We start from the raw sequence: 91,829 nt of genomic DNA, 5'->3' as shown, positions 1-91,829 counted from the left end.
GGCGGTGCGCAGGGCCACGGCGTTGTCCTTGAACACCTGGACCGAGCGGGCCATGGCGCCGACCTCGTCCTTGCGCGCGACGCCGGTCACCTCGACCTCCACCGAACCCTGGGCCAGGGTTTCCATGCTGCGCGACAGCCGGGTCAGCGGGGCGGAGATCTTCGAGCGCCCGATCCACAGGGCGAAGATCAGGGCGGCCGCCGAGGCGATCACGCCGAAAAGGATGGTGATGATCGCGCCGTTCGCGGCGTCTTGGCGCGCCTTGGCCACCATGGCCTGGGTTTCCCGGTTGTGGCCTTCGACCCAGGCGACCGTGTCCTTGGTCAGGCTGTCGATCTCGGGATCGATCACGCCCATCATCATCACCGCGGCTTCATTGGCGTTCTGCAGGCCAAGATCGGCGCCCTGACGGGCGTCGCTGTGGATCCGTTTCAGCCGAGCGCGGAAGCCGGTCAGCGTCTTGGCCGAAGACGGGTCGGCGGCGATCGCCTGGTCGAGGTAAGCGTTGCCCTTGGCGAAGGCGGCGTCGAGGTCGCGCGAACCAATCTGCGCCTCCTGCGAGTTTCCGTCGTTGGCGACCGTCCGATAGGCGCCGTAGCCGATGGTGGCCACCTGGCGATTGAACCGGGAGGTCGCCAGTTCCGTCGGCGCGCGCTGCTCGACCAGGACCCGGGTCGCTGCCTCGATCTTCTTGGACTGCCAGACGCCGACGCCGACGCAGGCGAGCGCGACCGTGGTCAGGACGATCGCTGGCGTCAAAACCTTGGTGGAGATTTTCAAGTCGTCGAATTTCATGGTCGCCCCCGCACGTCGCGCTCTCCTGACCACTAACCGGTCTGTCCAGTAAAGACGTGGTTAAGGCCAAGGCCTTGGCGGGCGATCGCGTCGCCATGCCGCATGAGATTTCACCCTAGGGCGGCGCGCTGCAACTACAGGGCATCGGCGGATGACCCATTAGGCGAAGAGTTCTCTTTACAACTCTCTAAGACCAGATCGCCTTCTCTTGAGAATACGGTCGCCTCAAGCTCGCGGATGGGCTTTGCCATAGGCGGCCAGCAGGCCGGCGGCGTCGACCTGGGTGTAACGCTGGGTGGTCGACAGCGAGGCGTGGCCCAGCAGGTCCTGGATCGATCTGAGGTCGGCGCCCGCGCCGAGCAGGTGGGTGGCGAACGAGTGGCGCAGGGCGTGCGGCGTGGCCCGGTCCGACAGGCCTAGTCGGCCACGCAGGGCCTGCATGGTCGCCTGCACATGGCGGGGCGACAAGGGACCGCCGCGCTTGGCGCGGAACAGCGCCTCGTCCGGGGCCAGCACGAAGGGCAGGGCCGCGACATAGGCGTCCACCGCCTCGCCCACCGCGTCCAGCACCGGCACGATGCGGGTCTTGCCGCCCTTGCCGGTGATGCGCAGGCTGTCGCCCAGCGGCGCGTCGCGACGGGTCAGGGACAGGCCCTCGGAAATCCGCAGGCCGCAGCCCCACAGCAGGGTCAGCACCGCCGCGTCGCGGGCGGCCTCCCAGTCTTCGCGGTCGGGGTCCAGGCCGATCTCGGCGATCAACCCGTGGGCCTGGTCCTCGGACACCGGCCGCGGCGTCCCGACCTTGAGCCGAGGCCCCCGCACCAGGCCGATGGCGGCGTTGGACGTATCCAGGCGGCGGTCGAGATAGCGGTGGAAGCTGCGGATCGACGACAGGCTCTGGGCCAGGGAGCGCGGCGACAGGGCGTGCTCGCCCTCCCGGCGAAAGGCGAGATAGGCCCGCAGTTCGGCGGCGGCGACATCGCCCAGATCGGCGACCGACAGGCTCTCGCCGCGATGGCGCTCCAGGAAGTTCAGATAAGCCAGGACGTTGTCGCCATAGGCCCGCACCGTGCGCGGCGAGGCGCGGCGTTCGTGGGTCAGGTGCTCCAGCCAGGCGGCGAGGGCCTGGCGGGCGGTTGCGGGCGCAGTCATCTCCTCCCCCCTGAAGCGCAGCGCAGCGGGGGAGGTGGCGCGATACGAATATGCATCGTGACGGAGGGGGCGTCGAAGGGCGGGGCGGTGGAGGCCGGCGCGCCCCCTCCGTCACGACGCTGATAGCGTCGCGCCGCCTCCCCCGTGTCACGGGGGAGGAGAAGCATTACAGAACTGGCCAACGCTCGGCCGTGCGCTCGACGACGCGGGCCAGGAACGACACCAGCTCGGTCCCCATGTCGGCGGTGAAGCCGGCCGAATCGGCCGAACCGAAAGCCAGCAGGCCTTGGCGCGACGGCTCCCACAGGGCCAGGCGGACCAGGGCCATGCTGCGGATGGAGTCGAGCCGGTCGCCGAACAGGCCCAGGGCCGGGGCGTGGAAGCCCATGCGGGCGACGCCGTGGTCGCCCATGATCATGTCGATCTGGCCTTCGATCAGGGCGTGCCACCCGGCCGGCACCCGGGCCGGGCCTTCCAGCACCACCACCCCGGCCGCGAGGCCGAAGCGCAGGGCGGCCATCTCGTCGACCCGCCGGGCCAGGTCGGAATGGTTGCGGGCGTCGAGCAGGTCGATCACCGCCGCATGGGTCTGGGCCTGGGCCGAGAAGTTGGCGCGGGCCGTGGCCTCGATCTCGCGGCGGACGATCGCCTCGCGCTGATGGGCGGCGCTGACCCGGGCCAGGGCGGCGGGCCCGAAGTCGATGACATTGCCGGCGTCGGGACGCAGGCCCAGGTCGCTGAGCAGGTCGGGGTCCTGGTGCAGGAAGTCCGGCTCGGCCCGCAGGAAGTCGCGAACGGCGTCGGCGTCGACCGGATAGGGAAGCACCGCCTGGGTCGCGTCGGTCATGGTCGCTCTACTCCACTGGTCTGCCTGAAGGCCGTGCTTGGATGAAGCCCTAAGTCGGTTAACAGCGGCTTGATGCGGCGACGACGCGTCCTCTCGACCTGGGGACGTTTCCGGGGCAGAACCCGATTCCTCTCCATGTCCGGTCCCATGCCCCGCATCGCCTCCGTCCTGCTGCCCATGCCGCTGCCAGAGGCCTTCGACTACGCCGAGCCGGAGGGCCTGGACCTCATCGTCGGCGACCATGTCGCCGTGCCGCTGGGGCCGCGGGTGATTCGGGGCGTGGTCACCGCCCTGCGCGACGGGGCGGGCGGCAACCGGCCGCTGAAGCCGGTGCTGGAGCGGCTGGACGACCCGCCGCTGCCGCCGGGCGTGCTGGCCTTCGTCGACTGGGCGGCGCGCTATTCGGTCGACCTTCCCGGCTGGCCGCTGGCCATGGCCCTGCGCGGCCTGCGCCATCCGCCGGCCAAGCCCGACAAGGCCCTGGTTCTGACCGGAACCGAGCCGGCGCGGATGACGCCGGCCCGGCTGAAGGTGCTGGCCGCCGCCCGGGCCGGGCCGCTGGCGTCCGGCGCCCTGGCCGCCGCGGCCGGGGTCTCGGCCGGGGTGGTCAAGGGCCTGGTCGACGAGGGCGCCCTGGCGGTGACCTGGATCGCGCCCGACGACAGCTTTCCCCAGCCCGACCTGTCGCTGCCGCCCCAGACCCTCAATCCCAGCCAGCGGGCCTCGGCCGACGTGCTGGGCGAGATGCTGGCCGCTGTCGGCTTCCAGGCGGCCCTGCTCGACGGCGTAACCGGCTCGGGCAAGACCGAGGTCTATCTGGAGGCCGTGGCCGCCGCCTTGGCCGCCGATCCGGCCGGCCAGGTGCTGATCTTGCTGCCCGAGATCGCCCTGACCCAGGCGGTGATCGCCCGCTTCGAGCAGCGGTTCGGCGTCGCCCCGGTCGAGTGGCACTCCGGCGTGTCGCCGCCCCGGCGCCGCCGGGCCTGGGAAGGCGTGGCCACCGGCGCGGCGCGGATCGTGGTCGGTGCCCGCTCGGCCCTGTTCCTGCCCTTCAAGGCCCTGCGCCTGGTGGTGGTCGACGAAGAGCACGACGGCTCGTTCAAGCAGGAGGAGGGCTTCATCTACCAGGCCCGCGACCTGGCCGTGGCCCGCGCCAAGATCGAGGGCGCGCTGGTGGTGCTGGCCTCGGCCACCCCGTCGCTGGAGAGCCTGTGGAACGCCCAGGCCGGCCGCTATCGCTGGCTGCGGCTGAGCGCCCGCCACGGCGCGGCCCAGCTGCCCGACATCGACCTGATCGACATGCGCGAGACCCCGCCGGAGCCGGGCCGCTGGCTGTCGCCGCCGCTGGTCAAGGCGGTGTCGGTCGCCTTGGCGCGCGGCGAGCAGGCTCTGTTGTTCCTGAACCGCCGGGGCTATGCGCCGCTGGTGCTGTGCCGGGCCTGCGGCGAGAAGATGAAGTCGCCCGACACCGACAGCTGGCTGGTCGAGCACCGCTATACCGGCCGCCTGGTCTGCCACCTGACCGGCTTTTCGATGAAGAAGCCCGAGGCCTGTCCGCATTGCGGGGCCAAGGACAGCCTGGTGTCGATCGGTCCTGGGGTCGAGCGGGTCGAGGAGGAGGCCCGCCACCTGTTCCCCGACGCCCGGGTGGCGGTGTTCTCGTCCGACACGGTGATGGACGCGGCCGGGGCGCGGGCCCTGGTCGACAGCATGGCGGCCGGCGAGATCGACATCCTGGTCGCCACCCAGGCCGCCGCCAAGGGCCACAACTTCCCCAACCTGACCCTGGTGGGCGTCGTTGACGCCGACCTGTCCTTGCGCGGCGGCGACCTGCGGGCCGGGGAGCGGACCTTCCAGCTGCTGGCCCAGGCGGCCGGGCGGGCCGGACGGCATGAGAAGCCGGGCCGGGCCCTGTTGCAGACCTATGCGCCCGAACATGGCGTGCTGCAGGCCCTGAAGGCCCAGGACCGCGACGCCTTCGTCGAGGCCGAGATGGCCATGCGCCAGGAGGCCGGCCTGCCGCCGTTCGGACGACTGGCGGCGGTGATCGCCTCGGGACCCGACCCCGTGGCGCTGGAGGCCTATTGCAACGCCCTGGCAGCCGCCACGCCCAACGCCGAGGGGGTGGAGGTGTTCGGCCCGGCCGACGCGCCGTTGGCCTTGGTCCGCGGCCGCCGGCGCAAGCGGTTCCTGGTCCGCGCCGACCGCTCGGTGGACCTGCAGGGCTTCCTGGCCGCCTGGCGGGCGAGGGCCAAGGTTCCCAATTCGGTGCGGGTGGTGTTCGACGTCGATCCGTACAGCTTCCTCTGAGCGGTCAGGCCGGCTCCTTCTCCAGCACCGGCTGCACCGGTTGCCGGCCCCGCAGCGGCAGTTCGGGGATCATCAGGATCATCGCCAGCGCCGCGGCGACCACCACCAGGCCGGCGGTGAAAACCCCGGTGATCGCGTGGGTCAGGGCCAAGGCCAAGCCCGGGTCGGCATGGCGAGCCGCGCCGGTGGCGGTGGCCCTCAGGGCCAGGCCCTGCAAGGCGCCCAGGTCCAGGCCCTGGCCTTCGTGGGCTAGGCGATGGGTCAGCAGGGCTCCGAACATCGCCACCCCCATGGTCGCGCCGATCTGGCGGAAGAACTGGCCGGTGCTGGTGGCCACGCCGATGTCGCGCACCTCGACGGCGTTCTGGCTGGCGACGTTGAACAGGCTCTGGCCGGGGCCCAGGCCCAGGCCGACGATCGCCATCCGCCAGCAGAGGTCGGGCAGGGTGGTGTGGACGGTCACCCGGCTGAGCAGCCAGATGCCGACCAGCAGCAGCACCCCGCCGGCGATCATGAACGGCTTGTAGCGGCCGATCCGGCTGACCATCTGGCCGGCAAGGGTCGAGGTGACGATCAGACCGGCCATCAGCGGGAGCATGGCCAGGCCGCTGGTCGTGGCCGGCACGCCCAGGCCCAGCTGCAAATAGAGCGGCAGAAAGGTGATCTCGCCGAGGAAGGCCATGGAGACCAGGAAGCTGGCCAGGTTGGCGATCGTGAAGACGCGGTTCCTGAACAGCCGCAGCGGCAGGATCGGATTGCTGACCCGCTGCTCGACCAGCAGGAACACGACCAGCGCCGCGGCGGCGAAGGCGAACAGGCCCAGGCTCTGGGGCGAGCTCCAGGCGAAGTTGTGGCCGCCCAGGCTGAGGACCAGCAGCAGCGGCACGAAGGCTGCGACCAGCAGCAGGGCGCCGACATAGTCCACCGTCCCCGAGCGCCGGTGTTGCAGCGGCGGCATCTTCACCAGGATCATGAACAGCGACAGCAGCGACAGCGGCAGGTTGACGTAGAACACCCAGCGCCAGCCGGCCACGACATGGGCGCCGATCTGCACCGTGCCGTGGTCGGTGAAATAGCCGCCGATCGGCGGTCCCAGCACGCTGGCCAGGCCGAACACCGAGCCGAAGATGCCGGCGAACCGGCCCCGCTCGCGCGGCGGATAGAGGTCGGCGATGATCGCAAAGGCGGTGGTGAACAGCGCCCCGCCGCCGACGCCCTGCAGGGCCCGGAAGACGATCAGCTGCACCATGCCGCTCATGCCCAGCAAGGGGCCGAACTCGCCCGACAGGCCCGACAGCCACGAGCCGGTCAGGAAGACGGCGATGCCCGACAGCAGCACCGGCTTGCGGCCGTAGATGTCGCCCAGCTTGCCCCAGATCGGCACCATCACCGTCGAGGACAGCAGGTAGGCGGTGGTCACCCAGGCATAGAGCGTCAGGCCGTTCAGCTCGGCGATGATCCGCGGCATGGCCGTGGAGACCACCGTCTGGTCCAGGGCGCTGAGCAGGAAGACGATCATCAGGGCGGCGAGCGTGAGCCGGCGCTCGGTGTCGGTGAAGGTCTGGGTGGTCATGGGGTGTACGTCCACGGGCGTCATCGCCCGCGGCGTGCGGGCGACCCAGGCGGGTTGCAAAGCAAGAACGTGGCCTATGCGGCCTGGGTCCCCGCGACAAGCCGGGAATCGAGGTCCGGGACTATTCTTTCTTCGTCCCCTTGCGGCGCGACAGCATGTTCAGCCCCTCGACCCCGGCCGCGAAGGCCATGGCGGTGTAGATGTAGCCCTTGGGCACATGGGCGCCGAAGCCCTCGGCGATCAGCACCGTGCCGATCATCAGCAGGAAGCCCAGGGCCAGCATCACCACGGTCGGATTGTTGTTGATGAAATTGCCCAGCGGGTCGGCGGCCAGCAGCATCAGGGTCACCGCGACGATCACCGCGATGATCATGATCGGCAGGTGCTCGGTCATGCCCACGGCGGTCAGGATCGAGTCGATCGAGAACACGATGTCGAGCAGGATGATCTGCACGATCGCCCCGCCGACGCTGGAGATCGCCGCGGTCTTGACGTCCGGCGCGGATTCGTCGGCGTCGGGATCGACGCTGTGGTGGATCTCCTTGGTGGCCTTCCAGATCAGGAAGGCGCCGCCGGCGATCAGGATCAGGTCGCGCCAGGAGAAGGCGGTCTCGAAGGCCGGCTCGCCGTGGGCGCCCAGCGGGCCGACGATCCCGAGGTCGAACACCGGATGCACCAGGCCGACGATGAAGGCGATCGTCGACAGCAGGGCCAGCCGCATGATCAGGGCCAGCGAGATGCCGATCCGCCGCACCCGCTGCCGGTGATCGGGCGGCAGCCTGTTCGACAGGATGGAAATGAACACCAGGTTGTCGATGCCGAGCACGACCTCCATGACGATCAGGGTGACCAGGGCGGCCCAGGCGGCAGGGTCCGCGGCGAGGTGAAGGAGTTCGTTCATGGTCCCGATCTAAGGTTGTCGGCGGGAAATTGTTAGCCCTGGCCTCGTGGCTGTTTGTCGGCGCCGTCCTTGCAGAACGCGCAACGAGAAGCCTGAGCGCTTTCGATCTGGAACGCTGGACATGCCCGACGCCGCCAATATCAAGCCGCTGACCGCCCTGCGGTTCTTCGCCGCCTTCTGGGTGGTGCTGTATCATTATTGGCCCAACCTCTCGACCTCCGCCCCGCCGGCGATGATCGCCAAGGGCTATCTGGGGGTCGAGGCCTTCTTCACCCTGTCGGGCTTCATCCTCTGCCACGTCTATCTGCAGGGCTTCGGCCAGGGGAAGTTCCGCTATGGCGACTTCCTGTGGAACCGGCTGGCGCGGGTCTATCCGCTGCATCTGGTCACCCTGGCCGGCGTGGGGCTGATGGCCTTCGCGGCCGGCGTCGCCGGCATCTCGGTCGATCCCAACATGCTGGCCTGGCAGGCCCTGCCGGCCAATCTGCTGCTGGTCCAGGCCTGGGGCTTCGCGCCGGTCTCGGGCTGGAACCATCCGTCCTGGTCGATTTCGGCGGAGTGGTTCGCCTATTTGAGCTTTCCGGCCTTCGCCTACGCCGCCTGGCGGCTGCGGAACCTGCCCTGGCTGGCCGTCGGCCTGGCCCTGGCCCTGGTCGCCGCCCTCTATCCCGCCTTCCAGGCCCTGGCCGGCTTTCCGCTGACCGAGGCGACCATCCGCTGGGGGGCGCTGCGCATCGTGCCGTGCTTCGCCTATGGCTGCGCCCTGCACGCCCTGTGGCGCTCGGGGGCGGTTTCGGGCCGCTTCAGCGGCCTGGGCGCCTGCCTGGCGGGCGCCGCGGTGCTGCTGGCCGTACATTTCAAGGCGCCCGACCAGATCATCGTCATGACCCTGGGGGCGCTGATCGTCATGCTGGCGGGCCTGGCCGCGGCGGGGTCCCGCTTCGGGACTCAGGCCCCGCTCGTGTATCTGGGCGAGATCAGCTACTCGACCTACATGATCTGCATTCCGTGGAAGATCCTGGCGGTCAATGCCATGCTCAAGCTTCTGAATATCGAGGGCGACCAGTTGCCGTTCTATGCTTGGATCGCGGTGGTGCTGGCCCTGGTTCCGCTGTCGGCGGCGTCCTACCATATCGTGGAAAAGCCGGCCCGCGAGCGGATGAAAGCTTGGGCGAAGGGCTGGCGCGAGCGACGCCCTGCCACAGCTGGCGCCCAATAAACAGACTTTTCATCTCTGTCTGTCAGGGTTATCCCTTAGCCCAGTGTCGCGGGGGAGTACCCACAGCATGACGAAACGGACGAGAACCCTTTGGGGTTCCCTGGCCGCCGCCGCCATGATCAGCCTTGCGCCGATGTCCGGCGCCATGGCTGACGGGTACTGGCAGTGCGTCCCGTTCGCGCGTCTGATGTCGGGCATCCAGATCTTCGGCGACGCCCGCACCTGGTGGAGCCAGGCGATCGGCAAGTACGAAACCGGGTTCGTACCGCGGGCCGGGGCGGTTCTTTGCTTCAAGCCCACTGCCCGCATGAATCTCGGCCACGTCGCCTTCGTCAGCCAGGTGTTGACCGACCGGGTAATCCAGGTGACCCACGCCAACTGGTCGATCATCGACGGCGACCGCGGCCAGGTCGAGAAGGACGTCACCGTCGTCGATGTCTCGCCCCAGGGCGACTGGAGCGAGGTCAAGGTCTGGTATGATCCGATCCGCGACCTCGGCTCGACCGTCTATCCGACCCACGGCTTCATCTACCAGAACGCCCAGGCCACCACGATCGCCGCGGCGACCAGCAAGCTGGCCCTGGCCCAGAACGCCGCCGTCTCGCTGGCCAAGTCCGCCGCCAACCAGGTCGCCGCCTCGGTCCGCGCCAGTTCGCCGCTGGACATGATCAACCAGGCCGCCGATTCGACCGACCGCATCGCGGCTCTGATCCAGGCCTCCCAGGCCCCCGACGCCGACAAGACTCAAGCCGCGCGTTGACGACGGCCCCGCTCTGGGTCATGCCCGGCGCGTGAACCAGACGGTCTTCCCATGCTGAGGGTGCTGCGCCACGGCGCGCCGGGCTTCGAGCCGGGCGGCCTGACCGCCGACTGGCGGCTGGCCGACGACGCCGTCTGGATCGAACTGGTCAATCCCACCCGCGCCGAGGAGGTGGCGGTCGAGAAGTCCATCGGCCTGCTGCTGCCCACCCGCGAGGAGATGGCCGAGATCGAGGCTTCCTCGCGCCTCTACCAGGAGGACGGCGGCACCTTCATGACCGCCACCGTGCTGGTCAACGCCGACAGCGACCTGCCGACCGCCGCCCCGGTCACCTTCGTGCTGACGGGCGCGCGGCTGGTGACCATCCGCTATGTCGAGCCCAAGGCCTTCGCCGTGTTCGCCGCCCAGGCCGAGCGCCAGCCCAGCCTGTGCCCCAGCGGCGCCCAGACCTTCCTGGGCCTGCTCGACGCGGTGATCGACCGCACGGCCGACATCCTCGAGCGCACCTCCAGCGAGGTCGAGGCTCAGTCGCGGATCATCTTCGGCCGGCCGCGGGGCGCGGCCTTCGAGGCCATCCTCAACCGCCTGGGCCGGGCCCAGATCGTCAATTCCAAGGCCCGCGACAGCCTGGTCAGCCTGGCCCGCCTGCTCAGCTTCGCGGTGCTGGCCGAGCAGTTCACTGCCGACAAGGAACTGCGCGACCACCTCAAGTCGCTGCAGCGCGACGTCCAGTCGATCACCGACCACTCCGGCTACCTGTCGGGCAACATCACCTTCCTGCTCGACGCGGCCCTGGGCCTGATCAACATCGAGCAGAACGCCATCTTCAAGATCTTCTCGGTGTTCTCGGTGATGTTCCTGCCGCCGACGCTGGTGGCGGGGATCTATGGCATGAACTTCGTGCACATGCCCGAACTGGCGTGGCTGCACGGCTATCCGTTCGCCCTGTTCCTGATGATCGTGGCGGCCGGCGTGCCGCTGCTGTGGTTCAAGCGCCGCGGCTGGCTGTGATCTTCTGGGTAAACGGAACGTTTCCTTAAAGCTGAGCTGCGAGCTTCAGCGAAAAGAGCCCGTTCCATGCCCGCCCTCGCGTCGTCACCGCAGCCCAGCCTGATCCGCACCCTGTCGCCGCGCGCCCTGCGGGCCGCGGTCGAGGCGCATGGCCGCTATCTGAAGGGCCTGCCGGCGGGGACCCGAGCCAATCTGTCCTATGTCGATCTCGACAACGTCAATCTGGAGGGCGTCGACCTTTCGGAGGCCGACCTGACCGGCGCGCGGCTGGCCGGGGCCCTGCTGGCGCGCGCCGTCCTGACCCGCGCCACCCTCTATGGCGCCGATCTGCGCGACGCCGATCTGCGCCAGGCCAAGCTCTCTCGCTGCGACCTGCGCGGCGCCTGCCTGCGCGGCGCCAATCTGAGCGGCGCGGACCTGTCGGCCTGCGACCTGCGCGAGGGGGTGATCGCCACCCATAACCCGGCCGAAGGCTTCAGAATCTTCGAACACCGCACCCGCCACGGCGAGCTCGACTACGCCCTGGCCCGCGGGGCCAAGCTGACCGGCGCCCAGCTGGGCGGCGGCTTCGCCCGGGCCGCCGACCTGACCGACGCCGACCTGACCGGCGTCAGCCTGCAGGGCGCGCGGCTGAACCGGGCGACGATGAACGGCGCCGATCTGACCAAGGCCGACCTCTACAACGCCGACCTCAGCGGCGCGGCCCTGCGCCGGGCGGTGCTGGTCGGCGCCGACCTGGTCGGGGCCAGTTTCGAGGGCGCGGACCTGACCGAGGTGCTGCGCGCCCCGCCGCCGCTGATCTATGTCGACGACGCGCCGCTGCACGAGATCCTCGAGGCCCACGAACTCTATGTCGCCTCGCAGGGCCGCGACGGCGCGGCGGCCAAGATCGCCTCGGTCGATTTCCGGCCGCTGAAGCGGCTGAAGGGGCGGCGGCTGAGCGGCCTGTGGGCCCCGGGGGCGATCCTGTTCGGCATGGACCTGGAAGGCGTCCAGCTGCAGGGGGCCAATCTCGCCGAGGCCGACCTGCGCGGTGTCAATCTGCGCGGGGCCGACCTGCGCGGCGTCCGCCTGGTCGGCGCCCAGCTGGCCCGGGCCGACCTGAGCGGAGCCCAGCTAGGGCCGTTGACCATCGCGCCAGGCCGCGTGCTGCGCGCCGACCTCAGCCGCGCCGTGCTGCGCGGCGCCAACCTGACCGGGGCCAGCGCCCGCCGCGTGCGCCTGATCGACGCCGATCTGGTCCGGGCTGCGCTCGACGGCTGCGACCTGACCAGCGCCGAGCTGCCGGAAGGATTTGGGGGCTAAACCGCCAGCCACGGTCTTCGCCGATTTGCGGCGGTCGCATGGACGGCGGGGCCGCGCGCGCCTAACTTGGGTCAGGACGGCCGCAGAGGAGCTTTCGCCGATGGACGCCGCCGTTTTCCGCGATCCTCGACGGCTGTTCATTCCCATCGCCAGCCGGGCCGGGGCCGGCGAAATGGCGGCCCTGGAATTTGGGCCCACCGATCGTCCGGTCGACGTCGTCTTCGTCCACGCCAACGGCTTCAACGCCCAGACCTATCGCGCCCTGCTGGCCCCGCTGTCGGCCGGGCTGCGGGTGCTGGCGGTCGACCAGCGCGGCCACGGCTCCAGCCGCCTGGCGGCCGACCCGGACGGTCGCCGCGACTGGCTGGATCTGCGCGACGACCTGCTGGCCCTGCTGGCCGCTCTCGACCAGGGGCCGGTGCTGCTGGCCGGCCATTCTATGGGTGCGACCGTCAGTCTGCTGACGAGCGTCGCCGCCCCCGACGCCGTGCGCGGCCTGGTCATGGTCGATCCGGTGATCATGCCGCGGATTCTGGGCTTCTACGCCCGCCTGCCGTGGACCTCGGGCGCTCTGTGGAAGCGCCTGCCGATCGTCCAGGGGGCTCTGCGGCGGCGGGCGGTGTTCGACAGCCGCGAGGCCGCCTTCCTGGCCTATCGCGGCCGCGGGGCGTTCAGGACCTGGCCCGAGGCGATGCTGGCCGACTATGTCGGCGGCGGGTTCAGGGATCGTCCGGACGGCAAGGTCGAGCTGGCCTGCGCCCCCGCCTGGGAGGCCTCCAACTTCGGCGCCCAGGCCCACGATCCCTGGCGGGCCTTCGCCCGCCTGCGCCGGCCGGCCCGGATCCTCAAGGCAGAGCAGGGCTCGACCGCCCATATCGGCGACGGGACGCGGCTGATGCGGCGCAACCCGTTGATCCGCGTCGAGACGGTGGCCGGGGCCAGCCATTTCCTGCCGATGGAACGCCCCGACCTCGTGCGCGAGGCGATCTTCGAGATGGCGACCGGATAGAGCTTCGCCCGTCCAGGCCGGCTCGCGATGGGGAGGCGGGTTCGGCTTTGCGGCCCCTCAGGTCAGGGGCCGCAGGATGATCTCCACGCGGCGGTTCTGGGCCCGGCCCTCGGGGGTGTCGTTGGAGGCGATCGGCTGGCGCTCGCCCTGGCCGGCGACGAAGATCCGGTCGCTCAGCACCCGGTCGGTGTTGATCAGGTAGCTGGCCACCGCACTGGCCCGGCGCTCGGACAGGGTCTGGTTATAGGCGTCGGGACCGCTGCTGTCAGCGTGGCCGACGATGTCGATCGTGGTCTGGGGATAGGCGTTGAGGGTGCGGCCGACGTCGTCGAGCACGCGCAGGAATTTCGGCTGGATGTCGGACTTGTCGACATCGAAGGTGACGTCGCTGGGCATGACCAGCACCAGCTGGTCGCCGTTGCGACGGATCATCACCCCCGAGCCTTCCAGGCTGCGGCGGAAGTCGGCCTGCTGGCGGTCCATGTAGTTGCCGACCGCGCCGCCGGCCAGGGCCCCGATGCCGGCCCCGATCAGGGCGTTCTTGCGGCCCTGCTCGCCCTTGTTGGTGTTGGTCAGATAGCCCAGGACCGCCCCGATCCCCGCGCCGCTGAGGGCCCCCGTGCCGGTGTTGTTGCGGACCGGCATGCCGGTATAGGGATCGGTGGTGGTGCAGGCGGCCAGGGCGGCGGCGCTCGCCACGGCGACCCAGAGCGCTGTCTTCTTCATCATCGTCGGTTCTTCCCTGTTCGAGGGCTTGCAAGGAATCTTGAGGGTCCTGGCCCGCACGGACGACGCATGGTCGCCAGCCAGGCAGAACGCTTGTCCAATGGCCAAGTTCCACCATCGCGCCTGACCGGCGGATGAACGGGCCTTCGCGCTTTACGCGTGACGGTGTAGTAAGGCCGGTCTTACTAATTTCCAAGGCTTCCGCCCGTGTCCGCATCCGCCATCGAACCCGTTTCGTTCACCCTCTACGCCAAGGACTTCGACCGGTTCGCCCAGGCGCTGGGCGCGTCGTTCCAGCGCTACGGCTTCGCGGTGATCTCCGATCACGACCTGCCGCAGGCTCGCATCGACGCGGCCATCGCCGACGCCAAGGCCTTCTTCGCCCTGCCCGAGGAGACCAAGCGGCAATATGCCGGCGCGTCGGGCGGCTCGCGCGGCTACATCCCGTTTGGCATCGAGACCGCCAAGGGCGCCGACCACTACGACCTGAAGGAATTCTGGCATGTCGGCCGCGACCTGCCGCCCGGCCACCCGTTCCGCGCCACCATGGCCGACAATGTCTGGCCGGCCGAGATCCCCAGCTTCCACCACAATGTCGGCTGGCTGTACGGGGCGCTCGACAGCCTCGGGGTGCGAGTGCTGAAGGCCATCGCCACCTATCTGGACCTGGGCCGCGACTTCTTCGACCCGACCGTCAAGGACGGCAACAGCGTGCTGCGCCTGCTGCACTATCCGCCGATCCCCAAGGACGCCACCGGCGTGCGGGCCGGGGCCCATGGCGACATCAACACCATCACCCTGCTCCTGGGAGCAGAAGAAGGCGGGCTGGAACTCCTGGACCGCAACGGCGACTGGCTGCCGATCAACCCGCCGCCCGGCTGCGTGGTCTGCAACATCGGCGACATGCTTGAGCGGCTGACCAATCACGTCCTGCCCTCGACCATCCACCGGGTGGTCAATCCGCCGCCGGAACGCCGCGGCGTGCCGCGCTATTCGACGCCGTTCTTCCTGCACTTCGCGTCGGACTACCTGATCAAGACCCTGCCCAGCTGCATCACGGCCGAAAACCCGGACCGCTATCCCGAACCGATCACCGCCGACGCCTTCCTCCAGCAGCGCCTGCGCGAGATCAAGCTGGCCTGAGGGCGGAGGGCTGAGAGTCTCAAAGCCCCCCGGCGCCTGGCGCCGGGGGGCTTCGCTATTTGGCGATGCGCAGGGACGAGATTTCCTGGCCGAGGGACCGGAAGGCGCTTTTCAGGTCCTCGCCGGTGGCGGGGAAGCGGGCATGGTCCGGGTCGGTGGCGCAGGCCCTCAGCATCGCCGTGGCCTTGGCGTCGTCGCCGACGTCGAAGCCGACGGTGTAGAGAATAATCCCCTTGGCCCTGATGTTCTCGCACAGGGTCGCGGCCTGGGTGAAGGGGTCGCCATTGGTGGCGTTGCAGTTGATGCTCGTGGAGCCGTTGTTGAAATCCTTGGACACCACGCCCTTGCAATAGGCGGTGTTGAACGCGCCGTCGGTCATCAGGATGACGACCTTCAGCAACTCCTTGCCGCCGTAGCCCGCCGCGTTCTGGCTGGTCGAGGGCCAGAGTTCGTTGAAGTTCGGCGACACCATGTACCAACCCCAGGCCAGGCCGATCTGACCAGAGGTGGATCCCGACGCCGCCAAGCTGGTGATCTTGGCTTTTAGAGCCGTCTTGTCGCTCGACAACGGGGCAATTGCCGCAGCGGAGGTGGGGCAGCCGCCGTTCGTCGAATAGTTCCGGCCGACATAGGCGGTGCTGGGCGCGTCGTCCGTATAGGCGTAGGCGCCCGTCCGCTCGGTGCCGCACTTGGTCAGCCCCCAGGTCTGGGACCCGCCGGAGGAGGTGGTGAACGCCAGATTCTGGCAGCCCGGCGTGGTGCTGGTCGTGCAGGTGGCCGTGCCGCCGGAGGTGTAGGCGGTGTAGCTCGTGCCCACCAGCTTGGTGTCGAAGCTGGTCGTATCGATCACCGAGATGCCGGTGGTCGTCTTGCCGTTTAGCTGGGTCATGCCGCCCACCCCGCTGAAGGAGATGAGGTCGCCGGTGGTGAAGTCGTTGGTCGTTTTGGTGGTGACCACCACCGAACAGGTGGTGGTGCGGCAGCGAGTGACCGTGCCGCCCGAAGTCCACTTCGAATAAGAGCTGCTATCGATGTTGGACAATGTGAACTTGGTGGTCGAACTCACGGTCCCCACCGTGAACACCTTGTTGTTCAGCGTCGTCATGCCGACAACGCCCTTGATATAGACGGTGTCACCCGCCGCCAGTCCATGGGCGGAGGAGGTGGTGACCACGGCGGGATTGGCCTTGGTGACGCCTGAGATGTTGACCGCCGCCTGCTTCTCCCAGGCGGCGCCCGAGATCGTCGCGGACCGCACCGGGCCTCGGGCCTGGTCCGCATAGGTGTCCAGGTTCACGCCGGCCGAATAGGGCACGATCGCCACCTTGGAATAGTAGGGCGTCTGCACGTCGCGGACCACCAGGTCGACCAGTTCGGCGGCGCCGGTCTTGAGGTCGGCGATGCGCGAGCCGGCCATCGATCCGGTGGTGTCCAGCACCAGCGCCACTTCCAGGTTCTTGGAGGCCCGGACCACCTCGGTGTGCGCGGCGATCGTGGAACCGCTTCCGGAAGTCCACAGGTTTGAGATCGTCAGCGGCACGACCGCCGACGCCGAGCCGGTAATGACGTTGCCGTCGAGCGAGAAGCTGGGACTGCCGGGCGCGAGGTTCAGGCCCAGATCGGCCAATTCGGCGGTCATGGCCGCCGCCCCGACGGTCTGGAGCTGGTCGCTGGTGATCGACGTCGAGCGCGCCGCTATCAGCGTGGCGGCGTCCAGGGCGTCCTGCAGCTGGCGCTTCTGGACCGTGATGCGGCTGATATCGACCAGGCCGAAGGCCAGGACCATGATCGGCACCAGCGACAGCGCGAACCACACGGCGATCGCGCCGCGCTCGTCGGCGCGCAGGCGCGTCGCCAGCCGGTTCCAGATGGTCATGAGCAAGGCCCGTCCCCTTTAGAAGCGACATCATGACCGGGGACAGTGAACAGGCGGCAAACGACGATGGTAAATCAAACCGGCGTTCTGCGACCGGTTCTGAAGCGTGCGACACCGAGCCGGTTTTGGAAAAGCCGCGGCCATCTGCTATAAGCCCCCAATCCCCACAGTCCTCTTTCCTGGCCCGCCCCTTGAGCGTCACCCTCGACCTGTCCCGCGCCGCCGTCCCGGCCTCCGCCGCCAAGCCGCTGATCGAACTGTCAGGCCTGACCCGGCCGCAGCTGGTCGCCGCCCTGACCGAAAGCGGCGTGGTCGAGCACGGCAAGGCCCGGATGCGCGCCACCCAGCTGTTCCGCTGGATGCACCATCGCGGCGTCACCGACTTCGCGCAGATGACCGACGTCGCCAAGGAGACCCGGGCCCGCCTGGCCGAGCGCTTCACGGTGTCGCGGCCCGAAGTGGTCGAGCGCCAGGTCTCCAAGGACGGCACCCGCAAGTGGCTGATCCGCATGGCGCCGGGCGTCGAGGTCGAGACCGTCTATATCCCGTCCGTCGGCCGGGTCGGGGCCCTGTGCGTCTCCAGCCAGGTCGGCTGCACCCTCAACTGCAGCTTCTGCCACACCGGCACCCAGGCCCTGGTGCGCAACCTGACGGCCGCCGAGATCGTCGCCCAGGTGCAGATCGCCAAGGACGACCTGGCCGAATGGCCGTCGGACAAGGAAGACCGCCTGCTGAGCAACATCGTGTTCATGGGCATGGGCGAGCCGCTGTACAATCTGGGCGCGGTGGCCGACGCCATCGAGATCATCAGCGACAACGAGGGCATCGGCATCTCGCGCCGGCGGATCACGGTCTCGACCTCGGGCGTCGTGCCGCAGCTGCAGACCCTGGGCGAAAAGACCCAGGCGATGCTGGCCATCAGCCTGCACGCCACCAACGACGCCCTGCGCGACGAACTGGTGCCGCTGAACAAGAAGTACCCGCTCGACCAGCTGATGGCCGGCATCCGCGCCTATCCGGGCCTCAGCAACGCCCGCCGGGTGACCTTCGAATATGTGATGCTCAAGGGCGTCAACGACAGCCCCGACGAGGCCCGCGCCCTGGTCAAGCTGATCAAGGGCATTCCGGCCAAGATCAACCTGATCCCGTTCAATCCCTGGCCGGGCACGGACTACCAGTGCTCCGACTGGGCGACGATCGAGGCCTTCGGGGCGATCCTCAACAAGGCCGGCTATTCCTCGCCGATCCGCACCCCCCGCGGCCGCGACATTCTCGCCGCCTGCGGCCAGCTGAAGAGCGAGAGCGAGAAGGTCCGCGCCAGCGCCCTGCGCAAGCTGTCGATGGCGGCCATGGCCGGCGTGCTGGACGACGACGAGGACGAGGCGGCGGCCTAGACGTCGGCGCCATGCCTGGTCCCTGGGGCAAGACCCGCCTTTTCCTGTTCGTCCTCGCCATCGCCTGCATGGCGGGCGCGGTATGGGGCGGAGCCTGGCTGCTGCTGATTCCGGCGGCGTTGTCGCAGCTCGCCAACGGTGTGCTGTTTCGCTGTCCTCGCTGCGGCCTCGACCTGGGAGCGTATGGCCCTGGAGCACTCCGAACGCTCTCGGAGATGAATTTCAAGCCGTTTCCGACCGACTGTCCGCGATGTGGCCGCAACCGTTTGGACGTTCGCCCTGGCCAAAGGCTGCGCGCTCCGGAGAACGGAGCCTCGACCTGACGCTCGCCAAGTGGAGCCCCCTACGCACGGCCCTGCATCCCGTGCTAGCAATGCCGTCCTCCAGTTCGGGGTTTACCGCTTCCATGCCGCCACAGCTCCAGTCGCCCGAGATCCAGGCCTTCGCCAGCGGCCTGCCGCTGACCCTGATGCATGCGGCGATCACCCTGGTGATGCTGGTGCTGGGCACGACCCTCTATGCGCTGCTGACCCCGCACAAGGAGATCAAGCTGATCCGCGAGGGCAACGCCGCCGCGGCCCTGTCGCTGGGCGGGGTGATGGTCGGCCTGGCCATTCCGCTGGCCACCTCGCTGCGGGCCTCGGTCTCGCCGCTGGAGATCGTGCTGTGGGGCGTCTCGACCATCGCGGTCCAGCTGCTGGTGTTCCGGGTCACCGACATGCTGCTCAAGGGCCTGCCCGAGCGGATCGACGAGGGCGAGGTCGCCGCCGCCGCCCTGCTGGTCGGCGCCAAGCTGGCCACCGCCCTGATCCTGGCCGCGGCCGTGGCCGGCTGACGACGGCGGGACGGGGCGTCAGGTGCATTTTCCAAGGCTTCCGGACTGGCTGATCTATGGCGCCGTGGTCAGCGCGCTGCTGGTCGTGGCCGTCGGCCGGCAGGAGCGTTCCGACGCCCCGCCGCCGCCGCCGCCCGTGCCCGGCGGCGAGGGCCTGCCGCTGGGCCCGGCCTCGCCGTTCGATCCCTCCATCGTCGTCCAGGTGCCCGAGAAGGGCCAGCCGGGCAGCGGCACGGCCTTTTCGGTCGACGACAGCGGCGCCTGGCTGACCGCCCGCCACGTGGTCGACGGCTGCCGGCAGGCGGCGATCGTCGTCGCCGACGGCCGCGGCGTGGCGGCGCGGATCCGCCTCGACCCGACCGGCGACGCCGCCATCCTGACCACCGAGGGCGGGGCCCCGGCCGTGCCGCTGCGGCTGGCGGCCAACGAGCCGCCGCGCCGGGGCGAGCGCGCCTATCATCCGGGCTTCCCCCAGGGCCATCCGGGCGAGGTGACCTCGCGCCTGCTGGGCCGCGAGAACCTGGTCATCCGTGGCCGCGGGGCCCGCACCGAGCCGGTTCTGGTCTGGGCCGAGGTCGGCCGCACCGACAATCTGAAGGGCTCGCTGTCGGGCCTGTCGGGGGCGCCGGCCCTGGACAGCGCCGGACGGGTGCTGGGGGTGACGGTGGCCGAGTCGCCGCGGCGGGGGCGGATCTACACCACCGCCCCCGAGACGGTTCGCGACCTGCTGGCCCAGGGCCGTCGGCGGGGCGGCGGCTTCGCCCCGGGCGAGGCGATCACCACCGAGAACTACGGCCGCGTCGCCGACGGCCTGCGCCGCGACCTGCGGGTGGCCCAGGTGGTGTGCCTGAAGGTCTAGGTCGCGGCCGCTTCGGGCTTGGCGCGGGGCCGGATCAGGAACAGGCAGAGGATGACGGCCGGAACGCCGATGGCCGCCGCGCCGAGATAGAACAGCGCATAGGCGTGCATCAGGTCGCGTCCCGTCTGCAGCGCCTCGACCGCCACGCCGGAAAAGCCCTTCAGGAACTTGCCGGTCCAGGCCAGGGCCGAGGTCATCACCGCGTATTGAGTGGCCGTGTAGCCCAGGCTCGTCAGGCTGGACATGTAGGTCACCAGCGCCACGCCCGAATAGCCGATCGCGAAGTTGTCGAGGATCATCACCGCCGTGAAGCTCGGCAAGGTCACGCCCCAGAGGGCGAAGCCGGCGAACAGCGCGATGCCGATCGGCTGCAGGACCGCGCCGATGATCAGCGTCTTGAAATAGCCGAACCGCAGGGCGGAGAGCCCGCCCAATGCTATGCCCGTAAAGGTGCCGACCAGCGCCACCAGCCGCACGCCGCCGACCGTGGCCTTGGCCAGGCCCAGGTCGTGGTAGAACGGGTTCGAGATCGGGCCGCGCACATAGTCCGACAGGTGGTAGAGCGTGATCGTCACCAGGATCAGCAGCGCGAACGCGCCATGGGCGGTGAAGAACTCGATGAACGGCCCGACGATCGCGTCCCACAGGCCCCGCGGCGTCCAGAGCGGCTTGGCGGCGGCGTTGGCGGCCATGACCGCGTCGGCCCTGACCGGCTCGGGCGCGAACAGGGTCCCCGCCAGGCCGATGCCCATCACCAGTCCGAACAGGACGTAGGAGGTCTGCCATCCCACCCAGGCGGCCAGGACCAGGATCAGGGCGTCCGCCGCCAGCAGAGCCACGCGGTAGCCGATCTGAACGGCCGAGGTCAGGAGCCCCAGTTCGTCGGCGTCGTCGGCCACTTCGATCCGCCAGGCGTCGATGACGATGTCCTGGGTCGCCGAGGCGAAGGCGACGACGACGGCGAACAGGCCGACCGTCGTCAGGCCGGCGTGCGGGCCGGTCAGCGCCATGCCGATCAGGGCGCCGGCGACGGCGACCTGCGACAAGGCCATCCAACCCCGGCGACGACCGAGCCATCGGCCGACGATCGGGGCGTCCAGGCGGTCGATGAGCGGGGCCCACAGGAATTTCAGGCCGTAGGCCAGGCTGACCCACGACAGGAAGCCGATCGCCTTCAGCGACGTGCCCTCTTCGCGCAGCCAGTAGCCGAAGGTGTTGCCGGTGAGCAGGAAGGGCAGGCCCGAGGCGAAGCCCAAGGCCAGCATCACGGCCACCTTGGGCCGCCGCAGGGCCCGCAGCACGTCCATCATGCCGCGCTTCTTAACTTTGGCCTGCGCCATGCCGCTCGATCGCGCCGCGCGCGCTCCCCAAAGAGATCAGGAGGCGACCTTGGCCCGCGTCGGGGGTTTCGTCCAGCCGGCGGCGCCCGGGCCCTGGGCCCAGCGCGACAGCACGCCACGCAGGGCCGACGGGGTCAGGGGCTTGGCCAGGAAGTCGTTCATGCCGGCCTTCAGGCAGGCGCGGCGGTCCTCGTCGAAGGCGTCGGCGGTCAGGGCGACGATCGGGGTGGTCACGCCGCGCTCGCGCAGGGCCCGGGTCGCCTCGATCCCATTGAGCCCCGGCATCCGCAGGTCCATCAGGATCAGGTCGTAGAAACCGCGCGACAGGGCCGAGACGGCCTCGTCGCCGCTGGCGATGCGGTCGACCTTGCAGCCCTCGCGCTCCAGCAGGGCGCGGGCCAGCAGGGCGTTGATCGGATTGTCCTCGGCCAGCAGCACCCGCACGCCGGGCGCGACGGCCGGGGCGATGCGGTCGTCCTCGGGGCCGGAGGCGGCGGGGGCCTCGACCGCGCGGGTCTTGCCGGCGGCGCGGGCCTCCAGCACCTGGACGATCAACGAGGCGCGGCGCAGCGGCTTGATCAGGTAGCCGCTGAAGCCGGCGGCCTTCAGCTTGGGAATCCGGTCGCGCTGGTCGGGGGTCAGCAGCACCACGCAGGCCCGGCCGGCCGGCGGCTTCAGCGTCGCGCGCGGCGCCGCGCCCTTGGCGGTCGAGAGGGCGGCGTCGAGCAGCAGCACCGCCTCGGGCGGCGCGCCCTTCAGGGCCGAGGCGACATCGGGGCCGGACAGGGCCTGGCCGCCGCTGGCGCGGATCTGGCGGACCGCCGCCTCGCGGATCATGGCGTTGGGCGAGGCGATCGCCACCCAGCGGCCGGCTAGGGGCGCGTCGGCGGCGGACGGAGGGGCGAGCGTCTCGAACGGCGCCTCGAACCAGAAGTCGGCGCCCTGGCCGAGCTCGCCGCCGACCCCGGCCGCGCCGGACATGGCCGCGGCCAGGCGGGCGACGATGGCCAGGCCAAGCCCCGCTCCGCCCAGTTGGGCCTGGTGCGAGGGATCGGTCTGGACGAAGGCCTCGAAGATCTGGGCGCGGTCCTGCGGCGCGACGCCCGGCCCGGTGTCGCGCACCGAAAACCGCAGCCGGCCATCCGGCGTCAGATCGGCGCTCAGCAGCACCCCGCCGGTCTCGGTGAACTTGATGGCGTTGCCGGCGTAGTTCAGCAGCACCTGCCGCAGCCGGCCCTCGTCGGCCAGCAGGGTCGGCAGGCCGGGCGCGGCGGCCCAGGCGATCTCGATGTCCTTTTCATGGGCCCGCGGGCTCAGCAGCTCGGCGACCTGGCGCAGCAGGTTCTCGACCTCGACCGGGGCGGCGTGCAGGTCGATGGCCGTGGCCCCCAGCCGCGCGAAGTCGAGCACGTCATTGACCAGGGCCAGCAGGTGGTCGCCGCTCTCGCGCAGGGCCGCGACATAGGCGCGCTGCTCGGCGGTCAGCCGCGTACCCTCCAGCAGGCGGGCCATGCCCAGCACCCCGTTCAGCGGGGTGCGGAACTCGTGGCTCAGAGTGGCCAGCTGTTCGGGGGTGACCCCGGCGGAGGATGGACGGTTGCTCATGGCGGGAGACTGTAGCGCTCGCGGTTTAACGACGGGTGTTCGCGAAGGGGGATGCACGGCTTTTCCGCCTCACGCGGATCGCCGCTGAGGGAATGGAAAGGGACGCGGAGCGCCGGACGACGTCCGGAGTGTTTTAAGTTGTTACCGTTTCGACGAAGCCGATCGCTCCGCGCGCTCGTTTTCCGCCAGCGTCCGGTAGGCGGCCCTGTTAAGGCCTAGCCGGACTCCGGAACCCCGCCGTTTCCGACGGGTCCCGGCGACGAGGGCGCGGATCTTCGACACACGCGCTTTGTCCTCGTCGACGCCGACGGCGGGCGGGGCCTGCAACGCCAGGCTCCCCGGACACGCTGGAGTAACCCCCTCCAGCCCAGTCCCGCTCGATCGCCCCCCGCCGCCGCATCGGTCGCTGGCCATGCGCCCTTTCCTTGCGACGAGGTGGGATCAGGATAGGGCGGCGGGAAAGGGTGAGGATAAACGATTTTGGCGCGTTGATTTTGCTGGGGAAACACGCCTGTAGAAGAGGGGATAAACGTTCTTTCCCCCTTGATGGGGGAAGGTGGCCCCGAAGGGGTCGGATGGGGGTGAACGCGAAGCGTTCCTCGCGCCGCCAGCTCAGCAGCCACCCCCATCCCCGACCCTTCCCCCATCCGCCAACGGGAAGGGAGTCGGCCCGTCGGCGCCCCCTCAGAACGACTTGGCGCAGCTTATGCCCGCGGTCCAGTCGTGGGTCGCGCCGGCCGCCATGCCGACCTCCTTCTGCGCTACGCGCGGCTTGCAACCGTTCTTCGGCGTCTGGATCAGGAACGGCTCGCGTTCCTTGGCCTCGGCGGCGAAGACGGCGCGCTTGCGGGGATCCATGCCGAAGCTGGGCTGGCCGGGGCGGGGCTCCAGGCCCTGGGCCTGCTGGTCGCGGCAGCGCCGCTGCTCGGCGGGAGACAGGCCCAGCAGGTCGGCATGGCCGCAGCCTATCGCCCCGCGCAGCGCCCGTTGCAGACTGGCGGCGGCAGCGGCTTCGGCGGGCGCGGACGGCGGGGCGGCGCTCGGGGCGAGCACGGGCGGCGGCGTGACGGTGACCGGCGAGGAAGGCGCGACGGCCGCCGCCACCGGCCGCTCCGGCCGGGCCCGCCGCGGCCGCGTCCCCGCCGGAGCGGGCGTTCGGTCACGTCGCGGCGTGACCAGCTCGACCTCGATCGCCTGCGGCTCGCGCACGTTCGGCGCCGCGTGCGGCCACAGCAGGATCACCGCCAGGACGGCATGGACGGCGGCCGAAAGCCCGGCCGCCACGACCCGTCGCCGGCCCCGCTCCCCTCGACCTTGCGTCGCCTGTTTCCGCACGGGAGTCTCGCCAGGGTGTGGATGCATCCGGAGGCTGCATCACGGCCCAGCTTCCATATCGGAACCAAGGCGCAGGTAAGGTGAAGGTGCGGCGGACAAGCGTTGCAGCAAACCGCGCCCGGCATTAGCCTGCCATCCAGAACAAAAGTCTCGGGGAGGAGCACGATGGCCGACGCGACCCCGAGAACGCCTTGGCATCTTTGGCTGGTCGGCGTCGTCGCCCTGCTGTTCAACTGGTATTCGCACAGGATGGCCAAGCGGGGGGTGCTGCGCTGAGGGCGACCTTTCCTTCTCCCGCAAGAGGAAAAGGAAAGATTCGCGGCCCGCCCAGCGGCGAGGCTGCGCCTTGAACCTTGTAAGCGAGCTCCGATCCACTAACGCTTTAAGGCGCGGTCCCATCCGGGGTGAATAGATTTGGAACAAAGATGCTCAAAATAAATGGACCAACAAAAACTAGAGACCCCTTCAAAGTTTCCCTCCGATGCCCAGGCTGCGGACAAAATGGCACTTTTGATGGCCAGGAAGGATCAAAGGATATTTCCTGGGACAGTGAATACTGTTTAGCTGGAATTCGAATCTGCCCGAATTTCAACTGCCGCACGGTGGTATCTATATTTGTGGAAGATAGCGAAATATCGGAAGTTTACCCGTCGACACTGATTGATTTTGAAGCCAAATCTCTTCCTGATGTCATAAGAAATTCCTTGGAGGAGGCAATAGCTTGCCACGGTGCCAAAGCATATCGAGCCTCCACTTTGATGGTGCGCCGTGTGCTGGAAGAACTTTGCGAAGATCGAGGAGCCACGGGCGCGAACCTTGCTGCGCGCATCAAGTCATTGGGTGCAAGTATCGTTATTCCTCAGAGTCTGCTCAATGCCGCTCATGAGCTTCGTATTCTCGGCAATGATGCCGCGCACATTGAGTCCAAAAATTACGATGCCATTACAGAGACAGAAGCATCGATCGCCATCGAACTCGCGAAAGAACTCTTGAAGGCCGTCTATCAATATGAAGACTTGGTGGATCGCCTCAAAGCCCTCAAGCGCGTTCCCGCTCGGGAATGATGCTAACTCTGACTTGAGGTTGCTTGCCCGCTGTAAGGGCGTAAAGTTTCCTCTCCCCAGCCCCGCTAACACCCCCACCACCCTTTCCCCATTCCCCCCACGCCTCAAAGCGCCTAGGTAAGCCTCACTCTGAGCATATCCGGGATCGGATGAAGGCGATGGACGACGCGGGCATGGGCTTGCAGGCGACGATGGCGGCGATGGGACAGGCGGCGCGGCGTGGGGCGCAGGCCTTGCGCGTGGCCACGCCAGACCAGCGCACCGCCGCGCTCGCCGCCATGGCCGCCGCCATCCGCGCCGACGCCGCGGCGATCCTGGCCGCCAACGCCAGGGACCTCGACAAGGCCGGGGCCGGCGGCCTGACCGCGCCGATGGTCGAGCGGCTGATGCTGAACGCCGAGCGGCTGGAGGGCGTCGCCGCCGGGGTCGAGGCGGTGGCCGCCATCCCCGACCCGCTGGGGGTCGAGACCGCCCGCTGGACGCGGCCCAACGGCCTGGACATCGCCCGGGTGCGCACCCCGATCGGCGTCATCGCCATGATCTATGAGAGCCGGCCCAACGTCACCGCCGACGCCGCCGCCCTGTGCGTGCGCTCGGGCAATGCGGTGATCCTGCGCGGCGGCTCCGAATGCATCCACTCCAACCTCGCCATCCACGCCGCCATCGCCAAGGGGCTGAAGGCGGCCGGGATCTCGACCGACGCGGTGCAGATCGTCCGCACCCCGGACCGTGACGCGGTGGGGGCGATCCTGGGCGGGCTGGACGGCGCCATCGACCTGATCATCCCCCGCGGCGGCAAGAGCTTGGTCGCCCGGGTGCAGAAGGAGGCGCGGGTGGCGGTGCTGGGCCACCTGGAGGGCCTCAACCACGTCTTCGTCCACGCCGCCGCCGATCCGAAGAAGGCCGCGGCCATCGTGCTGAACGCCAAGATGCGGCGGGTGTCGGTCTGCGGTGCGGCCGAGACCCTGCTGGTCGACCGGGCCGGGGCCCAGGCCCTGCTGCCGCCGATCGCCGACGCCCTGATCAAGGCCGGCTGCGAGCTGCGCGGCGACAGCCTGGCCCGCTCGATCGAGCCGAGCATGAAGCCGGCGGCCGAGGCCGACTGGACGACCGAATACCTGGCCCCGATCCTGTCGGTGGCCGTGGTCGACGGCGTCGAGGGCGCGGCCGCCCACATCGCCGCCTACGGTTCGGGCCACACCGACGCCATCCTCACCGAGGACCTGGCGGCGGCCGAGCGGTTCGTGGCCCTGGTCGACAGCGCCATCGTGCTGGTCAACGCCTCGACCCAGTTCGCCGACGGCGGCGAATTCGGCTTCGGGGCCGAGATCGGCATCGCCACCGACAAACTCCATGCCCGCGGTCCGGTCGGGGCCGAGCAACTGACGACGTTCAAATATGTGGTTCGCGGGACCGGCCAGACTCGTCCCTGAAGCCGGTCGGCCCGCTGCGCAGCGCCCGGGGTTCCACCTCGAACCGGGCATGCGCGTGGGCCTGTTCGGCGGCAGCTTCAACCCGGCGCACGAGGGCCACGCCCACGTCGCCGAGACGGCCCTGCGACGCCTGGACCTGGACCGGGTGATCTGGCTGGTCTCGCCGCAGAACCCGCTGAAGTCGGCGCACGAGACCCGGCCCCTGGCCGAGCGCATGGCCGGGGCCCGGCAGTGGGCGCGCGGCAGCGGCATGATCGTCTCCGACGCCGAGACCCGCCTGGGCTCGCAATACACCATCGACACCCTGCGGGTGCTGCGGGCCCGCTTTCCCGGCGTGAAGTTCGTCTGGATCATGGGGGCCGACAGCCTGGCCAGCTTCCATCGCTGGCGCGGCTGGACCCAGATCATGCGCGAGGTTCCCGTGGCGGTGATCTCCCGGCCGTGGGCGGCGCTGAAGGCCCGCACCGCGCCGGCCGCCCGCCGCTTCGCCTGGGCCCGCCAGCCGGCCAGCGCCGCGGCGATCCTGGCCGACGCCACCGCCCCGGCCTGGGTCTACCTGACCGGCCCGCTGAACTTCGCCTCGTCGACGGCCCTGCGCGGACGGCAGACCAGGGGCTGACCTCCAGACGCCCAAATCCCGCCGCGACCACGTTCCCCCTCATCATTCCGAGTCATCCGTGCTATGGGAGCTATTGCGCGAAGCCATCAAGGAGCATTTCCGCTGCGTAGCGACCCCGCGCCAAGTGCGCACGAGGGAACGGTTTCCCCCGACACCTCGACCCAATCCGGGCCTCAAAACGAGTCCGACCTGGACCTGAGCATCAAGGCGCTCGAGACCCTGATCCTGTCCCGCCTCGACGACGACAAGGCGCAGGACATCGTCCACATCGACCTGAAGGACAAAAGCTCGGTCGCCGACAGCCTGATCGTGGCGTCGGGCCGTTCGCACCGTCACGTCGGCGCCCTGGCCGACCACATCATCCGCGCCCTCAAGGAGCAGGGCTTCGGCAAGGCGCGGGTCGAAGGCCTGCCGCATTGCGACTGGGTGCTGATCGACGCCGGCGACGTGGTGGTCCACCTGTTCCGCCCCGAGGTCCGCTCGTTCTACAACATCGAGAAGATCTGGGCCGTCGACGCGCCGCACCGGCTGGCGTCGAACTAGGCTGCTTCGTCATCCCCTGGTTCGTCCGGGGGACCCAAGCCGCGCTCGCTTGGACGTGCGATGAAGATCACCCTGCTCACCGTCGGGAAGCTCGGCCGCATGGTCGAGGCGCAGCTGGCGCTGGACTATGCGTCCCGCGCCACCGCCTCCGGCCGCGCCCTGGCGCTCGGGCCGGTCGAGATCGTCGAGGTCGAGGCCCGCAAGCCCGGCAAGGCGGCCGAAGCCGAGGTGCTGCGCCCGCACCTGGAGGGGGCGTACGTCATCGCCTGCGACGAGCACGGCAAGGTGCGGCCCTCGCGGGCCTTCGCCGAGCACGTCGGCCGGCTGCGCGACGACGGAAACCGGCGGGTGGTGTTCCTGATCGGCGGGGCCGACGGCCTGGACCCCTCGATCCTGGCCGGCGCCGACGAAACCATCGCCTTCGGACCCCAGACCTGGCCGCACGCCCTGGTCCGGGCCATGCTGGCCGAGCAGGTCTATCGCGCCGTGACCATCCTGGCGGGCTCGCCCTATCACCGGGATTGAGGCATTCATCCTTCCATGTCGCGCCGCGCCGTCCTGATCACCGCCAGCCTGCTGGCCGCCCTGCTGGGCGCGGGCGGCCTCGTCGCGGCCCAGGTCAGCCAGCGCGCTCAGGACGAACAAGCCGCCGCCGACACCCGCCGGGAGATCGCCGACCTGCGCGGCGAGCTGGACCAGCTGGGCCGCCAGCGGCTGTCGGCCGGCCAGGACGTCGACCTCAAGCGCGCCCGGCTGGCGGCCCTGCACCAGCGCGAGGCGGCCGTGATCGCCGAGCTGGGCCGCGACCGCGGCCAGCTGGCCCGGCTGCTCAGCGCCCTGCAACTGTTCCGCCGCGACCCGCCCCCCGCCCTGCTGGTCAGCCCCGGCGACGCCCGCGACGCCGTGCGGGCCGCGATCCTGATCCGCGCCATGACCCCGCAGCTGCAGGCCCGGGCCGACGGCTACGCCCGCCAGGCCCGGGCCGTCTCGGCCCTGCGCCGCGAGGCCGCCGCCGCCTCCGAGGAACTGTTCACCGCCGAAAGCCTGGTCGCCGACCGCAAGGGCGAACTGGAGCGGATGATCGTCGAGAAGACGGCGCTGGAGCGCGCTTATGCTCAAGAAGCGCTGACTGGAGACCAGGAGCAGCGCACCCTCGGCGCCCTGACCGACGGCCTGACCCCGCGGCCCGCCACCGGCCCGCTGGTCCTGGCCTGGCCGGCCCGCGGCCCGATCGTCCACCGCTTCGGCGAGGCGACGCCGGCCGGCGGCCGCACCTCCGGCCTGTCGATCGCCGCGGAAAAGGGCCAAGCGATCGCCAGTCCTGCCGCCGCGACGGTCGAATACGCCGGACCGCTGAACGGTTGGGGCATGGTCTTGATCCTGCGCGCCCAGGGCGCCTACCATCTGGTGCTGGCCGGCATGGACCAGGTTTCGGTCGCCCCCGGACAATCTGTCGCACCCGGCGCGACGGTTGGCCGGATGGCCGAACATGGATCCGCCACGCCAGAACTCTATCTGGAGGTCCGTGAAGACGGCGCGGCGGCCGATCCGCAGCGCTGGTTGAAACAGGGATCGCGGTAAACGGCTTTTTCAGCGATGATGGCCGTCAATCAAGGAGAGCGGCCGTATCGGGGTTGAGCGGCCGGTCAGATTTCAGCACGACGCCCCGGCGTCGGTAGGGAGCCATTTCGGCCACATGCGCAAGTACCTGCTCATCGGTGTTTCGGCCTTCGTCCTCGGCGCGGGGACCATGGCCTACATCAGCCCCATCGCCCAGGCGACCAGCTCGACCAAGGGCCAGACCTACAAGATGCTGGAGCTGTTCGGCGACGTCCTGCAGACCGTCGACACCCAGTACGTCTCCGAGGTCGACAACAAGAAGCTGATCGAGGCGGCCCTCGACGGCATGCTGACCAGCCTGGACCCGCATTCGGGCTACCTGTCGCCCGACAGCTTCGAGGACATGCAGGACACCACCCGCGGCGAATATGGCGGCCTCGGCATCGAGGTGACCAGCGAGGACGGCGTGGTCAAGGTGATCTCGCCGATGGACGGCACCCCCGCCGCCCGGGCCGGCATCCAGGCCGGCGACTACATCACCGCGGTCAACAACCAGTCGGTGGTCGGCCTGACGGTCAACGAGGCGGTCAAGCAGATGCGCGGCGCGGCCGGCGAGCCGGTCACCCTGACCATCGCCCGCGACAAGACCGATCCCTTCGACGTCAAGCTGGTGCGCGAGGTGATCAAGCCCAAGGCCGCCATCGCCCGCATGGAAGGCGACTACGGCTATGTCCGCCTGCCCGGCTTCAACGAGAAGGCCACCGACGCCCTGACGGCGGCGATCACCGACCTGCGGACCAAGAACCCGCAGATGAAGGGCCTGATCTTCGACCTGCGCAACAATCCCGGCGGCCTGCTCGACCAGGCCGTGGGCGTCTCGGACGTGTTCCTGGACGGCGGCGAGGTGGTCAGCCAGCGCGGCCGCGACCCGCGCGACATCCAGCGCTACAACGCCAAGCCCGGCGATCTGCTGAACGGCCTGCCGGTGGTGGTGCTGATCAACCAGGGCTCGGCCTCGGCGGCGGAGATCGTCGCCGGCGCCCTGCAGGACCGTCACCGCGCCGAGCTGGTGGGCATCACCAGCTTCGGCAAGGGCTCGGTGCAGACGGTGATCCCGCTGCGCGGCGGGGCCGACGGGGCCCTGAAGCTGACCACGGCCCGCTATTTCACGCCCTCGGGCCGCTCGATCCAGAAGACCGGCATCGAGCCCGACCTGGAAGTGGCCCAGACCCGCGACCAGGCCCAGGACATCGCCAATCGCGTATGGTTCAGCGAGGCCAGCTTCAAGAACGCGCTCAACGCCGACGAGGGCAAGACCCGCAAGGGCGTCCACACCCCGGCCGAGGCGCCGCCCCCCGGCTTCGACGAGAAGAAGGGCGACTTCCAGCTCGACCGCGCCCTCGCCGTGCTGAAGGCCGGCTCGGTCGAGGCGGTGCCGAAACTGCCCAAGCCCGCCGCCAAGATCGCCGAGGTCACCGCCAAGGCCGCCGCGGCCGGCAAGCCGCCCGTGGAGAAGAAATAGCGCGCTCGGCGCCGTCCTCCCCCCGCCGGGAGGACGGCGCCTTGGCGCAAGCGACCCTTTCGCGCCACTCCGTCGCACCCTTCATTAACCATATCTTCGAAGCTTGCCGCCTAGGCTGAGCTCATGGCCGCCACCTTCTCCCGCAAGCCCGCCTATGGCGCCGCCGCGCCCGCCTCGCGCGGGTCGGAGGCCGGCGACCTGCGCGCCCGGGTGCTGGCGGCGGCCGCCAATCCCTATATCGGCGCCGGCGCCGCGGCCCTGCTGTTCCTGCTCAGCCTGGCCCTGCTGATCCTGCTGACCGGCGACCCCAACAAGGGCTCGCCGCTGATCCGGGTCGAACTGGCCAAGATCGGCGCGTCGCGCAATGCGCCCGACGGCTGGCGCGAAGCCCTGGTCGCCGAATCCGACCACGAGGCGCCCCTGACCCCCGGCGCCCTGACCCTGTCGGCCCAGCCGTTTCCCGGGCTGGAAAGCCCAGCCGGCGAGGCTGCGCCCGAAGTCGCCGCGCCGCTGGTCCAGACGGCCGGCGGTCCCCTGCCGCAGGCGCCGATCGCCGGGCTCTACACCCAGGGCCCCGGCGGCGGTCCGCTGCCGGTGATCGCCCCCGACGGCCGCACCGCCGCCCAGGCCTATGCCCGCCCGTTCACCGGCGACGGCCGCCCGCGCGTGGCCCTGGTGATCGGCGGCCTGGGCCTCAACCCCCAGACCACTCGCGCCGCCATCGAGACCCTGCCGCCCGAGATCACCCTGTCGTTCGCGCCCTATGCCGAGGGCCTGCAAGGCTGGATCGACCTGGCCCGCAACCACGGCCACGAGGTGCTGCTGGAGGCGCCGATGGAGCCGGTCGACTATCCGGCCAACGATCCGGGCCCCTACACCCTGATCACCGCCAACCGGCCCGAGGACACCGTGCGCAAGCTGGAGTGGCTGATGTCGCGCGCCACCGGCTATTTCGGCCTGACCAACTATCTGGGCTCGCGCTTCGTCACCAGCGACACGGCCATGACCACCTTCACCATGGCCCTGAAGGCCCGCGGCCTGGCCTTCATCGACGACGGCCAGGCGTCCCTGCACGGCGGGGCGATCCCCCGCGCCTCGGCCGACCGGATCATCGACGACGAGCTGTCGGCTGGCGCGATCGACGGCCAACTGAAGATGCTGGAGGCCGGCGCCGCCGGGCGCGGCCAGGCCCTGGGCTCGGGCTTCGCCTATCCGGTGACCATCAATCAGGTGCGGACCTGGGCCGCGGGCCTGGCTGGGCGGGGCTTGCAACTGGCTCCCGCCTCGGCCATGGCCAAGCGATGAGCGCCAGCCAGACTCCCGACGATCATCCCCTCCATCGCCCCAATGTCGGCGTCGTGCTGTTCCACCCGGACGGCCGCGTCTGGCTGGGCAAGCGCCACCGCCAGCCGCCGCCGCACAACTGGCAGTTCCCGCAAGGCGGCGTCGACGACGGCGAGGACCTGCTGGACGCCGCCCGCCGCGAACTGGCCGAGGAGACCGGCGTCACCTCGGCCGACTATCTGGGCCGCACCGAAGGCTGGATGGTCTACGACTTCCCGGCCGACTTCGCCGGGTCCAAGAAGGCCCGCGGCTTCAAGGGCCAGAAGCAGGTCTGGTTCGCCTTTCGCTTTACCGGCGAAGAGTCGGAGATCGATCTGGAGGCCCATGGCGAGGTCGAGTTCGACGCCTGGCGATGGGCCAGGCTCGACGAGACGCCCGAACTGATCGTACCCTTCAAGCGCGCGGTGTACGACCAAGTCGTCGCGGCGTTCAGGGGGTTCGCGCACGGCGGCTGAAGTCCGGCCGGCGCCGGGAGGCAGGCGGCATGACCAAGACCATTCTGATGATCCATGGCTTCGGCGCCGCGGGCGAGATCTGGGCCCTGGTGGCGGCCCGCTTCAAGGCGGCCGGCTACGCGGTCGAGACCCCGACCCTCCAGGCGGCCCTGCGCACGGTGGGTCCGCCGCCGCCCGGCCTGGCCGGCAAGACCCTGTCAGACTATGTCGCCGAGATGAGCGACCTGGCCCAGGCCCTGGCCCGGCGCGACGGCGCCGCTCCGATCGTCTTTGGCCACTCGATGGGCGGGCTGATCGCCCAGAAGCTGGCCGAGGCCGGTCTGGCCGCGGGCCTGGTGCTGTTCGCTCCGGCCTCGCCGGCCGATGCGCGCGGCCCGCGCAAGATGTCGCCGGTCTTCACCTTTCTCAACATCGCCCTGACCGCCAAGCCCGAGACCAAGGCGGTGAAGATCTGGAAGACCGGCTTCAAGTGGGGGGTGCTGAACCAGACGCCGCCGGCGCGGCACGAGACGATCTTCGCCGCGACCGTCCACGATTCCGGCCGCGCCCTCTCGGACCTGGCCTATCCCGATCGCGATCCGAACAAGACCGTCCATGTCGACGCCGGCAAGGTCACCGCGCCGGTGCTGGTGCTGGCCGGGGCTCGCGACCGCACCACGCCGGTCGAGGACCTGCGGCGGGTCGGCCGCAAGTACGCCGGCGCCGACTATCGGGAATATCCGGCCAACGCCCACTGGCTGATAGACGAGCCCGGCAGCGACGAGATCCTGGCCGAGGTCGAGACCTGGCTCGACGCCAAGGGTCTGGGGGCCCGCACGCCCGCCGCCGTGGCTCCAGCCGCTCCGATCGAGGCCGCCGCCAAGGCTGCGGCCAAGCCCAAGACGGCGGCGACGAAATCGGCTCCACCGGCGGCCAAGGCCCCGGTCAGGACCAAGGCCCCAGCTAAAGCCAAGGCTGCGGCCGAGCCGGCGGTCGCTGTCCCCTCGGCCGTCGCGACCCCGGCCTCCGCCAAGCCAGCCGCCAAGTCCAAGGCCGCTTCCGTGAAAGCCGCCCCGAGTACCGCCGAGCTTCCGCCGAAGACGCCCCCCAAGACCAAGACGCCCAAGGCCAAGCCCCAGACCGGTGCGGCGGCCGACAGCGCGGCTCCGACGCCGAAGGCCGCCGCGCCCGCCCCGGTGGCGACCACCCAGGCCAAGGCGACCGCCAAGCCGAAAGCCGCTCCGCAGCCCGTCGCCAAGGCTCCGGCCGTCGCGCCGAAGAAGGCGGCCAAGTCGAAGATCGCGCCCGCCGAGCCCAAGCCTGCTGCTAAAGCGCTGGCGGCCGCAAAAAAGGCGCCGGCGACGGCCAAGGTCGCAACCAAGGCGCCTGCGGCGAAATTGTCCGGCAAATCTTCCCCGCGCCCCAAGAAGACCGTGTAGGCTGCCAGTCCGGCGGTCCCGCCGGACAAGACGATCGAGGCTTGCGTGACGGTTCCGGTAATCATGGTGCATGGCGCCTTCTGCGGCGGCTGGACCTTCGACTCATTCCGCAAGCCGTTCGAGGCGGCCGGCCATGTCGTCCAGACCCCCGCCCTGCTGGGCCACGGCGACGGCGCCCTGGTGGCGGGCCGGTCCATGGCCGACTATGCGCGCCAGATCGCCGACCTGTGCCGGGCCTGCGAGACGCCGCCGGTGCTGATCGGCCATTCGATGGGCGGACTGGTGGCGCAGATGGCCGCAGCCCGCGCCCCCGTCTCGCGCCTGATCCTGCTGGCCCCGTCGCCGCCCTGGGGCGTCAGCGGCTCAAGCCTGGAGGAGGCCGCCTCGGCCGTCAGCCTCTACGCCCTGGGTCCCTACTGGCTGCAGGCCGTCGCGCCCGACTATGCGGTGGTCGAAAGCTACACCCTGGACCGCCTGCCGCGCGCCGAGCGCAAGGCGATCTACGCCCAGATGACCGCCGAGAGCGGCCGGGCGCTGTGGGAGACCCTGAACTGGTGGCTGGACCCGTTCATGACCACCAGCGCCGGCCCCAAGAACGTGCCGACCCTGGCGATCGCCGGCGGCCGCGACGTCATCCATCCGCCCGCCACCGTCCGCCAGACCGCGGCCCGCCTGGGCGGATCCTGCGAAGTGTTCCCGCAGATGAGTCACTGGTTGCCCGGCGAACCTGGCTGGGAGGACGTGGCCGAAACCTGCCTGGACTTCATCGCCAAGCAACATCGCGCGGCGGCCTGAATCCTGGGATTCAACTCTACGGAATATGGCGGCTTCAGGGCCGATTTCCGGCGATCAGGCGGCGTGTCTACTTATTTTAGACAGTATTATCGTTGAATTGCCCAAAAATTCGCCTTGGTAAACGTGCATGAATAAAGGCTAGCGCGCGAAGGAACCTTGGGCTCTGGGATGTGTTTCGGCGCTGAAGGGATTTCCATGCGCGCCAATACCAGTTCACCACGGCTCGGGATCGAAACACGGTCATTTCGCGAGTCGTCCGCCGACGGGACCCCGCCCCCGGCTCCGCTTAACATGCCCGACCAGCCCCTGCACCGCGCCGCCGAGCCCCGTCGGTTCGCCTCGGCGTCCGGCCTCGGACGAAGGCGGGCGGCGCTGGCGGCGTTCTGCGTCGCCAGCACCGGCGCAGCCGTGCTGGCGGTCGCCACGGCCATGGGGCGCGACGGTCTGGCGCCGCTGGAGGTCCTCCACGTCGGCCTGATCCTGGTGCTGTTCGGCTGGATGGCGTTCTCGTTCGCCGCCAGCCTGGGCGGGCTGTGGCTATCCGGGCAGGACCAAACCTGGGAGCGGTCGGCCGCCGAGCTGACGCTGTCGCGCCTGACCACGCGAACGGCCCTGCTGGCCCCGATCTATCATGAGGACTGCGGGCCGTTCTTCGCGCGCCTGGCGGCGACCCGCGCCTCGCTGCACGCCCTGGGCCTGACCCCGTTCTTCGACATCATCGTGCTGAGCGACAGCCGCCACGCCGAGGTGCTGGCCGACGAGCGCCGCGGCTTCGCCGCCCTGCAGGCCGGCGGGGCCGGTCCGCGGGTCTATTATCGCCATCGCCCCGACAACATCGACCGCAAGGCCGGCAACATCGCCGACTGGGTGCGTCGGCACGGCGGGGCCTATGACCACATGGTGGTGCTCGACGCCGACAGCCTGATGGAGGGCAAAACCCTCTGGCGGCTGGCCGCGGCCATGGAGCGCGACCCGTCCCTGGGCCTGATCCAGACCGCCCCGACCATCATCGGCCGCCGCACCCTGTTCGGGCGGGTCGAGCAGTTCGCCAACAACCTCTACGGCCCCCTGGCCGCCTGGGGAGTCGCCTGGTGGAGCGGGGCCGACGGCAACTACTGGGGGCACAACGCCATCCTGCGGGTGGCGGCCTTCGCCGAGGCCGGCGGCCTGCCGCACCTGAAGGGGCGCAAGCCGTTCGGCGGCCACATCCTCAGCCACGACTTCGTCGAGGCCGCCTTCCTGCGCCGGGCCGGCTGGGGCGTGCGGCTGCTTCCGGACCTGGGCGGCAGTTTCGAGGAAAGCCCCCCGACCCTGATCGACCACCTGATCCGCGATCGCCGCTGGTGCCAGGGCAACCTGCAGCACCTGGGCGTGCTGGGCGCCCGGGGCCTGCACCCGATCAGCCGGCTGCACCTGGCGCGCGGGGTGCTGAGCTATGCGCTGTCGCCGCTATGGATCGCCCTGGTGGTGACCGGCGCCCTGCTGTCGACGCCGGACGCCGACGGCGGCGGCTACCCGCTGGCCGGGGCCGCCGTCCTGGCCGTCAGCCTGGCCTTCGTGCTGATTCCCAAGCTGATCTCCTACGGCCTGATGCTGCAGCAGGGCGAGGCCCGGCGGTTCGGCGGCGCCTGGCGGGCCCTGGCTGGGGTGGGAGTGGAAACCCTGGTCTCCACCCTGCTGGCCCCGGTGATCATGGCTGTCCATACCCGCGCCCTGCTGGCTGTGGCCCTGGGCCGGGACTCCGGCTGGTCGGCCCAGCAGCGCGGCGAGGGCCGGCTGTCCTGGCGGGCGGCCCTGAGCTTCCACGCGCCGGAAATGGCGATCGGCGCGGCGCTGGGACTGCTGGGTCCGGCGATGGGCGCGGGCCTGTCGCCATGGCTGGCGAGCGTTTCGGCCTGTCTCTGCGCTTCGCCCCTGCTGGCGCGCTGGACGGCCAGCCTTTCGCAGGGCCAGGCGCTGCGCGAGGCCGGCCTGCTATTGACGCCGGCCGAGACCGGCCGGCGCCGCCGCGCCAGCGCGAGCCCTCTGCGGCCCGCGGCGCCAGAGACGGTCGGCGCCTGGCCGACCAACCGTCCGGCGGTGGCCGAAACCTTCGCCCTGATTCCGACGATCGCCGTCCCGACCGCCGCCGCTCCGGCCCAGACCGCCTAGAGCCCGTCGCGCGGAAAGCGGGTCGCCGGCTTTCCGCGCGAGCGATGCAGCAACAAAGAAGCAGGCGCAAGCCGGGCGGCATCCGTCCCCCTGTTAACTTATCAGACAAGTCACACAAATATAGTTTGTCCTTGTCGCGCGCGGGCGGCCTGGAAGAGGCGGGTGTCCAGGGCGATCTCTCCAAGCCGCATCGCCCTGCCGAGCTCGGGAGGGGGCATCTGTGTGACAAAATTCCCACTCGTTTCCATAATCGGTACCGCTACCATTCTCCATTTGAAGGGATTTTTGGCCGCCCGGGGCCGCTCGCCGTCGCTAGAACGCAGGAAAACAATGACGTTTCGAGCCGCGGCAGTGGTCAGGCCAATAGGCTTTTGGCCTGGCCAAGGATGGCTCCGGCTTTATTGACTGCGGCGCGAGCCTGATCAAAGGTCAGATGTCGTCAGTGTAGCCGCCGACGCCAAAAGCAAAAGTCAGGCCGCGCCCTCGGCGGCGGCCGTGTAGGAGGGGAAATCATATGCGAACGCTCGCCAATGGTGCGCGCCTGGGGCGCGCGGCGCTTCTCGGCGCGACCATGCTTTCCGGATTTATCGCGGTCCAGGCCCATGCGCAGACCGCGCCGGCGGCCCAGGCGTCCGATAATGAGGTCGTCGAGGAAGTCGTCGTCACCGGCTACCGCAAGAGCCTGGCGCAATCGACCGTCGCCAAGCGCGAGACGACCGGCTTCGCCGACGCCATCTTCGCCGAGGACATCGGCAAGTTCCCCGACGCCAACATCGCCGAGTCGTTCAACCGCATTCCCGGCATCACCATCACCCGCGACATCACGGGCGAGGGCACCAACGTCGCCATCCGCGGCCTGGGCAGCAACTTCACCAACGTGACGCTGAACGGCGCCTCGATCGCCGTGGCCTCGTCGGGCCCCACCGACGCCCAGGGCACCGACCGCTCGGTCGACCTCAGCTTCTTCCCGACCGACCTGTTCACCAAGCTGACGGTCAACAAGAGCTATTCGGCCAGCCTGCTGGAAGGCGGCGCGGCCGGCAATATCGACATGCGCTCGGCCCGCCCGTTCGACCGCCCCGGCCAGCACCTGACCATGAACGTCCAGGGCGTGAAGCCGGACGGCGCCGACTGGGGCGGCAAGGGCTCGCTGATCGCCAGCAAGACCTGGGACAATTTCGGCGTCCTGTTCGGGATGTCCGGCCAACGGCTCAAGACCGACACGCGCGGCTACGAGACGATCGGCTTCACCAACCCGAACCTGTCGGCGGCCCAGTGCGGCGCGACGACGGGCTGCAACCCCACGGGCGGCGGCAACTGGACGATCCCGGCCACGGTGCCGGTCGGCGCGGGCGGCGGCCTGGTGGCCGGCCAGACCATCGACCAGGCCTTCCTGCTGGCTCACAATCCCGGCGCCACGATCCAGCAGATCGACAACGGCCTGCTGCCGCGCCTGGGCCGCCCCTCGGCGGAATTTGGTCGCCGCGACCGCTTCAACGCCGTGGCCAGCCTGGAATGGAAGCCGACCGACAACCTGAACTTCTATGTCGACGGCATGTACGGCTACAAGAAGAACGACCTGATCCGCGAGGACATGGCGTGGATCGTCCGCAACGGCGCGATCATCCCGACCAACACCAAGTACGACAAGACCGACTGCTCGACGGGCTGCACGGTCACCCAGGGCACCTACGCCAACTCGCAGTTCTTCCTGGAATTCCGCCCCTATCTCGAAAAGACCGAGCTGTGGGGGATCAATCCGGGCGGCGAGTGGCGCATCACCGACAATTTGAAGGTCGAGGGCCAGGTCAACTACACCAAGAGCACCTTCCATCGCGAAAGCCCGACCTTCGGTCCGGTCACCGCGCTGGGCGCCGGCACGACCGTCGACTACACCTACAACCCGAACGGCATCCCGACGATCAAGAGCAGCATCGACCTGAACAACCCCGCCAACTTCGTCTGGACCGGCGGCCGGCTGAACATGCAGGACGAGAAGCGCTGGTATGAGACCAAGGGCGCTCGCGCCGTCGTCACCTGGGGCGACGACAAGCTGAACCTGAAGTTCGGCGGCAACTATGACGACGTCTCGCGCACCATCCGCGGCTACGACAACACCCAGCCGTGGCAGAACGCGACCTGCGGCAACAATCCGAGCATCAACCTGCCGTCGCCCAACGGCCAGCCGCCCTGCCAGGGCCTGAACCAGCCGGGCGCCGCGCCCGCGGGCTATCCGACCTATCCGGGCTACGGCACGGGCTACACGGCCGGCCAGACCGGGACGCTCACCTACGCCGGCTCGCTGATCCCGACCGCCAGCCTGGCCAGCTACCTCAAGCCCGGCCCGGCCGGCTTCGTCACCGTCGACTGGGACGCGGTCAAGAAGGCCACCAACTACGACCAGCTCCACGCCAACACGCCCGAGACGGGCGGCTCCAACACCGGCGCCAGCGGCGGCTATATCAACGAGAAGAACAGCGCGGCCTATACCGAGCTGAACGGCGTCACCCAGGTGATGGACAGCGACCTGCGCTTCAATGTCGGCGTCCGCTACGTCCACACCAAGCAGACGATCGGCGGCCGCGTCTCGGTCGCTGACCCCCGCAACAACCCGGCCGGCGGCCAGCTGCCGGACGGCTCGCGCTATCCGAACATCACCAACTTCGTGTACACCGAGAACACCTATTCCAAGTGGCTGCCGGCCGCCAACATCGCCTATGACGTCAGCGAGCACGCCGTCGCCCGCGCGGCGGTGTCGGAGACCATGACCCGTCCCGACCCGGCCGCCCAGCTGCCCGGCGTCAGCTTCGGCGCGCCGTCGGCCGACCAGGCCACGATCGGCAACTCGGCCCTGAAGCCGTACTTCTCGAAGAACATCGACCTCGGCTTCGAGTTCTACACCGGCCAGGAAGGCGTGATCGCGGTCAACGCCTTCCGCAAGTCGCTGACCGGCTTCACGACCAACAACGTCGTGACCCAGCCGTTCTCGTACCTGGCCCAGTACGGCATCACCTACGACACCCTCAACGACACCCAGAAGACGGCGATCAACTCGCGCGGCGGTCCGACCGCGGCGTCGGTCCAGATCCAGTCGCAGATCAACGTGCCCAACAAGCTGACGATCAACGGCCTGGAATTCCAGTGGGTGCAGCCGCTCGACTTCCTGACCAGCCGGTTCGGCGTCGAGGGACTGGGCGTCAACGCCAACGCCACTATCGTCGACCAGACCAGCAACGGCGCGGCCGTCGCCTACGGCGTGGCCAAGTACACCTACAACCTGACAGGCTATTACGAGCACAACGGCGTCAGCCTGCGTCTGAGCCACGTCTACCGGAAGGGCTCGCAGTCCAGCAGCGCCAACCAGAACGGCGTCACCGCGGCGGCGCTGTTCTCCGACGACTACAAGCAGACCGACTTCTCTTCCAGCTTCGATCTGGAGAAGATGTTCGGCCTCGGGCACGTGCCGCAGCTGACCTTCAACGTGACCAACATCACCAATGAAAAGCTGCGCTCGCACTTCCAGTACGACAACGCGACGTTCACCTACTACAAGCCCGGCCGCCAGGTCCTGGTCGGCCTGCGGGCGACCTTCTAGGGCGACCGAGGCGGACGGACGGCGACCACGCCGTCCGTCCGCCTCGAACCGCTCCACATGAAGGCTGACGGCGTCGCGCCGCTGCTAAAACGCGATCGGCAAGGCCGTCGTGAACTTGATCTGCTCCATCGCGAACGACGAAGAGACGTCGGTCAGCGGGGCGGTGGCGATCAGCCGGCGGTAGAAGCGGTCGTAGGCGGCGATGTCGCGGACCACGACCTTGAGCAGGTAGTCGACATCGCCGCTCATCCGATAGAACTCGATGACCTCGGGCAGCGCCTTGGCCCCGGCCGCGAAGGTCGCCAGCCAGTCCTCGTCGTGGCGGCCGGTCTTGACCGCCACGAACACCGTCAGCGACAGGTCCAAGGCCTCGCGGTCGACCAGGGCGACGCGCGCGGTGATGACGCCGCTGTCCTGCAGGCGCTTGACCCGCTTCCAGCACGGCGTCTGCGACAGCCCCACCCGCTCGGCCAGCTCGGCGATCGGCGTGGTGGCGTCCTGCTGCAGGAGGGCCAGCAGGCGCCGGTCGATCTGGTCCAGCGAGATCATTCTCTCGGTTCCCTAGTATGGAGAATGGAATTCTCCATAACTCGCATGGAGCCGTATCTGAGACCATGTCTTTCTCGCGAACAGCGGCATCATGGACGTTGCGCAGTTGCAGGGGATCCCGATGCTCGACGCCTTCACCCGTCACCCACGTTCGGTCGACGAGACCTATGGCGAGCACATGGCCATGGCCTGGAGCTTCGCCGCGCCCATGCTGCTGGGCGGCCTGGCCTGTTTCGTCCACGGGATCTTCCCGTTCCTGTTCGAGACCACCGGCAGCCGCTGCGTCAAGCTGCTCTACACCCGGATCGCCAATCGCGGCCGTAAAGCCGACGCCGACGGCCCGATCCCCAACTGGGCGGCCTTCGACGCGGTGATCTGAGCAGGAAGCGGTCGCCTCGACGACCGCCGCTGCATGCGCCTGTCAGGAAACGTCGCCTGCGGAGCAAATTCTCCCTCTTGGCGACCAAGCGGCGCTGGCCCATCGTCCCCGGCGAGAGTGGGGAGGACTGCATGAGCTTTTGGACCCGCCGCAAGGCGATCGACACCGCCGCCGGCGACGCCGCGCACCAGCTGAAGAAGACCCTGAGCTGGCCGCACCTGATCGCCCTGGGCGTCGGGGCCATCGTCGGCACCGGCATCTACACCCTGACCGGCGTCGGGGCGGGACTGGCCGGACCGGGGGTGATCCTGTCGTTCCTGATCGCCGGCGCGGTCTGCGCCTGCGCCGCCCTGTGCTACGCCGAGCTATCGACGATGATCCCGGCGGCCGGCAGCGCCTACACCTACAGCTATGTGGCCATGGGCGAGCCGGTCGCCTGGTTCGTCGGCTGGAGCCTGATCCTCGAATACACGCTGGTCTGCGCGGCGGTGGCGGTCGGCTGGTCGGCCCACGCCCAGGGCCTGTTCCAGATGATCGGCTTCCCGCACGCCCTGCTGGCCGGCCCGCACGCCGGCGGCCTGGTCAACCTGCCGGCGGTGATCATCTCGTTCGCCGTCGCCGGCCTGCTGGCCCTGGGCACCCGCGAGAGCGCCATCGTCAACATGGTGCTGGTGGCGATCAAGATCCTGGCCCTGGCCGCCTTCGTGGCCCTGACCCTGCCGGCCTTCGACGCCGGCCACTTCACCCCGTTCATGCCCAAGGGCTTCGCCGCCCACACTATCCAGGGGCCGGGCTCCGACGGCGTCAAGGTCGGGGTGATGGCCGCCGCCAGCCTGATCTTCTTCGCCTTCTACGGCTTCGACGCGGTGTCGACCGCCGCCGAGGAGACCAAGAACCCCAAGCGCGATCTGACCATCGGCATCGTCGGCTCGATGGTGGCCTGCACGGCGATCTACATGCTGGTGGCCGCCGCCGCCATCGGCGCCTCGCGGGCCGAGGTGTTCTCCAAAAGCGAAGCCCCGCTGGTGTTCATCCTCGAAGCCCTGCGGCATCCGAAGATGGCCCAGGTGGTCGCCCTGGCCGCGGTCTTCGCCCTGCCGACCGTGATCCTGGCCTTCATGTACGGCCAGAGCCGGATCTTCTTCGTGATGGCCCGCGACGGCCTGCTGCCGCAGGCCCTGTCGAAGGTCAACCGCAAGACCGGCACGCCGGTGCTGATGACCTTGCTGACCGGGGCGCTGTCGGCGGGGCTGTCGGGCCTGCTGTCGCTGAAGGACATCGCCGAACTGGCCAACGCCGGCACCCTGGCGGCCTTCATCGCCGTGGGGCTGTCGGTGATCGTGCTGCGGCTGCGCGATCCCAAGCGGCCGCGGGTGTTCGCCACGCCGCTATGGCAATTGGTGGCGCCGGGCGCGATCCTCGGCTGCCTGTACCTGTTCTCCAGCCTGCCGGCCAAGACCCAGCTCTACTTCCTGTACGCCCACCTGATCGGGGCGGCGATATACTTCCTTTACGGGGTGCGGCGCAGTGTCCTCGCGCGGGGCGAGGCCTCGGCCGTGTAGGATTTGGCGGCGCGCAGCCGCGCCGCTTGGGGAGCAACCATGGCGACTTTCGTCATGTCACGACGGAATCGTCCGGTGATCCTGGCCTTGGCGGCGACCCTGCCGCTGGTCGCCTGCGGCGGCGGCGGCGGCGGAGGCGGCGGCTCGGGACCGGCGCCGACGGTGGCCGTGACGCCTCCGATCCCTCCGCCCGCGCCGGTTCCACCACCGGGCCCGACCGCCGGCAGCGCCGAATACCAGCGCAGCTGGGGCTTGGCCGCGATCCATGCCGACGTCGCCTATGGCAAGGGGGCCAGCGGGCAGGGGGTCACGGTCGCGGTGATCGACACCGGCGTCGACGGCTCGCAACCCGACCTGGTCGGGGCGCTGTCCGCCGATTCCACCGACATCGTCGGCTCGCGCGGCGTTCCGACCGGTACGGATCGCCACGGCACCCGGGTGGCCGACATCATCGCCGGACGGTTCAACGGCGCCGGAACGCTGGGGGTGGCCTACAGCTCGACCATTCTGTCGATCCGCGCCGACGACAGCAGTCACGCCACGACCGACTGCCCCGACTGCGTGTTCGGCTCCACCGACCTGGCCCGCGCCCTCGACTACGCCGTGACTAAGGGGGCCAAGGTGGTCAACCTGTCGCTGGGCGGCGACGCGCCGCTCGGCGCGAGCTTCGAGGCGGCCCTGGTCCGCGCCGCCGCGGCCGGGACCGTGGTCGCCGTGGCGGCTGGCAACGAGAGCGCCGCCGATCCGTCCTGGCCGGCCCGTTACGCCACCGACAGCCGCTTCGCCGGCGCGGTGATCGCCGTCGGGGCCCTGACCCAGGCCGGGGTGCTGGCTGACTATTCGAACAAGGCCGGCGTGACCGCCAACGGCTATATCGCCGCCCCCGGCGACAAGCTGACCACCGACTGCACCAGCACCGAATGCTGGGAGGTGTCGGGCACCTCGTTCGCCGCCCCGCAGGTCGCCGGGGCCCTGGCCCTGCTGCTGCAGGCCTTTCCGAACATCTCCGGCCGCGACGCCGTCGACATCCTGCTGCGCACCGCCGCCGACACCGGTCCGACCGGGACCGACACCACCTATGGCCGCGGCGCCCTGGACCTGGCCCGGGCCTTCGCGCCGGTCGGGACCAGCAGCCTGCCGACGGCCGACGGCGGGGCGGTGGCCCTGACCGGCGCCGGCCTCGGCGGCAGCGTGGCGACCGCCTTTGGCGCGGCCCTGCAGCGGGGCGGCGGCCTGCGGACGGTGATCCACGACGACTACAATCGCCTGTTCCAGGTGAACCTGGCCAACGGCCTGCCGGGCGAGCGCCAGCGCAGCCCGACGCCGGCCTCGCCGGTCCAGGCCTCGACCCAGGTGGTGCTCGGCGGCCCGGCCCTGGGCGGCCTGAACCTGGCGGTCTCGGTCGAGGCCCCGGTGTTCGAGGCGCGGCCGAACGATCCGGCTCCCTCCCTGGCCTTTGGACCCCAGTCGATGCGGTCGGTGCGGATGCAGGCCGCCTATGGGCGGTTCAGCCTGTCGACGTGGCAGGGCCAGGGCGGGGCGGCGGCCCCGGCCGGGCTGGCCGGTCGCGACGCCTTCCAGCGCATCGCCCAGCCGGATCGGACCACCCAGGGGACCCTGAGCCTGAGCCGCTTCGCCCTGCTGGCCGAGCAGGGCTCGGCCCATCCGCGCCAGCCGCTTCAGCTGACCGAACTGGAGGGCTCGCGCTACGCCTCGGCCACCGGCATGACCCGGATCGGCGGCGCGGTGGTCAGCCTGACCGGCGGGGCCCTGGACGAGCCGCTGGGGCCGCTCGGCTCCTACCTGGCGCCGGGCTCGAGCCTGGCCCTGCCGGCCCGCACCCGGTTCGGAGCCGCCAGCCTCGACCTGGCGCCGCGGCCGGGCCTGTGGCTGCACGCCGAGTTCGCGGTCGGCAGGACTGTGGCGGACGGCGGCTTGATCGACCTGGACAAGGCGGTCAGCAGCGCCTGGCGACTGTCGGCGGGGGCCGATTGCCGCCTGGTCGGCTGGGGCTGCTCGCGGCTGACGCTCGAACTGGCCCAGCCGTTGCGCATCGAGCGCGGCCGGTTCCAGGCGGTCCTGGCCGACGTTCCGCTGGCCTATGACGATCCGCTGACCTTCTCGACCCGGCGGATCAGCGCCGCGCCGGACGGCCGCGAACTCGACCTGAACCTCGGCATGGAACGCGCCCTGGGACCGCTGCGGACGTTCAGCGCCCGGGCCGGCGTCGCCTTCCAGCCCGGCCACCGCGCCGACGCCGACCCGGCGCTGGGCGTCCTGGCCGCCTGGCGGTCGCGCTTCTAGGACTCTTTCCTTCCTGAACCGCCTCGCTACAGTCTGCGCAAAACAAGCGTTTGACGCAGGAGGAGCGCGCCTTGGCTTTGGACCTGGAGACCCGCGAACAGCTGATCGACGCCGTGCGCCGCTTCGTGGCCGAGCGGCTGCGGCCGATCGAGGCCAAGGTCGCCGAGGACGACGCGGTGCCCGCCGAGATCGTCGAGGCGATGAAGGGCCTGGGGCTGTTCGGCCTGTCGATCCCCGAGGCGTTCGGCGGCCTGGGGCTGAACATGGAAGAGGAATGCCTGGTCTGCTTCGAACTGGGCCGCGCCTCGCCGGCCTTCCGCTCGGTGTTCGGCACCAATGTCGGCATCGGCAGCCAGGGCCTGGTGATGTTCGGCACGGATGAGCAGAAGGCCAGATGGCTGCCGGGCATCGCTTCGGGCGAGATCATCACCGCCTTCGCCCTGACCGAGGCCGAGGCGGGGTCCGACAGCGCCGCCGTCCAGACCCGGGCGGTGCGCGACGGCGACGACTATGTGCTGAGCGGGTCCAAGCGCTACATCACCAACGCCGGCAAGGCTTCGCTGTTCACGGTGATGGCCCGCACCGATCCGCAGGTGAAGGGCGCGGCGGGCGTCTCGGCCTTCCTGGTCCCGCGCGACCTGCCGGGCCTGTCGGTCGGCAAGCCCGAGAAGAAGATGGGCCAGCAGGGCGCCCACATCCACGACGTGGTCTTCGACAATGTCCGCGTCCCGGCCTGGAACCGGCTGGGGGCGGAGGGCGAGGGCTTCAAGGTGGCCATGCAGGTGCTCGACCGCGGCCGGCTGCACATCGCCGCCGTCTGCGTCGGGGTGGCTGAGCGGCTGCTGGTCGACTGCGTGGCCTATGCCGGCGAGCGCAGGCAGTTCGGCCAGCCGATCGCCAGTTTCCAGTTGATCCAGGCGATGATCGCCGACAGCAAGACCGAGGCCCTGGCCGCCCGGGCCCTGGTCCTGGAGACCGCCCGTCAGCGCGACGCCGGCCAGGGCGTCACCTTGGAGGTCGCGGCCGCCAAGCTGTTCGCCTCGGAGATGGTCGGCCGGGTCGCCGACCGGGCGGTGCAGATCTTCGGCGGGGCGGGCTATGTCGCCGACTATGGCATTGAGCGGCTATACCGCGACGTGCGGATCTTCCGCATCTACGAGGGCGCCAGCCAGATCCAGCAGCTGGTCATCGCCCGCGAGACGATCAAGCGCGGCGGTTGAAGGTTGAAATCCCCTTTCCCGTCTCCCCGGCGAAGGCCGGGGCCCAGATTCAGCCGCGGTGCTGGGAGCTCACCCGGAACACACAGCCCTATGATCTGGACCGGCCTTCGCCGGGGAGACGGAGATGGAAAGGGGGCGTTCCCATCTGGCCTCGTCCTGCCGGATCAGGGCGTGGTAAAACTCTGGAAGCCTTGACGACCTTGCGTAGCGAGCTGGTCGCGATCAACGAGATCGAGGCCTGGCGCCTCGAAGAAATCGTCCCAAACCGTGTCTGAGGGAACGATCATCCGGCGCTTGCCGTCGCGCAGCACGGTCACCGACCACACGCCTTCTGGGAAGGCCACGTCCTTCGGCAGACGAACGGCTTGCGCGCCATGGACGCGAAAAGGAGCGGTGCGGATCATACGCGTTTCTTGAGAGTGCGAAGTGTACCTCAATTGCGCGTGCGTTCCGATCCTTTAGAACGCAAAACGCCCCCGCGGGCTCTGCGCGGAACGCCCCCTCTAAGGACGCTCCGGCCGAGCCAGCGGAGGCGTGTTTCAGGTCCCAGAAGGGAGCTTTAGAACTTACGCGCCGCCCGGGAAGCGGAACGGGACCTTCACGGTGCCGGTCTTGGCGCCCATCGGCAGCTTTTCAGCGATGCACATGGCGGCCTTGTCGAAGCCCTTGCCCGCGGCGCTGTTGTCCACGACCTTGCACTCGGTCAGCTTGCCGGCGTCGGCCGTGCACTCAAGCATCACCTGGGCGGCGTCGCGAGTGTTGGCGAACTGTTGCAGGCAACGGCCCATTTGATCTTCAAAGCCGCCAGCCGCCGAGGCGGCTTGAGCGACGAAAAAGCTGCCAGCGATTCCCGCGGCAATAGCGATCGGATATTTCATCCCGCTGCTCCTAATAGTGTGTCTCGCCCTTCGGACGTCGCGTCGTCCGGACGCCTGAGCTTTTTCGCAGGTGCGAGTTAAAATATTCTGAGTCAGGGCGGAAATGTATTCGTTTATTTGCTATTAACTACGAATGCTTGCCAAGCTGGCGAATAGATTTGAAATTAGACTCTATATAGGGGCGAGGGCGGAAACGGCGCGAAAACCCGCCAGCGCGGCCGTCCGGCGGGCTCGGGACGCCTCCGGGCCGGCGTTTTTGCGGGTGCGACACCCCCTGCGGCCAAGCGATCTTAACCAAAGTCAGGAACTATTAGGAATATACCCTGATGATCCCCCTCGACGTTGGTGATCCGTGCGCGCGGATCGCTGCTTGAGGGGATAATCACGATGAAGCGCTTCCGGCTCGTCGATCTGCCGTTGATCATCAAAATCGGCTTCGCGCCGGCGTTCGCCCTGTTGATGCTGGCCCTGATGGCCGGCGGAGCGATCGTGGTTCAGAAGAGCCAGTCCGCCGCACTCAAGCAGGTCGTCGAGAACGACATGCGCGAGAACATGCAGATCCAGGTGATCTCCAAGCGGATCTCCAACATCAACGGCGAACTCTTCAAGGTGATGACCCACAAGGCGGGCAACATCGAGGTCGACAAGAACGACGCTCGCATGGCCGCGATCCTCACCGAGATCGACTCGATCAAGAAGGACCTGACGGCGCTGAAGACCAAGCTGCCCGCCAGCGAGCAGCCGAAGATCGCCGAACTGGTCAAGTCGCTCGACGAATGCCGTAGCGCCATCGACACCGTCAGCGGCATGATCGGCGTCGACTTCGGTATGGCCGCCGGCTTCATCGCTCCGTTCGAAGAGCAATATGCGAAGATGACCGCCCAGCTGGACGAGGTTGTCGCCTCGGCCAACCAGCGCGTCGAGGTCGAAACGGCCAAGAAGCAGGCCGAAGCCACCGCCGCGATGAGCGCCACGATCATCCTGTCGCTGATCACCCTGGGCGCGGTCGCGGGCCTGGCCTTCATGACCGTGATGACCACCCGCAAGTCGATCGGCGACATCGCCGGCGCGACCGAGAAGCTGTCCAAGGGCGACAACGGCATCGACCTGGAAAAGCTGACCCGCGGCGACGAACTGGGCGCGATCGTCCGGTCGCTGAAGGTGTTTCGCGACAACCAGCTGAACCTTGAACAGCTGCGCGCCGAGCAGGAGAAGTCCGCCGCCCTGACCGCCGACGAGCGTCGGGCCAAGGAAGAGGCCGCCGCCGCCGCCGCCCGCGAGAACGCCCTGGTGGTCTCGTCGCTGGCCGAGGCGCTGGAGCGCCTGGCCCAGGGCGACCTGACCTTCCGGGTCCAGGCCGACTTCCCCGGCGAATATCGCAAGCTGAAGGACGACTTCAACGCCGCGATCACCCAGCTGCAGGAAACCATCAAGGTCATCGCCGCCTCGACCGACGGCCTGCGCACCGGCGCCGACGAGATCGCCCACGCTTCGGACGACCTGTCGCGCCGCACCGAGCAACAGGCCGCCAGCCTGGAAGAGACCGCCGCCGCGCTTGACGAGCTGACCGCCACCGTGCGCCGCACGGCCAGCGGCGCCAAGCAGGCCTCGGAAGTCGTCTCCAGCACCCGCGGCGAAGCCACCCATTCGGGTCAGGTCGTGCACGAGGCCGTCTCGGCCATGGGCGCCATCGAGGACTCGTCCAAGAAGATCAACCAGATCATCGGCGTCATCGACGAGATCGCCTTCCAGACCAACCTGCTGGCCCTGAACGCCGGGGTCGAGGCGGCCCGGGCCGGCGATGCGGGCCGCGGCTTCGCGGTCGTCGCCCAGGAAGTGCGGGCCCTGGCCCAGCGCTCGGCCGAAGCGGCCAAGGAGATCAAGACCCTGATCTCGTCCTCGACCCAGCAGGTCAGCCAGGGCGTCAGCCTGGTCGGCCAGACCGGCGAGGCCCTGCAGCGGATCGTCACCAAGGTCGGCGAGATCGACGCCCTGGTCACCGAGATCGCCGCCTCGGCCGCCGAGCAGGCGACCGGCCTCAACGAGGTCAACACCGCCGTCAACCAGATGGACCAGGTCACTCAGCAAAATGCGGCGATGGTCGAGCAGTCGACCGCCGCCACTCACTCGCTGAAGGGCGAGACCGGCGAACTGGTGCGCCTGATCGGGCGCTTCCAGGTCGGCGACGGCCGCCAGCAGGCCTCGTACGAGCGCCCCCGTATGGCCGATCCGACTGAGCACGCCCCGGCCTACAATCCCGTGGCCGAGCAGCGCGCGCGCCTCAACGCCTTCGCCCGTCCGGGCCGGGCCGCCACGGCCGCCGCCCCCGCCAGCGACGGCTGGGAGGAGTTCTGATGACGACAGCGATCGCCCTGCCCGAAACCCTTGATCTCAAGGCTTCGGGGCCGCTCAAGCAGGCGTTCATGCAACGCCGCGGCCAGGACATCGAGGTCCATGCCGACCAGGTTCGCCGTCTCGGCGGCCTGTGCCTGCAGGTCCTGCTCGCCGCCCGCAAGGCGTGGGACCAGGACGGCAAGCCTTTTTCGATCACGGCCCCCTCGGAGGCCTTCGTGGAAACCATCCGTCTATTCGGCGCCGAAGGGGCGTTGCTGTCGACGGACATTCAAGGAGCTGCATCGTGACGCGTACTGTCCTCACGGTCGATGACTCGCGGACGATGCGGGACATGCTGCGCATGGCCCTCGCCGGCGCCGGGTTCAATGTCGTCGAAGCCGTCGACGGCGAGCACGGGCTGGAAGTCCTGTCCGCCCATCGCCCCGACGTGATCATCACCGACATCAACATGCCCAAGCTGGACGGCTTCGGCTTCATCGAGGCGGTGCGGGTCGACGACGACTATCGCGCCATCCCGATTCTGGTGCTGACCACGGAAAGCGACCCCAGCAAGAAGCAGCGGGCCCGTGAAGCCGGCGCGACCGGCTGGATCGTCAAGCCGTTCAATCCCGAGAAGCTGGTTGAGGCCATCCGCCGCGTCGCGGCCTGATCGTCGGACTGCTAGGCACCAGGGCGCTTTTTAGGAAGTCGGGGAATGGACGAGCTAGAGGCCATCAAGGTCACCTTCTTTCAGGAATGCGAGGAACTGCTCGCCGATCTTGAAGGCGGGCTCCTGGCCATGCAGGACGGCAACGACGACGGCGACACCGTCAACGCCGTCTTCCGGGCGGTGCACTCGATCAAGGGCGGGGCAGGGGCCTTCGGCCTGGAACCGCTGGTGCGCTTCGCCCACGTGTTCGAGACGCTGCTCGACGCGCTGCGGTCGAACGAGATCCCCGGCACCGCCGATCTGACCGCCGTGCTGCTGCGCGCTTCGGACGTCCTGGCCGACCACGTCAGCGCCGCCCGCGGCCTGGGCATGGTCGACATGGACGCCTCGGCCGCCATGGCCGCCGAACTGAAGGCCTGGACCGACCCCAACGCCGCGCCCGCCGCCGCGCCGGTCGCCGCAGAAGCCGAGTCGTTCGAGATGCCCGCGCCGATCGTCATCGGCGCCGATGACGGCCTGGACGATGACGATCTCGGGTTCGACTTCCAGCCCATGACCATCAGCCTCGACGACCAGGCCGCCGATGCGGCGGTGCTCGACGACAATGTCTGGACGGTGTCGATCCGTCCGAAGTCGGACCTCTATCGCAAGGCCAACGAGACCGGCCTGCTGCTGCGCGAGCTGTCCCGCCTGGGCCCGATCCAGGCGACGCTGGACGACAGCGCCATGCCGGCGCTGGAATTCCTCGATCCTGAAGCCGCCTATGTGACCTGGAGCGTCCGGGTCGAGACCGAGCAGGGCGAAGAGGCCATCCGCGAGGTCTTCGAATTCGTCGACGGCGACTGCGAACTGGAAATCACCCGCGGCGAGGCGCCGGTCGCCGACATGCTGGCGGCCCTGCTGCAAGTCGCCGCGCCCGCGCCGGCCGTCGAAGCGGACACCCTCGAGGCGCCGATCGAAGCGCCGGTCGTGGCGGCTCCGGCCCCCGAGATCGCCGTCGCTGCGCCGGTCGCCCCGGCGCCCAAGCCCGCCGCCCCGCCGATCGCCGCCAACGCCCCGGCCGCCGTCAAGCCGGCCCAGATCGACGTGCCCGGTCCCGGCCAGTCGGTGATCCGCGTCGACCCCGAACGCATCGATCGTCTGATCGACCTGGTCGGCGAACTGGTCATCAACCAGGCCATGCTGGCCCAGCGGGTCGGCGAATACGGCATCGCCCCCTCCTCGAACCTGGCCATGGGTCTGGATGAGCTGGAACAGCTCACCCGCGAGATCCAGGACAGCGTCATGGCCATCCGCGCCCAGCCGGTGAAGTCGGTGTTCCAGCGCATGCCGCGCCTGGTCCGCGAAGTCGCCAACATGACGGGCAAGCAGGCCCGGCTGGTGATGGACGGCGAGAACACCGAGGTCGACAAGACGGTCATCGAGCGTCTGGCCGATCCGATCACCCACATGCTGCGCAACGCCATCGACCACGGGCTGGAAAGCCCCGAGGAGCGCAAGGCGGCCGGCAAGAATCCCGAAGGCGTCGTGCGCCTGGCGGCCCTGCACCGCAGCGGCCGGATCGTCATCGAGGTGCAGGACGACGGCAAGGGCATCAACCGCGAGCGGGTGCTGTCGATCGCCGTCAAGAAGGGGCTGATCTCGCCGGACATTCAGCTCACGGACGAAGAGATCGACAACCTGATCTTCCTGCCGGGCTTCTCGACCGCCGACAAGATCTCGGACGTCTCGGGCCGCGGCGTCGGCATGGACGTGGTCAAGCGCAGCGTCCAGGCGTTGGGCGGCCGCATCTCGATCACCTCGCGTCCGGGCCTGGGCTCGACCTTCACCCTCAGCCTGCCGCTGACCCTGGCCGTCCTCGACGGCATGGTGGTCGACGTGGCCGGCGAGACCCTGGTGATCCCGCTGGCCTGCATCGTCGAGAGCCTGCGGCCCAAGGCCGAGGAAATCCGTCCGCTGGGTCCTTCCGGCCATGTGCTGGCCGTGCGCGACAGTTTCGTGCCGCTGATCGACGTGGGCCTGACCCTGAACTATCGCGACCATTCGCCGGCCGCGACCGAGGGCGTGGTCCTGCTGGTCGAGGGCGAGGACGGCTCGCGCGCCGCCCTGGTGGCCGACGCCATCCACGGCCAGCGCCAGGTGGTCATCAAGTCGCTCGAGCAGAACTACCAGCAGGTGGAGGGCGTGGCCGCCGCGACCATCCTCGGCGACGGCCGCGTGGCCCTGATCCTCGACGTCGACGCGGTGATCAACCTGCGTCGCCGCGAACCGCCCCGTCCCGCCGACCCGAACCTCATCGCCGCGGAATAGCCCGATGACCGAACCCGCCACCCACCCCAATCCCAGCGCCGAGACCCGCGAACTGATCTCGTTCCGCGTCGGTCAGCAGGAATATTGCGTGGACATCATGGCCGTCCGCGAGATCCGCGGCTGGAGCCCGGCCACCACCCTGCCGCAGTCGCCCGCCTACATGCGCGGCGTGATCAACCTGCGCGGCGCGGTGCTGCCGATCATGGACCTGGCCGCCCGCATCGGCATGCCGATCACCGAGCCGAACGTGCGCAGCGTGTTCATCGTCGTCCAGGCTGGCGACCGCACCGTCGGCCTGCTGGTCGACGCGGTGTCCGACATCCTGTCGATCACCGACGACATGTGCCAGCCGACGCCCGACATCGCCTGCGAGAACGTCCGTCACTTCGTGCGCGGCATTATTTCCATCGAAGGGCGGATGATCAGCGAGATCTCGCTGGACCGCCTGCTCCCCGAGCGCGAGGCCATGGCCGCCTAGATGACCACCTCCTCGACCTCCTTCACGGATCGCCGCGAGGCCCTCGTCGATGGCGAGTTCGCCTTCACGAGCGCCGACTTCAAGCGGATCGCGGCCCTGCTCTACGCCCAGGCCGGCATCAGCCTGCCTGACAGCAAGGCGACGCTGGTCTATTCGCGCCTGGCCAAGCGCCTGCGCACCCTGGGGCTAACGAGCTTCCAGGAGTACTGCGCGTTCGTCAGCCAGGACGGCGATATCGACGAGCAGCAGCACATGCTGCGGGCCCTGACCACCAACGTCACCCGCTTCTTCCGCGAGCCACACCATTTCGACGACCTGCGCGCCAACATCCTGGAGCCGATGGCCGACAAGGTCCGGGCCGGCGGACGCTTGCGCCTGTGGTCGGCGGCTTGTTCGTCGGGCCAGGAGCCCTATTCGATGGCCTTCACCGTGCTGTCGGTGTGGCCGAACGCGGCCGACCTAGACATCCGGATCCTGGGCACCGACATCGACACCAACGTCCTGGCCACCGGCCGGGCCGCGATCTACGAGGAACAGCTGCTCGAAGGCATTCCGGCCCAGGTCCGCAGCCAGCATTTCGAGCGCGACGCCAGCGACCGCCGCAGCTTTCGGGTCGGCGAGGCCGCGCGCAGCCTGGTGGCGTTCCGCGAGCTGAATCTCAACGGCCCCAACTGGCCGATGAAGGGGCCGTTCGACGCCATCTTCTGCCGCAACGTGGTGATCTATTTCGACGAGCCCACCCAGGAACGGGTCTGGCAGCGCTTTGCGCCGCTGGTCGCTCCGGGCGGCAAGCTCTATGTCGGCCATTCCGAACGCGTGGGTGCCTCTATTAAAGCTCTTGAAAGCGCCGGCCTGACCGCCTATCGCAAGGTGGGGCGTTGATGGCCAGGATTCGCGTTCTCGTCGTCGACGACTCCGCCACCATGCGGGGCCTGATCACGGCCGCCCTCAACCGCGACCCGGAGATCGAGGTGGTCGGCGCGGCCGGCGACCCGTTCGAGGCCCGCGGCATGATCAAGGCCCTCAATCCCGACGTCGTCACCCTCGACATCGAGATGCCGAACATGAACGGCATCGAGTTCCTTGAGAAGATCATGCGCCTGCGGCCGATGCCGGTGGTCATGGTCTCCAGCCTGACCCAGGCCGGGGCCGAGATGACTCTGCGGGCCCTGGAGCTCGGCGCGGTCGACTGCGTGGCCAAGCCGACCCTGGCGACCAACACGGCCGACACCCTCAACGAGGTGGCCGCCAAGGTGAAGGCCGCCGCGCGCGCCTCGATCCGCACCAAGGCCGACGACAAGCCGCAGGTCCGCCGCAAGGACTACATGCCCTCCGGCGACATCGTGGCCATCGGCTCGTCGACCGGCGGGGTGGAGGCCCTGCTGTCGATCCTGAGCCTGTTCCCCGAGACCTGCCCGCCGACGGTGATCACCCAGCACATGCCGGCGACCTTCACCGCCAGCTTCGCCGCCCGGCTGGACCGGGCCAGCGGCGCCAAGGTGCAGGAAGCCGCCGACGGCGCCCTGCTGGAGCCGGGCAAGGTCTATGTCGCGCCCGGCGGCGCAACCCACCTGGAAGTCGTGCGCTCGGCCGGACTGCGCTGCCGCCTGACCCAAGGCGACCCGGTCAGCGGCCATCGGCCCTCGGTCGACGTGCTGTTCAACTCGGTGGCCCAGGCGGTCGGCGACAAGGCGGTCGGGGCGATCCTGACCGGCATGGGCCGCGACGGCGCCCAGGGCCTCCTGGCCATGCGCAAGGCCGGCGCGCGCACTCTGGGCCAGGACGAACAGAGTTGCGTTGTCTACGGAATGCCGCGTACGGCCTTTGAACTCGGCGCGGTGGAGAAGCAGGTCAGCCTGTCCTCCATCGGCCAATCCATCCTCGATCTGGCCTCCGCGAGGCGATGAACCCATGCCCCAAGCTAGCACCATTTCCGTTCTCGTCGTCGATGACCAGCTGACCATGCGGGCGCTGATCCGCAACGCCCTGCAGCAGATCGGGTTCAAGGACGTGCGTGAGGCGCCCGACGGCGAGGAAGCGCTCAAGCAGCTCCTGGCCAAGCCCGCCAACCTGGTCATCTCCGACTTCAACATGCCGAAGATGGACGGCCTGGCCCTGCTGCGGGCGGTGCGCTCGCACCCGCCGATCCGCCAGACAGCGTTCGTCATGCTGACCGGCCGCGCCGACCGCGAGCTGGTGCAGCGCGCCGTGCAGTTCGGCGTCAACAACTACTGCGTCAAGCCGTTCACCGTCCAAGGCCTGCGGGACAAGATCGAACAAGTCTTCGGGCAACTGACATGATCGGAAGCGACCCCCACCTCGACGACTCCGGACCGCCGATCAAGGTTCACGTCACCCAGGGCGAAAGCCATGTCTCGGCCGATCCCAACGTGGTGATGACCACGGTGCTCGGCTCGTGCATCGCCGCCTGCCTGCGCGACCCGACCACGGGCATCGGCGGCATGAACCATTTCCTGCTGCCGGACTCCGGCGACAACCGCAAGGACGGCGACGCCGTCCGTTACGGCGCTTACGCCATGGAACTGCTGATCAACGGCCTGCTGAAGAAGGGCGCCCGGCGCGACCGTCTCGAGGCCAAGATTTTCGGCGGCGGCAAGCTGTTCGACGGCCTCAGCGACGTGGGGGCCAGCAACGCCGCCTTCGCCGAGCGCTTCCTGCGCGACGAAGGCATTCCGATTGTGTCCTCGAGCACCGGCGGCCTGTCGGCCCGGCGGGTCGAGTTCTGGCCGGCCAGCGGCCGGGTTCGCCAGCGCCTGGTCGCCGTCGACAACGCGCCGGTCGAAGTCCGCCGTCCCGCCCCCGCGCCCGCCGCCAGCGGCGGCGACCTGGAGCTGTTCTGACCCCCATGACCGCTTCGCCGCTCGCCATCCTGCCCGACGACCATCAGCTTCCGGTGGGCGAGCTGTCGCGTCGGCTGGCGGCCGAGCTGGCGGCGGCGGCGGCGATCTGCCGCGACTGCGAACACATCGCCGGCGACCTGGCCAGCGGCGGCGCGGCCCTGGAGAACCTGTCGCGGCTGCAGGCCCTGGACGAGCTGAGCCAGCGGCTGCACGGCCTGTCCGACGTGCTGACCCGCATCGGCCAGCACGCGTCCGGCGAATGGAACATGGCCATCGAGCCCCTGCTGGAAGGTCTGGGCCTGGCCGACCTGGTGGTCCGTCTGCGGCATGCCGAACAGCATCCGGGCTGGAAGGCCGAGGCCGGCGAGTTCGACTTCTTCTAGCCATGCTCGAACCGCTCCAGGCCTCGACCCGCATCAATCTCGAAAAGGTCAGCGTGCTGATCGTCGATGACAGCGCGCCGTCTCTGGACCTGCTGGCCCAGGTGGTGTCGGGCTTCGGCGTCAAGACGCTGCAGCGGGCCGAATCGGCCAAGGTCGCCCAGGTCCATCTGCGCGAACGGACCTTCGACCTGGTCATCAGCGCCATCAACATGACCGGGGTCGACGGCTACGAACTGGTCAAGTGGCTGCGGCTGGGAGCGCTGGAAGCCAACCGCTACGTGCCCGTCATCCTGGTCTCCGGCCACACGCCCCCGTCTCAGGTGTTCAAGGCGCGCGACTCCGGCGCCAACTTCACCGTCGCCAAGCCCATCACCCCCAAGGTGCTGCTGGAGCGCATCCTGTGGGCCGCCCGCGAGGAGCGGCAGTTCATCGAATGCGACAGCTATCTCGGCCCCGACCGGCGCTTCAAGAACGAAGGGCCGCCGATCGGCGTCGAAGGCCGGCGCCGCGACGACCTGCCGCCCGAACTGGGCGACCTCGCCGGCGACAACATGTCGCAGGACCAGATCAACGCCCTGATGCGGCCCTCGAAGGTGAAGCTATGAGCGTGGTCCGCAAGTTCCGGGCGCCCAACCGCCTCTCGGCCCTGGTCAAGGCGGGCGGCGGCAAGCTGGCCAAGGACGCCCTGGCCGCGGCCGACGCGGCGATGGAGCCGCTGCGCGCGCCCTCCCTGGCGGTGCTCGACGCCGCCCTGGCCGAGATCGACCGCCGCTTCGGCCAGTCGGCGGCGAGCGCGCGCAACGCCGAAGCCCATGCGACGCTCTACGCTCTGGCGCTACGGATCATTGATGTTTCAGGCTTTTTGCCCGGTTCCTGCGTCGACCAGGCGGCGATTTCGCTCTGCGCCCTGGTGGACGGTTGCGCCGAGGCGGGCGTATGGCGCTGGGACGCCGTCGACGTCCATATCCACGCCTTGCGCCTGCTGCGGACCAGCGGGCTGACACCGGACCAGCGACGGGCCGTCATCCAGGGGCTCAACAAGGTCAGCCAGCGCCGTCTCGGCGACGCCTGAGGCGCCGAAAACGCCCACGCGCTGCAATGTGACCGAAACAACACGATTTCGGCGTCCCCAGACTCGGCCACCTTATAGCCATCTTGTGGCGGGTGGTTTCATTTGCTACCGCTAGATTGCTACCGGTGTCAGGACAATGTCGCACGTCGACATGACACCGGTGTCAGAATAGACGGCCAAGGAACGGCCGCGCGGGATGGAAGCGCGAACCGCACCTTCGCCGGGCGACGCCAAAGCGTCGTTCAAAAGAAACGTGGTTACGGGAGGAGGAACCATTGTCTCAGGTCACTAAGGGCCGCAAGGCGCTCAAGCTCGGCGCGTCGACCGGCGTCATCGCTGTGGCCCTGGCCATGGCCGGTGCGGCCGCCGCCCAGACGGCGCCGGCCCCGGCGCCAATCAACGACTCGACGGTCGAGGAGGTGGTAGTCACCGGCTTCCGGGCCAGCCTGGCGAACGCGCTTGACGTCAAGCGCCGCGAGAACGACCTCGTCGACGTCATCAAGGCCCAGGACATCGCCGACTTTCCCGACCTGAACCTGGCCGAGTCGCTGCAGCGCGTGCCGGGCGTGTCGATCGACCGCGACGGCGGCGAGGGCCGCACGATCACTGTGCGCGGCCTGGGTCCTGACTTCACCGTGGTGCGCCTGAACGGCCTGGAGGCCCTGGCCACCACCGGCGGCAAGGACAGCTCGGGCGGCGCCAACCGCGGCCGTCAGTTCGACTTCTCGATCTTCGCTTCGGAACTGTTCAACAGCGTCACCGTGCGCAAGTCGACCTCTGCCTCCAACGAGGAAGGCTCGCTGGGCGCCATCATCGACCTGCAGGCCTCGCGCCCGTTCGACTTCAGCGGCCCGGCCCTGAGCATGGGCGCCAAGGTCGGCTGGAACGACCTGTCGCGGAAGAAGGACCCGCGCTTCACCTTCCTGGCCAGCAACCGCTGGGACACCGGCATCGGCGAGATCGGCGCCCTGATCTCGGTGGCCTACGCCGAGCGCAAGACGCTGGAAGAGGGCTCCTCGACCGGCCGTTGGGAAAACCCCAGCGTGGCGTTCAACTCGTCAACGGCCTTCCCCTGCACGGGCGCGGCCTATAATCCGGTCAGCGGCCCGCCCCTGACCTGCGCCCAGATCGGCACCGTCGTCGGCGGCACCACGCCGACGACCACCGCCGCCGCCGGCACCGCCAACAACCTTTGGCACCCGCGCATTCCGCGCTATGGCCGCCTGCAATACGACCAGAAGCGCCTGGGCGTCACCGGTTCGCTGCAATGGCGTCCGACCGAGAACTCGACCCTCACCCTCGACGCGCTGCTGGCCAAGTTCACCAACAATCGCGACGAGACCTATCTGGAAGTCATCTCGTTCAGCCGCAGCGGACAGGGCCTGCCCCAAACCGACGTGGTCAACTTCCAGGCCGATGACAAGGGCCACCTGATCAAGGGCACGTTCGACGACGTCGACGCCCGGGTCGAGTATCGCCACGACGACCTGAAGACCGAGTTCAACCAGTTCACCCTGACCTACGACACCAAGTTCGGCGACGCCGGCCACCTGAACGTCGTCTACGGTCAGTCGCGTTCGATCCAAGACAACCCGGTCCAGACCACCTTCTCGTTCGACCGCTACAACACCGACGGCTACAGCTACGACTATTCGGGCGACGACAAGCTGCCGTCGTTCAACTACGGCTTCGACCCGACCAATCCGGCCAACTTCACCTACAGCCCCAGCAACGCCGCCGGCGACCCGTCGCTGCTGCGCATGCGTCCCAGCAAGGCTGTCAACACCTTCAAGACCTTCCGGGCCGACGTCGACTACGAGATCATCGACGGCTTCAAGTTGCGCTATGGCGGCGACTACAAGGAATATGGCTTCAACTCCTGGGAGCAGCGCCTCTATTCGCGTAATCTGGCCTCCACGGGCACGACCTTCACGGCCGAGGCCGGATTTCCCCTGCCGGCCGGCGTCACGGTCGCCGATGTTTCGCGCCTGATCACCGGCTTCGGCCGCGGCCTGGACCTGCCGGCCGGCGTGCCGACCTCCTGGATCGCGCCCGACCTCGACAAGCTGAAGAAGGCCATCGGCTACGACTGCAACTGCATCAACGCCAACGGCGACTTCCGTCTGAGCGTGCTCAACCAGCTGGGCGCGCTGCGGGCGATCACCGAAAAGGACACCGCCTTCTATATTCAGGGCGACTTCGACTACACCCTCTTCAACATCCCGGTGCGCGGCAATTTCGGCGTGCGCCAGGTCAAGACCGAACAGTCCGCCATCGGACATTATAATTCGGGCAACAAGACGGTCGCCGTCGCGACGCCGTTCGGCACCCTGTCCGAGCAGGTGGCCACCGACGCGGTCCAGGCCGTGGATCGCGAATACACCAACACCCTGCCGGCGCTGAACATTTCGGCCCAGCCGCTGGAAAACTTCTTCATCCGTTTCGCGGCGGCCAAGGTGATGACGCGCCCACAGCTGCAGAACCTGACGCCCGGTTTCACGGCGATGAGCCAAAGCGCCCAGACCCTGACCCGCGGCAACCCGGATCTCAATCCGATGCTGGCCAACAACCTGGACCTCAGCTTCGAATGGTATCCGGACAAGGAAACCCTGCTGTCGGCCGGCTTCTTCCAGAAGGACATCAAGTCCTACATCCAGCAGACGGCCGAGGTCATGCCGTGGTCGGAAACCGGTCTTCCCGACAGCCTGCTGACCAACGGCAACACGACGGCGACGCCGTTCACGGTGACGACGAACATCAACAGCCCGGGTGGAAAGCTGAAGGGCTTCGAACTGAGCGCCCAGCGTCCGTTCACCTTCCTGCCGGCCCCGTTCGACAAGTTCGGCGGCATCGTCAACTACACGCACGTCAAGAGCGACATCGACTATGTGATCAAGTCGCCGACCTTTGGCGGCACGCCGCGGGTGCAGACCGCGCCGGCGGTGATGGTCACCCAGCCTCTGGTGAACCTGTCGCCGGACGCCTTCAACGCCACGCTCTATTATGAGAACGCCGGCTTCAAGGCGCGGATCTCGGGCTCATATCGCGACGCCTACCTGATCCAGGTCGCCCCGTCGGCGACCAACAACAACGACGTGCGGATCAAGGAAAAGACCTTCAACCTCGACGGCCAGGTCAGCTACGAGTTCAACAAGTTCACGGTCACCCTGGAGCTGATCAACCTGACCGACCAGGAAGACAGTAAGGTCGACGACTCCACCCGCATGAGCTCGGAGGAGTACGTGCACTATGGTCGGCAGTACTATCTCGGCGTGAAGTACAAGTTCTAGGGGGCGTCGCCTCTAGCGACGTGGGGCGCCGGTGAAAGCCGGCGCCCTTTTCTTTTCCGGCGGCGCGAGATCAGGCCGCGCCGGCGATCCAGGTCTTCCGCACCTGCAGCTCATCGTCCAGCAGAACCAGGTCAGCGGCCTGGCCCGGAGCGATGGCGCCGCGCTCGTCCGCCAGGCCCAGGAAGGCGGCAGGCGCCTGCGAGGCGATCCCCACCGCCGCCTCCAACGACAGGCCCAGCATCGACATGGCGTTGCGCACCGCGCCGATCATGTCCAGGTCCGAGCCCGCCAGGGTGCCATGGTCGTCGATGCAGACGCCGTCGACCACGCGGATATGCCGGCCTTGCAGGTCGAAGCTCTTGTCGATCATGCCGACCGTCGGCATGGCGTCGGTCACCAGCATGAAGCGGTCCAGCGGCCGGGTCCGCAGGGCGATGCGTAGCACGGTCGGATCCACGTGACGGCCGTCGACGATGATGCCGCACCAGGCGGCCTGGCTTTCGAGGGCCGCGCCCACCACCCCCGGCTCGCGGCTGGTCAGCGGCGACATGGCGTTGAACAGGTGGGTGAAGCCGGTCAGGCCGGCGTTCAGCGCCTTGCGCACCGTGCCGTAGGCGGCGTTGGTATGGCCGGCGGCGACGATCACCCCGGCGCTCGTCAGCCGACGGACCATGTCCGGCGTCGTGGTTTCCGGGGCCAGGGTCACCAGGGTCTTGCCGCGCTTGAGCGAGCTCAACAGGGCGAGGGCCTGGTCATCGAGGACGCGGAACTTGCTCGGATCGTGGATGCCCTTGCGCTTGGCGTTGAGGAACGGGCCTTCGATGTGGACGCCCAGCACGCCGGGAACGCCCGCCGCAATGGCTTGCTCGGCGGCGCGCATGGCCTGGTCGACCACGGCCAGGTCGTCGCTGATCAGGGTCGGCAGGAAGCCGGTGGTGCCGTAGGGACGATGGGCCGCTCCAATGGCGGCGATGGCCTCCACGGTCGGCGAGTCGTTGAACAACACGCCGCCGCCGCCATTGACCTGGGTGTCGATGAAGCCGGGAACCAGCAGCCCGCCGCCCAGGTCGTGGCGCGGAGCGCCGGCGGGCGCTGCGGCGTCGTCGACGACATCGGCGATGCGGCCGTCGCGGACCACCACGGCCTTGCCGTCGACGATCCCGGTCGGCGTCAGGACGCGGCCATTAACAAGAATAAGCTGCATCAGACGGTTTCTGTGACCTTGTTGAGGTGTCGGATCGATCAGGACAGGGCGTTCAGTTCGGCGACGAAGTCGTAGGCGTCGCCGCGATAATAGGACTGGGTCACCTCGACCACCCGTCCGTCCTTCAGGAAGCCCCGGCGCTCGATCAGCAGGCCGGCGTCCTTGGCGGGCACGCCCAGCAGGTCCGCGTGCTCGGCGGTGAACAGCACCGCGCGCAGGCGCTGCAGGGCCCGGGCGGGGCGGTGGCCGGTCCGCTCCAGCGCCTCGTAGAGCGAGGCCTGGACGGAGTCGGCCGAGGGCAGGGCGTAGGCGGGAATGGTGGAATATTCCACGGCCATCGGCGCGCCGTCGGCATAGCGGATCCGGTTGAAGCGATAGACCGGGGTGCCGGGCGACAGGCCGAGAGTCAGCGACTCCTCCGGCGTGACCGTGCCCTGGTTCTTGCTGATCCATTCGCTGCGCGGCGCCCGCCCGCGCGAGATCATGTCCTCGGTGAAGGACGAGAGCTTGGAGAAGCTCTTCTCCACCCGGGCGGCGACGAAGGTGCCCGCGCCCTGGCGACGGGTCAGCAGGCCCTCGCTGACCAGGCCGTCCAGGGCCTTGCGCACGGTGATCCGCGAAATGCTGAACTCCTCGGCCAGGTCGCGTTCGGCCGGCAGGGCGTCGTCGGGCGAGAGGATCTTCTTCTGGATGGCGTCGCGCAGGGCGCGCTGCAGTTGCCTGTAGAGCGGGGCGTGGTCCTGGCCGTGTCCTTCCAGTCCCCCGATCTTGTCAGAAAACATCGTCAACGCCGCATCCTCCGCGCAAAAGCGCGCCACCCCGTGGTCATTGGAGTAGCACGTGACCATTTCAGTACCAATAAGATCTTGGTCCGCAATTGGTTCTTTTTTGGCCTTGTCATCCGATAAATTTTCGTCACAGTCGCCTTCCGAGGCCCGGGAGGTACCACGTTCGGCGAACGACCGCCAAGAATTGGTATCGGATTGGGCTTGGGGTCGGCTCCGAGCCCAAGGGTTCGGCAAAAGGGGAGAAGCCGAGTTATGAATCGCTTTCACAAGACCATTCTGACCGCGTCGGCCAGCGCGCTGGCGGTCATGGCGGCCGCGCCCGCCTTCGCGCAGACCGCGGCGCCGGACGCTGTCGAGGAGGTTGTCGTCACCGGCATCCGCGCCTCGCTGCAACAATCGATCGAGTCCAAGCGCAAGGCCGACGCCATTATCGACGTGGTCACCGCCGAGGACGTCGGCAAGTTTCCGAGCAGCAACGTCGCCGAGGCCCTGACCATCGTCCCGGGGGTCACCGTCGACCGCCAGTTCGGCCAAGGCGAGAAGGTCAGCATCCTGGGCACCGACCCGGCGCTGAACCGCACCCTGCTCAACGGCCAGACCGTGGCTTCGTCCGACTGGTTCATCCTTGACCAGCCGGGCCGTACCTTCAACTACGCTCTTCTGGCGCCGCAGATCGTCGGCAAGGTCGAGGTCTACAAGTCGCCCGAGCCGCGCATCGACGAAGGCAGCATCGGCGGCACGGTGATCGTCAACACCCGCCGGCCGCTGGACCTGAAGAGCCCGACGATCTCCGGCGCGCTCAGCTACCTCTATAACGACCGCTCCAAGAAGTCGGACCCGCAAGCCTCGGCCCTGCTCAGCTGGAAGAATGACGCCCAGACCTTCGGCGTCATCCTGTCGGCTCAGCACGCCAAGGACCAACTGCGCCGCGACGGCATCGAGTCGTACGGCACCATTCCGGCCAGCTATTACAACGGCGGCAATCCGGAAAATCCGGTCAGCTCGATCGCCAACGGCAATTGCACCGGAACCTGCGCCGCCACCCTGGCGGCCAATCCGAACGCCCGTGGCGTCAACTCGCTGTCGGCCTCCTATTTCGAGCAGGGCCGGGTGCGCGACAGCTACACCGCCGCCCTGCAATGGAAGCCGAGCGACGCTCTCGAGCTGAACTTCGACTGGCTGAAGATCAAGGCGACCTACGACAACACCAACCAGTCGCTGTTCGCCTTTCAGGGCAACACCTGGAACAGCCTGGGCGCGCTGACCGACGTCACCATCCAGGACAATGTCATCCGCAAGGCCTCGTTCAAGCACGCCCTGAGCGTGCTGGACGTGCAATATCGCGAAGCCGAGCTGAACTCCGACAGCTACCATCTGAACGGCAAGTGGACCGCCGACAAGTTCGATATCTCGGGCGACGTCGGCTATTCCAAGGCCGACGGCGGCACCAAGAAGCAGCTGTACGGCGAATTCCTGAACTGGGCCGACTACACCGTCGACTTCACCGGCACGCCGGGCGCTCCGGGCGTCCTGACCTACACCAACCCGACCGCGGACGGGAACCCGCTGGCCGACGCCTCGAAGTTCTCGTTCGACGGCGGCTGGGGCGCGGGCGATCCGTCGGTCCCCGGCGCGCCGGGCTATAACGCCGGCTGGGGCGGCAACATCGTTTCCAAGCCGACCACCGACAAGGAAACCTACGCCCAGGTCGACGCCGGCTACGATTTCGACGGCGTGATCAAGCGCGTGCAGGTCGGCTACAAGTACCGTGAACACGAGACGACCCAGGCGATGTCGGGCGTCACCGTCTCCGTGTACGGCAACCCCGCCTCGGCGTCGCAGTTCAGCCCGTCGATCGTGCCCAGCAACTATCTGAAGGGCTTCGATGGCGTGAACAGCCAGATGGAAGGCCGCTTCAAGATCGATGGCGAGGCCCTGGCCAACTACATCGAGAGCGGCGGCTATCTGCGTCCGTGGCAGGCCAAGCCGGTGCCGTCGATGTTCGCCAACGCCGAGTTCACGGCCCAGAACTGGGGCATCAAGGAAGACATCCACGCCCTCTACGGCCAGGCCAACTTCGAGGCTGAGAACGTGCGCGGAAACTTCGGCATGCGCTACGTGCATACCGAGTCCGACAGCGGCGGCTATGTCTGCGTCAACCAGACCGCCAGCGGCTGCGGCACGACCCAGGCCGACTGGGCCTGGAAGATCCAGACCAAGAAATATGACAACTTCCTGCCCAGCGTGAACGTCATCGTCGATGTCACGAACGACCTGATCTTCCGTTTCGCGGCGGCCTCGGTGATCTCGCGTCCGAACTATGCCGACATGTCGAACTACTTCTGGCTCTCCGACCAGATCCTGACGGGCGGCGGCGGCAATCCGGACCTGAACCCCTACAAGTCGAGCAATGTCGACGCGTCGGTGGAATGGTACTTCGCGCCCGAAGCCATCCTGTCGGCTGAAGTCTTCCACAAGGACATCAGCAACTACATCCTGCAGAAGTCGGTCGCCGAGCAGCACTTCAACCAGGCGCGCAACGCGGTCACCACCTACCAGATCAGCCGTCCGACCAATGCCGGCTCGGCCTCGGTCAAGGGCCTGTCGGTGGCCTATCAGCAGACCTATGCGCACGGCTTCGGCCTGCTGGCCAACTACACCTACGCCGACGGCAAGGCCGACGACGGCTCGCCGCTGCCCTACAACTCCAAGAACCAGATCAACGTCAGCCCGTTCTACGAAATGGGTCCGTTCTCGGCGCGGGTGACCTACAACTGGCGTTCGAAGTACTTCACGGGCCTGGACCGTGGCGACCAGATGTTCGTCCGGTCCTACAAGGGGCTGGACGCCACTGCCGGCTACGCCTTCAGCCAACAGGTCAACCTGTCGGTCTCAGCCATGAACCTGCTCGACAGCGAGTACTACGCCTACGCCAACACCACGACCCTGCCGCGCGGCGTCTACCGCACGGGCCGCAAGCTGCAGGCCACGCTGAGCGTCAACTTCTGACGACCGTCCGAGGCACGATCTCCTCCTGACTGCAAGCACGGAGCTGGGGCGGAGCGTTCAGGCGCTCCGCCCGCCTTTTTGCCGTCCGTTGACCGAGCACCCGTCTATGAGCCCGCTTTCGATGTCCTTCGCCAAGCTCACCGCCGCCGTGATGGTGTCTGTCGCCGGTCTGGCGCTCGCCACGGCCAGTTTCGCCGCCTCCGCCGTCATGGATGGCTCGGCTCTCGCCCTGACACCCGCCCCGGCCCATGCCGAGATCGGGCAGGGGACCTTCGCCCTGACCGTCCGGACGCGGATCTTCGTCGCTCCGGGGGATATCGAGGCCAGGGTCGTGGCCGGCCAGCTCGCCGATATGTTGTTCAAGGCCCGGCGCCTGCGCCCGACCATCGTGGCGGGCGCGCCTCCCGCCGGCGAATCCGCCATCGTCCTGGGGCGCGGGACGGGCAAGGCCTCAAGCGATAGTCTCGAAGCCTACGCCCTCGAGGTCGCCCCGACCGGCGTCACCGTCACCGCAACCAGCCGCGCGGGCCTGTTCTACGGCGCGGTCAGCGTCTGGCAGCTGGCGGTGCAGGACGCCGGCCAGGGTCCCGTCAGCCTGCCGGCCGTCGCGATCGTCGACAGTCCCCGCTTCGCCTGGCGCGGCCTGATGCTCGACAGCGCCCGCCATATCCAGAAGGTGGAGACGATCAAGGCGATTCTCGACGCTATGGCCGTCCACAAGCTCAACGTCCTGCACTGGCACCTGGTCGACGATCAGGGCTGGCGGCTGGAGATCCGAAAATATCCCCGGCTGACCGCGCAGGGCGCCTGGCGGACCCCGGCCGGGGCGGCGGGCCACGACGCCCGGACCGGCCGGACCGTCCGTTACGGCGGCTTCTACACCCAGGACCAGGTGCGGGACCTCGTCGCCTACGCCGCCGCGCGCGGGATCACCATCGTCCCCGAGATCGAGATGCCCGGCCACGCCCTGGCCTCCCTGGTGGCCTATCCGCAGCACGGCATGACCCCGGCCCCGCCGCGCGCGGCCATGGGCGACTGGGGCGTGTTTCCCTACCTCTACAATGTCGATGACCAGACGTTCGCCTTCCTCGACGACGTGCTCGACGACGTCATGGACCTGTTCCCGTCCGACTATATCCATGTCGGCGGCGACGAGGCGGTCAAGGACCAGTGGAAGGCCAGTCCCGCCGTCCAGGCAAGGATCCGGGAACTGGGGGTCCGGGACGAGCACGGCCTGCAAAGCTGGTTCATCCAGCGGATCGAAAGACACATCAACACCCGCGGCCGGCGGATGATCGGCTGGGACGAGATCCTCGAGGGCGGCCTGGCCCCCAATGCGGCCGTGATGTCCTGGCGGGGCGTCGACGGCGCGGTCGCCGCCGCCTCGCAAGGCCACGACGCGGTGCTGGCTCCCGACAGCACCCTCTATTTCGATCGCCGCCAGAGCGCCTCGCCCGACGAGCCGCCCGGCCGGATCAAGATCATCAGCCTCAGGAACGTCTACGACTTCGATGCCTCCCCCGCCGCCCTGACGCCGGCCCAGCGGGGCCACATCCTCGGGCTGGAGGCCACCGCCTTCACCGAACACATGCGCACAGACGCGCGCCTGCAGGCTATGATCTTCCCCCGGCTGATCGCCGTGGCCGAGAACGGCTGGACGCCGACCGATCGTCGTGATTGGCAGAGCTTCGCCGCCCGTCTGCCGGCGGCAACCGCCCGGCTGGACGTCCTGGGCGTCGGCTACGACACCGCGCCGTTCGAGCCCCAGGCGAGCCTCGTCCGCGACGGGGCCGGCGATCATCTGGCCCTCGCCAACGGCCTGGACCTCGGCCAGATCCGCTACACGCTGGACGGCAAGGCCCCGACCATGGCCTCGCCGCCCTATGACGGACCGATCCGGGCCCCAGTCGCCGCCGCCTTGCGGGCCGCGACCTTCCTGGACGGCAAGCCCTTGGGCCGGGTCCGCGCCTATTCCCCGTCCGCTCTGGCGACGACCCGGGTCAGCCAACAGCTCGAGCTCTGCAGCGACGGGATCAACCTGTCGCTGGAGGATGACGCCCCGCGCGACGGACAGCGCGCGGTGTTCGCGGTCGATCTGATGAATCCCTGCTGGATCTGGCGGGACGCCGACCTTTCGACCGGCTTGGTGCTGACCGCGCGCATCGGCCAGGTTCCCTTCAACTTCCAGATCGGCGCGGACAGGGCCAAGATCCGCCTGCGGCCGCCCGCCACCTCGCAGGGTGAGCTGGAGGTCCGTGTCGACGGCTGCGAGGGAGAGAAGATCGCCGTCCTGCCGCTCGGCGACGCCGGCCGGCGATCGGGCCTCTCGACCTTGACGGCGACGATCCCGAGGATGGGCGGCCGTCATGACCTGTGTTTTGGCTTTACGGCGACGAGCGTCGATCCGACCTGGGTGATCGACCAGATCACACTCCAGCCGTAGGAGCCTCGTGCTCCAACTCGTCCTCGGACCTGCGGGCCTTCTTCAAGGCGTAGGCGCCGGCGTCAGGGGACATCGCGGACGGCGAGGATCGCCGCCGTCCAGCCTTCCAGCCCCACGACCTGCCCAACGACTTCCGCCTGGCCGAAAGCGAGGCCGTCGACCGCCAGGCCGTCGGGCGGGCGGTAGCGCACCGCCGCGCGCCCGAAGTTCAGCACCACCAGCAACCCCTCGCCGCGGCGATAGACGAAGACCTGGTCGTGGTCGGGATCGAGGTCCTGGTACATCCCGCACCGCAGGTCGGCCGAGCCGCGCCGCCAGGCGATCAGGGCGCGGCACCAGTTGAGCGCCGAGTCCGGCCGGGCCGCCTGGTCTTCGGCGTTGATCGTCTGGGCGTTGGGATTGACCGCCAGCCAGGGCCGGCCCGTCGTGAAGCCGCCGTTCGGCCCGGCCGTCCACTGCATCGGCGTGCGGGCGTTGTCGCGGCCCATGGCCCGGGCGTGGGCCAGGTATTCCGCCTCGGACACCCGCCCGGCCAGGTCGCGCCAGCGGCCGGCCACCTCCAGGTCGTCGAAGTCGTCCAGGGTCCGGAACGGATAGTTGGTCATGCCCAGTTCTTCGCCCTGGTAGAGAAAGGGCGTGCCGCGCTGGGTCAGGATCAGGGTCAGCAGCACCTTGGCCGAGCGCTCGACCCAGGCCGGATCGTCGTCGCCGAAATGCGACACCGAACGCGGATTGTCGTGGTTGGACAGGAACACCGTGTTCCAGCCGAACGGCCCGGTCGCCGCGTCGAGTTCGCTGAACAGGGCCTTGAGCCGGGGCAGGGTCCAGGCGGTCTTGCGCCAGCCGTCGATGTCCATGCGCACGATGTCGAAATTGATCACCAGGTCGAGCTCGCCGCGTCGGCTGTCGATCAGGTCGCGGGCCGCGTCTGGCCTCACCCCGAACGCCTCGCCGACCGCCAGGGCGTCGTACGGGGCCAGCACCTGGCGGCGCATGTCCTGCAGATGGTCGTGCAGCCGTGGGCCCGAGGCGTAGACGAATTGCGGGGCCTTCAACTGCTCGGGCGTCAGGTCCGGCAGGCCGGGTTGCTTGGCGATGAACGGGATGACGTCCATCCGGAACCCTGATACGCCCTTGTCGAGCCAGAACCGCATGATCGCCTGGACCTCGGCCCGGACCGCCGGGTTTTCCCAGTTGAGGTCAGGCTGCTTGGCCGCGAAATAGTGCAGGTAATATTGGCCGGTCGCCGGATCCAAGGTCCAGGCCGGGCCGCCGAAGAAGGCGGGATAGTTGTTGGGCGGGCCGCCGTCCCGACCGTCGCGCCAGATGTAGAAGTCGCGCCAGGGATTGTCGCGGCTCTTGCGGCTCTCGACGAACCAGGCGTGCTCGTCGCTGGTGTGGTTGACCACCAGGTCGATGATCAGCCGGATGCCGCGGGCGGTCATCCCCGCCAGCATGGCGTCGAAATCGGCCATGGTGCCGAACTGCGCCATCACCTTGCGGTAGTCGCGGATGTCGTAGCCGTTGTCGGCGTTGGGGCTGTCGAAGTGCGGCGACAGCCAGACGACGTCGACGCCCAGGGCCTGCAGATAGTCGAGCTTGGCGGTGATCCCCGGCAGGTCGCCGATCCCGTCGCCGTCGCTGTCCAGGAACGAGCGCGGATAGATCTGGTAGACGACGGCGTCCTTCCACCAAGGGCGGGCGGCGGCGGCCTCGTCGGACAGGACCACCGATCCCGGCATGCCCAGCGCCGACCCGGCCAGCGGCTCCCGATCATCATGGCTCACGAAACGACTCCTTCGACCGGACGCGGCGGGACGCTACCCCGGCAAGGCCGGTTCGTCGCGCGGCTTGTCGATCGTTTTAGGCCGCGCCGATGCGGTTGCCGTAGCCGATGATCACGGTGGCCAGGACCAGCAGGCCGACACCGGTCCAGACCAGGGCGCGCACGCCGGGCCGGGCGTCTTTCCATTCGCGGAAGGCGAAGCCCCACAGCGTGCCGAAGATGATGATCGAGGCCATGTGCAGGGTCCAGCTGGAGAAGCCGAACCGGCCCATCTGGCTTTCGCCCATCGTGTAGAAGAAGAACTGGAAGTACCAGGCCGTGCCGGCCAGGGCGCACAGCAGGTAGTTGGCCAACAGCGGCGGGCGGCCGGTCGCAGCCGGCGCCTCGGCCAGCCGTCCGGGCTCGACGGGGGCGGGGTGCTCGGCGTCGGTCGACTGGCTGGCCGGCGCATGTTCGGCGGCGCTGGACCCGCCGAGCCACTGGCCGACGCTCCGATTGCGGACGATCAGCCAGGCGCACCAGACGCCGTTGGTCAGCAGGCCGCCGAACATCACCAGGCAGAGCACCGGCAGGCCGGTCCACAGCGGTCCCGTCCCGGCCGTCGCCGAGATCGCCTTGATCGGCTCGCCGGCGGCCAGGCCGAAGGCGAAGCAGCTGGACATGATCCCCGAGAACACCGCAACGGCGATCCCCTTCCTGAAGTCGAACTCGGCGATCGCCGCCTTCTTGGCGTCTTCGGACAGCGCCGCATCCTTGCGGGCGCCGGCCAGGGCCACGACGACGATCCCGGCCAGGGTGACGCCCAGCCCCAACAGGATGATCTGGCCCGAGGCCGTGCCCAGCAGCTTCTCGCCGAAGTCGCCCTGGACGATCGGCGGGATCAGGGTGCCGAACACCGTGCACAGGCCCAGCACCACGGCCATGCCCAGCGACAGGCCCAGATAGCGCATGGTCAGACCGTAGGTCAGGCCGCCGAAGCCCCAGAGCACGCCGAACAGCACGCACAGGCCGGCGATGCGGTCCGGCGTCTGGGCCATCACCCCCAGCAGGTCGCGGGTCTGGACGGCGGCGAAGAACCACGGCGCGATCAGCCAGGAGAACAGGCCCCCGGTCAGCCAGAAGATCTCCCAGGACCAGCGGCGCACGCCGCGATAGGGCACGTAGAAGCTGGCCGAGGCCAGGCCGCCCATCCAGTGGAAGAGGACGCCGAGAAGGGGATTGGGGGTCATGGCCGGGTCCGGGCTGCGCAAGACGGCTTGCGATGGACTTTCATATTATGAGAGTTATTCCTATAGAATGGAACTCTTCGTGTCACCTCAAACATGCCAATATCCACCGAACGGTCGTGGAGGAGATTGGCGTGACGGACGGTTGGAAACGGCGAGAAGTCCTCGCGGGGGCTGGCGCGACGGCCGTCGGCTTGATGGCGGGCCGAACCGGCGAGGCCAAGCCGGCGAAGCGCCGCGGCCAGACTCTGTGGACCTTCGACCGCCTTGTCGACATCGGCGGAGCGCCGACCCAGGTCGAAGGCGCGCCGAAGCTGGTCGACTCGCCTTGGGGGCAGGCAGTCCAGTTCGACGGCGTGGGGGATCGGCTGCTGATCGACAGGCATCCCCTGGCCGGCGCGGCGGCCTTCACCTTCGAGGCCGTGTTCCGGCCCGACGGCGGCGCCCAGGCCCAGCGCTGGTTTCACCTGGCCGAGGACCCGCCGCTCGATCCGAGCGCCCCCGCTACGCGGCTGATGTTCGAAATCCGCGTCTTTGGCGACCAATGGTGCCTGGACGCCTTCGCCAACGGGCCCGGCTACAAGCAGACCCTGATCTTCCCCGACAAGCTGTTCCCGGTCGGCCGCTGGCATCACGTCGCCCAGACCTGTGACGGTGCGACCTATCGGTCCTATGTCGACGGCCAGTTGCAGGGCGAGGCCGCCATCGCCTTCAAGCCGCAGGGGCCAGGCCGCGCGTCCGTCGGGGCGCGGATGAACCGGGTCGACTATTTCAAGGGCGCGATCCGCGAAGCCCGCTTCACGCCCCGGGCCCTGGCGCCGGACGCCTTCCACAGGCCGCGCCGCTAGCCGATCGCTAAAGAATCCGACAGCGCCGATCGCGCGTCCAGGGCTTCTGCTCGGGACCGCTCACTGACTGTCGGATCCCATGCGCCACGCCCTTCCCATCCTCGCCGCCCTGGCCGCGTTCGGCCTTTCAACCGCCGCCCAGGCTTCCGATCACCTGGATACGCCCAGCGTGATCGCCGACCCTCGCGCCGACATCGGCGACCTCTACGCCTGGACCTCGCCCGACGGCCGCCGGCTGAACCTCGCGCTGCCCATCGTCGGCCACGGGTTCTCCGATCGGCTGACCTACGCCATCCATATCGACAGCGGCCCCCGGTTCGGCGTCACGCCGTCCAGCATCACCCTGGCCTGCCGCTTCCCCGAGCCTGGTCGGATCGATTGCCGGCTCGGCGATATCGACGCCGCCTCCGGCCCGGCCGACGATCCCGCCGGCCTGGTCAGTCGGAAGGGCCGGTTCCGCGTGTTCGCCGGCCTGCGGGATGATCCGTTCTTCAACAATGTGCGCGGCACGCGGGCCGCCTATGACGTGGCGGCCAAGGCCCTGGCCAGCGGCGCGCCGGTCGATCCGGCCGGATGTCCCGCCTTCGACGCCGCCACGGTGGCGGCGATCCGCGACCGTTGGGGCCACACCGACGGCGGCCCGGCCCGCAACTTCCTGGCCGGCTGGACCCCGGCCACGATCGTCGTCGAGGTCGACCTTGCCGCCGTCGCCCGGGGCGGGCCGTTGCTGGCGGTGTGGGCCAGCACGCGCTCGGCCGAGCGCCAGGTCGACCGCATGGGGCGGCCGCTGACCGGCAACGCCCTGCTGGGCACAATCGCGGCCGAGGCCGAAAGCGACCGGCTGAAGGAGGCCTACAACGCCGCCACGCCGGCGACCGGCCAGCCCTTCGCCGCCGAAATCGAAAAGGCCCTGGGACTCTACGACGCCTTCAACGGCCGCTGCGGCGACCAGCTGCTGGCCGGTCCGCGCGCCGAGCCGGGTCGCTATCACGCCCTCGCCGCTCTGCTGGCCGACGACCGTCTTTGGGTCAACAGCGCCGCGCGCACCTGCGCCCGGTTGCTGGCCGTCGAACAGGCCGTCCTGGCTGGTCGATCGGCGCTGGCCGGCGACTGCGGCGGTCGCGCGCCCAGCTACAGCGCCGTCAACGTCTATCGCTCGCAGTTGGTCGACGGAACCGACACCGGCGTCAGCGACGGCGTCGAGCGCGACGAGCAGCCCGTTTCCGACGCCGTCTTCCCGTTCCTGGCGCCGCCGCCGGTCGCGGCCAAGCCGTGAGCCGGAGTCTCTCATATGCCCCCGACTACATCAGGAGCCGACATGCGCTTTAGAATCCGCACCGTCTTGACGGCGCTCGCCCTGGTCAGCCTGACCGCCGCGCCCGCCGCCGCCCATGATTTCTGGGTCCAGCCGCAAACCTACTGGCCGGGACCCGGCGCGACCACCTCGCTGAGCCTGCAGGTCGGCCACGCCGGCGAGCGCCAGCGCTCGGCGATCCGCCGGGCGCGGATCACCAGCGCCTTCGTGCAGGCTCCGGACGGCAGGCGGCTCGACCTGGGCGAGGCGCTGCATCCCGGCGGCGCCGATGACGGCGACCTTCGCCTGACCGCCCCGGGACTGCACGTGCTGGCGCTGGAGACCGACACCCGCGCCCAGAGCCACCAACCGGCCGCCCGCTTCAACGCCTATCTGGTCGACGAGGGCCTGACCCCGGCGATCGAAGCGCGGCGGCGGCTCGGCCGGACCGGGGTCGACGGCGCCGAGCGCTACGGCCGGATCTCGAAGGCGCTGATCCAGGTGGGTCCCGTCGACCCCGCCGCGCAGCGACAGGCGTTGCAGCCCCTCGGCCTGGCGCTGGAGATCGTGCCGGAGCGCTCGCCCTATGCCGGCCATGCCGCCGATCTGCCCGTGCGGGTGTTCTACCAGGGGCGTCCGCTGGCCGGCGCTCTGGTCAAGCTGACCGACCTGGCCCACGACGCCGAGCCGGTCGAGCGCCATCGCACCGACGCCGCCGGCCGCGCCCGGTTCTCGATGCCGTCGCGCGGCGCCTGGCTACTGAACGTGGTGTGGACCAGGCCCTTGCCGGCCTCCGAGGAGGTCGACTTCGAAACCCTGTTCTCCAGCCTCAGCTTCGGCTTTCCCGCCGAGCAGGTCGCTAAAGATCCTGACAGCGCCGCGCCGGGCGATCCGGTTCAATCCGTCCACGATCATTAGACCAGGGAGCACACCGATGGACGATAGAACCTGCGCCGCCTGCGACTGCGAACTTGAGACCGACATCATCACCGTCACCCTCGGCGGCCGGGCCGTCGAGGTCTGCTGCCAGGACTGCGCCCTGCTGCTGGGTGAGGCCCAGGCGGCCATCGCCGGCTCGGAGGCCTGAGCGATGACCCGATCCGTCCAGCCCCGATCCGGCGACCTCGACCGCCGCCGCTGGCTCGCCGCCGCCGGCGGCCTGGCCGCCTTCATCGCGATGGGTGGCGCCGCCCGCGCGCTCGATCTGTCCGACGCCGAGGCCGACGCAGCCGCGGCCCGGCGCCATGACCGCGAGCGCCGCTTCGCGCCGACCCGCTTCGGGCGCGTCGCCCATATCGACCGCGGCCAGGGCCCGGCCGCCCTGTTCCTGCACGGCTTTCCGCTGAGCAGCTTCCAGTGGCGCGGGGCCATCGACCGGCTGAGCGACGTGCGCCGCTGCCTGGCCCCCGACTTCATGGCCCTGGGCCGTACCGAGGTCGCGCCCGGCCAGGGCGTGACGCCGCAGGATCAGGTCGCGATGCTGGCGGCTTTCCTCGACGTGCTGTCGGTCGACAGCGTCGATCTGGTCGCCAATGACAGCGGCGGGGCGGTGGCCCAGCTCTTCGCTCTCCGCTATCCGCGCCGTGTACGGACGATATTATTGACCAATTGCGACGTCGAGCCCGACAGCCCCCCGGCCGCCCTGCAGCCGGTGTTCGAACTGGCCTATGCCGGGATCTGGCCGGACGCCTGGCTCGAACCCTGGCTGAAGGACAAGGCCAAGGCCCGGGCGGCGGGCGGCCTGGGCGGCATGTGCTTTTCCAATCCGGCCCATCCCACCGACGCGGCGATCGAGCAGTATCTCGGCCCGATCCTGTCGTCGCTGGAGCGCAAGGACCTGGCCAATCGCTACGCCCTGGGCCTGAAGCCCAATCCCTTGGCGGGGACCGAGACCGGACTGCGTGATTGCGCCATTCCCACCCGCATCGTCTGGGGCATGAGCGACACCATCTTCTCGACGGCCAATCCCGACTATCTGGCCCGGCTGATGCCGAGGGTTGAGGGCGTCCGGCGCATCGCCGAAGCGAAACTGTTCTTTCCCGAGGAATATCCGGATATCATCGCCGAGGAAGCGCGTCGGCTGTGGCGGGAAGGGCCCGTCGCCTGATGGAGCCGTGCGCCAGCAGGAGCCCGTCGCCAGCGATGAGCGAATATGCCGTCGAACAGCTGCTCGCCACCCGGACGGTGTCGCTGTTCGACGTGGCCTGCGACGGCGCCTGCCGCCACAAGAGCCCGGAGGAATGCGCCCAGGGCACCCACCTGGTCTTTCCCTATCGGGGCATCTTCGTCCATCACCTGGGCGAGCAGGAGGCTGTGGCCGAGCCGAACCAGGTGGTGTTCCTCAACACCGAGGAGGGCTTCCGCGTCAGCCATCCGGTGGGGGGCGGCGACGCCTGCCTGTCCCTGTCGCTCAGCGACGAGATGCTGGCCGAGCTCGCGCCCAAGGACCAGCTGCGCTGCCCCGGACCGGTCAGCTTCAGCCGCCAGAGGCGGGGCGTCGACCCGCGGGCCCAGGCGCTGGTGGCGCTGCTGCGCCATGGCCTGGGGCGCGGCGCCCTGGAGACCTTGGAGGCCGAGACCCTGGCCCTGACCCTGGTTCGTCGGGCGCTGGGCGAGCGGACCTCCCACGCTCCGGCCGCCAGCTTCGGCCGCCGCAAGCTGGTGGATCGCACCAAGCTGGCCCTGGCGACGGACCTGGGCCGCCGCTGGACCCTGGCCGAGATCGCCGCCGAGATCGGCGTCTCGCCGGTCTACCTCACCCAGGTCTTCCAGCAGGTGGAGGGCGTGCCGCTCTATCGCTACCAGCTGCGGCTGCGCCTGGCCCGGGCGTTGGACCTCCTAGGCCGCTGTGAAGACCTTACCGGCCTGGCCCTCGACCTCGGCTTCTCCAGCCACAGCCACTTCAGCGCCGCCTTCCGCCAGGCGTTCGACCGCACCCCCGCCGAATTCCAGCGCACGGTGCGAGTGCGGCGGTAATCGCCGCGTCAGGCGCGTTGCAACTACGGACTAGGATGTAGGTAATGGCGGAGAGGGTGGGATTCGAACCCACGGTGCCCTTCCAGGCACGCCGCATTTCGAGTGCGGTACATTCGACCACTCTGCCACCTCTCCAGGGGGTCTTCAGGGGCCGCCCGTGGGCGTGCCTTGAGTGAGGGCGGGATACCTAGCGGCGTCGCCGAAAGAGTGCAAGGGCTTGTGACAAGCTTTTGTGTCGCGGGGCGGCCTTCGTGGCTAGGCCTTCGGATAGAGGACCATCTGGGTGCAGCGGAACAGGGCGATGGTCTTGCCGGTGGCCTCTGCCGTGACGACGGCGTCCCAGACCTGGGTGGCGCGGCCGGCGTGGACCAGGCTGGCTTCGCAGGCGACGCCGGCCCCTTCGCGCGCCGTGCCCAGGAAGTTGGACTTCAGCTCGATGGTGGTGAAGCCGCTAGCGCCGTCGGGCAGAGAGACCACGCAGCCATAGCCGCAGGCGGAGTCGGCCAGGGCGATGACGCTGGCGGCGTGCAGGAAGCCGTTGGGGGCCATGTGGCGGCGGGCCACCGTCATGCGGCCGCGCACCCGGCCATGGACCGCCTCGCTCCACTCCAGGCCCAGCAGGCCGGGCAGGTTGTCGGCCTGGGCGATGGTCAGTTCGGCGCTCTTGTCGCCGGCGTCGGTGCTCATGGCGGGTCTCCTGATCCTTCGCGTACGAAGCATTAGGAGGTCAGGCCGGACGGCAAGGCAAGTCCGTTTTTAAAGCGTACTGATATCGACAGCCTGAAAGCGAAGGCCGGCGGCGTCGACAGGCGGCAGGCGACCGGCGCGGACGGCGACTTGCAGGGCCGGCGCCGTCAGCGGTCCGGGCGAGGTCAGAGCGCTGGCGCGGCGGGCCGCGAAAGCGGCGACCGGGACCGCGTCGCCGGCGTCGATATTGCCGACCCTCTGCTGGGCGACGGTGGTGTCCCAGGCCTCGGCCTCGGCGCCGACCTGGCCAAGCAGCAGCCGGGTTTGCGGCGGCAAGTCCAGCAGTCGGCGGGCGGCGGCGTGCAGGCCGGCGGCGTCAGCCCCGGGGACGTCGCTGTCGGCGAGGCCCTGGTCGGGCGGCAGGATGGCGCAGCCGGCGAAGACCACGTCGCCGATCTGGTAGGCCACGGCGCCGGGCAGACGGCCGGGCAGGGCGATGGCGGTGATCTCGATCCCGCCCATCGGCAGGGCCTCGCCGTCCTGGGCCAGCTTGTCGAAGTCCCAGCCCTGAAGGTCGACGCCGTCGGCGCCGAGCGCCGGCGTCAGGCGCTGCAGGCTGTCGAGCACGCCCGCCCCGATGCAGATCGAGGCGCCGGTCTCGTATTTCAGGTGGCCGGCCGCCGACAGGTGATCGGTATGGACGCCGGTTTCGAGAATCCAGGTCGGGCCCAGGTCGCGGGCCCGGACCTGGGCGACCATGGCGTCGACGAAGCCGGTGTCGACCGCCTGGGTCAGCGGATCATAGTCGAGGACCGGATCGACAAAGGCGCAGAGGAGGGTGGCCGGATCGACGATCAGATAGGTCACCCGCCCGGTGGCGGGGTGATGGAAAGCGGTAATTTCCGGCTGCATGCATACGTCCGATAGCGCCCAGAGCCTTGTCTCGGCCGGCACCTTGACTGCAAGCTCTTAAGTATCGGCGAACGCGGCGCCAGCGGCCCCGCCCGGAAGGCGAAGCGCCAGGCGGGGTCAGGGACGGTCAGCGGCGGCCGCACAGGCCCGGTCGCCGCGCATCTGGGTCACCCAGACCGGTTCGACATAACGGTCGCCGTCGCGGAAACCGGGCGCGCAGCCCTCGGGCGTGCCGGACTTGCCGCGGCCTCCGGTCATGTCCAGCGACAGGGCCACGGACTGCGACCGGCCGCCGCGCGCGCCCCAGCCGCCATAGCCGCCATAGTCGCCATAGTCACCGTAACCGCCATAGCCGAGCGGGTCGCCATAGCCGTAACCATACGCCCGGCCATGCTTGCCATAGTCGGTCTGGCTGACGGCGATCCCCAGCGTGCCGGTCTCGCCGACCGGGATCAGGGTCGAGGCGTAGGCGCTGCGATAGCCGCCGGTGCCGACGCTGACGCCCATCGAACCGTGGACCTGGCGCTTGGCGGTCTCGTCGGCGGGGCCGCTGGAATAGCCGACCGGCCCGTTGTCGACCCGCTCGATCGGCGGCGAGGCGGCCAGCCAGGCGGCGACCTGCTCCTGGGTGGTGACCGGCTTGGCGGCGCGGGCGGCGTCGGCCTGGACCTTGGCGTCCGCCTGGGCCTTGGCGAGTTCGGCCTCGGTCGGCGGCTTGGCGGCGCGGGCGGCGGTCGAGACGACCTCGTCGTCGGCCGCGTCGCGGGCCAAGGCGGCGGCGGGCAGGGCCAGCGGCGCGGCCAGCAGGATCAGGGCCAGCAGGGATCGGGCGGGGCGAAGGGCGAACATGGACATATCTCCGACCTCTGCATCATCGGCCCGGCCTGGAACCGAATTAGGGCCTGAATGTATCAGCGGCGCAAGGCGAAGCTGGGGATCGACTCACAGCGCTTCAAGGGCGGCTTCGAGCGCCGCCATGTCAGGGGGCAGGGGCGTCTCGAAGCGCAAGGACTGGCCGGTGACGGGATGGACGAAGCCGAGCACCGAGGCGTGCAGGGCCTGGCGGGAAAAGCCGATCGCCTGCAGGGCGGCCTTGATCGGAGCGGCCGGAGCGCCGGCGCCATAGACCGGGTCGCCCAGGCAGGGCGAGCCCTTGCTGGCCATGTGGACACGGATCTGGTGGGTGCGGCCGGTCTCCAGCCGGCAGGCGACGCGAGCCGCCAGCGGCTTGTCGGGCGGGCCGAACGGCTTCTCGACCCGATAGTGGGTGACGGCCTCGCGGCCGCCGGCCTTCAGCACCGCCATCTTCTTGCGGTCATGCGGCGAGCGCCCCAAGCGGGTTGCGATCGTCCCCACCGCCGGATGGGGCGCGCCGCGGGTCAGGGCGATATAGACGCGGTCGATGTCGTGGGTCGAAAACAGCGCCGACAGGCCCTGGTGGGCGGCGTCGGTCTTGGCCGCGACCATCACGCCCGAGGTCTCCTTGTCGAGCCGATGGACGATGCCCGGGCGGGCCACCCCGCCGATCCCCGACAGGCTGGCGCCGCAATGGAACAGCAGGGCGTTGACCAGGGTGCCGGTCTCGCAGCCGGGAGCCGGATGGGCGGCCATGCCGGCCGGCTTGTCGATGACGATCAGATGGGCGTCCTCGAACAGCACGGTCAGCGGAATGGCTTCGGGCAAGGGATCGGCGGCGACCGGCGGCGGCACGGTGACGAGGTAGACGCCGGCGACGGCCTTGGCCGAGCCGTCGGTGAGAATGCGGGGCTCGCGACCCTCGGCCAGCAGCGACACCTGGCAGGCCGCGATCAGGGCTTGCAGCCGGGCGCGCGACAGGTCCGGGGCTGCCGTGGCCAGGGCCTTGTCGAGGCGTAGACCGGCGAGGTCGCCGCCGATCTCGACGGGCCGCGTCTCGCCCGGCGGCGAGGACGGGCCGAGGTCTTCGATCTCATCTTCGGGCAGGTCGGAGAGCGGGTCCGAAGACGGGCCGGGCGGCTGGATCAAGGTGTCTTCGCGCTCCTGCTCGGTCGCTCGCCAACGGGATAGTCGATGCGTGGCCCGGGCGCCACCTTGCTGAGGGGTTCCGGATCGGGGCCCCTCTTTCCCCCGTTCGCTTTTCGCGGGGGACGAGCAGGCCTTGGCTGGACATCCGTCATGCTCCTGTTGTGTCCTGCGGCTAACGCAGACGGCCAAGCGACACCGCGCCTCGGGGAGAGCCATCATGACCATCGATCGACGCAGGGCCCTGGCCCTCCTCGGCCTGGGCGGCGCCAGCGCGGCCGGCGAAGCGGTGGCTGCGCCCAAGCGCGTGTCCCGGCGGCCGCCGGCGCGCTTCGCCCATGGCGCGGCCTCGGGCGATCCTCTGCATGACCGGGTGATCCTGTGGACCCGGGTCACCGCGCCGGACGCGGCCGGGCCGACGGCCGTGCGCTGGGAGGTGGCGACCGACCCCGGCTTCAAGACCATCGTCAAGCGCGGCCGCGCCAGCGCCCAGGCCGCGCGCGACCATACGATCAAGGTCGACGTGGTGGGGCTGAAGCCGGCGACCGACTATTTCTATCGCTTCCGGCTCGGCCCGACCGGCAAGGCGGCGGGGCCGACCGTGAGCGGCCGCACCCGCACCCTGCCCGTCGGATCGACTCGCGACGTGGTGCTGGCGGTGGTGTCGTGCAGCCTCTATCCGAACGGCTATTTCAACGCCTATGACGCGATCGCCAAGCTGCCCCGGGTTGATGCGGTGCTGCACCTGGGCGACTACATCTATGAATATGGCGCCGCGCCGGGCGACTACGGGATGAACGCGCCGACCGCCAAGACTAGGGTTCCCGACCCGCCGCGCGAGATCCTCAGCCTCGACGACTATCGCCGTCGCCACGCCCTGTACAAGACCGACCCCGCCCTGCAGGCCGCCCACGCCCGGGCGCCGTGGATCGTGGTCTGGGACGACCACGAGACCGCCGACAACAGCTGGACCGGCGGGGCCGAGAACCACCAGCCGGACACGGAGGGCGACTGGGCGACGCGCAAGGCCGCGGCGCTGAAGGCCTATTACGAGTGGATGCCGATCCGTGAAGCCGCGCCCGGCGCGCTGCCCGATGCGGCCTGGCGCCGGTTCCAGTTCGGCGACGTCGCCACCCTGCTGATGACCGAGACCCGGCTGACCGCCCGTTCGCGCCAGCTGGACTATGCGACTGACCTGCCGGTGGTCGACGGCAAGCCCGACGTGGCCGCCTTCACCGCCAAGTGGAAAGACCCGACCCGCCGGATGATGGGCGAGGGGCAGGAGCAGTGGCTGGCCCGCGAGGTCGACGCCTCGATGAAGGCGGCCAGCGCCTGGCAGGTGCTGGGCAACCAGGTGGTGATGGCCCGGGTCGCCAACGCCGACCTTCGGCAGGTGATGTCGCCGGCCCAGTACGACGCCCTGGCCGCGCGGCTGCCCGACTATGTCCGCACGCCGCTGGAGCGCGCCGCCGCCCTGTCGGCGTTCGACATCCCGTCCAATCTCGACGCCTGGGACGGCTATCCGGTCGACCGCGAGCGGGTCTACGACATCTTCAAGGCCAGCAAGGCCCGGCCGATCGTGCTGTCGGGCGACAGCCACATGTATTGGGCCAACGAGCTGTGGGACCAGGCCGGCGTCAAGCGGGTGGCGGCCGAGTTCGGCGTCACCTCGGTGACTTCGCCCGGCTATGGCGACTATCTGCCCGGCGTGCCGATCGGCGAGGCCTTCATGGCCCGCAACAAGGAGGTGAAATACCTCCACCCCAGCGCCAAGGGCTTCCTGCTGCTGACCCTGGAGCACGGTCGGGCGACGGGCGAGTTGATCGCGGTGTCGACGATCCAGGACCAGGCCTACCAGACCACCGTGCTCAAGCGCTTCGTGGTGACGCCGGACGCCGACGGCGGGGTCAAGGCGCTGGCCGAAGCCTGAGGTCCGAAGCGCGGCGCATCGCCGCCGCGCGTCGGACCTCGATCCCTACCGGTTCAGCCGATCCGCATGGACAGCTCGACGTCCCCGGCGAACGGCGTGGACAGGTAGCCTTCCGCCGGCGAGCGGACGCGCGCCAGGTATTCGGGACTGTAGTCGGCGTTGTCGGCGACGATCAGGGCGCCCGGCCGCAGACGGCTTTCCACCAGGTTCAGGATCTCGGGATAGAGGGCCTTGGCGCCGTCCAGCAGCAGCAGGTCGATGGTCTCGGGCAGGTCCACGGCCAGGGTCTTCAGGGCGTCGCCTTCGCGGAGCTCGACCAGGTCGATCAGGCCGCCGGACACCAGATTGCCGCGGGCTCGCTCGATCTTGGACGGCTCGAACTCGCTGGTGATCAGCACGCCGCCGCCGTTGTCGCGCAGGGCCGCGGCCAGGTAGAGGGTCGAGACGCCGAACGAGGTCCCGAACTCGACGATCGTGCGGGCCTCGCAGCCGCGGGCCAGCATGTAGAGCAGCAGGCCGGTCTCGCGGGACACGGGCAGCGGGAAGTCCTTCATCTGGCTGTAGAAGTCGAGATAGTCGGTCTTGCTCTGCATCAGGCGCCGACGCTGTTCGACCGACAGGGCCGCCGCCAGGGGACTGTTCATCGGCGAGGCGGCGTCGGCCTCCTCGAACAGACGATCCAGCAGGGGCGCCACCGGGGCGGTGGTCAGGGTGTTCATGGGAAATTCCGGTCTGAAAGGCGCGTCCTTGCGCCGCCTCGAAAAATGCGACTAATTCGTCAGATTGACTATTCGCATCGCCCCAGGCCCCGATGACCGATCGCCCAAGCCCCCGGATTTCCTCGCGAAAGCAGCCTCGCCAGGCGCGCTCGACGGAACTCGTCTCGGCCATGCTGGAGGCTGCTGTTCAGGTTTTGGCAAAGGAGGGCGCGGGCCGCTTCACCACCGCGCGGGTGGCCGAGAAGGCCGGGGTCAGCGTCGGCTCGGTCTATCAGTACTTCCCCAACAAGGCCGCGATCCTGTTCCGGCTGCAGAGCGACGAATGGCGCCAGACCACCCATCTGTTGCGCGCCATCCTCGAGGACGTTGACCGCCCGCCGTTCGAGCGGCTGCGCACCCTGGTCCACGCCTTCATCCGCTCCGAATGCGAGGAAGCTGAAATGCGCGTGGCGCTCAACGACGCCGCTCCCCTCTATCGCGACGCACCCGAGGCCCAGGACGCCAAGACGGCGGGCGCCGACATCGTCCAGGGTTTCCTGCGCGAGGTGCTGCCCGCAGCCCCGGAGACCCGACGGGTCCTGGCCGGCGACCTGATCAAGGCCACGCTCAGCCAGGTGGGCAAGGCGTTCTCGGAGACGCCGCGAACCGAGGCCGAGATCGTCGCCTACAGCGACGCCATGGTCGAAATGTTCCAGGCCTATCTGCGGGGGTTGGAATCCGGCGAGGCATGAACGCCTAGCGCCCCTACCGCCGCTCCAACGCGATCCGTACGCCGAAGGCCACGAACACCCCGCCGGTCACCCGGTCCAGCCACTTGACCACGCCCGGCGGGCGCAGGGCCTTGGCGATCGGGGCCGTGGCCAGGATCAGTCCGCCGGACCAGGCCAGGCCCATGACCACGTGCATCGAGGCCAGCAGCAGGCCGAAGGCGGCGGGACTGGCGCCGGCCGGAATGAACTGCGGCAGGAACGACACGTAGAACACCCCGACCTTGGGGTTCAGAAGGTTGTTCCAGAAGCCCTTGCCCAGGGCGGCGACCAGTCCGCCGCTCGGCGCCGTCGCGCCCGCTTCGGCGTCAAACCGGGTCCGCGGCTTGCGCAGCAGGTTCACGCCCAGCCAGACCAGATAGGCCGCTCCCGCCCATTTCAGGATCGTGTAGGCGGTGTGCGAGGCGACCAGCAGGGCCCCCGCGCCGAACGCCGCCGCTGCGCCCCAGGCCAGGCAGCCCAGGCCGATCCCCGCCGCCGTGGCCGCCGCTCGCCGCCAGCCCTCGGCCGCCGCCGTGCGCAGCACCAGGGCGGTGTCGAGCCCCGGCGTGATGGTCAGCAGGCCGGCGGCGAGGCTGAAGGCGATCAGGGCCTGGGTGGTGGTCATCGGGCGATCTCCACGCATTCTGCGAACTGTCTGGCCCTCGCCTGCATCGGGGCGGCGCAGTCTGGCCAAATGACCAGAGCCCTATTCCTCGCGCTCGACCAGCGCCCCGTTCTCCCACACCCGGTAGAAGCACGAGCGGAAACCCACGTGGCAGGCGCCGCCGTCGCCTTGCGGGCGGACCTTGATCAGCACGGCGTCCTGGTCGCAGTCGATCCGCAGCTCGGTGACGACCTGCAGCTGGCCGCTGGTCTCGCCCTTCTTCCACAGGGCGTCGCGCGAGCGGCTGAAATAGTGGGCGACGCCGGTGTCCAGGGTCAGCTTCAGGGCCTCGTCGTTCATCCAGGCGAACATCAGGATCTCGCCGGTGTCGGCATGTTGGGCGATGGCGGCGACCAGGCCGTTGGCGTCGAAACGCGGGGCGATGGCCGCGCCGCGCTCCAGGGCGGTCTTGTCGGCGGCGGCGGGGAAGATCGGGGAAGTCATGGGCGACATATGGCGCCGCAAAGTTCCTTCGTCACGCTCGACCTCACGGCCGACCCCCTACTTCCAGATCGGCCGGCCTTCGCCCGGCAGCCCCAGCCGCGCCCACTTCTCGCTGACGGCGTCGATCACCGTCTGGTCCATGCGGATTTCCTGGCCCCATTCGCGATGGGTCTCCGGCGGCAGCTTGTCGGTGGCGTCCAGGCCGATCTTGCTGCCCAGGCCGCTCTCGGGGCTGGCGAAGTCGAGATAGTCGATGGGGGTGTTCTCGATCACCGTGATATCCCGGGCCGGGTCCATCTTGGTGCTGATCGCCCACATCACGTCCTTCCAGTCGCGGGCGTCGATGTCGTGGTCCACGACGATCACCCACTTGGTGTACATGAACTGGCGCAGATAGCTCCAGACGCCGAGCATCACCCGCTTGGCGTGGCCCGGATAGGCCTTCTTCATCGACACCACGGCGATGCGGTAGGAGCAGCCCTCGGGCGGCAGCCAGAAGTCGACGATCTCGGGGAACTGCTGGCGGATCAGCGGGATGAACACCTCGTTCAGCGCTTCTCCGAGCACGGACGGTTCGTCCGGCGGCCGGCCGGTGAAGGTGGTCAGGTAGATCGGATCCTTCCTCATGGTGATCGCCGTCACCTGGAAGACCGGGAACGTCTCGACGCTGTTGTAGTAGCCGGTGTGGTCGCCGTAGGGGCCCTCGTCGGCATATTCGTCGAGCAGCACGTGGCCCTCGATGACGATCTCGGCGTGGGCCGGCACCATCAGCGGCACGGTCTTGGCCGGGACCAGGTCGACCTTGGCCCCGCGCAGCAGACCGGCGAACTGGTATTCGGACAGGGTGTCCGGAACCGGGGTCACGGCGGCCAGGATGGTGCCGGGATCGGCGCCGAGCACGGCGCAGGCGGGCAGGGGCTCACGGTTGCCGGCCTTCTTATGGCGAGCGTAGTGTTGCGCGCCGCCGCGGTGGGCCAGCCAGCGCATGATGCAGCGGTCCTTGCCGATCACCTGCATTCGGTAGATGCCGAGGTTGAAGTCGTCCTCGCGGTCCTTGCCCGGACCCTTGGTGACCACCAGCGGCCAGGTGATCAGCGGGGCTGGCTCGCCCGGCCAGCAGGTCTGGACCGGCAGCTTGCTGAGGTCGATGTCGTCGCCCGTCAGCACCACCTCCTGCACCGCGGCCTTCTTCACCGTCCCGGGGCGCATGGCCATCACGGTCTTGGCCAGGGGCAGCATGTCCAGGGCGTCCTTCAGGCCCTTGGGCGGCTGGGGCTGGCGCAGGAAGGCCAGCAGCTCGCCGACCTCGCGCAGCTCGCCGGCCGTGGTGCGCGGCTCGCCGCCCAGGGTGACGCCCATGGCCACCCGCTTGACCGTGCCGAACAGGTTGGCCAGGGCCGGCATCGGCGAGCGCGAGCCGTCCGGCAGGATCACGTTCTCGAACAGCACCGCCGGCCCGCCGGTGGCCAGCAGGCGCGTTTGGATCTCAGTCATCTCCAGCACGGTCGAGACCGGCTCGGTCACCCGCACCAGCTCCCCCTTCGCCTCGAGGACGTCGATGAATTCGCGAAGCGAGCGATAGGCCATGCGGGACTCCTGAACGGCGCGGAACCTACCCGTTTTTACCGGACTGGCTACGGCGAGTTGAACGCTTGGCTCAGGACGGCGCGCAGACGCGCCACGTGCTGGGGCGTCATCTCGCCCAGCGGACCTCGCCGATCCGGTGGAAGATGGGCCGCCGGATCGCCATGCGCCTCGAAGACGAAGTGGTCGAACATCTCACGCCAGACCTCGCGCTCGGCCAGCGGCAGGCTGCGCACGCTGGCCATGGCATGGACCAGGGCGGTCAAGGGCGGGCCCAGCAGGGCCGGGGTCTCGCTCCACCAGTAATTGATCAGCACCGTGAAGGGATCGAGGGACTCGACATTATGGAACCAGCAATAGGGAATGTAGATCGCGTCGCCGGGCTCCAGTTCGGCGACCTCGGCCGCCGCCAGGGCGGTCGCATAGGCGGGGTAGCGATCCAGGTCGGGTCGGGCCACGTCGACGAGGCTGACCGGCGGCCCGGCCGGGGTGAAGTCGAACGGTCCAAGATAAAGGTTCTTCAGCTGGTCTGGCGGAAACAGGGTGAAGCGCCGTCGGCCGGCCACCGCGCAGGCGATGTTGTAGCTCATATCGAAATGGGTGGCGGTGGTGATGGCGTTGCCGATCCAGATGCGCGGCGCGACCTCGGGACCGACCAGGGCCAGCCGATTGGCCTCGGCGAACCCGGGCAGGAGGTCCGGCGTCGGCGTCGACTGGACCGCGATGGCCGGCGGCCGAGCGACGGGCCTCAGTTCCAGCAGAGCGGCCAGCGCGCGGGACAACGGCATGTCGTCACGATCGAAGTTGAGGCCGCGCAGGTCCGGACTGTAGAAAAACCGCCCGTCGATATTGGCGCTGGCGCTCAACACATTGACGGGCGCGCCGCTGTCCATCGGGCCCAGATAGGCGACCAACGCCTCGTCCGACCGGCGGCCGGCGGCGACAGCGGGCCAATCGGCGACCAGACCCTTGAGGATGGCGGGCTTGCCAGCCGGCAGAATCTCGTCGCGAAACCGCACGGCGTCGACGTCGTGATAATACGAGGTCCGGGACAGAGTAGTCGTGGACAAGCTGCGGCTCCTGGGTGGCCGCCTTCTCGTAGAGCAAGGTTCGGCCGCGCCGCAAGCTCGACCCTAGGCGCCGGTCGCGCTGCATGCTCCTGTCATCCATGGATCGCCAAGGTTGTGAGGGTCCGGCCATGACAGACGCTTCTTTCGGCGCGCCGCTCGACGTCAGTGATCCCCGCGCTGTGCGTCGCGCGACGATCCTCCGCCTAGCCACCGGCCTTATTCAGGGGCTGCTGCTGTACGGCCTCTACCAGGCCGACCAGTCCAAAGTCTGGCCGGCCACCCAGCGCGAGCTCTACGGGGCTCTGCTGCTGGTCGTGCTGTTCACGCCGTTCGTGGTGCTGGCCGGCGTCTCGGCCCTGCGCTGGCGCACCCTGGCGGTCTGGAAGGGCGTGGTCGCCCCGGTCGCCGCCGGCCTCGGCGCCTATGGCGTGTGGAGCGGCGACCCGGCCGCCAGGGGCGTCGACGCCCTGGGGCCGCAGACCTTCTTCGCCGTCGCCGCCCTGGTCTTTATCGGCCATCACTTGGTCGAGCCGGCTGACCTGGAGCGGCGGCGCATCGCCCGCTACGAGGCCTATTTCGACCTCACCTGGAAGCACGGGGTGCAGGGCGCGCTGTCGCTGGGCTTCACCGGGGCTTTCTGGCTGCTGCTGTTCCTGGCCGCGGCCCTGTTCAAGCTGATCGGCGTCGACGCCATCGACAAGCTGATCAAGCACGAGTGGTTCAGCTTCCCCGCCACCACCGTGATGTTCGCCGCCGCCGTCCAGTTGACCGACGTGCGAGCCAATCTGGTGCGCGGCGTGCGGACGGTGGCCCTGACCCTGCTGGCCTGGCTGCTGCCGCTGATGGCCCTGATCGCCGCGGCCTTCCTGCTGACCTTGCCGTTCACCGGCCTGGAGCCGCTGTGGAAAACCAAGAGCGCCACCGCCATCCTGCTGGTCGCCGACGCCTTCCTGATCCTGCTGGCCAACGCCGCCTACCAGGACGGGACCGAGACCACCGCCGCGGTGCTGCGGTGGGCCGCGCGGCTGGCCGGGGTGTTGTTGCTCCCGATCACCGTGCTGGCGGCCTATGGCCTGTCCCTGCGGATCGGCCAGTACGGCCTCAGTCCCGACCGGGTCATCGCCGCCGCCTGCGTGCTGGTCGCGGCCGGCTACGCGGTGGGCTATGCGGTCGCCGCCGTGCGGCCGGGGCCCTGGATGAAGGCGCTGGAGGCCACCAACATCGCCATGGCCTTCGTGGTCATCGCCGTGCTGCTGGCGCTGTTTACGCCGGTGGCGGATCCGAGGCGGCTGTCGGTGGGGGATCAGGTGGCGCGGCTGGAGAGGGGCGAAGTCAAGGCGGAGGCGTTCGACTATCAATTCCTGCGCTTCGACGCCGGCCGCATCGGCCGTAATGCACTTGACCGGCTGAAAACCAACTCGAACGCCGAGATCGCCAAGCGCGCGAAAAGGACGGCGGCCCAGACTGGGCGCTTCTATGACGTCGACCCGGATCATCCTGCGCCGCCCCCGCAGATCACCTTCCATCCCAACGGCGCTCAGCGGCCAAGCGGGTTTCCAGGGCCCGTGAAGGATTTCCCGAATTTCGAAGGGTGTCTGGCCAACGGCGCCGTTTGTGATGGACGACTGCTGGACGTCACCGGCGACGGCCGTCCCGAAGTACTTCTGTCCAGCGGGCGGATGATCGAGGTTTGGGGCGACAACGCCGATGGATCTTGGGGCAAGCTCGGAAGTTTCCAACCATGCGGCGGATTCGACGCGCGCGCGGCTATCCGTGACGGCAAGCTGAGCACAGCCGTGCCGAGGGTCCAGGATCTGGTTTCTCCGGGCGATCGGATGAGCTTCGTGGAGGACACGATACCTTGTCCGCCGCCGGCCAAGCCGTAGCACAGGAAGCTTGTCATCCCGGATCTGCGCCAGGCTTCGCCGGGCTCGTCCGGGATGACACCGAGAGGGCGTTAGGCCACCCCCTCGCTGACCGCATTCAGCCGCGCATAGACCCCGCCCGCCGCCTTCAACTCGCCATGCCGACCTTCCTCAACCACGCGGCCGTTCTGGAACACCAGGATGCGGTCGGCGCCGCGCACGGTCGACAGGCGGTGGGCGATGACGATGGTGGTGCGGCCGGCCATCAGGGCCTCGGCCGCCTCCTGCACCTGGCCCTCGGTCTCGACGTCGAGCGAGGAGGTGGCCTCGTCCATCACCAGGATCGGCGCGTCGGTCAGGAAGGCGCGGGCGATGGCCACCCGCTGGCGCTCGCCGCCCGACAGCTTGATCCCGCGCTCGCCGACCAGGGTGTCGTAGCCCTTCGGCAGGCGCAGGATGAAGTCGTGGGCGCGAGCCTTCTTCGCCGCCTCGACGATCTCCTCATCAGTGGCGTCGGGCCGGCCGTAGGCGATGTTCTCGCGCAGGGTGCGGTGGAACAGGGCTGGGTCCTGCGGCACCACGGCGATGGCGCGACGCAGGCTGCCTTGCGTCACCTGGGCCACGTCCTGGCCGTCGATGACGATGCGGCCGCCCTGCAGGTCGTGCAGCCGCTGGACCAGCCTGACGAAGGTCGACTTGCCCGAGCCGGTCGGTCCGACCAGGGCCACCCGTTCGCCGGGCGCGATCCGCAGTGAGAAATGGTCGTACAGCGGCGCGCCGGCCGACTTGTAGCGGAAGGTGACGTCCTCGAAGGCGATCGCGCCGGGACCCCTGACGAAGTCCGGGGCGCCGGGCGCGTCGGCGATCTGAGGCGCCAGGGTCTCCCAGGCGGCCAGGTCCTCGGTGTCGTCCAGGCCCTTCTGCAGCATGCGGATGTTCTCGCCCATGTTGCGCAGATAGCCGCTCATCAGCAGGAAGGCGGTGATGGCGAAGGCCACGTCGCCGGGGGTGGCTCGGCCCCGGGCCCAGGCGTGGATCATCGCCGCCGTCAGCCCGGCCTGCAGCACGACCAGCAGCAGGTTCTGGCCCAACCAGACATTGGTGAACTTGTGCCAGGTGACCATCACCGCTTCGCGCCAGGCGGCGGTGACCCGGGCGACCTGGGCGCTTTCGCGGGCCTCGGCCCCGAAGCTCTTGACGGTCGGGTTGGAGGTGACGGCGTCGGCCAGGCTGGCGCCGATCTTCGAATCCAGGGCGTTGGACCTCAGGTTGGCGGGCCGCACATAGGCGGTGGTGACGACCAAGTTGACGACGATATAGGCGACGACCACCACCAAGGCGACGATCCCAGCCAATGGCTGGCGCAGCAGCAGCATCACCGACAGCCCAACCAGCACGATCAGGCTGGGGGCCAGCCAGATGGTCACGGCGTCGGTCACGCTGTCATAGCCCCACATCGCCCGGGTCAGCTTGCGCACCGTCGCCCCGGCGAAGCTGTCGGCGTGCCAGTCGGACGAGAAGGCCTGGACGCGGGCGTAGCCCTCGTTGGTCATCTCCTCCATGTTGCGGGCCGCCAGCGGGATCCAGAACCGCATGGCCAGGTTGCGCACCAGCGAAAAGCCCAGATAGACCCCGACGAACCATGCCCAGGCGGTCCAGGCCGCGGACGGCGCATGCGAGCCGCCGGCGCCGGCGCCTTGCGAGACCGTGTCGATCAGCCGGCCCGAGGCCCAGGGCAGGGCCAGGTCGAAGCCGATCGCCGCCAGGGTCAGGATCGCGCCGGCGATGAACAGGCCTTTGCGACGCCACCAGAACCGCGCGATGAAGCCCAACACCTTGGCGTTGCTCAAGGCCCGGCGGCGGTCGACGTCATCCTGGTTTTCGATCGCGTCGGTCATGGTGGACGCTAGATAGGGCTTCGCCGCCTTTTCCGCGAGCCGCCGAACGGCCGCCAGCGCAGGTACCAGCGGATCGCCGGCCCGACCACCGGGGTGCGCAGCAGCGGCCGCACCGCGTGGGGCCGGGTCTTCAGGAAGCACAGCACCGCCCCGATCCAGAACACCGTGGTCGGCAGGCCGGGCGTGACGATCCCCACCGCGCCGATCGCGACCAGGCTTCCGCCCAGCCCGTCCAGCGCCCAGCGGACCGGGCGGGACAGGCGGCGGTGCGGCGGGCGGAGGGTCATTGCAGCCAATGTGGTCGATCCGGCGCGGCTTCGCCAGACCACGATGTCTGGTAGTGTTCTGGCGCGGCGAGACTGTAGGGTTGCGGCCTCGGCGCGGCGGGAAACTTGGACGCTGCGGTCTACAAATTCCCCCATAAAAACAAGGGACTTGCGGAACTCGTCCGGCGATGCGACGCTTTCTTCAACGGCAGTCCGGGCGTCAGACCCGGAGCCGGCTGAGGAAACGACAGATGACCCCGCAAGATGTCATGGGCCTGACCCCGCCGCGCGGCATGTTGGCCCTGATCGCCATGATCCTGACGTCGATGGCGGCCTGTTTCTGGACCTCGGAAGCCGAGGTTCAGGCCGAACATCTTCGCCAGGACTGATCCGGCGACGCATCAAGGCGCCGTCCCGCTTGAACCGGCTTAATCGGCGTTTGCCGCAGGAGCGCACTTGACCGCCGGCGCCGCCTCGCCCATCCCCGCGCCATGGCCGTCTATACCGACATCACCGACGAAGAACTCGCCGCCTTCCTGGGCGATTACGACCTGGGCCAGGCCCTGGCGTTCAAAGGCATCGCCGAGGGGGTGGAGAACTCCAACTTCCTGCTGGAGACCGAGGCCGGGCGATTCATCCTGACCGTCTATGAGCGCCGCGCCCGGCCCGAGGACCTGCCCTA

81 protein-coding genes and 1 tRNA gene (1 of these 82 running past the window's edge) are annotated in these 91,829 nt (G+C 69.1%); 53 read left to right on the top strand and 29 right to left on the bottom strand.

Going from position 1 to position 91,829, the window contains the following annotated elements:
• From ACIPQB_RS14565 to ACIPQB_RS14555, 3 genes are all read right to left on the bottom strand, one after another.
• Positions 1-795, bottom strand: a 795-nt coding sequence (locus ACIPQB_RS14565; protein WP_446485953.1) for a HAMP domain-containing protein, incomplete at its 3' end; no start/stop codon positions are given.
• A 225-nt stretch (positions 796-1,020) separates the two neighbouring features.
• A complete protein-coding gene (locus ACIPQB_RS14560; RefSeq protein ID WP_446485952.1) occupies positions 1,021-1,947 on the bottom strand; it encodes a tyrosine recombinase XerC in 927 nt (308 codons plus the stop codon).
• A gap of 166 nt (positions 1,948-2,113) precedes the next feature.
• Positions 2,114-2,794, bottom strand: a complete 681-nt coding sequence (locus ACIPQB_RS14555) for a DUF484 family protein (RefSeq protein ID WP_446485951.1) — start codon at positions 2,792-2,794, stop codon at positions 2,114-2,116.
• A 147-nt stretch (positions 2,795-2,941) separates the two neighbouring features.
• Here ACIPQB_RS14555 and ACIPQB_RS14550 point away from each other — a divergent pair, with 147 nt between their 5' ends.
• A complete protein-coding gene (locus tag ACIPQB_RS14550) occupies positions 2,942-5,104 on the top strand; it encodes a primosomal protein N' (protein WP_446485965.1) in 2,163 nt (720 codons plus the stop codon).
• 4 nt (positions 5,105-5,108) lie between these two features.
• Here ACIPQB_RS14550 and ACIPQB_RS14545 read toward each other — a convergent pair whose 3' ends face one another.
• Together ACIPQB_RS14545 and ACIPQB_RS14540 are read right to left on the bottom strand one after the other, a co-directional pair.
• Positions 5,109-6,677, bottom strand: coding sequence for an MDR family MFS transporter (locus ACIPQB_RS14545; RefSeq protein WP_446485950.1), 1,569 nt, complete (start codon positions 6,675-6,677; stop codon positions 5,109-5,111).
• Positions 6,678-6,798: 121 nt separating this feature from the next.
• The gene (locus tag ACIPQB_RS14540; protein WP_446485949.1) at positions 6,799-7,578 is read right to left on the bottom strand and encodes a TerC family protein; all 780 of its coding nucleotides are present in this window, start codon (positions 7,576-7,578) and stop codon (positions 6,799-6,801) included.
• 121 nt (positions 7,579-7,699) lie between these two features.
• Here ACIPQB_RS14540 and ACIPQB_RS14535 point away from each other — a divergent pair, with 121 nt between their 5' ends.
• From ACIPQB_RS14535 to ACIPQB_RS14515, 5 genes are all read left to right on the top strand, one after another.
• Positions 7,700-8,797, top strand: a complete 1,098-nt coding sequence (locus ACIPQB_RS14535) for an acyltransferase family protein (protein ID WP_446485948.1) — start codon at positions 7,700-7,702, stop codon at positions 8,795-8,797.
• Between the two features lie 67 nt (positions 8,798-8,864).
• Positions 8,865-9,557: a CHAP domain-containing protein gene (locus ACIPQB_RS14530; RefSeq protein WP_446485947.1), complete on the top strand. Its 693-nt coding sequence runs from the start codon at positions 8,865-8,867 to the stop codon at positions 9,555-9,557.
• A gap of 51 nt (positions 9,558-9,608) precedes the next feature.
• Positions 9,609-10,568, top strand: coding sequence for a magnesium transporter CorA family protein (locus ACIPQB_RS14525; RefSeq protein WP_446485946.1), 960 nt, complete (start codon positions 9,609-9,611; stop codon positions 10,566-10,568).
• 66 nt (positions 10,569-10,634) lie between these two features.
• A complete protein-coding gene (locus ACIPQB_RS14520; protein WP_446485945.1) occupies positions 10,635-11,873 on the top strand; it encodes a pentapeptide repeat-containing protein in 1,239 nt (412 codons plus the stop codon).
• 100 nt (positions 11,874-11,973) lie between these two features.
• Complete coding sequence (locus tag ACIPQB_RS14515; protein ID WP_446485944.1) at positions 11,974-12,882, top strand: alpha/beta fold hydrolase; 909 nt, start codon at positions 11,974-11,976, stop codon at positions 12,880-12,882.
• A gap of 57 nt (positions 12,883-12,939) precedes the next feature.
• Here the strand turns inward: ACIPQB_RS14515 and ACIPQB_RS14510 are convergent, their stop codons facing one another.
• Positions 12,940-13,611 (bottom strand): OmpA family protein, encoded by a 672-nt coding sequence (locus tag ACIPQB_RS14510; RefSeq protein ID WP_446485943.1) that lies wholly within the window; start codon positions 13,609-13,611, stop codon positions 12,940-12,942.
• Between the two features lie 204 nt (positions 13,612-13,815).
• Here ACIPQB_RS14510 and ACIPQB_RS14505 point away from each other — a divergent pair, with 204 nt between their 5' ends.
• Positions 13,816-14,751 carry an isopenicillin N synthase family dioxygenase gene (locus ACIPQB_RS14505; protein WP_446485942.1) on the top strand — a complete coding sequence of 312 codons (936 nt, stop codon included), beginning with the start codon at positions 13,816-13,818 and terminating at the stop codon, positions 14,749-14,751.
• Positions 14,752-14,806: 55 nt separating this feature from the next.
• Here the strand turns inward: ACIPQB_RS14505 and ACIPQB_RS14500 are convergent, their stop codons facing one another.
• Positions 14,807-16,627 (bottom strand): ubiquitin-activating E1 FCCH domain-containing protein, encoded by a 1,821-nt coding sequence (locus tag ACIPQB_RS14500; protein WP_446485964.1) that lies wholly within the window; start codon positions 16,625-16,627, stop codon positions 14,807-14,809.
• Between the two features lie 191 nt (positions 16,628-16,818).
• Here ACIPQB_RS14500 and rlmN point away from each other — a divergent pair, with 191 nt between their 5' ends.
• From rlmN to ACIPQB_RS14485, 3 genes are all read left to right on the top strand, one after another.
• A complete protein-coding gene (rlmN, locus tag ACIPQB_RS14495; RefSeq protein WP_446485941.1) occupies positions 16,819-18,021 on the top strand; it encodes a 23S rRNA (adenine(2503)-C(2))-methyltransferase RlmN in 1,203 nt (400 codons plus the stop codon).
• 406 nt (positions 18,022-18,427) lie between these two features.
• The gene (locus ACIPQB_RS14490) at positions 18,428-18,856 is read left to right on the top strand and encodes a DUF350 domain-containing protein (protein WP_446485940.1); all 429 of its coding nucleotides are present in this window, start codon (positions 18,428-18,430) and stop codon (positions 18,854-18,856) included.
• Between the two features lie 22 nt (positions 18,857-18,878).
• Complete coding sequence (locus ACIPQB_RS14485) at positions 18,879-19,715, top strand: S1 family peptidase (protein ID WP_446485939.1); 837 nt, start codon at positions 18,879-18,881, stop codon at positions 19,713-19,715.
• On the opposite strand, the gene ACIPQB_RS14480 is transcribed toward ACIPQB_RS14485, so the two are convergent.
• The 3 genes from ACIPQB_RS14480 to ACIPQB_RS14470 all read right to left on the bottom strand — a co-directional run bounded on the left by ACIPQB_RS14480 (position 19,712) and on the right by ACIPQB_RS14470 (position 23,944).
• A complete protein-coding gene (locus ACIPQB_RS14480) occupies positions 19,712-21,055 on the bottom strand; it encodes an AmpG family muropeptide MFS transporter (RefSeq protein ID WP_446485938.1) in 1,344 nt (447 codons plus the stop codon). The genes ACIPQB_RS14485 and ACIPQB_RS14480 overlap by 4 nt on opposite strands.
• Positions 21,056-21,091: 36 nt before the next feature.
• Entirely contained in the window at positions 21,092-22,660 is a 1,569-nt protein-coding gene (locus tag ACIPQB_RS14475; RefSeq protein ID WP_446485937.1) for a response regulator, read from the bottom strand.
• A 684-nt stretch (positions 22,661-23,344) separates the two neighbouring features.
• Positions 23,345-23,944 (bottom strand): hypothetical protein, encoded by a 600-nt coding sequence (locus tag ACIPQB_RS14470; protein ID WP_446485936.1) that lies wholly within the window; start codon positions 23,942-23,944, stop codon positions 23,345-23,347.
• Between the two features lie 476 nt (positions 23,945-24,420).
• Here ACIPQB_RS14470 and ACIPQB_RS14465 point away from each other — a divergent pair, with 476 nt between their 5' ends.
• The 13 genes from ACIPQB_RS14465 (at position 24,421) to ACIPQB_RS14405 (ending at position 40,494) form a co-directional block, all read left to right on the top strand.
• The gene (locus ACIPQB_RS14465) at positions 24,421-25,059 is read left to right on the top strand and encodes a DUF4145 domain-containing protein (RefSeq protein ID WP_446485935.1); all 639 of its coding nucleotides are present in this window, start codon (positions 24,421-24,423) and stop codon (positions 25,057-25,059) included.
• Between the two features lie 158 nt (positions 25,060-25,217).
• Complete coding sequence (locus ACIPQB_RS14460) at positions 25,218-26,492, top strand: glutamate-5-semialdehyde dehydrogenase (RefSeq protein WP_446485934.1); 1,275 nt, start codon at positions 25,218-25,220, stop codon at positions 26,490-26,492.
• Positions 26,458-27,111, top strand: a complete 654-nt coding sequence (locus tag ACIPQB_RS14455; protein WP_446485933.1) for a nicotinate-nucleotide adenylyltransferase — start codon at positions 26,458-26,460, stop codon at positions 27,109-27,111. Before ACIPQB_RS14460 ends, ACIPQB_RS14455 begins: the two co-directional genes overlap by 35 nt.
• Before the next feature lie 102 nt (positions 27,112-27,213).
• Positions 27,214-27,654: a ribosome silencing factor gene (rsfS, locus tag ACIPQB_RS14450; RefSeq protein ID WP_446485963.1), complete on the top strand. Its 441-nt coding sequence runs from the start codon at positions 27,214-27,216 to the stop codon at positions 27,652-27,654.
• A 60-nt stretch (positions 27,655-27,714) separates the two neighbouring features.
• Complete coding sequence (rlmH, locus tag ACIPQB_RS14445) at positions 27,715-28,179, top strand: 23S rRNA (pseudouridine(1915)-N(3))-methyltransferase RlmH (protein WP_446485932.1); 465 nt, start codon at positions 27,715-27,717, stop codon at positions 28,177-28,179.
• A gap of 15 nt (positions 28,180-28,194) precedes the next feature.
• Positions 28,195-29,235 carry a murein hydrolase activator EnvC family protein gene (locus tag ACIPQB_RS14440; protein WP_446485931.1) on the top strand — a complete coding sequence of 347 codons (1,041 nt, stop codon included), beginning with the start codon at positions 28,195-28,197 and terminating at the stop codon, positions 29,233-29,235.
• Between the two features lie 115 nt (positions 29,236-29,350).
• A complete protein-coding gene (locus tag ACIPQB_RS14435; protein ID WP_446485930.1) occupies positions 29,351-30,736 on the top strand; it encodes a S41 family peptidase in 1,386 nt (461 codons plus the stop codon).
• A 123-nt stretch (positions 30,737-30,859) separates the two neighbouring features.
• Entirely contained in the window at positions 30,860-32,041 is a 1,182-nt protein-coding gene (locus ACIPQB_RS14430) for a divergent polysaccharide deacetylase family protein (RefSeq protein ID WP_446485929.1), read from the top strand.
• The gene (locus ACIPQB_RS14425; RefSeq protein ID WP_446485928.1) at positions 32,038-32,535 is read left to right on the top strand and encodes an RNA pyrophosphohydrolase; all 498 of its coding nucleotides are present in this window, start codon (positions 32,038-32,040) and stop codon (positions 32,533-32,535) included. Before ACIPQB_RS14430 ends, ACIPQB_RS14425 begins: the two co-directional genes overlap by 4 nt.
• Before the next feature lie 29 nt (positions 32,536-32,564).
• Positions 32,565-33,953: an alpha/beta hydrolase gene (locus tag ACIPQB_RS14420; protein ID WP_446485927.1), complete on the top strand. Its 1,389-nt coding sequence runs from the start codon at positions 32,565-32,567 to the stop codon at positions 33,951-33,953.
• A gap of 45 nt (positions 33,954-33,998) precedes the next feature.
• Positions 33,999-34,748, top strand: coding sequence for an alpha/beta fold hydrolase (locus tag ACIPQB_RS14415; RefSeq protein WP_446485926.1), 750 nt, complete (start codon positions 33,999-34,001; stop codon positions 34,746-34,748).
• A gap of 168 nt (positions 34,749-34,916) precedes the next feature.
• Entirely contained in the window at positions 34,917-36,899 is a 1,983-nt protein-coding gene (gene mdoH, locus ACIPQB_RS14410; protein ID WP_446485925.1) for a glucans biosynthesis glucosyltransferase MdoH, read from the top strand.
• Between the two features lie 514 nt (positions 36,900-37,413).
• Positions 37,414-40,494, top strand: a complete 3,081-nt coding sequence (locus tag ACIPQB_RS14405) for a TonB-dependent receptor (protein ID WP_446485924.1) — start codon at positions 37,414-37,416, stop codon at positions 40,492-40,494.
• A gap of 84 nt (positions 40,495-40,578) precedes the next feature.
• Here the strand turns inward: ACIPQB_RS14405 and ACIPQB_RS14400 are convergent, their stop codons facing one another.
• Positions 40,579-41,043 carry an Lrp/AsnC family transcriptional regulator gene (locus ACIPQB_RS14400; RefSeq protein WP_446485923.1) on the bottom strand — a complete coding sequence of 155 codons (465 nt, stop codon included), beginning with the start codon at positions 41,041-41,043 and terminating at the stop codon, positions 40,579-40,581.
• A gap of 91 nt (positions 41,044-41,134) precedes the next feature.
• On the opposite strand from ACIPQB_RS14400, the gene ACIPQB_RS14395 reads away from it, so the two are divergent.
• The 4 genes from ACIPQB_RS14395 (at position 41,135) to ACIPQB_RS14380 (ending at position 46,508) form a co-directional block, all read left to right on the top strand.
• Entirely contained in the window at positions 41,135-41,422 is a 288-nt protein-coding gene (locus ACIPQB_RS14395; RefSeq protein ID WP_446485922.1) for a DUF6356 family protein, read from the top strand.
• 131 nt (positions 41,423-41,553) lie between these two features.
• The gene (locus ACIPQB_RS14390) at positions 41,554-42,984 is read left to right on the top strand and encodes an amino acid permease (RefSeq protein WP_446485921.1); all 1,431 of its coding nucleotides are present in this window, start codon (positions 41,554-41,556) and stop codon (positions 42,982-42,984) included.
• 54 nt (positions 42,985-43,038) lie between these two features.
• Positions 43,039-45,288, top strand: a complete 2,250-nt coding sequence (locus tag ACIPQB_RS14385) for a S8 family peptidase (protein WP_446485920.1) — start codon at positions 43,039-43,041, stop codon at positions 45,286-45,288.
• Positions 45,289-45,359: 71 nt separating this feature from the next.
• Positions 45,360-46,508 (top strand): acyl-CoA dehydrogenase family protein, encoded by a 1,149-nt coding sequence (locus ACIPQB_RS14380; protein WP_446485919.1) that lies wholly within the window; start codon positions 45,360-45,362, stop codon positions 46,506-46,508.
• Positions 46,509-46,672: 164 nt separating this feature from the next.
• Here ACIPQB_RS14380 and ACIPQB_RS14375 read toward each other — a convergent pair whose 3' ends face one another.
• Positions 46,673-46,912, bottom strand: coding sequence for an antitoxin (locus ACIPQB_RS14375; protein WP_446485918.1), 240 nt, complete (start codon positions 46,910-46,912; stop codon positions 46,673-46,675).
• 162 nt (positions 46,913-47,074) lie between these two features.
• Complete coding sequence (locus ACIPQB_RS14370; protein ID WP_012284370.1) at positions 47,075-47,386, bottom strand: hypothetical protein; 312 nt, start codon at positions 47,384-47,386, stop codon at positions 47,075-47,077.
• Between the two features lie 387 nt (positions 47,387-47,773).
• Here ACIPQB_RS14370 and ACIPQB_RS14365 point away from each other — a divergent pair, with 387 nt between their 5' ends.
• The 13 genes from ACIPQB_RS14365 (at position 47,774) to ACIPQB_RS14305 (ending at position 60,784) form a co-directional block, all read left to right on the top strand.
• A complete protein-coding gene (locus ACIPQB_RS14365) occupies positions 47,774-49,741 on the top strand; it encodes a methyl-accepting chemotaxis protein (protein ID WP_446485917.1) in 1,968 nt (655 codons plus the stop codon).
• Entirely contained in the window at positions 49,741-50,028 is a 288-nt protein-coding gene (locus ACIPQB_RS14360; protein ID WP_446485916.1) for an STAS domain-containing protein, read from the top strand. Before ACIPQB_RS14365 ends, ACIPQB_RS14360 begins: the two co-directional genes overlap by 1 nt.
• Positions 50,025-50,390 carry a response regulator gene (locus ACIPQB_RS14355; RefSeq protein ID WP_028038734.1) on the top strand — a complete coding sequence of 122 codons (366 nt, stop codon included), beginning with the start codon at positions 50,025-50,027 and terminating at the stop codon, positions 50,388-50,390. The genes ACIPQB_RS14360 and ACIPQB_RS14355 overlap by 4 nt, the downstream gene beginning before the upstream one ends.
• A 45-nt stretch (positions 50,391-50,435) precedes the next feature.
• The gene (locus ACIPQB_RS14350; protein ID WP_446485915.1) at positions 50,436-52,700 is read left to right on the top strand and encodes a chemotaxis protein CheA; all 2,265 of its coding nucleotides are present in this window, start codon (positions 50,436-50,438) and stop codon (positions 52,698-52,700) included.
• 4 nt (positions 52,701-52,704) lie between these two features.
• On the top strand, positions 52,705-53,178 hold the full coding sequence (locus ACIPQB_RS14345; RefSeq protein WP_446485914.1) for a chemotaxis protein CheW: 474 nt from the start codon (positions 52,705-52,707) through the stop codon (positions 53,176-53,178).
• Positions 53,179-54,060 (top strand): CheR family methyltransferase, encoded by an 882-nt coding sequence (locus ACIPQB_RS14340; RefSeq protein WP_446485913.1) that lies wholly within the window; start codon positions 53,179-53,181, stop codon positions 54,058-54,060.
• Positions 54,060-55,085 carry a protein-glutamate methylesterase/protein-glutamine glutaminase gene (locus ACIPQB_RS14335; protein ID WP_446485912.1) on the top strand — a complete coding sequence of 342 codons (1,026 nt, stop codon included), beginning with the start codon at positions 54,060-54,062 and terminating at the stop codon, positions 55,083-55,085. Before ACIPQB_RS14340 ends, ACIPQB_RS14335 begins: the two co-directional genes overlap by 1 nt.
• 4 nt (positions 55,086-55,089) lie before the next feature.
• Positions 55,090-55,479 carry a response regulator gene (locus tag ACIPQB_RS14330; RefSeq protein WP_446485911.1) on the top strand — a complete coding sequence of 130 codons (390 nt, stop codon included), beginning with the start codon at positions 55,090-55,092 and terminating at the stop codon, positions 55,477-55,479.
• The gene (locus ACIPQB_RS14325) at positions 55,476-56,039 is read left to right on the top strand and encodes a chemotaxis protein CheD (RefSeq protein ID WP_446485910.1); all 564 of its coding nucleotides are present in this window, start codon (positions 55,476-55,478) and stop codon (positions 56,037-56,039) included. The genes ACIPQB_RS14330 and ACIPQB_RS14325 overlap by 4 nt, the downstream gene beginning before the upstream one ends.
• Positions 56,040-56,044: 5 nt before the next feature.
• Positions 56,045-56,422 (top strand): chemotaxis protein CheU, encoded by a 378-nt coding sequence (locus ACIPQB_RS14320; protein WP_446485909.1) that lies wholly within the window; start codon positions 56,045-56,047, stop codon positions 56,420-56,422.
• A 2-nt stretch (positions 56,423-56,424) separates the two neighbouring features.
• Positions 56,425-57,027, top strand: a complete 603-nt coding sequence (locus ACIPQB_RS14315; protein WP_446485908.1) for a response regulator — start codon at positions 56,425-56,427, stop codon at positions 57,025-57,027.
• Complete coding sequence (locus tag ACIPQB_RS14310; RefSeq protein WP_446485907.1) at positions 57,024-57,494, top strand: chemotaxis protein CheE; 471 nt, start codon at positions 57,024-57,026, stop codon at positions 57,492-57,494. Before ACIPQB_RS14315 ends, ACIPQB_RS14310 begins: the two co-directional genes overlap by 4 nt.
• A 275-nt stretch (positions 57,495-57,769) precedes the next feature.
• On the top strand, positions 57,770-60,784 hold the full coding sequence (locus ACIPQB_RS14305) for a TonB-dependent receptor (protein WP_446485906.1): 3,015 nt from the start codon (positions 57,770-57,772) through the stop codon (positions 60,782-60,784).
• A 70-nt stretch (positions 60,785-60,854) separates the two neighbouring features.
• Here ACIPQB_RS14305 and nagA read toward each other — a convergent pair whose 3' ends face one another.
• Positions 60,855-61,988, bottom strand: a complete 1,134-nt coding sequence (nagA, locus tag ACIPQB_RS14300) for an N-acetylglucosamine-6-phosphate deacetylase (RefSeq protein ID WP_446485905.1) — start codon at positions 61,986-61,988, stop codon at positions 60,855-60,857.
• A 38-nt stretch (positions 61,989-62,026) separates the two neighbouring features.
• The gene (locus ACIPQB_RS14295; protein WP_446485962.1) at positions 62,027-62,770 is read right to left on the bottom strand and encodes a GntR family transcriptional regulator; all 744 of its coding nucleotides are present in this window, start codon (positions 62,768-62,770) and stop codon (positions 62,027-62,029) included.
• Between the two features lie 258 nt (positions 62,771-63,028).
• On the opposite strand from ACIPQB_RS14295, the gene ACIPQB_RS14290 reads away from it, so the two are divergent.
• A complete protein-coding gene (locus tag ACIPQB_RS14290; protein ID WP_446485904.1) occupies positions 63,029-65,785 on the top strand; it encodes a TonB-dependent receptor in 2,757 nt (918 codons plus the stop codon).
• Between the two features lie 121 nt (positions 65,786-65,906).
• Positions 65,907-68,228, top strand: coding sequence for a family 20 glycosylhydrolase (locus ACIPQB_RS14285; RefSeq protein WP_446485903.1), 2,322 nt, complete (start codon positions 65,907-65,909; stop codon positions 68,226-68,228).
• Positions 68,229-68,290: 62 nt separating this feature from the next.
• Here ACIPQB_RS14285 and ACIPQB_RS14280 read toward each other — a convergent pair whose 3' ends face one another.
• The gene (locus ACIPQB_RS14280; RefSeq protein WP_446485902.1) at positions 68,291-70,015 is read right to left on the bottom strand and encodes an alpha-glucosidase; all 1,725 of its coding nucleotides are present in this window, start codon (positions 70,013-70,015) and stop codon (positions 68,291-68,293) included.
• A gap of 76 nt (positions 70,016-70,091) precedes the next feature.
• Positions 70,092-71,243 (bottom strand): L-rhamnose/proton symporter RhaT, encoded by a 1,152-nt coding sequence (rhaT, locus tag ACIPQB_RS14275; protein ID WP_446485901.1) that lies wholly within the window; start codon positions 71,241-71,243, stop codon positions 70,092-70,094.
• A gap of 194 nt (positions 71,244-71,437) precedes the next feature.
• On the opposite strand from rhaT, the gene ACIPQB_RS14270 reads away from it, so the two are divergent.
• The 6 genes from ACIPQB_RS14270 to ACIPQB_RS14245 all read left to right on the top strand — a co-directional run bounded on the left by ACIPQB_RS14270 (position 71,438) and on the right by ACIPQB_RS14245 (position 76,358).
• A complete protein-coding gene (locus tag ACIPQB_RS14270; RefSeq protein ID WP_446485900.1) occupies positions 71,438-72,088 on the top strand; it encodes a LamG domain-containing protein in 651 nt (216 codons plus the stop codon).
• A 79-nt stretch (positions 72,089-72,167) separates the two neighbouring features.
• Positions 72,168-73,364, top strand: coding sequence for a DUF4331 family protein (locus tag ACIPQB_RS14265; RefSeq protein ID WP_446485899.1), 1,197 nt, complete (start codon positions 72,168-72,170; stop codon positions 73,362-73,364).
• A 42-nt stretch (positions 73,365-73,406) separates the two neighbouring features.
• Positions 73,407-74,300 carry a DUF4198 domain-containing protein gene (locus ACIPQB_RS14260; RefSeq protein ID WP_446485898.1) on the top strand — a complete coding sequence of 298 codons (894 nt, stop codon included), beginning with the start codon at positions 73,407-73,409 and terminating at the stop codon, positions 74,298-74,300.
• 16 nt (positions 74,301-74,316) lie between these two features.
• Positions 74,317-74,469: a hypothetical protein gene (locus tag ACIPQB_RS14255; RefSeq protein ID WP_446485897.1), complete on the top strand. Its 153-nt coding sequence runs from the start codon at positions 74,317-74,319 to the stop codon at positions 74,467-74,469.
• Positions 74,470-74,472: 3 nt separating this feature from the next.
• Positions 74,473-75,489, top strand: a complete 1,017-nt coding sequence (locus tag ACIPQB_RS14250) for an alpha/beta fold hydrolase (protein ID WP_446485896.1) — start codon at positions 74,473-74,475, stop codon at positions 75,487-75,489.
• 35 nt (positions 75,490-75,524) lie between these two features.
• Complete coding sequence (locus tag ACIPQB_RS14245; RefSeq protein WP_446485895.1) at positions 75,525-76,358, top strand: helix-turn-helix domain-containing protein; 834 nt, start codon at positions 75,525-75,527, stop codon at positions 76,356-76,358.
• A 45-nt stretch (positions 76,359-76,403) separates the two neighbouring features.
• Here the strand turns inward: ACIPQB_RS14245 and ACIPQB_RS14240 are convergent.
• The 5 genes from ACIPQB_RS14240 to ACIPQB_RS14220 all read right to left on the bottom strand — a co-directional run bounded on the left by ACIPQB_RS14240 (position 76,404) and on the right by ACIPQB_RS14220 (position 79,904).
• A tRNA-Ser gene (locus ACIPQB_RS14240) sits at positions 76,404-76,493 on the bottom strand.
• A gap of 120 nt (positions 76,494-76,613) precedes the next feature.
• The gene (locus tag ACIPQB_RS14235; protein WP_446485894.1) at positions 76,614-77,045 is read right to left on the bottom strand and encodes a PaaI family thioesterase; all 432 of its coding nucleotides are present in this window, start codon (positions 77,043-77,045) and stop codon (positions 76,614-76,616) included.
• Between the two features lie 69 nt (positions 77,046-77,114).
• Positions 77,115-77,957, bottom strand: a complete 843-nt coding sequence (locus ACIPQB_RS14230) for an MBL fold metallo-hydrolase (protein WP_446485893.1) — start codon at positions 77,955-77,957, stop codon at positions 77,115-77,117.
• A gap of 117 nt (positions 77,958-78,074) precedes the next feature.
• The gene (locus tag ACIPQB_RS14225; protein WP_446485892.1) at positions 78,075-78,806 is read right to left on the bottom strand and encodes a hypothetical protein; all 732 of its coding nucleotides are present in this window, start codon (positions 78,804-78,806) and stop codon (positions 78,075-78,077) included.
• A gap of 93 nt (positions 78,807-78,899) precedes the next feature.
• On the bottom strand, positions 78,900-79,904 hold the full coding sequence (locus ACIPQB_RS14220) for an RluA family pseudouridine synthase (RefSeq protein WP_446485961.1): 1,005 nt from the start codon (positions 79,902-79,904) through the stop codon (positions 78,900-78,902).
• Positions 79,905-80,178: 274 nt separating this feature from the next.
• On the opposite strand from ACIPQB_RS14220, the gene ACIPQB_RS14215 reads away from it, so the two are divergent.
• Positions 80,179-81,888 (top strand): alkaline phosphatase D family protein, encoded by a 1,710-nt coding sequence (locus ACIPQB_RS14215; protein WP_446485891.1) that lies wholly within the window; start codon positions 80,179-80,181, stop codon positions 81,886-81,888.
• A 53-nt stretch (positions 81,889-81,941) separates the two neighbouring features.
• Here ACIPQB_RS14215 and ACIPQB_RS14210 read toward each other — a convergent pair whose 3' ends face one another.
• Positions 81,942-82,607 carry an O-methyltransferase gene (locus ACIPQB_RS14210; protein WP_446485890.1) on the bottom strand — a complete coding sequence of 222 codons (666 nt, stop codon included), beginning with the start codon at positions 82,605-82,607 and terminating at the stop codon, positions 81,942-81,944.
• Positions 82,608-82,699: 92 nt separating this feature from the next.
• Here ACIPQB_RS14210 and ACIPQB_RS14205 point away from each other — a divergent pair, with 92 nt between their 5' ends.
• Entirely contained in the window at positions 82,700-83,338 is a 639-nt protein-coding gene (locus ACIPQB_RS14205; protein ID WP_446485889.1) for a TetR family transcriptional regulator, read from the top strand.
• A gap of 13 nt (positions 83,339-83,351) precedes the next feature.
• On the opposite strand, the gene ACIPQB_RS14200 is transcribed toward ACIPQB_RS14205, so the two are convergent.
• The 4 genes from ACIPQB_RS14200 to ACIPQB_RS14185 all read right to left on the bottom strand — a co-directional run bounded on the left by ACIPQB_RS14200 (position 83,352) and on the right by ACIPQB_RS14185 (position 87,118).
• A complete protein-coding gene (locus ACIPQB_RS14200; RefSeq protein WP_446485888.1) occupies positions 83,352-83,981 on the bottom strand; it encodes a LysE family translocator in 630 nt (209 codons plus the stop codon).
• Between the two features lie 81 nt (positions 83,982-84,062).
• Positions 84,063-84,464, bottom strand: a complete 402-nt coding sequence (gene hisI, locus ACIPQB_RS14195) for a phosphoribosyl-AMP cyclohydrolase (protein WP_446485887.1) — start codon at positions 84,462-84,464, stop codon at positions 84,063-84,065.
• A 57-nt stretch (positions 84,465-84,521) separates the two neighbouring features.
• The gene (locus tag ACIPQB_RS14190; RefSeq protein WP_446485886.1) at positions 84,522-86,051 is read right to left on the bottom strand and encodes a UbiD family decarboxylase; all 1,530 of its coding nucleotides are present in this window, start codon (positions 86,049-86,051) and stop codon (positions 84,522-84,524) included.
• A 47-nt stretch (positions 86,052-86,098) separates the two neighbouring features.
• Positions 86,099-87,118 carry a cupin-like domain-containing protein gene (locus tag ACIPQB_RS14185; protein ID WP_446485885.1) on the bottom strand — a complete coding sequence of 340 codons (1,020 nt, stop codon included), beginning with the start codon at positions 87,116-87,118 and terminating at the stop codon, positions 86,099-86,101.
• 128 nt (positions 87,119-87,246) lie between these two features.
• Here ACIPQB_RS14185 and ACIPQB_RS14180 point away from each other — a divergent pair, with 128 nt between their 5' ends.
• The gene (locus ACIPQB_RS14180; RefSeq protein WP_446485884.1) at positions 87,247-89,004 is read left to right on the top strand and encodes a DUF4153 domain-containing protein; all 1,758 of its coding nucleotides are present in this window, start codon (positions 87,247-87,249) and stop codon (positions 89,002-89,004) included.
• A gap of 71 nt (positions 89,005-89,075) precedes the next feature.
• On the opposite strand, the gene ACIPQB_RS14175 is transcribed toward ACIPQB_RS14180, so the two are convergent.
• Positions 89,076-90,881, bottom strand: a complete 1,806-nt coding sequence (locus tag ACIPQB_RS14175; RefSeq protein ID WP_446485883.1) for an ABC transporter ATP-binding protein — start codon at positions 90,879-90,881, stop codon at positions 89,076-89,078.
• 8 nt (positions 90,882-90,889) lie between these two features.
• Positions 90,890-91,168 (bottom strand): DUF454 family protein, encoded by a 279-nt coding sequence (locus ACIPQB_RS14170; protein WP_446485882.1) that lies wholly within the window; start codon positions 91,166-91,168, stop codon positions 90,890-90,892.
• Positions 91,169-91,398: 230 nt separating this feature from the next.
• Between ACIPQB_RS14170 and ACIPQB_RS14165 the strand changes: the two genes are divergently transcribed.
• Together ACIPQB_RS14165 and thrB are read left to right on the top strand one after the other, a co-directional pair.
• Complete coding sequence (locus tag ACIPQB_RS14165; RefSeq protein ID WP_446485881.1) at positions 91,399-91,536, top strand: hypothetical protein; 138 nt, start codon at positions 91,399-91,401, stop codon at positions 91,534-91,536.
• Between the two features lie 102 nt (positions 91,537-91,638).
• On the top strand, positions 91,639-91,829 hold the start of the coding sequence (gene thrB, locus ACIPQB_RS14160; protein ID WP_446485880.1) for a homoserine kinase. Its footprint extends 772 nt past the window's final position; 191 of the gene's 963 nt are visible here — the first part of the coding sequence; it begins with the start codon at positions 91,639-91,641; its stop codon lies beyond the right edge, outside the window.

The sequence above is a fragment of the Caulobacter sp. LARHSG274 genome (genome assembly GCF_052871235.1).
The sequence above is the reverse complement of the archived record's forward strand: the minus strand, read 5'-3'. Positions and strand labels throughout refer to the sequence as shown.

Coding starts and splice junctions, on each gene's coding strand:
- ACIPQB_RS14560 (WP_446485952.1), bottom strand. CDS start 1,947: ATGACTGCGCCCGCAACCGCCCGCCAGGCCCTCGCCGCCTGGCTGGAG.
- ACIPQB_RS14555 (WP_446485951.1), bottom strand. CDS start 2,794: ATGACCGACGCGACCCAGGCGGTGCTTCCCTATCCGGTCGACGCCGAC.
- ACIPQB_RS14550 (WP_446485965.1), top strand. CDS start 2,942: ATGCCCCGCATCGCCTCCGTCCTGCTGCCCATGCCGCTGCCAGAGGCC.
- ACIPQB_RS14545 (WP_446485950.1), bottom strand. CDS start 6,677: ATGACCACCCAGACCTTCACCGACACCGAGCGCCGGCTCACGCTCGCC.
- ACIPQB_RS14540 (WP_446485949.1), bottom strand. CDS start 7,578: ATGAACGAACTCCTTCACCTCGCCGCGGACCCTGCCGCCTGGGCCGCC.
- ACIPQB_RS14535 (WP_446485948.1), top strand. CDS start 7,700: ATGCCCGACGCCGCCAATATCAAGCCGCTGACCGCCCTGCGGTTCTTC.
- ACIPQB_RS14530 (WP_446485947.1), top strand. CDS start 8,865: ATGACGAAACGGACGAGAACCCTTTGGGGTTCCCTGGCCGCCGCCGCC.
- ACIPQB_RS14525 (WP_446485946.1), top strand. CDS start 9,609: ATGCTGAGGGTGCTGCGCCACGGCGCGCCGGGCTTCGAGCCGGGCGGC.
- ACIPQB_RS14520 (WP_446485945.1), top strand. CDS start 10,635: ATGCCCGCCCTCGCGTCGTCACCGCAGCCCAGCCTGATCCGCACCCTG.
- ACIPQB_RS14515 (WP_446485944.1), top strand. CDS start 11,974: ATGGACGCCGCCGTTTTCCGCGATCCTCGACGGCTGTTCATTCCCATC.
- ACIPQB_RS14510 (WP_446485943.1), bottom strand. CDS start 13,611: ATGATGAAGAAGACAGCGCTCTGGGTCGCCGTGGCGAGCGCCGCCGCC.
- ACIPQB_RS14500 (WP_446485964.1), bottom strand. CDS start 16,627: ATGACCATCTGGAACCGGCTGGCGACGCGCCTGCGCGCCGACGAGCGC.
- ACIPQB_RS14490 (WP_446485940.1), top strand. CDS start 18,428: ATGCCGCCACAGCTCCAGTCGCCCGAGATCCAGGCCTTCGCCAGCGGC.
- ACIPQB_RS14480 (WP_446485938.1), bottom strand. CDS start 21,055: ATGGCGCAGGCCAAAGTTAAGAAGCGCGGCATGATGGACGTGCTGCGG.
- ACIPQB_RS14475 (WP_446485937.1), bottom strand. CDS start 22,660: ATGAGCAACCGTCCATCCTCCGCCGGGGTCACCCCCGAACAGCTGGCC.
- ACIPQB_RS14465 (WP_446485935.1), top strand. CDS start 24,421: ATGCTCAAAATAAATGGACCAACAAAAACTAGAGACCCCTTCAAAGTT.
- ACIPQB_RS14460 (WP_446485934.1), top strand. CDS start 25,218: ATGGACGACGCGGGCATGGGCTTGCAGGCGACGATGGCGGCGATGGGA.
- ACIPQB_RS14455 (WP_446485933.1), top strand. CDS start 26,458: ATGTGGTTCGCGGGACCGGCCAGACTCGTCCCTGAAGCCGGTCGGCCC.
- rlmH (WP_446485932.1), top strand. CDS start 27,715: ATGAAGATCACCCTGCTCACCGTCGGGAAGCTCGGCCGCATGGTCGAG.
- ACIPQB_RS14440 (WP_446485931.1), top strand. CDS start 28,195: ATGTCGCGCCGCGCCGTCCTGATCACCGCCAGCCTGCTGGCCGCCCTG.
- ACIPQB_RS14435 (WP_446485930.1), top strand. CDS start 29,351: ATGCGCAAGTACCTGCTCATCGGTGTTTCGGCCTTCGTCCTCGGCGCG.
- ACIPQB_RS14430 (WP_446485929.1), top strand. CDS start 30,860: ATGGCCGCCACCTTCTCCCGCAAGCCCGCCTATGGCGCCGCCGCGCCC.
- ACIPQB_RS14425 (WP_446485928.1), top strand. CDS start 32,038: ATGAGCGCCAGCCAGACTCCCGACGATCATCCCCTCCATCGCCCCAAT.
- ACIPQB_RS14420 (WP_446485927.1), top strand. CDS start 32,565: ATGACCAAGACCATTCTGATGATCCATGGCTTCGGCGCCGCGGGCGAG.
- mdoH (WP_446485925.1), top strand. CDS start 34,917: ATGTGTTTCGGCGCTGAAGGGATTTCCATGCGCGCCAATACCAGTTCA.
- ACIPQB_RS14405 (WP_446485924.1), top strand. CDS start 37,414: ATGCGAACGCTCGCCAATGGTGCGCGCCTGGGGCGCGCGGCGCTTCTC.
- ACIPQB_RS14400 (WP_446485923.1), bottom strand. CDS start 41,043: ATGATCTCGCTGGACCAGATCGACCGGCGCCTGCTGGCCCTCCTGCAG.
- ACIPQB_RS14395 (WP_446485922.1), top strand. CDS start 41,135: ATGGACGTTGCGCAGTTGCAGGGGATCCCGATGCTCGACGCCTTCACC.
- ACIPQB_RS14390 (WP_446485921.1), top strand. CDS start 41,554: ATGAGCTTTTGGACCCGCCGCAAGGCGATCGACACCGCCGCCGGCGAC.
- ACIPQB_RS14385 (WP_446485920.1), top strand. CDS start 43,039: ATGTCACGACGGAATCGTCCGGTGATCCTGGCCTTGGCGGCGACCCTG.
- ACIPQB_RS14375 (WP_446485918.1), bottom strand. CDS start 46,912: ATGATCCGCACCGCTCCTTTTCGCGTCCATGGCGCGCAAGCCGTTCGT.
- ACIPQB_RS14370 (WP_012284370.1), bottom strand. CDS start 47,386: ATGAAATATCCGATCGCTATTGCCGCGGGAATCGCTGGCAGCTTTTTC.
- ACIPQB_RS14365 (WP_446485917.1), top strand. CDS start 47,774: ATGAAGCGCTTCCGGCTCGTCGATCTGCCGTTGATCATCAAAATCGGC.
- ACIPQB_RS14360 (WP_446485916.1), top strand. CDS start 49,741: ATGACGACAGCGATCGCCCTGCCCGAAACCCTTGATCTCAAGGCTTCG.
- ACIPQB_RS14350 (WP_446485915.1), top strand. CDS start 50,436: ATGGACGAGCTAGAGGCCATCAAGGTCACCTTCTTTCAGGAATGCGAG.
- ACIPQB_RS14345 (WP_446485914.1), top strand. CDS start 52,705: ATGACCGAACCCGCCACCCACCCCAATCCCAGCGCCGAGACCCGCGAA.
- ACIPQB_RS14340 (WP_446485913.1), top strand. CDS start 53,179: ATGACCACCTCCTCGACCTCCTTCACGGATCGCCGCGAGGCCCTCGTC.
- ACIPQB_RS14335 (WP_446485912.1), top strand. CDS start 54,060: ATGGCCAGGATTCGCGTTCTCGTCGTCGACGACTCCGCCACCATGCGG.
- ACIPQB_RS14330 (WP_446485911.1), top strand. CDS start 55,090: ATGCCCCAAGCTAGCACCATTTCCGTTCTCGTCGTCGATGACCAGCTG.
- ACIPQB_RS14325 (WP_446485910.1), top strand. CDS start 55,476: ATGATCGGAAGCGACCCCCACCTCGACGACTCCGGACCGCCGATCAAG.
- ACIPQB_RS14320 (WP_446485909.1), top strand. CDS start 56,045: ATGACCGCTTCGCCGCTCGCCATCCTGCCCGACGACCATCAGCTTCCG.
- ACIPQB_RS14315 (WP_446485908.1), top strand. CDS start 56,425: ATGCTCGAACCGCTCCAGGCCTCGACCCGCATCAATCTCGAAAAGGTC.
- ACIPQB_RS14310 (WP_446485907.1), top strand. CDS start 57,024: ATGAGCGTGGTCCGCAAGTTCCGGGCGCCCAACCGCCTCTCGGCCCTG.
- nagA (WP_446485905.1), bottom strand. CDS start 61,988: ATGCAGCTTATTCTTGTTAATGGCCGCGTCCTGACGCCGACCGGGATC.
- ACIPQB_RS14295 (WP_446485962.1), bottom strand. CDS start 62,770: ATGTTTTCTGACAAGATCGGGGGACTGGAAGGACACGGCCAGGACCAC.
- ACIPQB_RS14290 (WP_446485904.1), top strand. CDS start 63,029: ATGAATCGCTTTCACAAGACCATTCTGACCGCGTCGGCCAGCGCGCTG.
- ACIPQB_RS14285 (WP_446485903.1), top strand. CDS start 65,907: ATGTCCTTCGCCAAGCTCACCGCCGCCGTGATGGTGTCTGTCGCCGGT.
- rhaT (WP_446485901.1), bottom strand. CDS start 71,243: ATGACCCCCAATCCCCTTCTCGGCGTCCTCTTCCACTGGATGGGCGGC.
- ACIPQB_RS14270 (WP_446485900.1), top strand. CDS start 71,438: ATGGCGGGCCGAACCGGCGAGGCCAAGCCGGCGAAGCGCCGCGGCCAG.
- ACIPQB_RS14265 (WP_446485899.1), top strand. CDS start 72,168: ATGCGCCACGCCCTTCCCATCCTCGCCGCCCTGGCCGCGTTCGGCCTT.
- ACIPQB_RS14260 (WP_446485898.1), top strand. CDS start 73,407: ATGCGCTTTAGAATCCGCACCGTCTTGACGGCGCTCGCCCTGGTCAGC.
- ACIPQB_RS14255 (WP_446485897.1), top strand. CDS start 74,317: ATGGACGATAGAACCTGCGCCGCCTGCGACTGCGAACTTGAGACCGAC.
- ACIPQB_RS14250 (WP_446485896.1), top strand. CDS start 74,473: ATGACCCGATCCGTCCAGCCCCGATCCGGCGACCTCGACCGCCGCCGC.
- ACIPQB_RS14245 (WP_446485895.1), top strand. CDS start 75,525: ATGAGCGAATATGCCGTCGAACAGCTGCTCGCCACCCGGACGGTGTCG.
- ACIPQB_RS14235 (WP_446485894.1), bottom strand. CDS start 77,045: ATGAGCACCGACGCCGGCGACAAGAGCGCCGAACTGACCATCGCCCAG.
- ACIPQB_RS14230 (WP_446485893.1), bottom strand. CDS start 77,957: ATGCAGCCGGAAATTACCGCTTTCCATCACCCCGCCACCGGGCGGGTG.
- ACIPQB_RS14225 (WP_446485892.1), bottom strand. CDS start 78,806: ATGTTCGCCCTTCGCCCCGCCCGATCCCTGCTGGCCCTGATCCTGCTG.
- ACIPQB_RS14215 (WP_446485891.1), top strand. CDS start 80,179: ATGACCATCGATCGACGCAGGGCCCTGGCCCTCCTCGGCCTGGGCGGC.
- ACIPQB_RS14210 (WP_446485890.1), bottom strand. CDS start 82,607: ATGAACACCCTGACCACCGCCCCGGTGGCGCCCCTGCTGGATCGTCTG.
- ACIPQB_RS14205 (WP_446485889.1), top strand. CDS start 82,700: ATGACCGATCGCCCAAGCCCCCGGATTTCCTCGCGAAAGCAGCCTCGC.
- ACIPQB_RS14200 (WP_446485888.1), bottom strand. CDS start 83,981: ATGACCACCACCCAGGCCCTGATCGCCTTCAGCCTCGCCGCCGGCCTG.
- hisI (WP_446485887.1), bottom strand. CDS start 84,464: ATGACTTCCCCGATCTTCCCCGCCGCCGCCGACAAGACCGCCCTGGAG.
- ACIPQB_RS14190 (WP_446485886.1), bottom strand. CDS start 86,051: ATGGCCTATCGCTCGCTTCGCGAATTCATCGACGTCCTCGAGGCGAAG.
- ACIPQB_RS14180 (WP_446485884.1), top strand. CDS start 87,247: ATGACAGACGCTTCTTTCGGCGCGCCGCTCGACGTCAGTGATCCCCGC.
- ACIPQB_RS14175 (WP_446485883.1), bottom strand. CDS start 90,881: ATGACCGACGCGATCGAAAACCAGGATGACGTCGACCGCCGCCGGGCC.
- ACIPQB_RS14170 (WP_446485882.1), bottom strand. CDS start 91,168: ATGACCCTCCGCCCGCCGCACCGCCGCCTGTCCCGCCCGGTCCGCTGG.
- ACIPQB_RS14165 (WP_446485881.1), top strand. CDS start 91,399: ATGACCCCGCAAGATGTCATGGGCCTGACCCCGCCGCGCGGCATGTTG.